72 protein-coding genes (1 of these 72 only partly in view) are annotated in these 86,451 nt (G+C 63.7%); 41 read left to right on the top strand and 31 right to left on the bottom strand.

Annotation, left to right across the window (positions count from 1 at the left end):
* Positions 1 to 151: 151 nt before the first annotated feature.
* Genes DI606_RS04100 through DI606_RS04090 form a run of 3 tightly spaced genes read right to left on the bottom strand, consistent with a single transcriptional unit; the run spans position 152 to position 5,892 of the window.
* Entirely contained in the window at positions 152 to 1,603 is a 1,452-nt protein-coding gene (locus DI606_RS04100; RefSeq protein ID WP_293979989.1) for an efflux transporter outer membrane subunit, read from the bottom strand.
* A 4-nt stretch (positions 1,604 to 1,607) separates the two neighbouring features.
* Positions 1,608 to 4,727 (bottom strand): CusA/CzcA family heavy metal efflux RND transporter, encoded by a 3,120-nt coding sequence (locus tag DI606_RS04095; RefSeq protein ID WP_293979988.1) that lies wholly within the window; start codon positions 4,725 to 4,727, stop codon positions 1,608 to 1,610.
* Positions 4,720 to 5,892: an efflux RND transporter periplasmic adaptor subunit gene (locus DI606_RS04090; RefSeq protein WP_293979986.1), complete on the bottom strand. Its 1,173-nt coding sequence runs from the start codon at positions 5,890 to 5,892 to the stop codon at positions 4,720 to 4,722. Before DI606_RS04090 ends, DI606_RS04095 begins: the two co-directional genes overlap by 8 nt.
* Positions 5,893 to 6,236: 344 nt before the next feature.
* On the opposite strand from DI606_RS04090, the gene DI606_RS04085 reads away from it, so the two are divergent.
* From DI606_RS04085 to DI606_RS04055, 7 genes are all read left to right on the top strand, one after another.
* Positions 6,237 to 7,241: an ATP-binding protein gene (locus DI606_RS04085; RefSeq protein ID WP_293979984.1), complete on the top strand. Its 1,005-nt coding sequence runs from the start codon at positions 6,237 to 6,239 to the stop codon at positions 7,239 to 7,241.
* Positions 7,241 to 7,873, top strand: a complete 633-nt coding sequence (locus DI606_RS04080; RefSeq protein WP_293979982.1) for a response regulator — start codon at positions 7,241 to 7,243, stop codon at positions 7,871 to 7,873. The genes DI606_RS04085 and DI606_RS04080 overlap by 1 nt, the downstream gene beginning before the upstream one ends.
* Before the next feature lie 158 nt (positions 7,874 to 8,031).
* Positions 8,032 to 8,769 carry an ATP-binding cassette domain-containing protein gene (locus tag DI606_RS04075; RefSeq protein ID WP_293979980.1) on the top strand — a complete coding sequence of 246 codons (738 nt, stop codon included), beginning with the start codon at positions 8,032 to 8,034 and terminating at the stop codon, positions 8,767 to 8,769.
* Entirely contained in the window at positions 8,766 to 10,208 is a 1,443-nt protein-coding gene (locus DI606_RS04070; protein ID WP_293979979.1) for a DUF3526 domain-containing protein, read from the top strand. Before DI606_RS04075 ends, DI606_RS04070 begins: the two co-directional genes overlap by 4 nt.
* Entirely contained in the window at positions 10,205 to 11,455 is a 1,251-nt protein-coding gene (locus DI606_RS04065; RefSeq protein WP_293979978.1) for a DUF3526 domain-containing protein, read from the top strand. The genes DI606_RS04070 and DI606_RS04065 overlap by 4 nt, the downstream gene beginning before the upstream one ends.
* Before the next feature lie 213 nt (positions 11,456 to 11,668).
* Positions 11,669 to 13,795, top strand: coding sequence for a TonB-dependent receptor (locus tag DI606_RS04060; RefSeq protein WP_293979976.1), 2,127 nt, complete (start codon positions 11,669 to 11,671; stop codon positions 13,793 to 13,795).
* A gap of 2 nt (positions 13,796 to 13,797) precedes the next feature.
* The gene (locus DI606_RS04055) at positions 13,798 to 14,985 is read left to right on the top strand and encodes a PepSY domain-containing protein (RefSeq protein WP_293979974.1); all 1,188 of its coding nucleotides are present in this window, start codon (positions 13,798 to 13,800) and stop codon (positions 14,983 to 14,985) included.
* Positions 14,986 to 15,223: 238 nt separating this feature from the next.
* On the opposite strand, the gene DI606_RS04050 is transcribed toward DI606_RS04055, so the two are convergent.
* Together DI606_RS04050 and DI606_RS04045 are read right to left on the bottom strand one after the other, a co-directional pair.
* A complete protein-coding gene (locus tag DI606_RS04050; protein WP_293979973.1) occupies positions 15,224 to 17,341 on the bottom strand; it encodes a penicillin acylase family protein in 2,118 nt (705 codons plus the stop codon).
* A gap of 51 nt (positions 17,342 to 17,392) precedes the next feature.
* Positions 17,393 to 20,221 carry a TonB-dependent receptor gene (locus DI606_RS04045; protein ID WP_293979972.1) on the bottom strand — a complete coding sequence of 943 codons (2,829 nt, stop codon included), beginning with the start codon at positions 20,219 to 20,221 and terminating at the stop codon, positions 17,393 to 17,395.
* A 157-nt stretch (positions 20,222 to 20,378) separates the two neighbouring features.
* Between DI606_RS04045 and DI606_RS04040 the strand changes: the two genes are divergently transcribed.
* Genes DI606_RS04040 through DI606_RS04025 form a run of 4 tightly spaced genes read left to right on the top strand, consistent with a single transcriptional unit; the run spans position 20,379 to position 24,797 of the window.
* Positions 20,379 to 20,972, top strand: coding sequence for an RNA polymerase sigma factor (locus tag DI606_RS04040; protein WP_293979970.1), 594 nt, complete (start codon positions 20,379 to 20,381; stop codon positions 20,970 to 20,972).
* Positions 20,932 to 21,930, top strand: coding sequence for a FecR family protein (locus DI606_RS04035; RefSeq protein WP_293979968.1), 999 nt, complete (start codon positions 20,932 to 20,934; stop codon positions 21,928 to 21,930). Before DI606_RS04040 ends, DI606_RS04035 begins: the two co-directional genes overlap by 41 nt.
* A gap of 33 nt (positions 21,931 to 21,963) precedes the next feature.
* Positions 21,964 to 23,265, top strand: coding sequence for an MFS transporter (locus DI606_RS04030; protein WP_293979967.1), 1,302 nt, complete (start codon positions 21,964 to 21,966; stop codon positions 23,263 to 23,265).
* A gap of 17 nt (positions 23,266 to 23,282) precedes the next feature.
* The gene (locus DI606_RS04025) at positions 23,283 to 24,797 is read left to right on the top strand and encodes a CRTAC1 family protein (RefSeq protein ID WP_293979965.1); all 1,515 of its coding nucleotides are present in this window, start codon (positions 23,283 to 23,285) and stop codon (positions 24,795 to 24,797) included.
* A gap of 81 nt (positions 24,798 to 24,878) precedes the next feature.
* Here the strand turns inward: DI606_RS04025 and DI606_RS04020 are convergent, their stop codons facing one another.
* From DI606_RS04020 to DI606_RS04000, 5 genes are all read right to left on the bottom strand, one after another.
* The gene (locus DI606_RS04020) at positions 24,879 to 27,248 is read right to left on the bottom strand and encodes a TonB-dependent receptor (RefSeq protein WP_293979964.1); all 2,370 of its coding nucleotides are present in this window, start codon (positions 27,246 to 27,248) and stop codon (positions 24,879 to 24,881) included.
* Between the two features lie 100 nt (positions 27,249 to 27,348).
* Positions 27,349 to 27,720: a LysR family transcriptional regulator gene (locus DI606_RS04015; RefSeq protein ID WP_293979962.1), complete on the bottom strand. Its 372-nt coding sequence runs from the start codon at positions 27,718 to 27,720 to the stop codon at positions 27,349 to 27,351.
* Between the two features lie 69 nt (positions 27,721 to 27,789).
* On the bottom strand, positions 27,790 to 28,032 hold the full coding sequence (locus tag DI606_RS04010; RefSeq protein ID WP_293979960.1) for a DUF3253 domain-containing protein: 243 nt from the start codon (positions 28,030 to 28,032) through the stop codon (positions 27,790 to 27,792).
* Complete coding sequence (locus DI606_RS04005; RefSeq protein WP_293979958.1) at positions 28,029 to 28,316, bottom strand: UvrB/UvrC motif-containing protein; 288 nt, start codon at positions 28,314 to 28,316, stop codon at positions 28,029 to 28,031. The genes DI606_RS04010 and DI606_RS04005 overlap by 4 nt, the downstream gene beginning before the upstream one ends.
* A 47-nt stretch (positions 28,317 to 28,363) precedes the next feature.
* Complete coding sequence (locus DI606_RS04000; protein WP_293979956.1) at positions 28,364 to 29,932, bottom strand: DHA2 family efflux MFS transporter permease subunit; 1,569 nt, start codon at positions 29,930 to 29,932, stop codon at positions 28,364 to 28,366.
* A gap of 131 nt (positions 29,933 to 30,063) precedes the next feature.
* Here DI606_RS04000 and DI606_RS03995 point away from each other — a divergent pair, with 131 nt between their 5' ends.
* Together DI606_RS03995 and DI606_RS03990 are read left to right on the top strand one after the other, a co-directional pair.
* Positions 30,064 to 31,113: a type III polyketide synthase gene (locus tag DI606_RS03995; protein WP_293979954.1), complete on the top strand. Its 1,050-nt coding sequence runs from the start codon at positions 30,064 to 30,066 to the stop codon at positions 31,111 to 31,113.
* A complete protein-coding gene (locus tag DI606_RS03990; protein WP_293979953.1) occupies positions 31,110 to 31,604 on the top strand; it encodes an isoprenylcysteine carboxylmethyltransferase family protein in 495 nt (164 codons plus the stop codon). The genes DI606_RS03995 and DI606_RS03990 overlap by 4 nt, the downstream gene beginning before the upstream one ends.
* On the opposite strand, the gene DI606_RS03985 is transcribed toward DI606_RS03990, so the two are convergent.
* The 8 genes from DI606_RS03985 to DI606_RS03950 all read right to left on the bottom strand — a co-directional run bounded on the left by DI606_RS03985 (position 31,586) and on the right by DI606_RS03950 (position 41,220).
* Positions 31,586 to 31,873 (bottom strand): hypothetical protein, encoded by a 288-nt coding sequence (locus DI606_RS03985; RefSeq protein WP_293979952.1) that lies wholly within the window; start codon positions 31,871 to 31,873, stop codon positions 31,586 to 31,588. The two genes, DI606_RS03990 and DI606_RS03985, sit on opposite strands and share 19 nt — an antisense overlap.
* A gap of 139 nt (positions 31,874 to 32,012) precedes the next feature.
* Positions 32,013 to 33,389: an MFS transporter gene (locus DI606_RS03980; protein ID WP_293979951.1), complete on the bottom strand. Its 1,377-nt coding sequence runs from the start codon at positions 33,387 to 33,389 to the stop codon at positions 32,013 to 32,015.
* Positions 33,390 to 33,589: 200 nt separating this feature from the next.
* The gene (locus tag DI606_RS03975) at positions 33,590 to 34,912 is read right to left on the bottom strand and encodes an MFS transporter (RefSeq protein WP_293979949.1); all 1,323 of its coding nucleotides are present in this window, start codon (positions 34,910 to 34,912) and stop codon (positions 33,590 to 33,592) included.
* The gene (locus tag DI606_RS03970; protein WP_293979947.1) at positions 34,909 to 35,745 is read right to left on the bottom strand and encodes a substrate-binding domain-containing protein; all 837 of its coding nucleotides are present in this window, start codon (positions 35,743 to 35,745) and stop codon (positions 34,909 to 34,911) included. Before DI606_RS03970 ends, DI606_RS03975 begins: the two co-directional genes overlap by 4 nt.
* Positions 35,746 to 36,008: 263 nt before the next feature.
* Positions 36,009 to 36,905 (bottom strand): LysR family transcriptional regulator, encoded by an 897-nt coding sequence (locus tag DI606_RS03965; protein ID WP_293979945.1) that lies wholly within the window; start codon positions 36,903 to 36,905, stop codon positions 36,009 to 36,011.
* 94 nt (positions 36,906 to 36,999) lie between these two features.
* Entirely contained in the window at positions 37,000 to 38,121 is a 1,122-nt protein-coding gene (gene alr, locus DI606_RS03960) for an alanine racemase (RefSeq protein WP_293979943.1), read from the bottom strand.
* 297 nt (positions 38,122 to 38,418) lie between these two features.
* Positions 38,419 to 39,756 (bottom strand): LLM class flavin-dependent oxidoreductase, encoded by a 1,338-nt coding sequence (locus tag DI606_RS03955; protein ID WP_293979928.1) that lies wholly within the window; start codon positions 39,754 to 39,756, stop codon positions 38,419 to 38,421.
* A gap of 111 nt (positions 39,757 to 39,867) precedes the next feature.
* Complete coding sequence (locus tag DI606_RS03950; RefSeq protein ID WP_293979926.1) at positions 39,868 to 41,220, bottom strand: FAD/NAD(P)-binding protein; 1,353 nt, start codon at positions 41,218 to 41,220, stop codon at positions 39,868 to 39,870.
* Positions 41,221 to 41,324: 104 nt separating this feature from the next.
* Between DI606_RS03950 and DI606_RS03945 the strand changes: the two genes are divergently transcribed.
* From DI606_RS03945 to DI606_RS03930, 4 genes are read left to right on the top strand one after another with little or no spacing between them, the layout of a single operon-like run.
* Complete coding sequence (locus DI606_RS03945; RefSeq protein WP_293979924.1) at positions 41,325 to 41,468, top strand: hypothetical protein; 144 nt, start codon at positions 41,325 to 41,327, stop codon at positions 41,466 to 41,468.
* On the top strand, positions 41,440 to 42,447 hold the full coding sequence (locus DI606_RS03940; RefSeq protein WP_293979922.1) for an ABC transporter substrate-binding protein: 1,008 nt from the start codon (positions 41,440 to 41,442) through the stop codon (positions 42,445 to 42,447). The genes DI606_RS03945 and DI606_RS03940 overlap by 29 nt, the downstream gene beginning before the upstream one ends.
* 5 nt (positions 42,448 to 42,452) lie before the next feature.
* Entirely contained in the window at positions 42,453 to 43,628 is a 1,176-nt protein-coding gene (locus tag DI606_RS03935) for an acyl-CoA dehydrogenase family protein (protein ID WP_293979920.1), read from the top strand.
* Positions 43,629 to 43,630: 2 nt separating this feature from the next.
* The gene (locus tag DI606_RS03930) at positions 43,631 to 44,578 is read left to right on the top strand and encodes an NAD(P)-dependent oxidoreductase (protein ID WP_293979918.1); all 948 of its coding nucleotides are present in this window, start codon (positions 43,631 to 43,633) and stop codon (positions 44,576 to 44,578) included.
* Positions 44,579 to 44,591: 13 nt separating this feature from the next.
* On the opposite strand, the gene DI606_RS03925 is transcribed toward DI606_RS03930, so the two are convergent.
* The gene (locus DI606_RS03925) at positions 44,592 to 45,428 is read right to left on the bottom strand and encodes a LysR substrate-binding domain-containing protein (RefSeq protein ID WP_293979991.1); all 837 of its coding nucleotides are present in this window, start codon (positions 45,426 to 45,428) and stop codon (positions 44,592 to 44,594) included.
* 289 nt (positions 45,429 to 45,717) lie between these two features.
* Here DI606_RS03925 and DI606_RS03920 point away from each other — a divergent pair, with 289 nt between their 5' ends.
* The 12 genes from DI606_RS03920 (at position 45,718) to DI606_RS03865 (ending at position 58,094) form a co-directional block, all read left to right on the top strand.
* A complete protein-coding gene (locus DI606_RS03920) occupies positions 45,718 to 46,527 on the top strand; it encodes an ABC transporter permease (RefSeq protein WP_293979916.1) in 810 nt (269 codons plus the stop codon).
* Positions 46,528 to 46,529: 2 nt separating this feature from the next.
* Positions 46,530 to 47,318 (top strand): ABC transporter ATP-binding protein, encoded by a 789-nt coding sequence (locus DI606_RS03915; protein WP_293979915.1) that lies wholly within the window; start codon positions 46,530 to 46,532, stop codon positions 47,316 to 47,318.
* Complete coding sequence (locus DI606_RS03910; protein WP_293979914.1) at positions 47,315 to 47,929, top strand: cysteine dioxygenase; 615 nt, start codon at positions 47,315 to 47,317, stop codon at positions 47,927 to 47,929. Before DI606_RS03915 ends, DI606_RS03910 begins: the two co-directional genes overlap by 4 nt.
* The gene (locus tag DI606_RS03905) at positions 47,926 to 49,188 is read left to right on the top strand and encodes a rhodanese-like domain-containing protein (RefSeq protein ID WP_293979912.1); all 1,263 of its coding nucleotides are present in this window, start codon (positions 47,926 to 47,928) and stop codon (positions 49,186 to 49,188) included. The genes DI606_RS03910 and DI606_RS03905 overlap by 4 nt, the downstream gene beginning before the upstream one ends.
* Before the next feature lie 24 nt (positions 49,189 to 49,212).
* Positions 49,213 to 50,301: an LLM class flavin-dependent oxidoreductase gene (locus DI606_RS03900; protein WP_293979911.1), complete on the top strand. Its 1,089-nt coding sequence runs from the start codon at positions 49,213 to 49,215 to the stop codon at positions 50,299 to 50,301.
* 3 nt (positions 50,302 to 50,304) lie between these two features.
* Positions 50,305 to 51,276: an ABC transporter substrate-binding protein gene (locus DI606_RS03895; protein ID WP_293979910.1), complete on the top strand. Its 972-nt coding sequence runs from the start codon at positions 50,305 to 50,307 to the stop codon at positions 51,274 to 51,276.
* Between the two features lie 87 nt (positions 51,277 to 51,363).
* A complete protein-coding gene (locus tag DI606_RS03890) occupies positions 51,364 to 53,952 on the top strand; it encodes a TonB-dependent siderophore receptor (protein ID WP_293979908.1) in 2,589 nt (862 codons plus the stop codon).
* Positions 53,927 to 54,892 carry an ABC transporter substrate-binding protein gene (locus tag DI606_RS03885; protein WP_293979906.1) on the top strand — a complete coding sequence of 322 codons (966 nt, stop codon included), beginning with the start codon at positions 53,927 to 53,929 and terminating at the stop codon, positions 54,890 to 54,892. Before DI606_RS03890 ends, DI606_RS03885 begins: the two co-directional genes overlap by 26 nt.
* Before the next feature lie 83 nt (positions 54,893 to 54,975).
* Positions 54,976 to 55,767 (top strand): class II aldolase/adducin family protein, encoded by a 792-nt coding sequence (locus DI606_RS03880; protein WP_293979904.1) that lies wholly within the window; start codon positions 54,976 to 54,978, stop codon positions 55,765 to 55,767.
* A 10-nt stretch (positions 55,768 to 55,777) separates the two neighbouring features.
* Positions 55,778 to 57,127, top strand: coding sequence for an LLM class flavin-dependent oxidoreductase (locus DI606_RS03875; RefSeq protein ID WP_293979902.1), 1,350 nt, complete (start codon positions 55,778 to 55,780; stop codon positions 57,125 to 57,127).
* A gap of 56 nt (positions 57,128 to 57,183) precedes the next feature.
* Positions 57,184 to 57,834, top strand: a complete 651-nt coding sequence (locus DI606_RS03870) for a peroxiredoxin-like family protein (RefSeq protein WP_293979901.1) — start codon at positions 57,184 to 57,186, stop codon at positions 57,832 to 57,834.
* A gap of 107 nt (positions 57,835 to 57,941) precedes the next feature.
* Complete coding sequence (locus DI606_RS03865; protein WP_293979900.1) at positions 57,942 to 58,094, top strand: hypothetical protein; 153 nt, start codon at positions 57,942 to 57,944, stop codon at positions 58,092 to 58,094.
* A gap of 146 nt (positions 58,095 to 58,240) precedes the next feature.
* On the opposite strand, the gene fahA is transcribed toward DI606_RS03865, so the two are convergent.
* Together fahA and hmgA are read right to left on the bottom strand one after the other, a co-directional pair.
* Positions 58,241 to 59,527 carry a fumarylacetoacetase gene (gene fahA, locus DI606_RS03860; protein ID WP_293979899.1) on the bottom strand — a complete coding sequence of 429 codons (1,287 nt, stop codon included), beginning with the start codon at positions 59,525 to 59,527 and terminating at the stop codon, positions 58,241 to 58,243.
* Positions 59,524 to 60,810: a homogentisate 1,2-dioxygenase gene (gene hmgA, locus DI606_RS03855; RefSeq protein ID WP_293979897.1), complete on the bottom strand. Its 1,287-nt coding sequence runs from the start codon at positions 60,808 to 60,810 to the stop codon at positions 59,524 to 59,526. The genes fahA and hmgA overlap by 4 nt, the downstream gene beginning before the upstream one ends.
* An 89-nt stretch (positions 60,811 to 60,899) precedes the next feature.
* Between hmgA and DI606_RS03850 the strand changes: the two genes are divergently transcribed.
* Complete coding sequence (locus DI606_RS03850; RefSeq protein WP_293979895.1) at positions 60,900 to 61,361, top strand: MarR family winged helix-turn-helix transcriptional regulator; 462 nt, start codon at positions 60,900 to 60,902, stop codon at positions 61,359 to 61,361.
* A gap of 62 nt (positions 61,362 to 61,423) precedes the next feature.
* On the opposite strand, the gene DI606_RS03845 is transcribed toward DI606_RS03850, so the two are convergent.
* Positions 61,424 to 62,782: an ATP-binding protein gene (locus DI606_RS03845; RefSeq protein ID WP_293979893.1), complete on the bottom strand. Its 1,359-nt coding sequence runs from the start codon at positions 62,780 to 62,782 to the stop codon at positions 61,424 to 61,426.
* The gene (locus DI606_RS03840) at positions 62,779 to 63,504 is read right to left on the bottom strand and encodes a response regulator (RefSeq protein ID WP_293979891.1); all 726 of its coding nucleotides are present in this window, start codon (positions 63,502 to 63,504) and stop codon (positions 62,779 to 62,781) included. Before DI606_RS03840 ends, DI606_RS03845 begins: the two co-directional genes overlap by 4 nt.
* 280 nt (positions 63,505 to 63,784) lie before the next feature.
* Between DI606_RS03840 and DI606_RS03835 the strand changes: the two genes are divergently transcribed.
* The 3 genes from DI606_RS03835 to DI606_RS03825 are packed head-to-tail and all read left to right on the top strand — an operon-like array spanning position 63,785 to position 69,442.
* On the top strand, positions 63,785 to 64,918 hold the full coding sequence (locus tag DI606_RS03835) for an efflux RND transporter periplasmic adaptor subunit (RefSeq protein ID WP_293979889.1): 1,134 nt from the start codon (positions 63,785 to 63,787) through the stop codon (positions 64,916 to 64,918).
* Positions 64,919 to 64,928: 10 nt separating this feature from the next.
* Positions 64,929 to 68,081 carry an efflux RND transporter permease subunit gene (locus DI606_RS03830; RefSeq protein ID WP_293979887.1) on the top strand — a complete coding sequence of 1,051 codons (3,153 nt, stop codon included), beginning with the start codon at positions 64,929 to 64,931 and terminating at the stop codon, positions 68,079 to 68,081.
* Positions 68,078 to 69,442: an efflux transporter outer membrane subunit gene (locus DI606_RS03825; RefSeq protein WP_293979885.1), complete on the top strand. Its 1,365-nt coding sequence runs from the start codon at positions 68,078 to 68,080 to the stop codon at positions 69,440 to 69,442. The genes DI606_RS03830 and DI606_RS03825 overlap by 4 nt, the downstream gene beginning before the upstream one ends.
* A 43-nt stretch (positions 69,443 to 69,485) precedes the next feature.
* Here DI606_RS03825 and DI606_RS03820 read toward each other — a convergent pair whose 3' ends face one another.
* Positions 69,486 to 70,379, bottom strand: a complete 894-nt coding sequence (locus tag DI606_RS03820; RefSeq protein WP_293979884.1) for a LysR family transcriptional regulator — start codon at positions 70,377 to 70,379, stop codon at positions 69,486 to 69,488.
* Between the two features lie 99 nt (positions 70,380 to 70,478).
* On the opposite strand from DI606_RS03820, the gene DI606_RS03815 reads away from it, so the two are divergent.
* Positions 70,479 to 71,978: a CoA-acylating methylmalonate-semialdehyde dehydrogenase gene (locus DI606_RS03815; protein WP_293979882.1), complete on the top strand. Its 1,500-nt coding sequence runs from the start codon at positions 70,479 to 70,481 to the stop codon at positions 71,976 to 71,978.
* A 108-nt stretch (positions 71,979 to 72,086) separates the two neighbouring features.
* On the opposite strand, the gene hppD is transcribed toward DI606_RS03815, so the two are convergent.
* Together hppD and phhA are read right to left on the bottom strand one after the other, a co-directional pair.
* The gene (hppD, locus tag DI606_RS03810) at positions 72,087 to 73,154 is read right to left on the bottom strand and encodes a 4-hydroxyphenylpyruvate dioxygenase (RefSeq protein WP_293979880.1); all 1,068 of its coding nucleotides are present in this window, start codon (positions 73,152 to 73,154) and stop codon (positions 72,087 to 72,089) included.
* Positions 73,151 to 74,023, bottom strand: a complete 873-nt coding sequence (phhA, locus tag DI606_RS03805) for a phenylalanine 4-monooxygenase (RefSeq protein WP_293979879.1) — start codon at positions 74,021 to 74,023, stop codon at positions 73,151 to 73,153. The genes hppD and phhA overlap by 4 nt, the downstream gene beginning before the upstream one ends.
* Positions 74,024 to 74,117: 94 nt before the next feature.
* On the opposite strand from phhA, the gene DI606_RS03800 reads away from it, so the two are divergent.
* A complete protein-coding gene (locus DI606_RS03800) occupies positions 74,118 to 74,588 on the top strand; it encodes an Lrp/AsnC family transcriptional regulator (RefSeq protein ID WP_293979877.1) in 471 nt (156 codons plus the stop codon).
* 10 nt (positions 74,589 to 74,598) lie between these two features.
* Here the strand turns inward: DI606_RS03800 and DI606_RS03795 are convergent, their stop codons facing one another.
* Together DI606_RS03795 and DI606_RS03790 are read right to left on the bottom strand one after the other, a co-directional pair.
* On the bottom strand, positions 74,599 to 75,159 hold the full coding sequence (locus tag DI606_RS03795) for a TetR/AcrR family transcriptional regulator (RefSeq protein ID WP_293979876.1): 561 nt from the start codon (positions 75,157 to 75,159) through the stop codon (positions 74,599 to 74,601).
* Complete coding sequence (locus tag DI606_RS03790; protein ID WP_293979874.1) at positions 75,159 to 76,895, bottom strand: acyl-CoA dehydrogenase C-terminal domain-containing protein; 1,737 nt, start codon at positions 76,893 to 76,895, stop codon at positions 75,159 to 75,161. The genes DI606_RS03795 and DI606_RS03790 overlap by 1 nt, the downstream gene beginning before the upstream one ends.
* A gap of 139 nt (positions 76,896 to 77,034) precedes the next feature.
* Here DI606_RS03790 and DI606_RS03785 point away from each other — a divergent pair, with 139 nt between their 5' ends.
* The 6 genes from DI606_RS03785 (at position 77,035) to DI606_RS03760 (ending at position 83,777) form a co-directional block, all read left to right on the top strand.
* Entirely contained in the window at positions 77,035 to 78,510 is a 1,476-nt protein-coding gene (locus tag DI606_RS03785) for a PAS domain S-box protein (RefSeq protein ID WP_293979872.1), read from the top strand.
* A gap of 118 nt (positions 78,511 to 78,628) precedes the next feature.
* Positions 78,629 to 78,811 carry a CsbD family protein gene (locus DI606_RS03780; protein ID WP_293979870.1) on the top strand — a complete coding sequence of 61 codons (183 nt, stop codon included), beginning with the start codon at positions 78,629 to 78,631 and terminating at the stop codon, positions 78,809 to 78,811.
* 42 nt (positions 78,812 to 78,853) lie between these two features.
* On the top strand, positions 78,854 to 79,711 hold the full coding sequence (locus DI606_RS03775) for a hypothetical protein (RefSeq protein WP_293979869.1): 858 nt from the start codon (positions 78,854 to 78,856) through the stop codon (positions 79,709 to 79,711).
* A gap of 484 nt (positions 79,712 to 80,195) precedes the next feature.
* Positions 80,196 to 81,113, top strand: a complete 918-nt coding sequence (cysD, locus tag DI606_RS03770) for a sulfate adenylyltransferase subunit CysD (protein WP_293979867.1) — start codon at positions 80,196 to 80,198, stop codon at positions 81,111 to 81,113.
* Positions 81,113 to 83,026: a sulfate adenylyltransferase subunit CysN gene (cysN, locus tag DI606_RS03765; RefSeq protein WP_293979865.1), complete on the top strand. Its 1,914-nt coding sequence runs from the start codon at positions 81,113 to 81,115 to the stop codon at positions 83,024 to 83,026. Before cysD ends, cysN begins: the two co-directional genes overlap by 1 nt.
* Positions 83,027 to 83,030: 4 nt before the next feature.
* Positions 83,031 to 83,777 (top strand): 3'(2'),5'-bisphosphate nucleotidase CysQ, encoded by a 747-nt coding sequence (locus tag DI606_RS03760; protein WP_293979863.1) that lies wholly within the window; start codon positions 83,031 to 83,033, stop codon positions 83,775 to 83,777.
* Positions 83,778 to 83,784: 7 nt separating this feature from the next.
* Here DI606_RS03760 and bktB read toward each other — a convergent pair whose 3' ends face one another.
* The 3 genes in view from bktB to DI606_RS03745 are tightly spaced (at most 60 nt apart) and all read right to left on the bottom strand, a layout consistent with a single transcriptional unit that may run on beyond the window.
* Entirely contained in the window at positions 83,785 to 84,960 is a 1,176-nt protein-coding gene (bktB, locus tag DI606_RS03755) for a beta-ketothiolase BktB (protein WP_293979861.1), read from the bottom strand.
* A 60-nt stretch (positions 84,961 to 85,020) separates the two neighbouring features.
* A complete protein-coding gene (gene mmsB / locus DI606_RS03750) occupies positions 85,021 to 85,899 on the bottom strand; it encodes a 3-hydroxyisobutyrate dehydrogenase (RefSeq protein ID WP_293979860.1) in 879 nt (292 codons plus the stop codon).
* 25 nt (positions 85,900 to 85,924) lie between these two features.
* A protein-coding gene (locus DI606_RS03745; protein WP_293979858.1) for an enoyl-CoA hydratase/isomerase family protein crosses the window boundary here: on the bottom strand, positions 85,925 to 86,451 show its end. Its footprint extends 538 nt past the window's final position; 527 of the gene's 1,065 nt are visible here — the last part of the coding sequence; its start codon lies off the right edge, out of view; the stop codon is at positions 85,925 to 85,927.

Below are 86,451 nucleotides of genomic sequence, written 5' to 3'. Positions count from 1 at the left end.
CGATCAAATTTTCCGTTCAGCCCTTGCAAGAGGGAGCCGTCCACATATGGAACTGGCAGCCAGATCAGCAACCGATCGCCGAAGCCGCCTGATCTGCGGCCTCCAGGCCCCGCTTACGAAAGGGTGACAAGCCGGGCCGCACCGGCAAGCATCAACTGCCCGGTGACGGGGCGTCCCGATTCCACCAGCCCCCGCCCAGAGCCTCGATCAGCGCGGCGGTGTCGTTCAGCAGCGCGGCGCGCGCCTGTTGCAAGGCGATGCCGGTCTGCCAGTGGGCCTGCTCGGCATTCAGCACCTGAAACTGCGCAACCGCGCCGAGCCGAACCTGTCCCTGAGTTATCGCCAGACTGTCGGCAGCCGCCCGTTCGGCTCGTTCTGCAGAGCGGAGTGCGTCGGTATCGGCGCTGATGGCGGCCAGCGCATCGGAGACATTCTGAAAGCCTGCCAGAACGGCGCTGCAATACTGGGCTTTGGCTTCGTCATATGCAGCATCCGCAGCGTGTTTGCGATGCAGCAGCGCCCCCCCGTCGAACAGGGGGGCGGTCAATCCGCCGACAATGCTCCACAGGATATTGTCGTGTGCCAGCAGCGTGCCGAAATCGGTGGACGATCCGCCGACGCCACCGCTGAGCGTGATGGAGGGTAGGCGCGCGGCTATCGCGACGCCGACTTGTGCCGCAGCGGCGTGAAGATTGGCCTCAGCCGCTCGAATGTCCGGTCGTTGATCGACCAGTTTCGCCGGCAGGCTGAGTGGCAGGTCGCTCGGCAGGGAAAGCCCGTGGAGGTCGAAATATGTTTGTTCCGCATCGGGCATCTGTCCGGCGAGGGCCGCGATCCGGTCGCGTTGCTGCGCCAGTTGTTTCTGAAGCGGGGGCAGCGATTGTTCTGTCTGGGCGAGGAGGGTTTCTTGCGCCGCGACATCGGCGCGCGCGGCATCGCCTAAGCGGAGGCGCCCGCGCAGGATTTCGAGAATGCGCGATTGCGCAGCGACGCTCCGTTGCGTGGTGTCGATCTGAGCACGCAACGATGCCTCTGTAATTGCAGCGACAACGACATTGGACGTGAGGGTGAGATAGGTAGCCTCGACCTGGAAGCGTTGGACCTCCGCCGCAGCGGCGCTCGCCTCGATCTGGCGGCGGGTGCCGCCGAACAGGTCGGGGGTATATCCGACGCTTAGCTGAGCGGTATGCAAAGTATAGAGGTTGCTGTTGGATTGCAGCGGCGACGCAAGGGTGGCGGGATTACGTGCGCGCGTCACGGATGCGTCGGCATTGACGCTGGGGAATAGGGCTCCGCGCTCAGCCTTCATAAGCTCCTGCGACTGACGCAACGCGGCGCGGGCGGCTTCGAGATCGGGATTGGCGGCGATGGCGCGGCGGACCAGCGCGTCCAGAGCGGGCGAATGGAATGCCGTCCACCAGTCCGCCGGGATATCGGCGCCCGCTGCGATGGTTTGAACGCCGGGTTTCGCGCCGGGAACATTGGCATAAGCGGCGGAAGGCGGAGGGGGCGGGCGATGAAAATCGGGACCTGCGGTACAGCCTGCCGTGGCAAGCAGGGCGCCTACCGACGCGATGATGGGAAGAGAGCAGCGGCGACGCATCGTTTCAGGCTCCCATTTCCGGTTGCGGCATATCGGTGACCCGTCGGCTGCGCCGTTCACCGCGTCGGGACGCACTCCGCTCGATGACATAATAGAGCGTTGGGACCACAAACAGTGTCAGTGCGGTCGCTACGATCAAGCCGCCGACGACGACCGTGGCCAGGCCGCGCTGCACGTCGCTGCCGACACCGGTATTGAGCGCTGCGGGAAGCATGCCGATGGTGGCCACGGTCGCGGTCATCAATACGGGTCGCAGCCGCTCGCCCGCGCCGGTCAGCACGGCGTCCAGCAGCCCCTCGCCATCGACGCGATGGGTATTGAGATTGGACACCATGATGATTGCATTCTGGATGGCGACGCCGAACAATGCGATGAAACCCACAGCGGAGGCGACGTTAAGCGTCATGCCCGTCAGATGCAGCGCCACCAGCCCCCCGAGCGTCGCCAACGGCACCACGCCGAGAATGAGAAGCACCTGCCGGAACAGGGCGAACTGGATGTAGAGCAGCAACGCCATCGCACCGAACATGATGGCGAGGATGACCTGCAGCCTGCTTTCGGCGCGCGCCTCATTTTCGAACTGGCCGCCCCATTCGAGGCGATAGGCCGATGGGTCGAAATGCACTTTCGACGCGATATTGCTCCGCGCTTCCTTCAGGAAGGAGGCAAGGTCGCGATCGCGATAGCCCAGCTTCACAGTGATCTGGCGACGGCCCATTTCACGTGTGATCGTACTCTCGCCCGACTTGAGCGACACTTGTGCCACGGCCGACAATGGCACCTGCGCGCCGCTCCCTGTGGTGATCGGCAGATCTCGTATCTGGGCGATGGTCGTGCGCGATGCCGCCGGGAAGCGCACGGCGATGTCGTAGCGCCGATCGCCGACATAGAGCTGATCTATCGCATTCCCGCCGATGGCGGTCTTGATAAGGTCGGCCACGTCATCGGCGTTGACACCCAGCCGCGCGGCAGCTTCCCGGTCCACCTTGATGACGAGTTGGGGGAGGGGCGGCTCCTGATCGACGGCGACATCGGCTGCGCCGCGTGTGTGGTCGAGCACATCGACAATGGCGTTGCCGATGCGGCGCAGTTCGCGGAAGTCGTCACCATAGACCTTGATGACCAGTTCGCTGTGCGCGCCCGCCATCTTGTCGTAGACGCCGTCTATCATCGGCTGGCTGAAGCCGACCCGGAAACCGGGCATCGTTCGGAACTTGGCGTCCATCCGTCGGATCAGGTCCGCTTTGGTTTCGCCTGACGGCCAGGTGTCATACGGATGGAGGCCGACGCTCGATTCGATATGGGACGGGGTGAAGGGGTCGGTGCCGTCATCGTTACGACCGAGTTGCGTCACGATATAGGATGTTTCTGGGAAAGAACGCACTGCACGGCGCAGTTCGGCCGCCATCTCCCTGCTCTTTTGCAGCGAAATGCCGCTGGGTAACTGCACCTGCAACCAGATCGATCCCTCGTCGAGTGTCGGCAGGAACTCGCGTCCGACCGTCGCGCCGAGCATGAGCACCGCTGCCGCTGCAACCGCGACGACGCCATAGATCGCGAATGGCATGTCGAGACAGCGGCGCAGGAGGACGGTATAATGGCGGTCGAGGATCGCCAGCACCGGATTGTGAAACAGCTTCTGCGGCTTGCGGAACGCCAGATAGGCAAGCGCAGGCACCAGCGTGAGCGACACCAGCAGCGCGCCGAGCAGCGCATAGCCCACCGTAAACGCCATGGGCGTGAACAGCTTCGCCTCGATCCGCTGGAACGCGAAGAGCGGCATATAGGCGGTGACGATGATGATCGTCGCAAAGAAGATCGGTCGGGCGACCTGGATCGCAGCGTCGGTCGCTTCGGCGCGGGTGAGGGGCTTGTCGGGGCGTTCCTCGCGTCGCCGCAGGAGGGATTCCATCATCACGATGGCGCCGTCGACGATGATCCCGAAATCGATCGCGCCCAGCGATAGAAGGTTGGCGGGCACATGTGTGAGATTCATGAGGATGAATGCGATCAGCATCGCGAGGGGGATGACGATGGCGACGATCATCGCGCTGCGCGGGCTGCCGAGGAACAGGATGAGTACGATGAGGACGAGGCCGACGCCTTCGAACACCGTATGCGACACCTTGTCGATGGTGGTATGGACGAGGTCGGACCGGTCGAGATAAGGAACGATCCGCACGTCCTTCTTCGCCAGTTCGGCGTTGAGTTCGGCTACCTTGGCATGGACATCCCCCATCACGCGAGAGGGATTTTCCCCGCGTAGCAGTGTGACGATACCCTCGATGGTGTCGCCATGATCGTCCTTGCCCACCACCCCGTGCCGTTCGACCTGGCTGAGCCGTACCTTGCCGAGGTCGCGCACCAGAATCGGAGAGCCGCCCTTCTGGCTGACGACTATGCTGCCGAGATCGTCAAGGCTGTGCAGCGCGCCGACGCCGCGCACGACATAGCCCTGCTCGCCACGCGTGATGATGCTGCCGCCGGTGCTGTGGTTGTTTGCGGTGATCGCATTCTCGACCGTCTTGAGCGAAAGATTGAACCGCTGAAGCTGGGCCGGATCGAGCTCCACCTGATATTGGGTGGTGATGCCGCCGAAATTGTTGACCGCCGCGACACCCTGTATCTGCGACAGGGCGGGAATCACTTCCCAACGCTGAATCTCGGACAATTCACGCTGACCCAGCGTACCGGATTCGAGCGTGTAGCGATAAATTTCGCCCACCGGCGATGTCAGCGCGTCGAGGCCCGGCGTTATGCCGGGGGGCAAGGTCACGTCCTGGATACGTTCCTGGATGCGTTGGCGCGACCAGTAATCCTCCGACCCGTCCCGGAAGACGAGGGTTATGAGCGAAAGGCCGAATGTGCTTTTCGACCGCATGATGGTAAGGCCCGGCGTACCGTTGAGGGCGCGCTCCAGCGGCACGGTGATTTGCTGTTCCACCTCTTCCGCTGCCAGACCGGGGGCCTGGGTGATGACCTGCGAACTGACATCGGCGATATCGGGATAGGCTTCGATCGACAGCTGTCGCCATGAATACCAGCCATAGATGGCGACGAATGCCGCGACCATCAAAACTATTCTCTGCCGCGTGATCGCGAGCCGGATGAAACGGTCAATCATCGAGCAGAACGCCGCCCTTGGCGATGACGCGCTGTCCGACGGCAATTCCCTTCGTGATGACGGTTCGCCCCCCCATTTCCGTTCCGGTTTCGACGACATGGCGCTCGAACGTCCAGGGGCGGACCTCCGCGTAGACGGTCGTGGCGTCATCCTTGAGCAGGAGCGCGGTGGTCGGAACGACGGTCATCCGGCCTGACGGCGCGATGAAACTGACGGACCCGAACATGCCGGGCTTGAGCTTCCCGTTCGCATTGGAGATGGCGATCCGCACCTTGGCACGGCGGGTGTCGGGATCGAGCAGGGGCGAGACGGATTGTACGCGGCCCGTGACGGTTTCGCCCGGATAGGCCGTAAGGCTTATCGTGGCCGGTTGCCCGGCACGGATGGAGGCAAGGTTGCTTTCGGTGACGTTTGCGGTGACCCACACCGTGCTGATGTCGGCTACGGTCATCAACGGTGCAGCGGTGTCGGTCCAGAAAGCCCCGGGCGCGGCAGCAAGGTCGGTCACGATCCCCGCGGCTGGCGCCGTCAGCGCCAGCCCGCCGCCCCGCATCCGCGCGGACGCGCCTAGCTGGCGAAGGCGGTCGGCGGCCCGGGCCGCTTCGGCCTGCGCAGCGGCGAAATCAGCCTGTGCCTGCTGCACGTCCTTGTCCGCGCCGCCGCCGATGCTTTTGAGCGCGATAGCGCGGTCGCGGGCGGTGGCGGAAACCCGCAATTGCGCACGCGCGCGTGCATCGTCGGCCTGCGCGGACGACAGGTCGGGCGCAGCCACCGTCGCCAGCACCTGCCCCGCGCGGACACGATCCCCGACATGGACGCCCAAGGCCGTGATCCGACCTGTGAGAGGCGTCAAAATGCGATACTGGCGGGCGGGGTCTGCTTCGACCGCCGCGGGAGCCTCGACGCCCTGTGTGACGCTGGCATCGGTGACGGGCGCTATCGCGATCTTTTTGCGGAGTGGAGAGCTCGCTGGAATCACCACCCTATTGCCCTCCATGGTGAAGGGCGCGGGTGGCGGAGCGGATGTCGATGTTTTGGAACCGCATCCCGCAAGGGCTGCAACCGCCACGATCGCCACCAGGCGGACGGACGGCACGATCCGCAGTGCGATGCCCGACGCCGCCTCATGGCATTCGCGAATGCTCTGGTTCCGGTCGATAGGCATTCTGGTTCCCCCGGTCATCACCGTCAGCGCACCAGCGAATATCTCCCGTTACCGGCATTCTTTTGAATGTCCGGCTGGCTAGCTGCGGGCTGATACAATGGGTGCGGCGGTCGGGCGAGACTCCATCGGGATAGGCGCGATATACGAAAGTATAACGTAACAGGCTTGCCGTTTACGGATTTTGCCGTGGCGCCAAAGCGGCTATGATAGGGCTGGATGACAGGTCACGGCAGGCGGAGACGGGCATGATCGAAGCACGCTCTGCGGATGGGCGGGATGGATCGCCGTCCCTGTATCGGCGTCTGACGTCCCCCGCCGCCAGAGTTTTGGTCATCGGCTTGCTGATGTCTGTGATATTCGTGTTCGACACGCTGACCGACCGGGAGATCGCGACCGCCGTCTTCTATATCGTCGTTATCCTTCTGGCGGTCGGCCAGTTTCGGCGACGCACCATTGTCCGGATCGCGACCGGGTGCATCCTGCTCTCTTTGATCAGCTTTGGTTTGAACAGGTCGGGGGCGCATGAAGCCGGGGGCGTGAATCTCGCCATCAGCGTTTCGACCATCGCTATCACGGCCTATCTCGCTCTCAAGGTCGTCGCTGCGGAGGCTGCGGCCCATGGCGCGCGGGCGCAGCTCATCCGGCTTGCCCGGGTCAATAGCCTGGGCGAGTTGGCAGCTTCCATCGCGCATGAAGTCAATCAGCCGCTGGCCGCCATCGCGACGAGCGGCGACGCCGCACTGCGCTGGCTGACCCGGTCGCCGCCGAACGTCGATCGGGCGCAGCGGGCGATCGGGCGCGTGGTGGAAGACGCCAATCGCGCCAGCACGATCATCGGCCGGGTGCGCGACCATGTAAAGGGCACAGCCCTCGACCGGCAGGCCCTGGGGGCGGAGGAATTCGTGGGGGAGGCCATAGCCCTGTCGCGAGGCGAAATCGACAGGAACGGCGTCACGCTCCACATGATATTTGCACAGGAATTACCTCTGATCTGGGGTGACAAGGTTCAGTTGCAGCAGGTGATCTGCAACTTGGTCCTCAACGCGATAGAGGCCATGGTCGCCATTCCCAGACACGAACGCAGCCTTTCGATTTCCGTCGCCCCGGACGTGGGCGGAAACATGGAGATTGAAGTGAGCGATACGGGGCCAGGTATCAGGACAGAGCATCTCCCTCGCCTTTTCGACGCTTTCTGGACGACCAAGCAGGATGGCACCGGGATCGGGCTGACGCTCAGCCGGTCGATCGTCGAAGCGCATCGGGGCACGATATGGGTAGAACGGTTAAAGCCGCAGGGCGTCTGCTTCCACGTCCGGCTCCCGGCTCATCGCTGCTCGGGGAGCGTCTGATGGAGCAGGCCCCGTTCAAACATGCAGCCGCCATCGTGCATGTGATCGACGACGACGCTTCGGTCCGCGCGGCGCTGGAGGATTTGCTCGCGTCGATGGGGATCGGCGTGCGTCTGTTCGGCTCGACGCGAGACTTTCTGGACAGTGCCTTGCCGGATGCGCCCGGTTGCCTGGTCCTCGATATCAGGATGCCGGGACAAAGCGGGCTGGAATTTCAGGAGCATATGGCTTCTTGCGGTATAGCATTGCCGGTCATTTTCATTACCGGGCACGGCGATATCGCCATGTCGGTTCGTGCGATGAAGGCCGGCGCCATAGAATTTCTCACCAAACCGTTCAACGATCAGGACTTTCTGGACGCGATCCATCGCGGGATCGAACGGGATCGAGCGCGGCGGACCCAGGCTGCCTATGGCGCGGATCTGGCACGACGCTTTGGCGACCTGAACGAAGGCGAAAAAGCAGTGATGCAGCTAGTGGTGGAGGGGCTACTCAACAAGCAGATTGCCGGTACGCTCGGGGTGAGCGAAATCACCGTCAAGGTGCGACGTCGTCAGGTCATGCTGAAAATGGGTGCAAAATCGCTACCGCAGTTGGTTCGCATCGCAGACGCGCTGCAGCATCTCAACTGACCGGCCTCCGCAGGCTCCAGCGATGCTGTCGAACGACGATATGGCGATGAATGAATAGCAACGTTGTAGGGAACTATAATTGAAAATGTTATAACGTTCCATTGACAGATTGCGGCATAGGCGAAATGCTCGGGCGCAACAGCCAAGGAGCATCATTCATGTCCCTGACCGCCATCGGCCAGCGCATCCTATTGTCCGACGTCAACCTGTCCTACGGTCGCCATCATGTGTTGCGCGGCCTCAGTCTGAAAGTCGACGCCGGTGAAATCTACGCGCTTCTGGGCGGCAATGGCGCTGGCAAGTCCACGACCATGTCTACATTGCTGGGTTTTGCCAGACCAGACAGCGGAACCGTCCTGATCGCTGGGCATGATCCGGCGGCGGCGCCAGACAAGGCGCGCGAGCAGATCGCCTATGTTCCCGAGAATGTGGCCCTCTACGACCATCTGACCGCTCGAGAAAATGCCGCCTATCTCCTGGCTTTGGCTGGCCGTTATCCCTCTCGGGACGCCATCGACGGCGCATTCGATGCAACCGGATTGCAGAATGCCGCCTGGGACAAGCGGCTCGGCGGCTTTTCCAAGGGGATGCGGCAGAAGGTGGCGATCGCCATTGCCCTGCTGCGCGAAGTGCCGGTGCTGCTGCTAGACGAACCATCTTCCGGCCTCGATCCCCGTGCCACCGCCGATTTCAACAGGCTGGTCCACGATGTCGCCCGCAAAGGCGCCGCAGTGCTGATGGTGACGCATGACCTGTTGTCGGCAGCCGACATTGCCGACCGCATCGGCTTCCTGGAGGCCGGTCGCATCGTCGATGAAGCATCGGCGCAAGGCGATGAGCGGTTCGACGTGCGTGAGCTGCACCGGAAATTCGCACGCGAAGTTATCGCCGCATGAGCCCCGTCAGCCTGATCGCGCGGGACGAATTGCGCCTGATGCGGCGCAACAGGGTCGCTGTCATCGCCTTTGCATTGCTCGTTCTGCTGACATTTTCGGCAGCGCTTATAAGCTGGTCGCATCAGCGATCCATCGCCGAAACCCGCGCTCGCTTTCAGGCGCAGGCCAGCGAAGCGTTCGAAGCCCAGCCCGATCGCCACCCGCACCGGATGGTCCATTATGGCAACTTCATCTTTCGTCAGCTGGGTCCGCTCGCCGCTTTCGATCCGGGCGTGGACGCCTTCACCGGCAACAGCATGTTCCTGGAAGGCCATCGCCAGAACAGCGCCAATTTCGGCGATGTCCGCCAATCCTCGCTGCTGGTCCGCTTCGGTCAGTTGACGCCCGCTTTCGTATTGCAGGTCATCGCGCCCTTGCTGCTGATCTTCCTGGGCTATGGCGCGGTGGCCCGCGAACGCGAGCGCGGCACATTGCGCCAAATGCTGGCGCAAGGCGTATCCGCGCGCGCGACGATCCTGGGAAAGCTGCTCGCTCTGGCCCTGGTTGCGGCGCTGGTCGGGCTGCCCGCAATGATCGCTTTCCTGCTGATCGCCGGACAACCCGGTGCACTGGCTGGACCCATGCTGGTCATCGCGCTCGGCTATGCCGCCTATCTGACGTTGTGGGCGATCATCACCATCCTCGTCTCTGCGCTTTGCAAGCGCGGACGCGACGCTCTGCTTGCCCTGCTGGCGATTTGGGCTGTCCTGGTGATCCTTGTGCCACGCATCGCGCCAGACGTCGCGTCGCAGGCATATGTGTTACCCACACGCCTGGAAACCGATATCGCCATCGCGCATGACCTGCATAAGCTGGGCGACAGTCATAACCCGGACGATCCCTTTTTCACCGCGTTCAAGGAAAAAACGCTGCGCCATTACGGTGTGACCCGGGTCGAGGATCTACCGGTCAATTATAAGGGGCTGTTGGCGCTGGAGGGCGAGAAGCTCACGTCCCGGCTGTTCGACGACTATGCGCGCCGCAGCTTCGCCGTCCAGCGGTCGCAGAGCGGGCTGAACGACAGCTTTGGCATCGTCAGCCCGGCCATTTCGCTGCGGCAATTGTCCATGGCGGCGGCTGGCACCGATCTCGAAGGGCATCGTCGTTTCCTCACGCAGGCTGAAACCTATCGGTACAATATGGTGCAACGTTTGAACCGGCTTCAGGCCGATGCCGTTAGCTACGCCAACGACACCGCGAGCGATGCGGGCGCTGACCGGCGCAAGCGCATCTCTGCCGGGCATTGGCACGAAATCCCGCCCTTCCGTTTTGAGCCTCCCGGCGCCGCCGATCTGGTAAAGGCCAGCCTACCGGGGCTTGGTTTGCTTCTAGGCTGGCTCATCGTCGCTGCGCTGGCGCTGGTGCCGGTCGCACGCCATCTTCAGAAAGCCCGTTCATGATCCTGATAGCCCACGAACTGCGTCTGTTGCTGCGGTCGCGCATGGCGGCGTTGGCGCTGCTGCTCGTCGCTTCGCTTTCCAGTGCCGCCGTCGTGGCGGGGATGGCGGAGATCAGCCGCCAGCGTGAGGTCATCGCGCGTATCCAGCCCGAGCAGGCGCAGGATATCGCCAGGATCGCCGAATGGATCGACCGGGACAAGGACGCTGGGAGCGCCGCCTATTATAGCTTTCACGCGACCTGGGACACACCCGCACCGTTGGCCTTTGCGGCGCTGGGTCTGCGCGATGTCGCCCCCTATATCCTGCGGGTCCGAGCCCTTGGGCTGGAGGCGCAACTTTATGACGGCGAAGCCTTCAATCCGGAACTCGCCCTGCCCGGTCGGTTCGATTTCTCCTTTGTCGTCGTCTATCTGACCCCGCTATTCGTCATCGCGCTGTTTCATGATCTGGTGTCGGGCGAACGGGAAGCGGGGCGGCTTCCTATGCTCGACGCTTTGGTGGGATCGGGGCGTCATCTTTGGGCTCGGCGCGTGGGCTTGCGCGGCGGACTGCTGTTTCTGGCCCTCGGCGTCCCGCTGTGTGTCGGCGCAATCCTGTCGCATGTGCCGGTCGCTCAACTGCTTGTCGTGCTGGGTCTGGTCGCCCTCTACCTAGGCTTCTGGATCGGCGTCACGCTGCTGATCGGGCGGCTGCGCTGGAGTTCTGTCGCCAATGCCGCGACGCTGGCGGGGCTATGGCTGATGCTGACATTGGTCCTGCCCACCATCGCGCATGTTGCGATCAACAGGGTGATCCCGGTCGGTCAGGGCGTTGAGATAAGTCTGGCGCAGCGAGAGGCGGTGAATCGCGCGTGGGACATTCCGCGCGAGGACACGATGCGGGCTTTCTACGCCAATCATCCCGAATGGAGGGGCAGCCCGCCGTTGACGACCGCCTTCCATTATAAATGGTATCTCGCCTTCCATCAGGTGGGCGACGAGAGTGTCGCGAAGAAGGTCGCGGACTATCGCAACGCCATAGAGGCCCGGGACGCGGCCGCTCACGCCATCGGCTGGCTGTTGCCCTCGGTCGGGGTCCAGTCCGTGCTCGCACGCCTTGCGGACACGGATATGCAGGCCCAACTCGCTTATCAGGACCGTATCCGCGCCTTCCACAAGCGGCTTCGCAATTTTTACTATGGCTATCTGTTTACCGACAAGCCCTTTGGAAAGGCCGATTTCGACAAGGCGCCGAAATTCGAAGGCTGAAACGGGATGGCAGACGGTACGGGCGAAGTCGGGGCCGCTCCCTCCATCGCCGATTATCCTTGCCCATCAAACCGTGCGCGCTCGGTCAAATCGAAATCGCGAGCGGCGGAAATGCGATAATAGCTCGCAATAGCGCTTGCGCCACCCAAACGCCCTGATAGACATCCCGGCATATTGCGATTGATTCGCATCATGGTTATACGGGGGTATATTTTGGGGGCTTTCAAAACAGCGCTGGTTGCATCGGTGTCCTGCGTTTCCATGCAGGCCTTCTCGCAGGACAGGGCGCCAGCCGAAGCGTCGGGCGCCGACAGCGAGATCATCGTGACCGGTCGCGCGCAGCGCCTCTACCGCGTGGAACAGACCACGGTTGGCAAGGCCGCCGAAGACCCGATGAACATCCCGCAGGCGATCCAGGTAATCAACTCCGATCTCTTCGCGGATCAGGGCGCGCGCGATGCGACCGACATCTACCGTAATATCTCGGGCGTCAGCTTCTTCAGCTATGCAGGCGTCACGTTCCGCGGATTTCGGCAGGACCAGTCTTTTTACGACGGGCAGCGCGGCAACCCGTTCATCGGCTTCTCGGTGCCGCAGCTGTTCAACATCGAGCGAGTGGAAGTGCTGAAAGGTCCGGCGGGCCTGTTCTTCGGCCCCGGGTCGCCGGGTGGCATTATCAACTATGTTTCCAAGGCGCCTTCCGACAAGACCGGCCTGCGCGCGGTTCTGACCGGCGGCACGTACGATCGGATCGGTTTGTCGGCGGAAGCGACCGGGCCGGTCGACGATGCGGGTGTGATCACGTACCGGCTCGGCGGTTTCTATGAATCGATGGATCCCTATCGGCGCAACACGCAAAACAAGTCGCGGATCGGCGATGCCGGCATCGCCATCAAGACCAATGAAGGCGGCAAGCTGACGCTTCAGGCGACGATCTACGACAACGAGCTTCAAGCCAACCGTCTGCGCGGCGTGCTGACCGACAATAACGGCAATTTCCTCACCGGCATCCGCTGGAATGCCAATGAGAAGACCGACTTCCTCAATTTGCGGTCGCAAGCCTATCAGGCGCGTTATGCGACGACGATCGGCGATCGCGTGACCTTCGACGCAGGTGCGCGCTATTTCAAGGCTACCGAAAAGCAGCAATATCATGAACCGCGCGGACTCGATCCCTCCAACCCCGATCTCGTCCGCCGCGAGTTCCGCGACCAGATCCGTCCCGTCGATGGCCTGTCGTTCATGGCCAATCTGACGGCACGGGTCGATGTGCTGGGCATGGAACACAAGTTTCAGACCGGTGCGGACTGGTACGATGAAAAGAGCGTTCTGCATTCGCGTATCCTGCGCGCTGGCGTGGCCTCGCTCAGCCTCAGCAATCCGGTCTACGGCAGCGGCGCGGGCGACGCGGCGCGCGCGGCCCTGCTGCCCTTCACCACCACCGATACCCGAACCAAGCGCAAGGGTGTCTATCTCCAGGATCAGATCAGCGTGACCGACGCGCTGCTGCTGGTCGCAGGTGCACGCTACGACAAATTCGATGACGGCGTCACGACCAGCAGCGGCGGCAAAATTTCCGGCCGGTCCAAATATTCCGACAGCGACGTGACGTTCCGGGGCGGCGCGATCTTCAAACCGCGTCCCGACGTGTCTCTCTACGCCAGCTGGTCGCAGAGCTTCGAGCCGCAGGCCGCCGCCGACCAGAACAGCGACGCGGGCGGTCCGTTCTCCCCGGTCACCGGTAACCAGTTGGAAGGCGGTGTGAAGTCGCAGCTGTTCGATGGACGGCTTCAGGCGAATGCCGCCGTTTATCGCATCGTGCGCAAGAACATCCTTCAGGTCGACCCCGCGCGGGAACCTGTCAACGGCGTGGACCAGCTCGCACCCATAGGCGAGGTGACGAGCAAGGGCTTCGAATTCGACCTGACGACGGATATCACCCCGAACTGGGTGCTGCTGGTCAATTATGGCTATAACGATACGAAGATTACCGGAACCGCAGTGGGGCAGGCGATCACCAACGCCGTGGGCGATCGCTTCGCCAACGCCCCCAAGCACAAGGTCGGCTTCTGGACCCGCTATCAGGTCCCGGCGATCGGCACAGCGTTCGCTTTCGGTGGCGAGCATGTCTCGCGCCGCATCAGCCTTTCGGGTCAGACGGTAAAGCCCTACACGATCTTCGATGCTTCGATCACCAAAGGTCTGGGTTTCGCCGAACTGCTGCTGCGCGTGGATAATATCTTCGACAAGGTGTACGCCGCTTCGGGCTTTTCCGCGCAGAGCGGGCACTTCCCGGGTGAGCCGCGCACGTTTCTGGCAGAGCTGCGCTTCCAGTTCTGACGATGGCGAAGGCACGACAGGATAAAGGTCGCTCGCTCTGGTGGCGGGTCCATAGCTGGGCCGGGCTGAAGTTGGCGATTTTCATGACTTTCGTGCTGGCGACCGGCACCCTTGCCGTCTTCGCGCATGAGATCGACTGGCTGATAACACCGGCAATGCGCGCATCGCCGCAGGATGGCCCCCGCGCCAGTTGGGGCGTGCTCGCCGCCGCTGCGGCAAAGGCCGAACCGCACGGACGATTGACGACGCTCTACGCGCCAATCGACCCGTGGTTCACTGTCGAAGCGTGGGTGGACATGGGAAAGGGCGCGCCACGCCGCGTCTACATCGACCCCTGGAGCGGGGAAGTGACCGGCACCCACGGTTGGGCGAACGTCCACCGCTTCCTGCGGCAGATACATCGTCATCTGATGCTGCCTACGAAGGTCGGCATTCCGCTGGTGAGCTCGCTGGCGCTGCTATTGCTCGCCTCGCTGGTGACCGGCATCGTCACCTACAAGAAATGGTGGCGTGGTTTCTTCCGCCTGCCCCGGGGCGGCGATGCGCGGCGGCTGAGCGGAGACCTGCACCGGCTCGGCGCGCTCTGGAGCCTCTGGTTCGTCGCCCTCATCGCGCTGACGGGCGTGTGGTATCTGGTTGAGACGCTAGGCGGCAATGCAGCGGTACCCAGGCTTACGAAAGTCGAAACGGTGGCTCCGCTGCCGACGGGGGCCGCGCTGGATCGACTTGTCGCAACGGCACGGCATATGCGCCCTCATCTCGACATTCGCGAAATCCGCTTCACGCGCGACAATGGCGTCGTTCTGCTGGGGCAGGATCGCGCCTGGCTGGTCCGCGACCGCGCCAATGGCGTGGCGATCGACCCTGCCGACAATCATGTGTCGACCTCGCTCGACGGCTCTAACCTCGACGTTCATCAGCGGATTTCCGAGATGGCCGATCCGCTGCATTTCGGCACGTTCGGGGGGCTTGCCACCAAGATCGTCTGGTTCCTGTTCGGAACGGTGTTGACGGCGATGTCCGTGACCGGCGTGATCATCTACGCCAAGCGGCTTGAAAAAGCCGAGCGTCATCGGCGGACGGCAGGTCGCATCGCCTGGGCGGGGATGGGCGCATGGGCTTATGTCTGCGCCGCCTTGATCATCATGGCTATCATACTGACGCCGGGCGCGATCGGTGGCGCCAGTTAGTTTCAGGACGCGTGCATGCGTGGAGTGGCTCGGCGGAAAGGTGCCGCCCCCTTCATGCCAATGTCGACGCCGCCTGACGATATCGCCCATAGCGGGCAAATGCGCGCGCAGGCAATCGCGATACAGCCGGGAACCGGTCACCCGGCTCCTTTTGAATGGGAGGCTTTGGAAACCGGGCCGAACCGAATGATCGACCGATGGCGTCAAACACCTCCTTCCAAGCCGAGTCAGATGGCCTTCAAAAATTCGTCTTCTCTTCCAGGTGCCGCTCGATGTCGGCGCGATTGATCCATAGGGTACGAAACGTCTTGTCGGCCAGCAGTTGCAGCTGATCGCTGTTATGCTTCGAACCAGGCTGGCTGGAATTGCCATAGCTCATCAGACCCACGGCCTTCATCGGTGTCCCGAACTCCACCATCGATACCCAGGTTTCTCCATGAACGGGCGTGCGCTCGCCATTCTTCATGGGCCCCCACGTCATGGTACGGAACACCCCGGCATTACCGAAACCGCCATTGCCGGGAACGCTGACGTTGCCGATATGAAAGCGGGACACGTCGCCGAACGGGCGGTCGATCGCGCCGTATAGTTGCTTTGTCTTCGCGACGGCCTGCTTCAACATGGTGACGGCGGCGGCGGGGTCCTTCAAGCCGCGTGGCGTTGCCAGCGGATCGTCCAGTGTCCATTTGACGGCATAATTGGTTTGGTCGGTGAAGTTTTTGGGCGCAAACAGGGCTGCCCATGTCTCGAACAGCAACGCCGCCCGGCTGCCCGGCTCGAAACGATAATCCCAGCCCTTGAGCAGTGCTGTCGCTGCCTTGACGTCGTCATCGTCAGAACCGGCAGCGGCGTTCAGCAGCTCTGGCAGCATTCGTTCGGCCATCAGCGATGTCGTCGTCAGCTTGCGCGATATGAAATCGTCGAAGCTGATCTTGGGCGTCTTCGTCATCAGCTTGACCGACATCTGCGCGCGCTGGCTCATCGGTCCTACGGGCGCAACATAGGCAGGGTAGGCCTTGGGATCGAGCGCGCGCGGCCAGGTCGCCAGCCATGGCGGGTCGTTGGCATTCTGTACGAAGCCGGTTGCGGGATCGAGCAGCTTGGGCATATCGTCATAGCTGTGGACATCCTTCCACAGCGTCGTCGACGTGTCGCCCGGAACAGGCGCGGACCAGTATTTCAGATCGCCGCCCGCATGCTTGGGCAACAGCCCATTGTCCAGGTACAGGATATGGCCCGCCCGGTCGGCATAGATGATGTTGAACATCACGACCTGCATCTTGCGCAACGCCTTTTCGAACGTCGCCCAGTCGCGCGCCTTGCCCATGTCCAGATATTGTTCGAGCACACCGGGCCGGTCGAGCCCCGCGACCTTGAGTGCAATGGTCGTCTTGCCGTCGGGCAGGGTGAAGACCGGGCCGTGCACAGTGCTCTTCTGCTCGAAGCTGACGGTCTTCAGCGTCCCGTCGGCCTGCCGCACCTTATAGCTTTTCGTGACGGTTCGGAACGGCAGCGTCTTGCCGTCGAAACGATATCCATCGCCCTCCAGTGTCAGCTTGTAGCTGGTGAAGCCCTGCATCGTGTTGACGGTATTGGTAAAACCCAGATCATTGTTGAAACCGAAGCGCAGCACTGGAAGCCCGACCTGCGTCGCGCCGTAGATGGCAAGGCCCGGCGCGGTGATCTGCGCCTCGTAATAGGTCAACTGGCTGGGTGCCCAGGGCAGATGCGGGTTGGCGAGCAGCATCGCCTTGCCGCTGGCCGATCGGGAGGGCGCGACCGCCCACGCATTGGATCCGCCCGCCTCGTTGATCGACGGATCGGTCAGCACCTTTCGGTCGGACGCGATATAGCCGAAATTCATCAGCCGTTGCGCATGGGCGATGATATCCACGCCTTTAAGCGGCAGCACGACCTTGACCTCCTGGGCGATCCGGTCTGGATGGGCCGCGGCATAGGCGTTGATACCGGCCGCGAACGCATCGAGATTCTTCTGCATCTGCGGCGTCTGTTGCTTGAACCACCGGATCGAGCGGGCAGGAACGTCGTTGGCGACCAGCCATTTGTCCTGGCTTTCATATTTGTCGCCCCAATATTCGGCGGCCCGGGCGCGGCTTTCGCCATACATGCGCAGCAGCAGATTGCCGTGGCTTTGCGCCTGCGCATAGCCAAAGCCGTAGAAACCGCCTTCCTCTGTCTTCGCGTAGATATGCGGCACGCCGAAGCTGTCCCACAAAATCTCGCCGCCGGCCCCTTTGCCCGAAGGCGCGGCGACCGAAGCGGTGAGGGCGGACGAGGCGGCCAGAACCGCAAGCCAGATCGTGATGGGGCGCATAGCCAGACTGTCTCCTGTCATGTCAGGTTCCGCGGCGCCTGCATTCGGGCGGCGCGGCATGTGCGATATATATCAGAATGTCAGCCCGACACGGGCATAGTAGAAGCCGCCGGTGAAGCCGATGGGCGACGTGCCGGGATACTGGCCCTGGCCAAGCGTTGCGCTGATGTCCCCGGCCGGGTTCCTGTCGGGATAGACGTTGAAGATGTTGTTCGCGCCGACCGAGACGCTGACGAGCGGTGTCACCTGCCAACTCGCTTCCAGGTCCGTCAGCCACTTGGCGCCGTAGCTGCGATCGTTAGGGTAGGTGGTGACGCCGTTGACGACGACCCCGTTCTGGAAGGATTTGAAGCCGCCGAACCGGGTCAGGCGGGACGACAAGGTGAAATCTCCCATCGTGGCCAGATTGCTGATCGACAATTTCGTACGCGGCAGATTGTTGGTCATATTGCTGCGCCGCGCCCGGTCGAACAGCACATAATCGCTGCCGAGTGCGGCCAGTTCGGGTGGATTATCTATGATGTGGGTGATCCTGGTCTTATTATAGTTGAAGCCAAGGTTCCACTGCATGCTAACGCTGTCGAACAGGCTGTGTTTGTAGGAAGCGACGACGTCGATGCCGCGCGTGCGCGTGTCGATGGCGTTGGTATAATATTGGGCGGTCAATGTGCGGGCTTCGGCAGCGGGGACACCGCTGGCGATCAGGATATTGGAAATCGCCGTGCCGGTCAGCGTGCTGGTGATCGTGATGCGATCGTCGACGTCGATCTGATAGGCGTCGATGGTCAGGTTGAAGTTGGGCAGGGGGGTCAACACCACGCCTGCGGAAATGTTGAAGGATGTCTCCGGCTGAAGCGGCCTTGCGCCCAGCGCGATGGCGGCAGGGTCGTCGACGGCCAGCGTCTTGATTTGCAGCAACTGGTTGGGGATGCCGTTGACGGTGCGGAACTGGTTGGTGGTCTGGGTATAGATTTGCTGGGCGATGGCAGGCGCACGAAAGCCGGTGTTCGCCGCAGCGCGGAACGCGATCCAGTCGGTCGCGGCATAGCGACCGTTTACTTTCCAGATCAGCGTGTCGCCGCTGCCGTCGTCATAATGTTCGAAACGCGTCGCCGCGCCGATGGTGATGTCCTTGCTCGGGTCCCAGGCGACATCGGCATACAGCGCGAAATTGTCGCGCGACATGGAGGCGGCATCGTCCGGCTGGAAACCTGCGGAACTTTGCGCGCCAGGCGTCATACCCGATACGATCGCGGGACCGACGGCATAGCTGGCGGGGTCGCCGGCAAAAGTCTGATAACGCTCGTGGCGATGCTGTGCGCCCGCCGACACCTGAAGGTTGCCCCCGCCCACATTGTAGCCGCGTGTCACGTCGAGCGAGGTGACGAATTCGGAAGACTTGAGCGTGCCGATATAGAATTCGGTCGGGCTGAGCAGTCCCAGCGAGGGATTGAGCGTCCCTTCCGACGACTGACGCGCGCGATTGCGGCCATAGCCGGTCGACAAGTCCCAATCCCATCCGGCCACTTCGCCCTTCGCCCCGACCGTGAATTCGAAATCTTCCTCGTCGATCTTGACGTGGGGGCGATAGCCGCTGGGATAGATGCCGATGACGTTGTTGATGTCCTTGGGATAGCGAAAGCTGTACCATAAATCCGACCGCCTTTGGCTATAGGTGCCAAATGCGTAAAGCTGGACACCGCCAAGATCATAGCCTGCGTTGAGCGCGGTGTTGACGCTGCGCGAAGGCATGACGCCATAGCTGATGGTCACGATCCGGTCCGTGCCGACCGCTGCCGCATCGCGGGGATCGAGCTGCCGGTTCACCAGCGGGTAGAAACAGGTCGTTGTCGCCGTCACCGAACAGTCCGCGATCGGCAGGGCGCGGTTCGACATCTCCTGTTTCTTGAGGTTGACCGAAAAATTGGCGAAGCCGTCATCGCCGAGCTTCATGCCGAAGTTCAGGTCAGCCTGATAAAGCTCGCCATCGGACCGGTCGAAATTCTGCCCGGCGGTGACATTCGCCGATCCGCCCTTCGCATCGTCCTTCAAGATGATGTTGATGACGCCCGCAATCGCGTCCGACCCATATTGCGCCGCCGCACCGTCGCGCAGCACTTCGATATGGTCGACGGCGGATGTCGGGATCATGTCGAGATCGGCGGGGACCGATCCGTTATAGAGCGTCGAAACCGCGTTGATGAGCGATGTCTTGTGCCGCCGCTTGCCGTTGACGAGGATCAGGGCCTGATCGGGGTTGAGGCCGCGCAATCCGCCCGTGGCGATGACCGTGGAGGTCGCGCCGCCAGCGCGCACCGGCAGGTTGAATGAAGGGACGAGCGTGTTGAGCGCCTGGAACACGCCCGCCCTGCCGGTCCGGTTGAGGTCTTCGCCCGATATCACGTCGATCGGCGTCGGACTGTCGGTGACGGTGCGGGCCTGTCCACGCGATCCGGTGACGACGATGGCCGCGCCGACCGGCTCCTCGGCGGCGGCGCTGCCCACCTGCGGGGCCGCCCCGGCCTGCATGGCGAAGGGTAGCGCGGTGACGCCCAGGCTCGCGACCTCCACGGGGCGGCTCTTCTGCCCCTGCTGGTTCAGAGACAAGGCAATGACGCTGTTATTGGACAAGGTGATCTTGAGACCCGATCCCGCGATCAGTCGCTGAAGCGCGACCTCCGGCGTCATCTTCCCGTTCACCGATTGAGCGTGAAGGCTTGCCACCTGATCGTAGGGGAACAGAAGCTGGATTCCCGATTGCTTGGCGAACAGGGGCAGTGCGGTCTGCATCGACTGGGCGGGGATCTTGAAACTGGCCGGCTCTGCCGCGGCGGCCTGGCTGCTCCAGGCGGTGGCTGCGACTATGGCGCACTCGGAAAGCTGTCGAAAATGACGCGTCATCATATCCCCCGTAAATGACCGCAAATGATCTGGTCCTCAGTGGTGGATACGGGGCACGTGCGCGTTTCTGGTATCGACACTTGAAAATATCTCATTTTCGTGACGCGAGGCTGTTCGATATCGATCCAGCGAAACATGACGATGCAGGGGGACCGGGGTGAACGTGCAATCGATCAGGGCAAGGCTGGATTGGTTCAAGCAAGCGATCCTCCCGCACGAGGGTGCGCTACGGTCGCGGTTGCGTCGCGTGCTGTCGCATCGGCACGATATCGACGATATCGTCGCGGAATGCATGACCCGCGCTTATGCGCATGGCGATATTTCGCGACCCCTGAGCGGGAAGGCCTTTCTGTTCCAGATCGCGCGCAACCTGCTGATCGACGAAGCGCGGCGCGAAAAGATCGTGTCGCTTGAGACGGTCGCCGAATTCGATGTGCTCCAGGCTGACAACTCGACCGAGGAAGCGCTTCATGCACGCGATGAGCTGCGCCATCTTCAGGCGATACTGGATACGCTTCCCCCGCAATGCCGTCGGGCCTTCATCCTTCGCCGTGTGCATGAGAAACCGGTGAAGGAGATAGCAGAGGAAATGGGCCTGTCCGTCTTTACCGTGGACAAGCATTTGACGCGCGCGGCAGTAAAGATAATGCAAGCCATCGGACAGTTTGAGGGTTCTGGATTTGGATGGTCGCTACAAAAGCGCAGAAGAGATGCAGGCGATCGAAGCGGAAGCGGCACGCCTCTATCTTAAGGCGCGTGCGAGCGACGCGGACGAGGACTGGACCGTCGCTTATGCCTGGGTCGCGCAGGATCCGGCGCACGGCTTTGCCTTTGCCAAGGCGGAAGCGGGCTGGGAGCTGACCGAGCGACTGAACGAACTTCCCGTTGGCCGGATCGACCGACCCGCATCGGCAGCGGCTCATCCGACGCACGCCGACCTGTCGTACGAAGCGGCGGGACAGGTGCCGCGCGCGATCGGTCGTCGGCGGGTGCTCATCGGCTTGGCGGCGGCGGCGGCAGCCGTTGGCATCGCATCCACCGTGACCTTGCGCCTGATCGGGACCGTCGACCATTATCGCACGGCGCTGGGTGAGACGCGCAATGTCAGGCTGGGCGATGGATCGACGATCCACCTGAATACCGACAGCTCGGTCGAGGTTGCGCTGCGCGACGATATCCGCTCGATCAAGCTGTTGAAGGGAGAGGCGCAGTTCGATGTCGCGCACGATGCCAGGCGGCCCTTCATCGTCAATGCCGATGGCACGCTCGTCCGCGCGATCGGTACGAAGTTCAACGTGCGCCTGCGGAGCGACGTGACGGAATTGACGGTTATCCAGGGCATTGTCGCGGTGCGCAACGGAGCGTCGGCTGTCCGCCGGATCGAGAGCGGCCGGAGCGCTGCGGTGCGAAGCGGCAGCATTGCCGTCACCCATCTCGAACCTGCCACGATCAAGCAGCGTACCGCCTGGCAGGAAGGCCTGGTCGAATTTCAGGGCGACACGCTGGCGCAGGCGGTCGAGGAGTTCAATCGTTATCGCGCCAACCCCTTGGTAATTGGCGATCCCGCGATCGCCAGCCTCCGGGTCGGCGGAGCCTTCCGGCTCGATCGGTCGCAGGATTTCGTCGATGCGCTGGAAAGCGGCTTTGGCGTTCGCGCCGTTCCGGGCAGCGACAATTCGATCATCCTGGTTTCTGCGGAAGGCAGTTAGCAGAAAGGCGCGGGGCCGTCCGTATCAACGGACATGAACCATGTTTCGTCTTTCGCACCTGCCACGATTTCTCGCCGGGACCGCCTTAAATCCATTATCGGCGGATCCATCGGCAACCTGATCGAGTGGTACGACTGGTATGTCTATTCCGCCTTCACCCTCTATTTCGCGCCAATCTTTTTCCCTTCGGACGACAGCACGGCACAGCTTCTGAACGCTGCGGCGATTTTTGCCGTAGGTTTTCTCATGCGACCGATCGGGGCGTGGGCGATGGGGATCTACGCCGACCGAAAAGGGCGCAAGGCGGGGTTGACCCTGTCGGTCATGATGATGGCGGGCGGATCCTTGATGATCGCTGCGATACCGAGCTACGCCAGCATCGGCGTCGCCGCGCCCGCGCTACTGCTGCTTGCCCGCCTCGTTCAGGGGCTGTCTATCGGCGGCGAATATGGCGCAAGCGCGACCTATCTTTCGGAAATGGCGCATAAGGATCGGCGCGGCTTCTTTTCCAGCTTCCAATATGTGACGCTGATCGCCGGGCAGCTCCTGGCACTGTGCGTTCTTCTGATCCTCCAGCTCTTCCTCAGCGAGTATCAGCTAGAACGATGGGGCTGGCGCGTGCCTTTCGTGATCGGCGGCCTGATGGCGATCGGCGTCTATCGGCTGCGCCGGGGCCTTAAGGAAACCGAAGCCTTCAATCGGAGTGCGGCGGTCCCCGAACACCCCCGGTCGAGCGGCCTCACTCTCATCCGCCGGCATCCGCGCGAGGTGCTGCTGGTGATGGCGCTGACCGCAGGTGGCACGCTCGCCTTCTACGCCTACAGCACGTATATGCAGAAATTCCTGGTCAACAGCGCCGGGTTCGGACGGCAGACCGCAACCGCGATCATGGCGTCGGCGCTGTTCATCTACATGCTTCTGCAACCCATGGCAGGCTGGTTGTCCGACCGCATCGGTCGCAAGCCGCTTCTTGTGGGTTTCGGCGTTGCGGGCGTTCTCTGCACGACAGCGATTTTCCGGACATTGCAAAGCGTCACTTCGTCCTTCGGGGCGTTTTTGCTGGTGCTGGCGGGGCTGGTGATCGTCACCGGCTACACGTCGATCAACGCAATCGTGAAGGCAGAGCTTTTTCCCGCCAACATTCGCGCGCTCGGCGTCGCGCTGCCTTATGCGCTCGCCAATACGCTCTTCGGCGGCACGGCTGAATATGTCGCGCTCTGGCTCAAGCATATCGGGATGGAGGGGGGCTTCTACTGGTATGTCACCGCCCTGATCGGTGTGTCCCTCATCGTCTACCTGCGGATGCCCGATACCCGCAAAACCAGCCAAATATGATAGGAAGGGGATATTTCATGCCGTCATTCACGCGCGGATTCTGCCATATCGTGCCGCTCGTCCTGTTTTGTCAGCCCGCGCTCGCACAGGATGCTTCCGTCTCTCGCGAGCCGCCCTTTACTTCCGTGCAGCCCGGCGACTTCGCCATCGCCGGTTCGCTGTCCAACAGTTGGGCAGACTTCGACAATGACGGCGATCTTGACCTCGTCGTATCCTTGAAGGGCGGCAACATCCGGCTATACCGCAACGACAAAGGCACCTTCGTCGATGTCGGGCCGCAGATGGGCCTGCCGACGTCCGGCCCGGAAATGCGCGGTGTGGCATGGGGCGATTATGACGGAGACGGCTGGATCGACCTGCTGGGCGGCGCCACCATGCCGGGCGATCTCAGCCTGCTATTCCATAACGAAGGCGGCAAAAGGTTCACCAATGTCGCGCCGGAGGTGGGCCTGACGATCCCCAACAGATCCGCGCGTCAGACCAGCTTTGTCGATGTCGACAATGACGGAGATCTGGACGTCTATGCCGCGAACCGGATCGGTCCCAACAGCCTTTATCGCAACGATGGCGGCAAGTTCGTGCAGATATCGGTCGGAACCGGCGTATCCGACAGCCGCCCGACGGTCGGCGCATGCTGGTTCGACTATAATCGGGACGGCTTCCTCGACGTATTTCTCGCCAACCAGTCCGGTGCGACCGATGCGCTCTGGCGCAACAATGGCGATGGCACGTTCACCGACGTCGCACCCGAACTTGGCATGGACAATGCCGGGCGTTCGAAGGAAGAAGGCGGCGTCGGGTGCGCGGTCGGCGATTACGACAATGACGGCTATCTGGACCTGTTCGTCCCCAATTACGGCGTGAACGCGCTCTATCGCAACAATGGCGACGGCACGTTCACCAATGTCGCAAAAGACATGGGCGTCGCGATCGACAATCATGCGGTGGGTGCCGTGTGGGGCGATTATGACAATGATGGCTATATCGATCTCTACGTGACTTCCTATCACGGTCCCCGTGACCAGCAGCAGCCCAGGGACAGCCTGTTCCACAATGAGGGCGGCAAGGGCTTCCGGCAGGTTCTGACCGAAACGTCCCGGCTCAATGTCGGCGACCATGGCGTGCAGTGGGTCGATTACGACCGGGACGGCGCGCTCGATCTGTCCGTGATGCGCGGCTATACCAGCCAGGGCGGCCATTTCCTGTTTCACAACGATCTCGATCGTGCTGCCGCGAAACGCAGCCTGTCGATCACCTTGCTCGATGCCCGGGGGCGCTTCACCCGGATGGGCGCGGAAGTGCGGCTCTACGACCGGAAGGGCAAGATACTGGCTACGCGCCAGCTATCGACCGGGGACGGGTACAATTCGGAAAACGCAGCGCCGCTGCATTTCGGGCTAAAATCTCTCGCCCCTGTGAAGGTCGAAGTCACCTGGATGACGAAGAAGGGTCGTAAGCTCCAGACGCTTTCCGGGGTCAAGCCGTCTTATTATTATGGAAAATCGCTGGTTATCAAGGAACAGGAGGATTGAGCCTCCGGCATCTTTTCGGAAAAGACCCTCCGCCACGGACAGGGAGACTCTCCTGGTCCGCCGCGGCGGGGCGGGGGCACGCTATATCCGGAACCGCACTGTCCCGCCGGTCGTGCGTGGCTCGCTGGGCGACCCCAGGATCAGGCCGGAATTGCCGGCCTGAATCGTCAGGTTCTGGATATAATCGGCATCGAACAGGTTGCGCGCCCACACGACCAGCTCAAGTCCATTGGCAAAGCGATAGCCGATATTGGCGTTGGTCAGCGTATATCCGCGAATATAGGTGAAGCGCGACAGGCTGGGATCGCCGTTGTAACCGCTGCGCGACACGGTATCGATATGCGCGAATGCCTCGCCGCGCCCGACAGGCCGTGTGTAATCCAGCCCTGCGGTGAGCGCCAAACGAGGGAGTGAGGCCAGTCGGCGTCCGGTAAGGCTGCACTGTGTCGTCGCTGCCGTCTGTACCTCCAGCGGGCAAGGGCCCGCAGGATAGTCGCTATATCGTCCGTCCGACCATGCCAAACCGGCGCGCAGGTTCAAGCCGCGCCCGACCACCGCTGTCATGTCCGCCTCGATCCCCTTCACCGTCACTTCGGGAATATTGGAAAGATAACCGCGCAACTGCACCGTTTGGGTCAGCGAATTTTCGACGACCGTTGCCTGAAAATCGTGCACTTTCGTGTAAAAACCGTCGATATTGAATATAAGGTGCCTGTCTAACAGGCTATTCTTGATGCCGATTTCATAAGTTTGATTGCGCTCCGGACGCACGACGGCGGTCGCAAGAACCGGGCGGTTGCCATTATCCAGCGGCAGGCCCGACATGTTGATGCCGCCTGACTTGAAACCGCGCGCATAGCTGGCATAGGCCATCGTACCCTCCGTCACCTGCCATGCGATATTGCCGCGACCGGACAAACTGCCATCGCTGTCGTGCGCCTCATAACTTTGCGGGCGCAACACGCCCAGACGCGCGTTGATGAGCGCGGCATTCCCGGTCGCGGGGCCGCCTGAGACGACCGTGTCATAAGAGCCGTCCTTCTTCTCATGCGTATAGCGCAGACCGATCGTGGCCGTCACGGTCGGAACGACCCGCCAGTTCAGTTCGCCGAACGCGGCATAGCTGACGCTGCGAAAGTCGGTGCGACCGTCCTGGCCGTAGCCGTCGAGGAGGTTCGCCGGGACTGGCGTGCCCGCCGCACCGGTCGTGGTCCCGATCAGGTAGCGCGCCGCGGCGGGGCCGTAGACGCTGATCGGGCGCCCCACGAGCTTTTGCCGAAATCCGTACAACCCCGCTACGTAGGAAACCGGCCCGGCGCCGTTGGATGCGAGACGCAATTCCTGGCTATACTGGTCCTGCCGCGAAGGAATGTGCTGAGATAGCTGGACGGGAAGACCGGTATAGTCGCGGTCGTTTTCCGCGTCCCAGTTCCAGAACCGCCATGCGCTGACGGACGTGAGCGTCGCAAAGCCCAGATTCCAGTCGGCGATCGCGCTCACGCCGCCCTCATCGGTATCGACGCCAAGCGGGCCGTCGATGTCGGTCACGCGGTCATAGGGGTTAGTGCTGGCGGGGGTATAGCCAAATTGAGCGGCAAGACCTGCAGGGCCGCCGAACTGACGATTCGCGGGGCGCAGGCTCTGGCCCGTGCGCAGATAGACCTGGCCGCAGCAATAGGCCTGGAAATTCGTGAAATCGGCAATGAGGCGGATTTGAAGCCCATCGTCGGGCTGAAACAATAACTGCCCCCTTATTGCCTGCGTGCCCAGAGTGTTGGTGTCGCGACCGGTTCGAACGTTGCGGATCACGCCGTCGCGGCGGGTCGATACGCCAGACAGGCGATAGGCGATTGTGTCGGTGATCGGCCCGGACACCCACCCCTTCGCCTGCACGAAGTCGCGTTGGCCATATGACAGTTCGACGAACGCCTCCGGCGTGAAAGTCGGCGCGCGCGACGTGATGTTGAGGGCCCCTGCGGTTGTGTTCTTGCCGAACAAGGTGCCTTGCGGCCCGCGCAACTCCTCGACCTGCTCGATGTCGGCAAAGTCGAACGCGGCGGTCGCCGGTCGCGCGTGATAGACCTGATCGACGTAGAATCCGACGCCTGGCTCCAGACCGTCGTTGGCCTGGCTGACAGCCACCACGCTCGACCCCAATCCGCGGATGGTGAAGGCGGTATTGCGGGGATTGGCCGAACTGTAATTGAGGCTGGGAAGGAGCGTCGTCAGTCCCTGGGTGTTGATCGTGTAGCTGCGGTCGAGCAGATCGCCGCCGACGACGGACAGGGCAGCAGGCACCTTCTGCGCGCTTTCTGGCCGGCGTCGTGCTGTGACGATCACATCCGGCAATGCGTTCGCATCGGGAGACGGGCCGGGCGTCCGGGCGAAAGCGGATGGACCCGGCAGGATCGAGCAAACGCCACATAAGAAGATCGCAAAACGCTTCGACATCGACGGACACCCCTGTTGCACGGGTGTCCCCGTTCATGATGTTCGTTCGTATATCGAGTCTATATTCAATCGTATATAGACATAAAGGAGGTGCCGTGCCCTATCCGGGCGGGAGGGGTTCGGCCCGCAGGCTCGCTCGCAACCGCGCATAAGCGGGCCGGTCGGAGATTGTGGCCGCGTCCCGCTCCATTTCGCGATAGGCGTGAAGAACGTCGATGCCGGTCGGCGTGACGCGTGCGCCCCGTTCGACGCCGCCCCCCTTCAAGGTTTCCACGAGCGGGGGATCGAAGCAGCGGTTCATCTCGTCGACCAGAAGCCATGCCCGACGATAGCTCATCCCCATCGCGCGAGCGGCAGCGGATATGGACCCCTGCGCCGCGATGGCGTCGAGCAGGTCTGCCTTGCCCGGCCCCAGCGCAACGGCATCCCCGCAGGCGATCTGCAATTTCAGCCAGAGTGCGCCTATCTTCATGCCCTGTGCCTATATGATCGGCCTGTCATATGGCAAGGTGCGGCCTTCCGCCCCATCGGCCATAAAGGGCTAATCCGGCCGACCGATCCGATAGGGGCCGGACCGTTCCGTCATGATCTCGCCCTTCCAGCTCAGTTGCACCGATCCTTCGACCAGCAACGCATCGATGGCCTCATGGACCTGCGGCATTGCATCCCGCCAATTGTGGCCCTGCGTCATTGCGCGCGCGATTTCGCTAGGGCAGACGGTCTTTCCCTCCTGCCTCTCTGCAATAAGGGCCATCGCCGCCTTGCGCGCTGCCCGCACATTCATCGCCTTTTGCCTTTGGGCGAACTACGACCTTTTGTCATCGGATCGGGTTTGGAAGGCGGTTTCCAGCCGGGCGGCGATACCATCTTCTGCTGGCTTGTCCCCAGCCCCATCGCTCCGGGCTTCGGTCGTTCCAGCCCGGAAAAATCCGCCTTCGCCGCTTCTTCCGCGGTCGCACCGCCACGCATGAGGTTGATCATGTCGCGACACCGCCGGGCTTCCTCGAAGTCCAGTGCCAGCGCCGCGGCTTCCATCCGCATTTCAAGGGTCTCGATCGTGTCAGCCATCCGGGACCAACGCGCGGAACGGCAATTGGCAACCGACGGATGTCGGCTTACCGGTCCGCCGCGTCGGTCGGCATATGGCTCCGCCTTGCAAACAGCAGCGTCAGCAGGACGAGCGCCGTCAGCAATCCGCATAAAAGCCAGGCCGCGTTCACCGCAGGGACGAGCGACGCCTTCTCCACCAGAGGCCGGATCATCTCCGTCGTGAATTCGTCGACAGGCTGTCCGCGTTGTTCGAGGAAAGCGTCCCTGGGTATGCCGATCCGCACTGCCGTCGCCACATCGCCCGCGCGTAGCTTTCCGGCAATCTGGCTGGCTTCGTTCGCCGCCCTGCCGAATATCGTGGTGTCGATCATCGCCAGGCCGACAGCGCCACCTAAGTTGCGCATGAGGTTGAACAGACCGCTCCCGTCCGCCACCATCGCCGCGGGCAATCGCCCCAGCGCCATCCGCGTCGGGGGCAGCAGGCAGAACATGATGGCCGCGCCCCGCACGATCTGGGGGATCAGCATGTCGGCAAAGTCTGTCTGCGCGGTTTGATGCGCGCTCATCAGAAGGCCGATCGCAAACAGCCCGAAGCCGAAGGCGGTGAGCCACCGGGGATCGACCCGGCGCTCGGCATAGACGGCAAGCGGCGCCGTTGCGAGTTGAGCGAGGCCTGTCACCAGCATGATCTCGCCGATGCGCAGCGGGCCGTGATCGCGCACCAACCCCAGGAAAAAGGGCATCAGGTAGGTCGATCCGAACAGGCCGAACCCGAGCACGAAGCTCAGGACGCACCCGATCGTAAAATGGCGATCGGCAAAGCAGCGCAATTCGACCAGCGGGCAGGCCGAAACCCATGTCCGCCCGATGAAGGCTGCCGCGCTCACTGCGGACAAACCTAGCAGGACAAGGACAGAAGGCGCTCTCCATCCCAGGGACGGCGCGTCTTTAAGACCGATCTGCAACGCGACGAGGGCAGTGCCGAGCAATATGAGCGCCAGAATGTCGATGGGCCGCGCACGGTGCCGTTCGGCGACCTTTCCGCGCAGAAAGATCGCCACGCCCGTCGCAGCGACGATGCCCGGAAGGATGTTGATGCGGAACAGCCAGTGCCAGGAATAGGATTGCGTGATCCATCCGCCGACAATCGGGCCGATAGTGGGCGCCAGGACCGCCGCCACCCCCGCGATCGTCGTCGCCAGCGCCTGCGAACGAGGCGGAAAGAGCAGGAATACGGCGGCAAACACTGCGGGGATCAGCGTGCCGCCGGAAAATCCCTGTACGATCCGCCATGCGACCAACTGGTGAAAGTCGTTGCTCATCGCGCAGCCGAACGAGGCGACCGTGAAGAGGCTGATCGCGCTCAGGAACAGCCAGCGCATACCCAGTCTCGCGGTCAGATACCCGGTCAGCGGTATGGCGACGATTTCGGCGGTGAGGTAAGCCGTCTGCACCCATATCATCTGGTCGGGCGCAATATGGAGCGCCGCCTGGATGGCGGGGAGGGATGTGGCGACGATCTGGATGTCGAGGATCGCCATGAACATCCCGACGCACATCAGGACAAAACCGATCCACTCACGATATCCGGCGGTCTGCGTTTCGCAACCGTTCAGGTCGCCCCCATCATTCATAACCGTGCCACCCCGTCGGCCCTTGTGTCTCTCGCACGATCGCTACTAGACAAAGGGAACTCGTGATGGGCAAACTCGTTGCGCACAAGAACCTTTTTTGCCGGTCCCCCGGTTACGTCAGGCGGCCTTATTTGAAACCGGTTTCCCTATTATCGCTAGCGACGGAAACGCCGCCTTATCATCTCTCCCAGGCACAGGCGCTCGAAACGGCACGCGATCTGATCGGCAAGGATTTCGCCGATTTCGAACGCCTGTCCTCGGTCTATGCGAATGCAGGCGTTTCGAACCGCCAGCTTGCCATGCCGGTGGACTGGTATCGCAGCCCCCGCTCTTTCCCCGAACGTGCAGCTGTCTATCTCGATGTCGCAGTGGACCTGTTCGTCGCCGCCGCGCAAAAGGCGATCGAACAGGCCGGCGTTCGCGCTCAGGATGTCGATGCGATCGTTACCGTGTCATCGACAGGTATCGCAACGCCCAGTCTTGAGGCACGCGCAATGGCGCGGCTGCCGTTCCGCAACGATGTCCAGCGTGTCCCGGTCTTCGGTCTGGGCTGCGCCGGCGGCGCAACGGGCCTCGGCCTGGCCAGCAAGCTTGCACGGGCCATGCCGGGATCGACGATATTGTTCGTCACGGTCGAACTGTGCAGCCTGGCCTTGCGAACAGATCACGCGGACAAGGCGGACATCGTTTCGACCGCCCTTTTCGGGGACGGAGCGGCCGCGTGTATCTTGCGGACGGGTACAGACGGCTTCGCCCACATCACCGGAAACGCCGAAAAGACTTGGAACGAAACGCTCGACATCATGGGCTGGCGTGCCGAGCCCACCGGCCTTGGCGTCGTTCTGAACCGTGCCATCCCGGTGTTCGCCCGGCGGGAGATGCGGCAGGCGATGGCCGAGATGCTGGCCCCGCAGGGCCTTGGCATCGACGATGTCGATCAGTTCATATGCCATCCCGGTGGCGCGAAAGTCGTCGACGCGCTGGAGGACGCTTTATCGCTTAATCAAGGGTCGCTCATCAAGGAACGCGAAGTGTTGTACGATCACGGCAATATGTCGGCACCGACCATCCTCTTCGTACTCGACCGATACCGTCGGGCGGGACTGCCGCCCCTGTCCGTCCTGAATGCGCTGGGCCCGGGCTTTACCGCGTCGACCGTGACGTTGCGGTGTCCGGCATGACGCTGCCTTATGCCATCATGGCTTTCGTCACGCTGCAAAGGCTGAGCGAACTGGCGATCGCCCGCCGCAACACCGCCCGGCTGCTCGCAGGCGGCGCGTATGAAGTGGGTGCAAGCCATTATCCGGTCATGGTCACGATGCACACCGCCTGGCTCGCGGCTCTGTGGCTGACCGTCGGAGGGCGGGATGTCAACCTGCCGCTGCTGCTCGTTTTCGCCGTGCTGCAACTTATGCGGGTCTGGGTGCTCGTGACGCTCGGGTCGCGCTGGACGACCCGTATCATCGTGACCCCTGCGGCGACGCTGGTCCGCAAGGGACCTTTCCGGTTTCTCCGCCACCCAAATTATGCCGTCGTGACCGCCGAAATCGCGGTGCTTCCGCTCGTGTTCGGCCTGTTATGGATCGCGGCGCTGTTCACGCTGCTCAACGCGGCCATGCTTTACGTCAGGATCGGCGCGGAAAATCGCGCGCTCTATCGTCCTTCGTCATGACCCGAACGCTTGGCGTTCGCCTCGCGCTCCGCCTTGATGCGCAACATCGCCGCATGACATGCAGGCGATGTCCGCTCGATATTTGCGATCATGCAAGCTTCGACCTTCTTCCGGCTCATGCTCTTCATTTCCGCCGGGCACAGTAGCCGCGCTTCCTTCACACAGGCTTTCTTGCCCGGATCGGATTGCGCCTGCACGGCTGGTGCGGCTACGGCCCATAGTAGCAGGGTGCCTACGCCCGCCAATTCACCAAGATCGCGCATCTTCATGCCGTGCCGTCTCCCTATGGGGCCAAGAATATACTGCAGGATTTTGCAGCGGCAGAGTGAACCTTCGATGAAGAGGCAAAAGGGAAACGCGGGACCGCAGGCGGCCTGTGCTGCATCAGGATCGATCCTGTAAGCGCATTCAGGGTTCGCCCACCTTCGAAGCGCCCGGTGCGACCGTGGGTATCTTTCGGTTGATGAATGTTGCGCCGAAGGCGGTCATGCCGATGATCACGAAGACAGGGGCAATCGTGTCGACGGAAGTCGGCCCGCCAAGCTCAAGCAAGCTGGCCGCAAAGCAGATGCCCAGCGACAGGCTGAGCTGTTGGAAGGTAGCGTAAAGGCTCGTAGCCGCGCTCATTGTTCTTTCGTCCAGATCGACGAACGCCATGGCGTTGTATCCGGTGAAGAGCAGCGACGTGAAGAATCCCGATACGAACAGGATCGTGGCCAAGGCGATATGGGGCCACCCCGGGCTGAACAGGGCGCAACTGGCGATGGCGATCGAAGCCCCTACGCTCGCACCGGCAAGGCTGGCGCGGTAACCGAAGCGGCGGATGATGAGCGGCGCCAATGGCTTCATGGCAAGAGCGCCCAGCGCATTGGCCATCATGATGGCGCCGGCCGTGGCGGCGGACAGGCCAAAGCCGAGTTGGAAGAGCAGGGGCAGCAGAAAAGGTTGCGCGCCCTGCGCGATGCGGATGAGCGTTCCGCCTGCAACGGAAAGCCCGAAGGTCGGTGTCCTGAAAAGGGAAAGGTCGAGAATCGGATCGGTGACGCGCTGCGCATGACGAAAATAGATCGCAGCAAAAAGACAACCGCATCCCAGAAGCGCGGCGATTACCGCGACAGACATGGGATGGGTGACCAGTTCCAGGCCGAACACCAGGGATCCGAGCGCTATTCCGGACAGCAGAAAGCCCGCCATGTCGAATCGCGCTACGGCAGCGGACTTGATCTGCGGCATCAGCCAGACCGCAAGGCCAAGACCGACGACGCCGATCGGGATGTTGAGATAAAAAATCCAGCGCCAGTCGAGATAGGTCACGATCAGGCCGCCGATCGGCGGTCCGACGATGGGGCCGACGAGCGCGGGCATCACCAGCCAGGACAAGGCGGCCACCAAATCCTCTTTTTCGACGCTCCGCAACAGAACGAGGCGACCGACAGGCACCATCATGGCGCCGCCGATGCCCTGAAACAAACGCGCGGCGACCAGCTCTGCGAGAGTGGACGATTGCGCACAGGCGATGGACCCTGCCATGAAGATTGCAATCGCGGCGCAGAATATGGTCCGCGAGCCGAAACGGTCCGCCAGACCGCCGCTCGCCGGGATGAAGACGGCCAGCGCGACGAGATATGACGTAAGAGCCAGGCTAAGGCCCGAGGCAGGAATGCCGAAATCGCGCGACATCGCCGGAAGGGCGATGGACAGGATCGTCGCATCCAGCTGCTGCATGAACAGGGCGAACGCGACGACGAGCGCGATTACACGATAAGGGCGGCGGGGTTCAGGCAAAGGCTGTCCGGACTTTGACGACATATTGTGCGACACAACGCTGCTTATCGCCGACGGTGCCGAACCTTTTCGGTACGTTGCTGTCCAACCTCACCGGAACCCGTTTCTCCCATCGTTCGACCGACGCACTCCGGACGGGATCGCCCGCCCGGACCTTAGCTCTCAATGCCACTCTCGTCACGTTCGACGAGGATAGAGCATCAGGCACGGTCGATCACCCGCCGGTTGACACGGCTGCCGATCAGCAGCGCGAGAAGGGACAGCAGCGCGGCGGCTGCGCACCAGGCGCCGGGGATCGCCTTGTCGCCCGTCGCCCCGATCAGCGCGGTGCTGATCGCGGGGGTGAACCCACCGAAGATCGCGGTCGCCATGCTGTAGGCGAGGCTGAAGCCCACGGTGCGGACATGGCCCGGAATGATTTCCGTCAGATAGACGATGAACGCGCCGTTATAGGTGGCGTAGATCGCCGCGAGCGACAATTCGACCGTCAGCAGCTTGCCGAAAGTCGGCGCCGACACCAGCCAGCTCATCAGCGGATAGGCGAGCACCGCGCCCAGCAGCGTCGCGGCAATCAGCAGCGGGCGACGACCGATGCGGTCCGACAGCGCCCCCATCGCCGGCAGCAGGACGAAGTTGGCGATGCCCACGCATGCCGTGACGAACAATCCCTCTCCCGCGCCAAGGTTCAGCACCTTGCTGCCGAAGGTCGGCGTATAGGCGGTGATCATGTAGAAGAAGACGGTGGTCATGACTGCCATCAACGCGCCTTGAAGCACGATGCCCCAGTTGGCACCGATGATCCGCATGATCTCCGCGACCCTGGGATGCTCCTTGCGCTGAAGGAAAGCATCGGTTTCCTCGACATGACTTCGAATGACGAAGAGGAACGGGATCATGATGCAGCCGATAATGAACGGCACGCGCCAGCCCCAGGCCTGCATGGTTTCGGGCGGCAGGCTGGTCGACACGGCCAGGCCGATGAGCGCGGCGAAGACAACCGCCGCCTGCTGGCTGGCGGACTGCCACGACGTGAAGAAGCCCTTGCGGCCGGGGGGCGCGATCTCGTTCAGATAGACCGACACGCCGCCCACCTCGACCCCTGCCGACAGGCCCTGCACCAGTCGCCCGACCAGAATGATGAGCGGCGCGGCAAGCCCGATCTGCTCGTACGTCGGCGTCACCGCGATTGCGAGCGTGCCCAGCGCCATCAGGCCCAGCACCAGCAGCAGCCCTTTGCGGCGGCCATGACGATCGACATATGCGCCGAGGACCAGCGCGCCCACCGGTCGCATCAGGAACCCGGCGCCAAAGGTCATCAGCGTGAGGAGAAGCGAAGCGAACTCGCTGCCGGTCGGAAAAAACGCCTTCGAAATATAGGTGGCGTAATAACCGAACACCATGAAATCGAACATCTCCAGGAAATTGCCGCTGGCAACGATGAAGATGGATTTGAAAGCCGATTTCTTGCGGGCATCCGTGGCCTGGGACAGCTGTCCCGCAGCAGGCATGGGTGGGACGGTCATGGATTCCTCTTTTGCGAAGCAGGTTCGAGGCCGGTCTGCCGGATCGCGGCATGCGCCTTGGGAGACGAGAGATAGTCGAGCAGCGCGCGGGCCGGTTTCTGCCTGGTCGAATAGGACACGATGCCGCCGGAAAAAGGCGTTACCTTCTGGAGCGATTCGGGCAGCAAGCCGACGATGCGGATGCCCTTGACGGGCTTGAGCTCGGACAGTTGCTGAAATCCGATTTCCGCCTCGCCCCGGGCGACGATCCTGCCGACAGGCGTCGCGGGGATCATACGCCCCTTGGGGCGCACCTGGTCTGCGATGCCCAGCTTGTCGAGCATCGTCGTCTGGATATAGACGCCGCTGGCACTGTCCGACCAAGCGACCGATTTCGCCTTGAGCAGCGCCGATCGAACCGCCGCTTCGCTCGATATGTCGGGGACAGGCGCACCTTCCTTCACGGCGACGGCGATCTTGGACAGGCCGAGATCGACTTCCGTATCGCGCACGATTTGTCCGGCGTCGGCCAGCTTGTCGAGCGAGGGCCGCGCCAGGATAACCACGTCGACTGCCTCGCGCCGGGCGAGGCGCGCGGGGATGGCGTTGGCGGTATCGCCCATGGACGGCCCATGTCCGGTCACGATCTTCGTCCCCGTCTCGGCGCTATATTGTCGCGACAGCGCGTCGAAGGCGGCGCTGAAGCCGCCGGAGCTCAGGACATGCACTTCGTTGGCGGTCGCGGCGGGGGAGGTGGCCGGAACCGTGTGACATGCCGACACCAGCAGCGCCGCGACGGCGGACAATGTGGCTTTCGGCCGGTTGCCGCTTGAAAGCCTGTGGGGCCTCCTCATGCGCGGCCTGTTCCACATGTCTGCACCCTCGCTCTCCTTGCATTTTTCGATACCGGGCATCGCCGCCGTCGGCACCGTCCCTAGGCAACGATAGAAGCGCCGGTTGATGCATTTATCAAATGCAATAAATGGGGCAGCTTATGTGCAAGGCGCATTGAATGAAGAACGAAGCCGCTACACCCAGAGTTGTCTGGCCGATCATGCCCATCGGGATATGCGCCGCCCCGTCCACGCGGCTCCCCCCTATGCTTTCATCGTGCCCTTCAAACCTTCGCCCAGGCATCCTTCAGCAGGCTGACGAACCGCGCCGCAGCGGGCGAAATCGGCGCGGAAGGCCTTTTCAGAAGTCCGATGGTCCGCACGATGACGGGCTCGCCCAGCGGTCGCCAGACAAGATCGCGCGCATCCGGCCCTGCGCAGGCCAGCCGCGGCAGGATCGAGGGTCCCAGCCCCGCATCCACCAGCGCAAGCGCGGAGGTGAGGCGCGTCACTTCATAGAACCAGGTCAGGTCGATGCCATGCGCCGCCAGTCCCGCCTCCAGCGTGGTGCGGTTGCCGCTCGCCCGGTGCACGGTGATCAGGCGCCGGTCTGACAGGTCGCTCCAGGCGATATCGGGCATCGCGGCGAGCGGATCGTCCTTTCGGCAGATCAATCCGTAGGGATCGTCGTGAAGCGGTTCGTAGGCCAGATCGGAATCGCTCGATACCGGCAGTGACAGGCCGAATTCCGCTTCGCCCGTTCGCACTGCCTCCGCACATTCGGTTGCCGACAGGTCGAGGATGCGAACGCGGGTATTGCGATAATCCTCGCCAAACCGTTGCAGTACGTCAGGGAGAAAGCGAACCGTCGCGCTCGGCACGCTGGCAAGCGTGATCCGCCCCGCCTGTCGCTCTCCATCGGCCATGAGTCCGACCAGCGACCCGTCGAATTCGTCGAGCATACGGCGGACCAACGGCAGCACTTCCCGGCCCGCAGGGGTGACGCGCACATGGCGTGTGGTGCGATCTAACAAAATCGCTCCCACGGAATTTTCCAGCTTCTGGATCCGCCGACTGAGCGCGGGCTGGGACAGGTTCAGTTGCTGCGCGGCCCGCTGAAAACTGCGACCTTCGGCCACGGCCACCAGCGCCCTCAAATCCAGCAATTCGCAATTGATCACGCACTCGTCCTTCCGCCCGCATGGGGAGGGGGGAAGTCTATATCAATCGGATGGCCGATAAAGCCCCGCTTATTCCGCCGCCTGTGGCCAAAGATCAGGGGACAAGAGCGGCGGGTGTGTATCGCCGCTCATACCGTGCCCCCAACCGCGTCAGGATTTCATAGGATATCGTGCCCGCTTGCGCTGCAACGGCATCGACCGACTGGTGGGGGCCGATCAGTTCGACCGCGGCGCCGGGCTTTAAAAGAGCTTCTGGCACTCCGGTCACATCGACGGTCATGCTGTCCATCGAAATCCGGCCCACGATGGGCGCTGCATGTCCCCCGATGAAGACACGTCCTCGCCCGCTCAGGCTGCGTGGCCACCCGTCCGCGTAGCCGACGCCGATCGTCGCCAGCCGCGCCGGTGCGGCGAAGCGGTGCGTCATGCCATATCCCACGCTGTCCCCTGCCTCGACATCGCGCAACTGGACGACGCGGCTTTCCAGCGTCACGACGCGAGAAAGGCCGACACCGCTCGCCTGCGCGGCGGCACCATAAAGGACGATGCCGGAACGCACGATATCGCCGTGGTCGGGACGATCCATGAATGCGCCCCCCGAATTGTCGATCGACCGCAGCGCACCGGGAAAGTGCCTGGCTGCATCGGCGAAGCGCGCGAGTTGCGTCGCATTCATCGGATTGTCCGGCTCATCCGCGCAAGCGAAATGGCTCATAACCAGACGGACATCGATCCCAGCGATGAGCGTATCGTCGGCAACAATCCGGTCGAGTTCGCGGGGCGACAGGCCGAGCCGCGACATGCCGCTGTCCAGATGCAGCGCGGCGGGCAGCCGGCGGCCCAGCCGCCGCGCTTCGCCAGCCCAACCCGCGATCTGATCCAGCGAGTTGAGGACGGGGACAATCGCCTGCGCCGCGCACGCGCCTTCATCCCCCGGCATCAGCCCGTTGAGGACGAACAGATCGCAATCGGCATCGAGCAAGGGCCGCAGCGCCAGCGCTTCGCTCAGCATCGCGACAAAGAAATGGCGACACCCCGCCGCCGCGAGCGCCGGCGCGACGACATGGGCGCCAAGGCCATAGGCGTCGGCCTTCACGACACCGGCGACATGGGCATGGCCCACGCGACGTCCAAGCGCCCGATAATTGTCGATCAACGCGCCCAGGTCGATATGCAACGTCCCGGCGTACCCCGTCGCCATTCCCGCGCCGTTCATCGCTCCACTTCCTCAGGGGCGCCGCAGAGAGGCACACGTCGGGCCGGAGGCGATCTTGCAACGATGCGGCCCACCTCGTGACGATCCATTCACCCTGTCTATTCCCTGCGTGCCACTCGTCAATCAGGCGCCTGTCCGCGCCCGGCATCTGGTAGGTGACGCATGGAAGGATGACAAGTCGGCCGCATCTCTCGCTCGGGCTGCCTTTGCAAGCTGCTTGGCGATTAAGGCACGGACATGGTCGTCATGAAAGGCGCGTTCGGGTGGGATATTGCGCGTTGCGGTCCGCCCACCGGACTAAGCGGCGTGGAGCGTCGAGCGGCGCGTGCCATACCGGTTCTCCGGTTCCGGCAGCCCCAGATGCGCGCGAAAGGTTTCGCCCTCATAATCCTGCCGGAACAGCCCGCGGGCCTGAAGGATCGGGATCACCTTGTCCACGAACAGGTTTAGCTGGCCCGGCAACGGCTCGAAGATGACGAAGCCGTCCGCGGCTCCCTCCTCGAACCATGTCTGCAATTGGTCGGCGACGGTCTGGGGCGACCCGACGAACGCGCCGCGCGGCGTGGCGAGCCGTTCCGCGACCTGGCGCAGCGTCAGTTGTTCGGCCCGCACGTCTGCCAGGATGCGCAATGCGCCGCTTTGCTGGCTGTTGAACCCGATATGGGCGACATCGGGAAAGGGTGCGTCGAGATCATATTGCCGGAAATCATGATCGTTGAACGTGCGCGACAGGAAACCGAGGCCGGTTTCGATGGATTCGAGCGCCGCCAGTTCGCGATAGCGCGCCTCGGCGTCTTCGTCCGTGTCGCCGACGATCGGTGCGATGCCCGGCAGCACGAACAGCAGGTCGGGGTCGCGGCCAAAGCCCTTGGCACGCGCTTTCACGTCGGCAAGATAGGCCTGCCCTTCTTCACGGGTCGGCGCATGTGTGAAGATCACTTCGGCATGTCGCGCGGCGAAGCTGCGCCCATCCTCCGATGCGCCGGCCTGAAAGATCACGGGCTGCCCTTGCGGCGTGCGCTTGATGTTGAGCGGGCCGCGCACCTGGAAAAATTCGCCCTTATGGTCCAGCCGGTGCAGCCGGTCGGAATCGACGAAACGCCCGCTCTCCTTGTCACCGACGTGCGCGCCGTCTTCCCAGCTGTCCCACAGGCCCTTCACCACATCGAGATATTCAGCGGCGATGCGATAGCGGGTCGCGTGGGCGGGATGTTCGGCCTTGCTGAAATTGGCGGCAGTATCGCCGAGCCAGGAGGTAACGACGTTCCATCCTGCCCGCCCGCCGCTCAAATGATCGAGCGAGGCGAACTGGCGTGCGACGTTGAACGGCTCGGAATAGCTGACGGTCAGCGTGGCGACCAATCCGACGCGAGATGTGGTGGCGGCCAGCGCCGACAGGATGGTGATCGGTTCGAACCGGTTGAGGTAATGCGGGCTCGATTTTTCGGTAATCGACAGGCTGTCGGCGACGAACAGGAAATCGAACTTGCCGCGCTCCGCCGTGGCCGCCTGTCGCTGGTAATGCGCCAGACTGGTGCTCGCGCCGACATCGCGGTCGGGGTGACGCCAGTCGTTCCACGTACGGCCGACGCCGTGCAGGATGAAGCCGAGCTTGATGTGCGGGGATTTCGCCATGGGACTGCCCTTTCGTGCGAAGAAGAGGGCGAAAGGATAGGGGCAGGCGGCGTCCCGCGACCAACGCGAAGTCGTGCGGACGTTATGACTTGGGCAAATAGTTGCGCGGGATCACAGCCCCGCTGCCTCGACCCAATGGGCATGGCTGATTTCCCGTGCCAGCGTCCAGACCTGCCGCCGGATATCGGGCACCGCGACGATCTCCCAATGCGCACCGCGCGTCATAGGCCCGGCGACGCGCAGCCTGTCCTGTGCCGCGCCGGACATGTCCACCGCGCGGCACTGGCGATCGACATCGATGCCGATCGCCAGCGGATCGGGGCGGATCGCACCCCGCTTCGTCAGCGCGCGCAACAGCGGATCGCGGGTCCGGCGCAGGTCGCCGAGCGGGCCGGTGCAGTTCACGACGCGTGCAAAGCGCCGCCATGCGATCGCGTCGCCGCCGCGCGACCGGAGCGCGACCGCGATCCGCTCCGCCTCCGGCCGCACTTCGACGATCCGTGCCGCCTCGATCTCCAGTCGTCCCGCGTCCTGCATCGCCGCCAGCCTGGCCGCGACCGCCGGGGCGATGCGATGGCGATGCACGTCCCAATAGGGCCTCAGGTGCCGCAGGAACCGCGCGCGCTCCTGCGCGCTCGCGCTGCGCCACAGGTCCTGGGTAAAGGGGCGCAGCTCGTCCACCGCCGCGCGCCAGCCGGTTTCCAGCGCCCGCGCACGCACCTGCCGCACCAGCTGGGACGCCGATCCCGTCGGCCTTTCGGGAAGGGGCGTTCCCATCGACACCGGCGCATGGGCGTGGGGCATCAGGCCGCGCCGCGATATGGCGACGATCTGCCCGGCAAATCCCGACGATTGAAGGCTGAGCGCACAATCGATTGCCGTGAGGCCGCTGCCCAGCAGCAGTACGTCGTCCTGCCGCTCGAGACCCTCGCTCAACCGCGCCGCCCAGGGATCGTCGATATAGGCCGGGTGCGACAGATCCGCAAAGGGCGGCAGATCGTGCGGCGGCAGGTTCCCCGGCGCAATGACGGCAATATCCGCCTCCACTCTTTCGCCCGATCCCAGGCTTACCGTCGCGGCGCCGGTCGTTTGCTGGATGTCGACCGCTTCCGCCTCGATCAGGCGCAACCGTGCGCCGGCATCCCTCGCCGCTTCGTCCAGCAACGCACGAAGATAGAGGCCATAGGTCCCGCGCGTCGCGAAACTCGCATCCTGTCCGCCCTGACGCGCCTTCAGCCAGTCGGCGAAATGGCCGGGGCGGTCGGGCAGGGCGCTCATATTGGCGGCGCGCACGTTCAGCAGATGGTCGTCCTGCGCCGCGCCATAGGCAAGCCCGCGCCCCAGCCTGTCGTGCCGCCGCTCGATCAGCGTCACATGTGCGTCGCCATGACGCAGCAGGTTGATCGCCAACAGCGTCCCGGTGAAGCCCCCGCCGACAATGGCGACATGGTCTGCGATCAGCATCGATCAAGCTTTTCTAATGGATCGGTCAGCATTGCTTGTGAGACATATCTCTACTAGCCCGATAGATAAATAGCTGTTGCGATGTTTTTTGGAGATGCGACTCGATGTCATCCCTGCGATCTCTTCTGGCCGGATGGCGCCGCTGGAAAGAGGCGGCGGCCCGCGAACTGCTGCGCGATCCCGACGTGGTCCTGTTCGAACGCGCAGGCGGCCCCCTGCATGACGGGCAAGGCGATCGTGACCGCTGACGCCGTTTCGCGCCGCCTGTTCCTGAGCGGCACCGCCTCGGCCTGCCTCATGCTGTCGGCATGCGGGGCGGGCGGCGGGGGGCGACCGACGCTGCGTGTCTCCGTCACCGGCAAGGGGGACAGCGACACCCGACTGCTCTTCAAGGTGGCGGGGATCAAGGCCGAAGGGTTCGATATCGCCTATAGCGAATTTCAGTCGGGCCATCTGGTGATCGAGGCGTTGAACGGCGGATCGCTCGACTTCGGGGGGATGAGCGAGATCCCGCCCATCTTCGCCGCCGCCTCCACCATCCAGAGCTTCCGCCAGATCGCGGTGGTCCATGGCGACGTCAATAATCAGGCCGTGATCGTCCCCAAAGGATCGCGGGCGAAGAGCATCGCCGATCTCAAGGGTAAGCGGGTCGGCTATGTGCGCGCCACCACATCGCAATATTTCCTCATTCGCATGTTGGAAGAAGTCGGCCTTGGCTGGGACGACATCAGGCCGGTCGCCATGGGCGTCAGCGACGGCGCGGCGGCCTTCGCGCAAGGCGCGCTCGACGCATGGGCGATCTACGGCTTTCCGATCCAGCGCGCGATCGCGACCGAGGGTGCGCGCATCCTGCGCACCGCCCAGGGCATCCTGTCCGGCAATTATCTGGTCGCGGCGCATGTCGATGCGCTGGCCGATCCGACCAGGGCACGGATCATCGGCGACTATCTCGGCCTCTTGCGCAGGGCCTATTCCTGGGCGGCGGCGCATCAGGACGAATGGGCGCGGATCGTGTCGCAGGATATCGGCGTGCCGCTCGCCTATGTCCAGGACCAGTTCCGCCGCAAAAGCGCGAACTATGAACTGCGTCCGGTGACGTCCGACGCCATCGCATCGCAGCAGAAGGTCGCCGACCTGTTCCACGCGCAAAAGCTGCTTCCCCGGCCCGTCGACGTTCGTCCGCTCTGGGACGATCGCTTCCATTCCGTCCTCGTTCGAAAAGGCTGATCGTCATGGCCACCCGCCTCGCGCCCCCGCAAACCGAAGCCCCCGCGCTCACCGACGCCTATCTGGACTGGCTGACGCAGGAACTGGCCTCCCATGCCGAAGCCTGCGACCGCAGCGCCGAATTTCCGCGAGCGCCCTTCGATCTGCTGGCGCGCGAGGGGCTGATCGGCCTTACCGTCCGCCGCGAACTGGGCGGGCGCGGAGCGGACCTGACAGAAGCGCTGCGCGTGCTGGGCGCGGTGGCGAAGGGTGAGCCCTCGACCGCGCTGATCCTGTTCATGACCTATCATTATCACGCCAGCCCCCATCGCGCGCAGGGCTGGCCCGCCGGAATCTACGAAGCGCTGGCCGCCGATGCCGTCGCGGGGCGGGGACTGATCGGCGGGCTGCGAGTCGAACCGGAACTCGGCACGCCGGTGCGCGGCGGCCTTCCCGCGACGACCGCCCGGCGGACCGCCGACGGTTGGGCGATCAGCGGCACGAAAATCTATTCGACCGGATCGACCGGTCTCGACTGGTATTCGGTCTGGGCCCGCACCGACGAGGACGCGCCGCGCGTCGGCAATTTTCTGGTAAGAGCGGGCAGCCCCGGCGTCGTGATCGAGCCTGCCTGGGATCATCTGGGGATGCGGGCGACCGTCAGCCACGCCGTTCACTTCACCGATACCCCGACCCCGCTCGACCATGCGGTCGATATCCGCCTGCCTGAACAATGGGCGACAGGGGCTGGCGACACGGGTCTCGCCATATGGAACGCGCTTGCCATATCGACCATCTACGACGGCGTGGCCCGTGCTGCGCGCGACTGGCTGACGCGCTACCTTAACGACCGCAGGCCTTCGAACCTCGGCGCGTCGCTCGCCACCCTGCCGCGCGTGCAGGAGAAATTCGGCGAGATCGAGGCCCTGCTTCAGGTGAATGCGACGTTGATCCGCGATGCCGCCACGCGCTACGACGGAGGCGATCCGCCCACCGCGATCGCGGTCAACAGCGTCAAGCATGTCGTCACCGCCAATGCCATCCGCGCGGTCGAGATCGGCCTCGAACTCACCGGCAATCCCGGCCTCAGTCGCAACAATCCGCTGGAACGCCATTATCGCGACATATTGTGCAGCCGCATCCATTCGCCGCAGACCGACACGATCCTTCTGGCCGCCGGTCGCGCTGCTTTGGGGCAATAGCCATGTCGCTCATCATCGCTAGCCAACTCGACGCGGAATTCAACAGGGGGCTGGGGCAGCATCCGGTCGCGCCGGTCGTGATCGACGTGGCCGAGGACGAACCGTGGACCGCAGCGGCGGAGGCCGATCTGCTGCTCGTCCGCCCGTCACCTGCCTGGCGACAGCCACGCGTAGCGCGACCTTCCGTGTGGCCGGGGCGGCTCCAATGGGTCTATAGCGCATCGGCAGGCATCGATTTCTATCCGGACTGGCTGCTCGACGCACCGCTCGTCACCTGCGGTCGCGGCGTGGCATCGGACGAAATCGCCGATTATGTCATCGCGGCCATCTACGCTCATGCCAAGAATCTGGACGCCGTCACGGCCCGCTCCCGCGCGCAATGGATACAGGCGCCGCTGGGGCGGGTGTCGGGCACCACCGTGGGCATCGTCGGCCTGGGCGCCATCGGTCGGGCCGTGGCTCGCCGCGTGCTCGCGCTCGATGCGCAGGTGGTCGCGCTGCGCCGGTCGGGCGCGCAGACGGGCACCGGCGGGGTCGAATTGCTCGCCGACCTGCCCACGCTGGTCGCGCGCGCCGACCATATCGTCATCGCCGTTCCAGCCACGCCCCATACGCGCCATCTCTTCGACGACGCGCTGCTCGCCTGTGTGAGGCCCGGCGCGCATATCGTCAACGTCGCGCGAGGATCGGTGGTCGATCAGGATGCCCTGATCCGCGCGCTCGACCGCACGGACGGGCCGGGCTTCGCCACGCTCGACGTGACCGATCCCGAACCGCTGCCGGACGGGCACCGGCTCTACACCCATCCCAAGGTGCGGTTGACGCCGCATATCTCCAGCAATTACGCCTCGGTGCGCCATCGGCTGCTGGAAAAGGTGCGAGACGACATCACGCGCTTCGTGCGCGGGGAAACGCCGTCCGACGTCGTCGATCCCGCGCGCGGCTATTGATGCCGCTACGGCCCTAAAGCGCCTCGACCGTCTCGTGTGCCAGTTCGGCCAGTCGCTGGGCCGCGTTGTCGAGCGTGTCGCCGGTGCGCAGGATCGCGGCGACATGCGGCAACGCGGGGAGCCTCTCATGCACCAGCGTCGCATCGTCGCCGATGAACAGATGCGTGCGGCAGGTAATGCCCAGGCCCGCCCCGACGGCGGCCTTGAGCGTCGCGAGATTGGGCGTCTCGACCGCGATCCGCCATGGCAGCCCCGCATCGTCCAGCCCCCGGATCGCCGCCTCGCGGAACCGGCACGGTTCCTCCAGCACGGCCAGCGGAATGACGCTGCGGTCGGCCAGCACGGCGTCGCCATACCAGCTCATCGGCGCGACCGTCACGGCGGACGGGTCGCTGGGCGCGGCAAAGCCGAGCAGGATGTCCAGTTCCCTTCGATCCAGCAGCGCCTGCAACTCCGCCGTGCCCGCGACCCGCGCATAGATTTGCGCGTCGGGGTGCAGTTCGGCAAAGCGCGAAAGCAGCCCCGACAGCAGCGTATCGGCAAAATCCTGCACCATGCCGATCCGTGCCGGCCCGGCGAAGCGCCCGGCGCTGACCGCGGCCACTGCCTCGTCGTGGAGCAGCAAGACGCGCCGCGCGTAATCGAGCATCACCTCGCCCGCCGCCGTCAGGTTGAGCCGCCGCCCGTCGCGCAGGAACAGGCTTTGCTGCACCAGTTCCTCCAGTCGCTTGATCTGAAGGCTTAGTGCCGATTGCGTCACGAACACCTTTTCCGATGCGTTGAGCATCGATCCGGTATCGACGATAGCGACGAAGCTGCGCAGCAGGTTGGTAGGAAGATTGACCGGCACGGCGGGCCTTTCTGCAAGAAACAGGGATGGATCGACCCGGTGCCGGGAACGACGCCATCTATCGCCCATGCTCATATATCAATCAAAAAAGTAGAGATTGGCCACGGCCAATGAAATCTACGCCCAAAGGATCACGTTACCGAAATCCGCCATTTTACGCGTCGAACGGAGCCTTACCGACGCCCGACCGCGCGCTATAAACATCGCTCATAAGTCGCAGCGAAAAAACTTAATTGAATTGGTAGAGAATAAATGGTGAGCCTTGGGGAACCCGAACGAGGACCCCGATATGGCGAGCGCCGCAATCGACACGTCAAACAGGATACGCCCCGGATTTTCACTGTCGCGCTTTGGCGGTCGCTGGCTGTCGCCGCTGCTGCTGCTCTTGCTGTGGGAACTGGGTTCGCGCAGCGGCCTGATCCCCGAACGCACGCTTGCCGCACCCTCTGCGGTGATCGGGACGCTGGTGGAAATGCTGGTGTCCGGTGAATTGCCGTCCAACCTCCTCGTCTCCTTCGCCCGAGTCGCTGCCGGTCTGGCGATCGGCGTAGCCCTGGGGCTCGTGCTCGGCCTTGTGTCGGGCCTGTCCCGCAATGGCGAACTGGCGGTCGATCCGCTCATGCAGATCAAGCGCACCATCCCTGCCCTGGCGCTGACGCCGTTGTTCATCGTCTGGTTCGGAATCGGTGAAACGCCCAAGGTGGCGCTGATCGCCTTCGCCACGATCTTTCCCGTCTACCTCAATCTCTACAGCGGCATCCGCAGCGTCGATCCGCGCCTGCTCGACGCCGCCAAAAGCTTCGGGCTGACCCGGGCCGAGCAAGTCTGGCATGTCGTGCTGCCCTCGGCGCTGCCTTCGCTGCTGGTCGGGCTGCGCTACGCCCTTTCTGTCTCGATCCTGGTTCTTGTCGTCGCCGAACAGATCAACGCGTCGGCGGGCCTTGGATACCTCATCAACAACGCCCGCGATTTCATGCGGACGGACATCATCGTCGTATGCCTCATGGTCTACGCCATCCTCGGCCTGGGTGCCGACTGGCTGGTCCGTGCCCTCGAAGCGCGCGCCCTCGTTTGGCGCCCCAGCATTACGGAGCAATAAGCATGGACGCTCGCCTCGGTTTCGCCACGGTCGACACCGCCATCCACCACGCCCATCCTCATCCCGAACCGGTCGTGCGCCTGCGCGGCTTCACCCGCCGCTTCGGACCGACGGCCGTCATCGACGGGCTGGACCTCGACATCGCGCCCGGCGAATTCATCGCGCTCCTGGGTCGCTCCGGCTCCGGCAAGACCACGCTGCTGCGCACCCTTGCCGGTCTCGACGAAGTGCGGGGGCAGGATGTCGAGGTGCCCGACAGCCGCGCTGTCGTGTTCCAGGACGCGCGCCTGTTGCCGTGGAAGCCGGTGTGGAAGAATGTGGGCCTCGGCCTCAAGGGCGATATCCGCCCCCGCGCCGAAGCGGCGCTGCGCGAAGTGGGCCTTGGCCACCGCATCGACGCCTGGCCGCTCACTCTGTCGGGCGGGGAGGCGCAGCGCGCTGCGCTCGCCCGCGCGCTGGTGCGCGAACCCCGCCTGCTCCTGCTCGACGAACCCTTCGCGGCGCTCGACGCGCTGACCCGATACCGGATGCACGACCTTGTCCTGTCGCTCTGGCGCGCGCATCGCCCCGCCGTGCTGATCGTCACTCACGATGTCGAGGAAGCGATCGCGCTTGCCGACCGCGTGCTCGTGCTCGACCGGGGCCGGATCGTCGCGGAAGAGCGCATTGCCGCGCCTCGCGGCGAACGCGCCAGCTTCTCCGCTCGCCTGCGCGACACGCTGCTGTCCCATCTGGGCGGCGACGACCCGCGCATCCTGCCCTTCGCCCCCACCCTGGAAGCGGCGGAATGACGGCACTCGCCGCCCTCGAACGCCCGACGGACACGGCGCGCCTGCGCGGTTTCGTGACGGCCTTCGCCGATCTTCTCGCCGCCACGCGCGACGAACGAGCGATCCTGGACAGCGGCAGCGCGCTCCTTGCGCGCCTGATCGCCGACGACGCATGGCTGCCCGACGCCTTCGCCCGGCCCGATCCCGACCGCTACCAGCAATATCTCCTCCATTGCGACAGCCGCGAACGCTTCAGTGTCGTCAGTTTCGTGTGGGGGCCGGGCCAGTCGACCCCGATCCACGATCACAGCGTCTGGGGCCTCGTCGGCGTGCTGCGCGGGGCCGAGAAGGTGGAGCGGTTCCGCCGCGCGCCGTCAGGCGCGCTGGTGGCGGAGGGAGAGGAGCTGTTGCAGGCAGGCACGGTGGACGCCTTCTCGCCGCGCGGCGGGGACATCCACCGCGTGACCAACGCCCTTGCCGACCGCCCCTCCGTCAGTATCCACGTCTATGGCGCGAACATCGGTGCGGTGGAGCGCGCGACCTATGCGCCCGACGGCACGTCCAAATCCTTCATCTCGGGATACGCCAATCGCGTCATCCCCAACCTCTGGGACAGATCGAGACAGCCATGACCACCGACACGCTTTCCCGTATCCAGCTATCGACCCCGCAGGACATCCGCCGCGCGCTGCTGATCGGCAGCGAAATCGCGCTTATCGACGTGCGGGAGGAGCATGAGTTCGCCCAGGGGCACCCGCTCTTTGCCGCACAGATCCCGCTGCGCCGCATCGACGAGGAAGCGCGCTGGCGCATCCCGCGGCTTGCCACGCCCATTGTCGTCTACGACGATGGCGAAGGGCTCGCGCGCAAGGCCGCCGTCCGGCTGGAGGCGCTGGGCTACACCGACGTGCGGGAATTGGAGGGCGGCCTTTCGGGCTGGCGCGGCGCGGGATACGAACTGTTCGAGGACGTGAACAGTTACAGCAAGGCGTTCGGCGAACTGGTCGAACATCGCCGCCACACCCCCAGCCTTCCCGCCGAGGAAGTGCAGGCGCTGATCCGCGAAAAGGCCGACATTCGCATTCTCGACGCCCGCCGTTACGACGAATATCATACGATGAGCATCCCCACCGGCACCAGCGTGCCGGGCGCGGAGCTTGCGTTGCACGCGCGCACCGTCGCGCCGGATCCCGACACCACGATCATCGTCAACTGCGCAGGCCGCACCCGGTCGATCATCGGTGCGCAGTCGTTGGTGAACGCAGGCGTCCCCAACAGGGTCTATGCCCTTCGCAACGGCACCATCGGCTGGACGCTGGCGGGGCAGGAGCTTGAAACCGGCCAGACCCGCGCCGCGCCGGAGGTGGACGCCGCCGCAACGCAGGAAGCGCGCATCCACGCCCGCGACGTCGCCTATCGCGCAGGCGTGAAACGCATCGGCTGGGATGAGCTGGAGGCGCTCAGGGCGGACACCGCACGCACGCTCTACCTCTATGACGTGCGCCAGCCGCGCGAATATGAAAGCGGCCATCTCCCGGGCTTTCGCAATGCGCAGGGCGGCCAGCTGGTGCAGGAAACCGACCATAACGCCCCGGTGCGCGGCGCACGCATCGTCGTGACCGATCCCACCGGCGTGCGCGCCGACATGACCGCATCCTGGCTCGCACAGCTGGGATGGGACGTCCATGTGCTCGACGTCGACTGGTCGGCGGTCGCGCTGGAGCGCGGGTCGGACGGCGCCCCGCCGCCCCGTGGCCCGGAGGGCCGCTACAAGCGCCCCTATGAAGGCACCGATAACAAGGCCGCCGCGATGCAGGCCTATCTCGACTGGGAATATGGCCTTGTCGCGCAGTTGGAGCGCGACGGCACCCACGGCTTCTTCGTCATCTGATCTTCTAGCAAGGGAGGACGCGTCATGAGCGTCAGGTTCATCGGCTATATCGGCTTCAACAACGGGTCCGAAACGCAGGCGGCGGTGCGCAGCCGCGCGCTCGACATCGACTATGTGGACGCAGCGGCAAAGGCGCAGGAGGAGGGAGGCTTCGACCGCGTCCTCATCCCCTTCGGCTCCAACAGCCCCGAAAGCCAGATCGTCGCTGCCCATGCCGCCGCCCGCACCACCCGGCTCGGCTTCCTCGTGGCGCACCGTCCCGGCTTCACTCAGCCCACGGTCGCCGCGCGGCAGCTTGCCACGCTCGACCAACTATCGGGCGGGCGCGTCGCCGTTCATATCATCACCGGCGGCGCGGACGAGGAAATGGCGCGCGACGGTGACACGCGGACCGTGAAGGCGGAACGCTACGCGCGGACCGACGAATATCTGACCGTGCTGCGGCAGGAATGGACGGCATCCCATCCGTTCGATCATCAGGGCCGCTATTACGACATCCGCCAGGCGTTCAGCGCGATCAAGCCGGACAATCTGCCCGTCTTCTTCGGCGGATCGTCGGACGAGGCGATCGAAGTGGCGGGCCGCCATGCCGATGTCTACGCGCTCTGGGGCGAAACGCTCGCCGCCGTGCAGGACACGGTGCGCGCCGTACGCCGATCCGCCGCGCGCTTCGGCCGCAATCCCGGTTTCTCGCTCTCGCTGCGCCCGGTCATCGCCGACACCGAGGAAGCGGCATGGCGGCGCGCAGCCGAGATCGAGGAACAGGTGCGCGAAAACCGGGTTGCGGCTGGCCTGCCGCTCAGCGGCCATCGCCCGCCTAATGCAGGATCGCTCCGCCTGCTCGAAACCGCCAGCGCCAACCGTCAGGACAAGCGGCTGTGGACAGGCGTCGCCGCGCTCACCGGCGCGCAGGGCAACAGCACCGGCCTTGTCGGCACGCCCGAACAGGTCGCGGACGCGATGCTCGATTATTATGACATCGGCATCGATCATTTCCTGATCCGCGGTTTCGATCCGCTGGGCGATTCGGTCCTCTATGGCCGCGAACTGCTGCCGCTCGTCCGCGCCAAAGTGGCCGAGCGCGACGCGGGTCGCCTGGCGCTGGCAGGCTGATCGATGGCGAAAAAGAAGTCTGTCGTCCTCCTGTCGACGGCTCTTGTCGCGGTGGCGGGCCTTGGCCTTGCCGCCGCGACCTTTTCGCGCGGCGACGATCATGTCCTGCGCGTCGCCAACCAGAAGGGGCAGGTGAAGGCGATGATGCTGGCCTCGGGCGCTCTGGAAGGCGCGCCCTACAAGGTCGAATGGTCCGAATTTCCCGCCGCTCAGCCTTTGCTGGAGGCGGTCGGCGGCGGCGCGGCGGACCTGGGCCTCGCCGCCGACGCGCCCTTCATCTTCGCCTGGCAGAGCGGCAGCCCCGTCAAGGCGATCGCGGTGCAGGCTCCCGTCAACCAGGCGCCCGAAGCGCTCGCCGTACTGGTGAAGACCGGATCGCCCATCCGCACCGCGCAGGATCTGGTCGGACGGTCGGTCGCCACGACGCGGGGCTCCATCGGCCATCATCTGCTGTTGCAGGCGCTCGAACGCGCCCGCATTCCGGCGGACAAGGTACGTATCACTTTCCTTCCGCCCGGCGACGCGAAGGCCGCCTTCGACAGCGGCGCCATCGACGCATGGTCGACCTGGACGCCCTACACCAACGTCGCCGTCAAGGAAGGCGCCCGGGCGGTCGTGGACGCAAAGGATTACGGCCTGCCGCTCTATATCGACATCGCCTATGCCGACTCGATCGGTCCCAAGCGCGCCCTGCTCGCCGATTTCCTGAAACGCGAAGCGCGGGCCGTCGCTTGGGCGCGCGCCCATCCCGACGCGTTCGCGCAGGTGCTGGCGAAGGAAACGGGCCTGCCGCTCGACATCGCCCGCGCGAGTTTCGACCGCAATAACCGCGTGTCCCGTCCCATCGACAAGACCGTGGTCGCGCACGAACGCGACATCACCCGCCGGTTCGAAAGAGCGGGCTTCGTCAAGCATCCCCGCGACGCGGCGGGCGCGTTCGACACCAGCTTCGGCGGCGGCGCGGCTGTCAATTGAGGGAAGATCAACGATCTCGCGCCGAATTTATTTATCAACAAAAACGATAGAAAATAAAGCCCCCCTGACATTTGGGGGACCATGACCATGACCAGACGATCAGCCTTTTTCGCACCGACAGTCGTTTCAGCTGTCGCCATCGCTGTCTCGCCCGCCGGAGCGCAGACCGTCGCTGCGCTCGCTCAACCGGCGGACGCAGGGGCCGCCGACGCGGGCACGATCATCGTAACCGGCGTGCGCGGCGCGCCCCGCACCGTGGCGGAAAGCCCCGCGCCGATCGACGTCATCGGCGCGGAAAAGCTCCAAGCGACCGGCTCGGCGGAATTCGGCGAAGCGCTGACGAAGCTGCTGCCCTCGCTCAATTTCGGCGCGACCAACGCCGGTGTCTTTTCCATCGGCCGCCCGGTTTCCAATCGCGGCCTCGCACCGGCCTACACGCTGGTGCTGGTCAACGGAAAGCGGCGGCATAACGGCGCGTTTCTCAACAATTCGCCCACCGACACGTCGGGCGCGAACCCGGTGGACATCGACCTTATCCCCACCAGCGCCATCGACCGGATCGAAGTTTTGAAGGACAGCGCCGCCGCCCAATATGGCACCGACGCCATTGCGGGCGTCATCAATATCCAGCTGGCGAAGAAGGAGGGGCTGAGCGGCGATTTCACCTATGGCACGCTCTACGACGCGGACGGCAATCCCGATAGCTGGAAAGGCACGATCCGCTATGGCACGCGGATCGGCGACGATGGCGGTTTCCTGACGCTGAGCGGCGATATCCGCAGGCGGGGCGGGTCGTGGTGGAACCTGCCTGCGACCGATACCAACATCTACGGCCTGCCTGCCGGTCGCACCGTCGATCGGGTGGTGGCGACGAGCGGCCTCACTCGAGCGCAGGTGGAAGCGAATATGGCTGCCTCCAATGCCCGCAATGCGCAATGGAACCGCGACGGCGCGCATAATGGCGATCCGCAGATCGAGGCGTTCAACCTCGCCTATAATGCCGAACTCCCGGTGACCGACAATGTCACGCTCTACAGCTTCGGCACTTATGGCGAGCGGGACGCGCAGATCGGCAACAATTTCCGGCGCCCCAACAGCACCGCCAATTTCACGGCCCTGTTCCCGGACGGTTATTACCCGCTCAACAATATCGACGAGAAGGATTTCCAGTTCGTCGGCGGCCTGCGCGGGACGCTTGCCGGATGGGATTATGACCTGTCGTCCTCCTTCGGACGCAACTACAGCCACCAATATTCCAGGCTGTCGATCCGCCCCTCGCTCGGCCCCACCGGCCCGACGCAATGGCCCGATCTTGCCAATTTCGAATTCCGCCAGTGGACGCACAATATCGACCTGCACCGGAGCGTCGATATCGGCCTTGCCAAACCGCTGGAGATTTCGGTGGGCGGCGAATATCGGCTCGACCGCTTCCGCACCTTCGCCGGGGACCCGCTCGCCTATCGGCCCGCAACTTACACCTTCCGTCCCGGCGACCAGCAATATGACTGGAATGTGGGCCAGATCGCCTCGCCCGTGGTGCAAGGTGCCATCGTCCTGTCCCCGGCGGACGAAGCGGATATCGGTCGCCGGGTCTATGCCGGCTATGTCGATCTTGGCCTCTATCCCACCGATGCCTGGTATATCGGGGCTGCGGTGCGTGCCGAACATTATAGCGACGGTTCGGGCAGCCCCATCGGCCTCAAGCTCAACAGCAGGTACGAACTCACGCCGACGCTCGCGATCCGCGGCACTGTGGGCACGGGTTTCCGCGCCCCTTCGCTGACCCAGATCGGCTATGCGCAGACCGACGGGCGCACTTCGTCCTTCTTCAACGCAGCGACCGGGCAGACCGAATTGCGCCCCACCGTCGCCAAGCTCGTGACGGCGGATTCGACGGTCGGGCAACTATTGGGCGCAAAGCCGCTCAAGGCGGAAAAGACGTGGAATGCGGGCCTCGGCCTCGTCTTCACTCCGGCGCCCGCGCTGTCTGTCACGCTCGATGGCTATTATATCCGTATCCGCAACCGGATCGAGCGGACCGGTCGCCTGTTCGGCCCCGGCATCTCCGCGATCCTCGCCGCCAACGGCCTTTCCGATATCGAGCAGGCGGAATATTTCATCAACGCCGCCGATACCGAAACCAGGGGCTTCGACCTCGTCGCCGACTATAGCCGTTCGCTGGGCGATCTGGGCAAGATCGGCGTCACGCTGGCATTCAACTATTCGAAAACCAGTGTCACCGATGTGGTCGACACCCCTTCGCAGCTGTTCGCCGCCAACGGCACATCGCTGCTGGGAGCCGGATCGGCCTTTTTCGGCGGCGACAAGATCGGCGAACTGGAAGTGATCCAGCCCCGCACGAAACTCGTCAGCACGGTCAACTGGTCGAAGGGCATCGTCGGCGTCAGCCTGACCGCGACCCGGTACGGCACCTATACGCAGCGCACGGCGGCGGGCGACGACCGGTCCTTCGGCGCCAAGATCATCACCGACGCCAGCATCAGCGCCAAGGTCACGCATTTCGCCACCCTTTCGGTGGGGGCGACCAACATCTTCGACGTGCGGCCCGAAACCAACGGGCCGGGCAATCCCCAGACGGGGCAGGGCTATTACGGTCCGTCCCCCTTCAATCCGGCAGGCGGCTATTATTATGGGCGGATCGCTCTTGCATTCTGATCGACGCACTTTCCTCGGCAGCGTAGCTGCGCTCGCCCTTGCCGGATGTGGCGGGGGCGGCAAGGGGGGGCGGACTAGGCTCGTGCTCGGCGATCAGGTCCACCTCCTCCAGGCGCGGGCGGAAAGCGCCGGGGCCTTAAAGGACCTGCCCTACGACATCGAATGGGCCAATTTCGTCGGGGCCGCGCCCCTGCTGGAAGCGTTGAACGCAGGCGCGGTCGATACAGCGCCCGCAGGCGACCTGCCGGTCGTGCTCGCGGCTGCGGCCAAGGCACCGCTCAAGATCGTCGCGGGCACGCAGTTTTCTACGCGCGACATCGGCATCGTCGTGCCCAAGGGCTCGCCCGTGCGCCGGATCGCGGACCTCAAGGGCCGCCGCGTGATCGTCTCCAGCGCGCGGGGCAGCATATCCCATTATCTGCTGATCGAAGCGCTCAAGGAAGCGCGCGTCGATCGCAAGGCGGTGGAGATCGGCTTTATGCTGCCCAACGACGCGGCGGCGGCCTTCGCCGCGGGGCGGATCGACGTGTGGGCGACCTTCGGCACCTACCAGATCGCCGCCGAACTGGCGGGCGCGCGGCTGATCCGCGATGGGGAGGGGATCAACAGCCCCTATGCGCTCATCGCCGCGTCTCAGGCGGCGCTCGACGACCCTGGCAAACGGGCGGCTTTGCGCGACGTGATGGGGCGGCTGCAAAAGGCTGCGATCTGGTCGGCGAAGCATCCCGACGCCTATGCCGACATCCTCGTTCGCCAGACGAAGGTCGCGCGCGCCGTGGCGGATGTCATGGCCCGTCGCCAGCGCGGCGTGCTGGTCGCACCCGATGCCGCCGTCATCGTCCCGCTCCAGCGCGTCGTCGATCGCTTCTATGCCGATGGCGAACTGCCCGCGCGCATCGATGTCGCATCCATCGTCGATCCCGGCATCTTCCCGGCATGAGCGCTTCTCGCCATTGCATCAGACATTCTCATTGGGCGGCGCGGCGCTGCCTTTCTACACTCTTCCCCTAAAGGAGCTTCGCCATGGCCACCGTTCTGAAGGATTCGCGTTTCAGCCGCTCCAGCGTCAGCGAGGCGGAATGGAAGGTGCGCGTCGATCTCGCCGCATTCTACCGCCTGTCCGCCATCCATGGGTGGGACGATTTCATCTACACCCACATTTCAGCGCGCGTGCCGGGGCCGGACCATCATTTCCTCATCAACCCCTTCGGCCTCACTTTCGAAGAGATCACTGCGTCCAGCCTCGTCAAGGTCGATCTCGACGGCAATGTGATCGGCGAGAGCCAATATGGCATCAACTATGCGGGCTATGTCATCCATTCCGCGATCCACGGCGCGCGGGAGGATGCGCATTACATCGCGCATTTCCATAGCGCGGACGGGATGGCGGTGTCCGCGCATGCCGAAGGGCTGCTGCCGCTCAACCAGCGGGCGCTCGCGCTCATTCCGCGCCTGTCCTATCATGATTACGAAGGGGTCGCGCTCAATCTCGACGAACGCGACCGGCTCGTCGCCGACCTCGGCGACACCAAGGTGATGCTGCTGCGCAATCACGGTACCTTGGCGCTCGGCGAGACCCCGGGCGAGGCGTTCGGCGGCATCTATCATCTGGAGGAAGCCTGCAAGGCTCAGGTGCGCACCCTTTCGATCGGCAGAGACCATGTGCTGATCGCCCCCGAAGCCGCGCAGGAAGAAGTGCGTCGTCAGATCGCCCGCGAACGCAAGCCCGTCGAGGGCGCACGGTCGCATTACGATCTCGTCTGGGAGGCCGCGCTCCGCAAGGCGCAGCGCCACTCCCCCGGCTTCGATGCATAAGGAGCCGACCATGCGCCAGCGGCAGCTCAAGCTCGGGCTCGTGCCCACCGGCGTCGGCGGTCCCGGCGACAGCAATCGCTGGCTCGATCCCGACATCCCGCTCGACGCCAGCGTCAACATCGACTGGACGATCGACATCGTCCGCCAGGCCGAAGCGGCCAGGTTCGACCTCGTCTTCATCGTCGACAGCCAGTTTATCACGCCCCATTCGCCGCCCCATTATCTCAATCGGCTGGAACCGCTCACCCTCCTGTCGGCGCTTGCCGTCGCGACGCAGCGTATCGGCCTCGTCGGCACCTTCACCACATCGTACAACGATCCGTTCAACCTCGCGCGGCGGCTCGCCTCGCTCGATCTCATCAGCAAGGGGCGGGCAGGGTGGAATGTCGTCACCAGCGGAGACGCGGGCACCGCAAGCAATTTCAGCCTGCCGGACCATTTCGACTATGATACGCGCTACCGGCGCGCGGCCGAATTTCTGAACGTGGCGCGCGGGCTTTGGTCGAGCTGGGAGGATGGTGCGCTGGTCCGCGACCGGGCGACCGGGCAGTTCCTCGATCCCGACCGGCTGCACAGGCTCGACCATCGCGGCGAATTCTTCCAGGTGGCAGGCCCGCTCAACATCCAGCGTTCGCCGCAGGGGGAACCGGTGATCTTCCAGGCGGGCGACAGCGACCAGGGCCGCGACCTTGGCGCGACGGTCGCCGACGCGATCTTCACCCACGCCGCGACATTCGAACAGGGGCAGGCCTTCTACGCCGACCTCAAGGGGCGCGCCGCGCGGCTCGGCCGCGATCCCGACGACATCGTAATCCTGCCCGGTTTTACCGTCTATGTCGGCGACACCGACGAGGACGCCAGGGCAACCGAACGCGCCTGCCGCGCACAGGACCAGAGTTTCGATCAGGCGCTGGCCGAATTCGGTCGCCCGTTCGGCTGGCACGACTTTCGCCGCTACGATCCCGACGCGCCTTTCCCTGTCAAGGCGCTCGACCATGCGAGGAGCAGCTTCTTCACGCAGGCGAGCCGGATCACGCAGGATGCGGCGGCAAAGGGCCTGACCCTGCGCCAGGCGGTCGAACAGGCGCGGGCCGGGCGCGGCAGTCCTTTCGTCGGATCGGCGCGCAGCGTTGCCGACGAAATTCAGCGCTGGTTCGAAGGGCGGGCGCTCGACGGGCTCAACGTCCATCTCGGCCATCCCGCGCAGTTCACCCGCTTCGTCGCCGAAGTGGTGCCCATCCTCCAGGCACGCGGCCTGTTCCGCACCGATTATGAAGGCGACACGCTGCGCGCGCATCTCGGCCTGCCGATCCCGACCCGCGGAGCACCGCATGAAGCCGGACGGCGGGACGCAGCCTGATCCTTTGAACATGCGCCGCCCTTCGGCGACGCCAGCCCGACCGCAAGGAGACTACGATGGCGACCCTATTGACCCAGCCCCTGAGCACCCGATACGCCGCACTTCAGGCAGAGCGCGACCGGACATGGTCGACAGCTCAGCTCGAAGGCAATGCACGGCAGCGCCGCCTGCTGCTCGACCGGTTCGATCCCGCCGCCGTGGCGCAGCCAGGGGACAGCCTGCCCGACTTTCATTTTCCGGAAGTCGACGGCGGCGACCTGTCGATCGGCGGCCTGACCGCCAACGGGTCGGCGCTTTTCATCTTCTTCCGCTTTGCCGGATGCCCCGCCTGCAACATCGCGCTGCCTTATTATGCCGAAGCGCTCTATCCCGATCTTGCCGAACGCAACATTCCGCTCGTCGCGCTCAGCCCGCAGCAGCCCGATGCGCTGGCGGCAATCAAGCACCGCCACCGGCTGCCTTTTCCCGTCGCGACCGACACCGACAATCTCCTCGCACGACACATCGGCATCGCTTTCGAACCCGACGACACACCGTCGCCCCCGCCCGCGGGCTGGATCGGCGAGGTGACCGGCACCGGCACATGGCTGCTGCCTCAACCCACCGTGCTCCATGTGGGCAAGGGCCGCGTCGTGCGTTCCATCGACGTCAGCCCCGACTGGCTCGACCGGCCCGAAGCCGAAACCATCGTTGCGCGCCTTGCCTGACGGGGAGGCGCAACGGCGTCTCCGTACCGTCCCGTATCATTTTCGCGGGCACGACGAATCCGTCTTTTCTCTCGAAGCGCCTGTGATAAATTCACGGACAGGAGAAAATGGAGAGGACCATGCTGTTACTGGCAAGGTGTCTGGACTGGCTGTGCGCGATGCTGGCATCGGGCGTTCAGAATGAAACGCGCCTGAATAGCCTCATCTGCCCATTGTCACGGCACGATCATCAAAAGGCGGCAACCGCCCGGCGCGACTGAATCCCGCACCGTGCGATTGCCGATCCCGCTTTGGGGAAGGCCGTGTCACGATATGTCGCAGACTATCGTATCCGCCGGCTGCCGAGGTACGCGCAAACGGTGCGTAACTGTATCCTTCGCTGTCTCGATATCGCCCGCCGGGTGCATCAGCCCATGATCCGCCCCCGGCAAAGGCTGAAGCCGATGGATACGAAGCCCTCCGCCCGCGCCCGGGCGGACAATGTCACCTCGTCGCCATCCTCGAGGAACGAGCGGCTTTCCCCGTCCGGCAGCACGACCGGCGTCTTCCCGCCCCGGCTCATTTCGAACAGGCTGCCGCAACTGTCCTGCGTCGTTCCCGATATCGTGCCGGTCCCCAACAGGTCGCCGGGCTGGAGGTTGCATCCGTTGGAGGCGTGATGCGTCACGATCTGCGCGGGGGTCCAATACATCGACCGCGCCGTACCATGGCCGATCCGATGCGGGGCCATGTCCGCTTCCCGCATCGCCCGCGACGACAGATGCACTTCGAGCTCGATGTCGAGGGCGCCCGCCGCCTGATCGGCCTCGTCCCACAGATAGTCGAGCGGGCGGGGATCGCCTTCCGCCCGCACCGCCTGCGCCGCGCGAAACGGCGCCAGCGCTTCTGCCGTCACGACCCAGGGCGAGATGGTCGAATGGAAACTCTTGGCCAGGAACGGGCCGAGCGGTTGATATTCCCACGCCTGCATGTCGCGCGCCGACCAGTCGTTGAGCAGACAGAAGCCTGCGATATGCTCGCCCGCCTCATCGATCCCGATGGCTTCGCCGAGCGCATTGCCCTGTCCGATCCACAAACCCATCTCCAGCTCGAAATCGAGCCTCCGGGTTGGGGCAAAGACCGGCGCATCCTGCTCCGGCGGCTTGATCTGCCCCTTGGGGCGGCGCACCGGTTCGTCCGTGATCCGTATCGAAGAAGCCCGACCGTGATAGCCGATCGGCACCCATTTATAGTTGGGGAGCAACGGATTGTCGGGCCGCAGCATCGACCCGATATTCTGCGCATGATGGATGCCGACATAGAAGTCGGTATAATCGCCGATCCTGGCGGGCATGTGCAGCGTGCAGGACCCCGCCTCATGCAGATGCGGGGCGACCGCGTCACGATGCTCCTCCCGGCTGAGCAACTCCGACACTCGCCGCCGCAATGCCCGGCGGGTGCTGGCGGGCAAAGCGAACAGGGCGTTCAGGCTGTCCGATCCGACCGCCTGCGCGACATCCTCCGGCAGCCGGTCCGCCATGGCGCGAAGGTCGAGGATCGCATCGCCGATGGCGACGCCGACCCGCCTGTCGCCCCCTGCGGGCGCGAAAATCCCGAACGGCAGGTTCTGGATCGGAAAGTCCGCATGGCCCCGGGCGCTCTCGACCCAGCTTTGCCGGGCGGGGTCGTGGGTTTCGTCGATCGTCGTCGTCATCGGGGCAGCTCCGCCTTGGTAAATCCGTTCCACACATTGTCGTAATTGCCCTGCGCACAGCTCAGGGCATGGGGCGTCAGCCGGTATGGCCAGCAGCTTTCGACCATGAACGCCATCGTCGCGTCGATCCGGTGCGGTTTCAGGTCCGCGCGGCTTGCCGTTTCCCATGTCGCCCGGTCCGGCCCGTGTCCCGCCATCAGATTGTGGAGGCTGAGCCCGCCGGGCACGAACCCCTCAGCCTTGGCGTCATAGGCCCCGTGGATCAGGCCCATCGCCTCGCTCATGACGTTGCGGTGGAACCAGGGCGGGCGGAACGTATCCTCCGCCACCATCCAGCGCGGCGGAAAGATCACGAAATCGGCGTTGGCGCGACCGGGGCTTTCCGAAGGGGATGTGAGCACGGTGAAGATCGACGGGTCGGGATGATCGTAGCTGACGGTATTCATCGTGTTGAACCGCGACAGGTCGTAACGATAGGGGGCAAGGTTCCCATGCCATGCGACAACATCGAGCGGCGAGTGGTCCAGCGTCACGTGCCACAACCGGCCGAGGAACTTCTGCACGACCTGCGTCGGTGCATCGCGATCCTCGAACCAGGCGACCGGCGTTTCGAAATCGCGCGGGTTGGCAAGGCCGTTCGATCCGATCGGTCCTAGGTCGGGCAGGCGGAACAGCGCGCCGTGATTTTCCGCGACATACCCCTTCGCGCTTCCTTCGGGCAGCAGCACGCGAAACCGCACGCCCCTCGGCACCGCTGCGACATGGCCGGGCGGGACCGCCAGCCGCCCCAACTCCGTCTCCAGCATGATGCTGCCCTGCTGCGGCACGAACAGCAATTCGCCGTCGGCGTTGCAGAAGACGCGATCGATCATGTCCCGGTCGGCGGCATAGAGGTGAACCGCAACGCCCTCCATCCGTTCGGCCGAGCCATTGCCCATCATGGTCCGCATCGAATCGAGCCAGTCCGCCCCGTTCGCACTCTCCTCTAACGGGTTCCACCGCATTCTGTTGGGGGGCAGGGGATCGTCGGAGAAGGATTGCCCGAACAAAGCATTGCCTTCGTAGCGCTCGAACCGGTCATGCTGGGCTGCGGGCCGCATGCGGTAGAGCCAGCTCCGGCGATTTTCGTGCCGGGGAGCAGTGAAAGCGGTGCCGGAAAGCTGCTCTGCATAAAGTCCGAATGGCGGACGTTGCGGCGAATTGCGCCCGATCGGCAAGGCGCCCTCGACCGCTTCGGTCGAAAAATGGCCACCAAATCCCGTCAGGTAAGATAGCCTCTCCATCGCCGTCTCCCGGAGCAAATCGTTACATTTGAAACCTTACGCAGTCATGAACCTTGCCGCAAATGGTGTCAAATGTTACGTTTTTCGGTATGAGTAACGATGGGCTGACGCTGGACACCTTTCTCCCCTATCGCTTGTCCTACACCGCAAGCGTGCTGAGCGAACGCATCGCCAGGGCCTATCGTACGATGTTCGACCTTTCGATCCCGGAATGGCGAGTCATGGCCCATGTCGCGGAACGCCCCGGCATCTCGCAACAGGACATCGGCGACCGCACGCGCATGGACAAAGTGATGGTCAGCCGTGCGGCCAAGGCGCTGGCGGGCAAGGGGCTGCTCGATCGGGCAGCGAGCGGACAGGATCGCCGCGCGCTTCGTCTGCGGCTCTCGCCTGCGGGCAGGTCGCTGTTCGACCGCATCGCGCCCGAAGCGCTACGCCTGGAGGCGCAGGTCATCGCGTCCCTTTCCCCGACAGAAATCCGCCAGCTCCGCGACATGCTGGGCCGCATCGACGCGGCGACCCTTGCGCTCTCCACCGACGCTAAACCCTGACGCTGGAAGCCGCATCGCGTAAAAACATGTTCAGCTGTCTACATCGTTGTCGCGTTAGTCGGTCATGCCTTCATGTCGATAGTCGCGACAAGGCCCTTGTCCTCGCCGTTGCGCAGCCGCACCGACGCCTCGAAACTCATCGCCAGCGCGCGCGCGATGGTGAGGCCGATGCCGGTTCCGTGCCGCCCGCCCGGCTGCCCTTCCGTGCCCCGCGTGAACGGCTCGAACATCTGTTCGATCTGTTCGGGCGGAATGCCCGGCCCTGCGTCGCAAACCTGGATCAGCAGCCGCCCCCCGGATCGCGCGCAGCTGATCTGCGCCGATCCGCCATATTTGACGGCATTGTCGACGAGGTTGCCGATACACCGCATCAGCGCATTGGGCTTGACCCGCACCGTCCCGCCGCAACCGCCCGCGAACCGCACCGGCTGGTCCAGATCCTGCGCGTCTTCGGCCATGCTCATGAGCAGGGAGTCGATGTCGATGACCGACCAATCCTCCCGCGATTCCGTGCTGCTCGCCAGGTCCAGCCCTTCGCGCACCAGGGTCAGCATCGCCTGATGATCGGCCAGAAGCCGATCGCGCAGCTCGGGATTCTCGACCAGTTCCAGCCGCAATCGAAGGCGGGTGAGGGGGGTCTGGAGATCGTGGCTGATCGCGGCGAGCAACTGGGTGCGCTCGGCAAAGCCCGCTCGCGCGCGCCGCTGCATGAGGTTGAAGGTGGACAGCGCCGCGCGGACTTCCTCCGGCCCCCGCTCTGGAATTTCCTCCGGATCGAGCGAGAGGGAAAAGGCCTCCGCCGCGCGCTCCAGCCGGCGCAGCGGACGCGCGACCGACCGTGCCACGAGGATGGCAAGCCCCGCTGACGCCGCAACGATGACGAGAAGGTAGAGCGGATTGAACACGGTGCTGGGTGGCTTGGCGATCCGCGGGAAGGTCAGCGCCATGGCGCGATGCTCGCCGCGCCGGTCGACATAGCGCACGACCCAGCAATCCGGGCGCGGCGCATCGACCAGGCCCGCCGCCAGTTGCCTGCTGCGGTCGGGAAAGCACAGGCCCATCGGGACCTGCGCCGCCTCGGGCTGCGACTGCGGACCCAGCCTTGCTCGCAATGCCTGTTCCAGATCCCCGTCCGACTCGCTCAGCGCCACGCCCTCGGGCGCGGGATAGGCACCGACGATGTTATGATCGGCCATCATCTGCTCGACCTTAGCGGGATCGCGCCGCATCCGCGCCGCGATGTCGGTGGCGCTGGCAAGGACGCGTTGCCGGCGCACCCGCTCGAAGTCGTGCTGGCGGGTCTGCTCCGCCACCAGCAGCGCCACGATCGCCGCGACCGACATACCCAGCGTCAGCGTGACGAAAATCTGGCCCGCCATGGTCCCGAAGAAGGCGCGTGCGCGCCGCAGCGGGGGGATCATGAATAATCGACCTCGCAGGCGAGAACATAGCCTTCGCCGCGTACCGTCAGGATGAGTTCGTCGCCGCCCGCTATGGCGGCGAGCTTCTGCCGAAGACGGCTGACCTGAAGATCGATCGAACGGTCGAAGGCAGCGGTCGCTTTGCGTTCGGGCAACAGCACTTCGCGGGCGAGCACGACATTGGGTTCGTCGATGAAACGGCTGAGCAGCCGGAATTCAGCGGACGACAGCATCACAAGCCGGTCGTCGGGCGCCACCAGCCGCCGTTGCTGAAGGTCGAGCCGCCACCGACCGACATGAGCGTAACGCGCCGCTGTCGGACGGGTGCCTTCGCCTTTTGCCCGGCGCAACAGATTGCGGATGCGCACCAACAGTTCGCGCGGCTCGAATGGCTTGGTCAGATAATCGTCCGCGCCCAGCTCAAGGCCGAGCACCCGGTCCACTGCGCTGCCCCGCGCCGTCACCATGATGATCTGCACCGGCGATCCCTCGGCCCGCAATTCCCGGCAAAGCGACAGCCCGTCGCCATCGGGCAGGTTGAGGTCCAGCACGATGAGATCGATGGGTTCGTCCTGCAACGCGCGGCGCAATTCGCCCAGATTGGCGGCGCTGAGCAGGCGATAATTCTCCTGCTGCAATTGGCCCACGATGAGGCTGCGGATGTCGGCATCGTCATCGACGACCATGACGGTCGCCCTGCCGCCGGGGCCGGAGTCTGACATATGCTTCATCTATCGTCGATCCGCGGCAAAGTCTGTCCCGAGCGGCCTGATGTTACAGGGTGATACAAAGCGATACTCGCCGATAGAGCTTTACGACAATCCGATGACAAATCGCACTTTCCTGTAACAGGCAAAAGCGGAAAGGAACATGCCTGTCGGTGGCCCCCGCCGACGCCAGCCGGAGCGCTTGCGCACGCTTTACGTCCTGCCCTTGCCCCCCGGTCGGGCGGGGGCGTGGCGTAAGGCTCCCGCTGGTTCCGCCAAGACCTTGCACAGAGACATGCCCGTGCCATCCATGCTTTCGTCGCTTCGTGTCGCACCCCTGGTCCTCAGCATTCTGATCGCCGGGTGCGGCGAGAAAAAACCGCCGCAAAAGGGGCCGGTCGAGGTGGGCGTGGTGACGCTGACCGCCCAGAATGCGACAGTGTCGACCGAACTGCCGGGGCGCACCGTATCCACCATGATGTCGGAAGTGCGTCCGCAGGTCGCCGGACTCATCCAGAAGCGGCTCTATACCGAAGGCGCGATGGTGCAGGCGGGGCAGCCGCTCTACCAGATCGACCCGCGCCTCTATCGCGCGTCGCGGGACGAAGCGCAGGCCGCGCTCGCGAGTGCGCAGGCAACATTGGTGGCAACGCAAGCAAAAGCGCGGCGCTACCAGTTGCTGGGCCAGACCGAAGCGGTCAGCGCACAGGATCGCGACGATGTCGTGGCCGCGGCACGGCAGGCGCAGGCGTCGGTGCAGCAGGCGCGCGCCAGCCTTCAGACCAGCAGCGTGAACCTGGAATTCACGCTGGTCCGCGCGCCGATCAGCGGGCGGATCGGCCGCACGCTCTTCACGCCGGGGGCGCTCGTCACCGCAAGCCAGGCCAGCCCGCTAACGACGATCCAGCAGCTCGACCCGATCTATGTCGACGTGACGCAATCGAGCGCACAATTGCTTCAGCTGCGCCGGTCGCTGGCGGCGGGGCAGACGCTGCCCGCAAGCGCGACCATCCGCCTGAAGCTGGACGACGGCACAGACTACCCGCTCCCCGGCCGGATCGAGTTCGCCGAGCCGATCGTCGATGTGAACAGCGGCACGGTGACGCTGCGTGCACGGTTCCCCAATCCCGACGGGATATTGCTGCCGGGCATGTTCGTACGCGTCGTCGCGCCACAGGCGGTCGTTCCCCGCGCGATCCTCGCACCGCAGCAGGGCATTAGCCGCGACCCCAAAGGCAATGCAACCGCGCTTGTCGTCGACCGGGCGAACAAGGTCGAACGGCGAACCGTCACCGCCGGACAGGCTATCGGCGACAAATGGCTGATCACGTCCGGCCTCAAGGCCGGGGACAGGCTCATCGTGGAAGGCACCGACAAGGTGAAGCCCGACGATGTCGTGAAACCCGTCGCCGTCGCGACCGCGAAGTAGGAGCGGGTCGGTGCTCAGCCGCTTTTTCATCGAACGACCGATCTTTGCCTGGGTCATCGCCATCGGCATCATGCTGGCTGGCCTCGGATCGATGCTGTCGCTGCCCATCGCTCAATATCCCGATATCGCGCCGCCCGGAGTGGGCGTCAACGCGACCTACCCCGGCGCATCGGCGGAAACGGTCGAGACCGCCGTCACCCAGATCATCGAGCAGCAGCTGACCGGGCTCGACGGTCTCATGTATTTCTCATCATCCTCCTCGGCGAACGGGCGTGCGCAGATCAGCGTCACGTTCCAGAAGGGCACCGATCCCGATACCGCGCAAGTGCAGGTGCAGAATCGCGTGCAGCAGGCGCTCAGCCGCCTGCCCAATCCGGTGCAGCAACAGGGCCTGACCGTCACCAAGCAGCAGACCGACTTCCTGATGCTCGTGGGCCTCTACGACGAGACCGACACTGCGACCCAGTCCGACATCTCGGACTTTCTGGTCAATAATTTCCAGGACCCCATTGCCCGCATCGACGGTATCGGCGCGACGCAGATCTTCGGGTCGCAATATGCGATGCGCATCTGGCTAAATCCCTACAAGCTCGCCGCCGTCAAACTGATGCCTTCGGACGTGGAAAATGCGATTCGAGCTCAGAATGTCGAAGTGTCGGCAGGACAGATCGGCGCCGATCCCGCTCCCGCCGGGCAGCAGATCAATGCCACCGTCACGGCAAGGGCGCGGCTCCAGACGCCCGACCAGTTCCGCAACATCATCGTCAAGACGCAAAGCGACGGGTCGGTCGTCCATCTGTCCGATGTCGCGCGCGTCGAACTGGGCAACGAAAGCTATACCACTGCGGCTCGCCTGAACGGCCATCCCGCCTCGGGCATCGCGCTCCAACTGGCACCGGGCGCCGACGCGCTCAAGACCGCCGAACTGGTCAAGGCCAAGGTGCAGGAATTGTCCGGCAACCTCCCGCACGGCTACAAAGTCGTCTATCCACGCGACACGACCCCATTCATCAAGCTGTCGGTCGAGGAAGTCATCCACACGCTGGTCGAAGCGGTCGCACTCGTTGTGATCGTGATGTTCGTCTTCCTGCAAAGCTGGCGCGCCACTCTTGTCCCGGCCATCGCGGTGCCGGTCGTGCTGCTCGGCACCTTCGGCATCCTCGCTCTGTTCGGCTATTCCATCAACACGCTGACGCTGTTCGGGATGGTGTTGTCCATTGGCCTTCTCGTGGACGACGCGATCGTCGTCGTCGAAAATGTCGAGCGGATCATGGAGGAGGAGGGACTTTCCCCTCGTGAGGCGACGATCAAGTCGATGGCTGAGATCGGCAGCGCGCTCGTCGGCATCGCCCTCGTCCTGTCCGCCGTGCTCCTGCCCATGGCCTTTTTCGGCGGATCGACCGGCGTTATCTATCGCCAGTTTTCCATCACCATCGTATCTTCGATGCTGCTGTCGGTCCTGGTGGCGCTGGTCCTTTCGCCGGCCCTGTGCGCGACCTTGCTCAAACCCATCGACCATCACAAGCGGGACAAGGGCTGGGCAGGCAAATTCAACCGCTGGTTCGAACGGATGACGAACGGCTATATCCGCCGGACCGAACATGTGATGACGCGCCGCAAGTTGTTCTGGGGCCTTTATATCGCGGTTCTCGCCATCCTCATTCTTCTGTTCGTGCGACTGCCCAGCAGTTTCCTGCCCGTCGAGGATCAGGGACAGGTGATGGCGCAGGTGACGCTGCCTGCAGGAGCGAAGTCCAGCCGCACCGCAGCGGCGGTCGAACGGGTGCAGAATTACTTTCTGAACGATGAAAAGGATAATGTCGCCTACGCCTTCATCATGACCGGTTTCAGCTTTCAGGGGCAGGGGGAGAATGTGGCGCAGGGCTTCATCAACCTTGCGCCCTGGGAGGACCGTAAAGGCTTGGCCAACACCGCCACATCTATTGCCGGACGGGCGAGCAAACAATTGGCCGCGATCCGCGACGCAAAGATATTGGCGATGACACCACCCGCCATTCGCGGCCTCGGCCAGTCCAACGGCTTTACCTTCGAACTGTTGAACAGCGGGGGATTGACCCGTACGCGCTTCCTCGAGCTGCGCAACCAGCTGATCGCCGCCGCGCAAAAGGACCCCATGCTGGCGGGCGTCCGCGCTGCGACCCTGGAGGACACGCCCCAACTGCGCGTTGACGTCGATTCCGAAAAGCTCGCCGTCCTGGGTCTCACGCAGGCGGATGTCGACGATGTGCTCAGTTCCGCATGGGGCAGCACTTATATCAACGATTTCGTCGATCGCGGGCGGGTCAAGCGCGTCTACATGCAGGCCGATGCGCCTTATCGCGCGTTGCCGACCGACCTCGACAACTGGATGGTACGGTCGAGCGGCACCGGCCAGATGGTTCCATTTTCAGCTTTTGCGACAACGCACTGGACCGTGGGCCCGACGACTGTTTCGCGTTTCAACGGTCTTTCCTCTTTCGAGCTTCAGGGGCAGGCGGCCGAAGGCGCAAGCTCGGGCGAAGCGATGGATCGGATGGTCGAGTTGCAGAAGCAATTACCGCGCGGCACCAGCTATGCATGGAGCGGGCTGTCCTATCAGGAACAATTGTCGGGCGGGCAGGCTCCGCTCCTCTATGGCCTATCGGTCCTCGTCGTCTTCCTGTGCCTTGCGGCGCTTTACGAAAGCTGGTCGATCCCTCTTGCCGTGCTGCTTGTCATTCCCCTCGGACTGATCGGCGCGGTCATCGCGGTGTGGGCGAGAGGGCTTGAGAACAACATCTTCTTTCAGGTCGGGCTGCTCACCACCATGGGGCTGGCGGCCAAGAACGCGATCCTGATCGTGGAATTTGCCGAACTGGCACATCATGAGGGCAAGAATGCGTGGGAGGCTGCGTTGTCGGCCGCGCGACTGCGCTTCCGTCCGATCCTCATGACATCGCTCGCCTTCATCGCGGGCTGTATCCCGCTTGCCATCGCGACGGGGGCGGGGGCGCAAAGCCGGATCGCGATCGGCACGGCGGTCATTGGCGGCATGACGACCGCGACGATCCTTGCCATCTTCTACGTTCCTCTCTTCTTCCTGACGATCGCGCGCCTTTTCGGCAACGACAAGCCGAAGGACGAGCCGCAGCCGCCCTTCCCGGACGCAGGAGTGCCCGCATGATCCGCATTCGTCCCACGCCGCTGGCGCTGATGCTGTTGTCAGGATGCAACCTGGCGTCGCCCTATGCACGCCCGACACCCCCCGTACCCGCGGCCCTGCCAACCGGGGAAGCCTATGCCCCGCGGATCGACGACAGGGCGGGTCTCCCCTGGACGCAGTTGATACAGGACGCGCGGCTTGCAACGATCATCGGGCGCGCGCTGTCAGAAAACCGTGACCTGCGCGCCACGCTCGCCAGCGTCGAGGCGGCGCGCGCGCAATATCGCATTCAGCGCGCGGTTCAACTGCCGACCATTACAGCGGGCGCCGGTGCCAGCTTTGCGCGGCAGAACGACAACCGGCAGGACAATTATAGCGCCAATGTGGGCTTCAGCGCATTCGAGATCGACCTGTTCGGTCGCCTCCGCAATCTAAGCGAAGCCGCGTTACAATCCTATCTGGCGACAGAGGAGGGGGCTCGCGCTACCCGGATCGCCCTGATCGCCGAAACCGCAACCGCCTATGCGACACTGGCCGCCGATCAGAATCAGCTTGCTCTTTCCCGCCGCACCCAGGCAAGCGCGCAACGGACACTCGACCTTGTGCGCTCGCTCAATGCAGCGGGTCTAGCCGGAAAGCTCGACGTGCGACAGGCAGAAACCACGGTCGAGCAGGCATCGTCGGACGTGGCCGCGACGATCACGCAGGTCGCCCAGGATCGCAATGCTCTGGACCTGCTCGTTGGCGCGCCGGTCGAACCTGCGCTGCTGCCGACCTCGTTACAGGACCTGACGCGCACCATATCCAGGGTGCCCGCCGGCGTGACCTCCGACGTGCTGCTACAGCGTCCCGATGTACTGCAAGCAGAACATCAATTGCAGGCGGCGAATGCAGATGTCGGCGCGGCCCGTGCCGCTTTCTTTCCGCGGATCAGCCTGACTTCGGCCATCGGCGTGGCAAGTTCCGCCCTGTCGTCCCTTTTTGGCGGGGGATCATTCAGCTGGTCGGCCAGTCCATCGGCCAGTCTGCCTGTATTTGGCGGACCCAATCGCGGAAACCTTGCCTACAGCAAGGCGCAACGCGATCTTTATCTCGCACAATATGAAAAGGCAGTTCAGACTGCGTTCCAGGAAGTCGCCGATGCCTTGGCCCGTGAAGGAACCATCGACGCCCAACAAGCTTCCCAGCGCCGTCTGGTGACTGCCAACCAACAAGCCTATGACCTGGCCGAGCAACGCTATCGCGCCGGAATCGACACATTCCTCACCGCACTCACCAGTCAGAGATCGCTTTACAACGCGCAACAGTCGGCCATTGCGACGGACTTGGCGCTCGTTAGCAATCGCATCCGGCTTTACAGAGTTATCGGTGCGGATCAGTAACGTCGGGTGAAAACCTGACGTAACATCGATAATAAGGGTTATGTTAAATTCCCGACGGTCCGGCGCGTGTGTCAGCGACCGCATCTTCCAGAAATCCGATAGTCGCGCGAATGCGCGGTAGCTGTTGCAAATCCGCGTGCATGACAACCCAATAGCTTCGCCATGATTCCACCTCTGCCGGAAGGAGCCGGACCAGGCGTTCATCCTGCTCTGCGGAGAATAGGTGCAGCATTCCTATTCCCATGCCTGCCGCAACCGCCGCCTGCTGCGCTGCCGCCGAGGTCGAACGAAATCGAACGGAGGCACCGGGCAAAAGTTGATCGAGCGCGATCATTTCCGGAAATCCCGCTAATTCCTCGATATAGGATACGAAATGGTGGCGATGAAGATCGTCCATGCTCGCAGGCGTGCCGTTCCGTTCGAGATAGTCGAGCGATGCATAGAGCCCCAGCCGATAATCGGTAAGCTTGCGTCCGATGAGCCGCCCGCGCGGCGGCAGTGTCAGCATGACTGCGATGTCGGCTTCCCGCTTCGCTAGGCTGGTGGAACGGCTTTGCGTCGCAAGTTCCAGCGTTAGGCGCGGATGGCGGCGATGCAACGCCTCGACATGCGGTGCCACGAGATAGGCGCCGAACATTTCCGTCGTTGCGAGGCGGACCACCCCTTCCACCACGTCGTCGCGCGCCGCCACGCTGGCCGATGCGGCCAGCAATTCGCTCTCGATCCGCTCGGCATGGGCCAGAAGGGCGAAGGCAGCCGGGGTCGGCGACACGCCGCGCGACGATCGATCGAACAACCGCGCGCCCAGATCGCGCTCCAGCGCCGTCAAGCGGCGGGCGACGGTACTCTGGTCGATACCCAGCCGCTTTCCTGCGGCAACCATATTGCCTTCGCGCACGATGGCAAGGAACAGCATGAGATCGGGTGACTGAAGCATGGATGTTTCTGCAAATCTGATGTGCGAGCATGTCCGTATCGCTGCACAGCCGCCCTGTCTATGATCGCATCAAAGCCCATGCTCAGGAAAGGATGACCGATGCGCGCTATCACGCATTTCATTGACGGACAGAATGCGCCCATGGCCGGTGCGCGGTTGGCGGATGTGCTCGATCCGTCGACCGGTTCGGTGCAGGCTCAAGTGGAACTGGCGAACGCCGCCCATCTCCAGAAAGCGATCGATTCCGCCCTCGCGGCTCAGCCCGAATGGGCCGCGACCAACCCGCAGCGGCGTGCCCGCGTCATGTTCCGTTTCAAGGAATTGATCGAAGCGAACATGGACGAGATGGCGGCCATGCTGTCGTCTGAACATGGCAAGGTGATCGCCGATGCGAAGGGTGACATCCAGCGCGGTCTGGAAGTGGTCGAATTCGCCTGCGGCATTCCGCATCTCCTGAAGGGCGAATATACGCAAGGGGCGGGACCCGGCATCGATGTCTATTCGATGCGCCAGCCTTTGGGTATCGTCGCAGGCATCACGCCGTTCAACTTCCCCGCGATGATCCCGCTGTGGATGAGCGCAATGGCGATTGCGTGCGGCAACGCCTTCATCCTCAAGCCTTCGGAACGCGATCCGTCGGTGCCAGTGCGCCTAGCCGAACTGGCGATCGAAGCAGGCCTGCCCAAGGGTATCCTCAATGTCGTGCACGGCGACAAGGAGATGGTGGACGCGATCCTCGACCATGCCGACATCAAGGCAGTGAGCTTTGTCGGATCGTCCGACATCGCCAATTATGTCTACCAGCGCGCCGCCGCGAATGGGAAGCGCGCCCAGTGCATGGGTGGCGCGAAGAACCACGGCATCATCCTGCCCGACGCGGACATGGACCAGGCAGTCGCCGACATCGTGGGCGCAGCCTATGGTTCGGCCGGCGAACGCTGCATGGCGTTGCCGGTAGTCACGCCGGTCGGCGAAGCGACGGCCCATGCGTTTCGCGAAAAGCTGGTCGCCGCGATCGAAACGCTGCGCCCCGGCATCCCCAGCGATCCGCAGGCGCAATATGGTCCGCTCGTCACGGCCCAGCACAAGGCGCGGGTGGAGAGCTATATCCAGATGGCGGCGGACGAAGGCGCGGAGATCGTCGTCGACGGTCGCGGCTTCAGCCTTCAAGGTTATGAGGAGGGCTTCTATCTCGCCCCTACCCTGATCGACCGCGTCACGCCGCAGATGAAAAGCTATCAGGACGAGATTTTCGGGCCGGTGCTCCAAATCCTGCGGGCCGAGACGTTCGAAGAAGCGTTGAGCTACCCCTCGAAGCACCAATATGGCAACGGCGTCGCCATCTTCACCCGCAACGGCGATTATGCCCGCCGCTTCGCTGCCGAAGTGGAAGTCGGGATGGTCGGGATCAACGTGCCGATCCCGGTGCCGGTCGCCTATCACAGCTTTGGCGGATGGAAGCGCTCGGGCTTCGGCGACCTCGACCAATATGGCCTCGACGGAATGCGCTTCTATACGCGGACCAAGAAGATCACGCAGCGTTGGCCGAGCGGCGGCGCGGTGATCGACCAGAGCTTCGTCATTCCGACGATGAAGTAAGACAAAATGCCCCGGCAGCGATAACTGCCGGGGCATTTAACGAGACAACGAAGTAGACAGCCGAACCTGTATTTCGCGAGCGGCAATTTATGTGCGTTCGGTTATGCGTCAGGCATCGACGCTGACGACCCCACGGCGTATCTGATCGAGTTCGATGCTTTCGAACAGCGCCTGGAAGTTGCCATTGCCGAACCCCTCATTCCCTTTGCGCTGAATGATTTCGAAGAAGATCGGACCGAACATGTTTTCGGTGAAGATCTGAAGGAGAATGCCCTCGCTCTCGACGTCGCCGTCGATGAGGATCCGGTTTTGGCGTAGACGTCCAAGATCCTCGCCATGGCCAGGAACGCGCTTGTCCACCAGTTCATAATAGGTTTCAATGGTGTCCTGAAGCCGGACGCCGCGCGCGCGCAGCTTTTCCACCGTGTCGTAGATATTGTCGGTGGTCATCGCGAGATGCTGGATGCCTTCGCCATGATATTCGCGAATGAACTCCTCGATCTGGCTCTTGTCGTCCTGGCTCTCGTTCAACGGAATGCGGATGGCACGGTCAGGCGCGATCATAGCCTGGCTGGTAAGACCGGTCGCCTTCCCCTTGATATCGAAGAATTTCTGTTCCTCGAAATTGAAGAGCGTGCGGTAAAATTCGCTCCATACGCGCATCTGCCCACGCCGGACATTGTGGGTCAGATGGTCGAGCAGGTCGAGACCGACGCTGTTCTTCGCTTCGGCCTCCTCCCAGCCGGGAAATTCCGCCCAGTCGTCATAAGGATCGGCCCCATCCGCGATGAAATAAAGGTAGGAGCCGCCGATCCCCTGGATGACCGTGTCATCCTCCTGCGTGGGCTGGCCGCCATGGGCGAGCGCCCAATCCATCGCCTTGACCGGATCGGCGACGCGAAAGGCCATCGCGCTGGCCGAAGGGCCGTGGACGCCGCGAAATTCGGCGACGCGACCGGCATCGTCGCGGTTGAGCATCAGGTTGATACGGCCCTGCTTGTAGCGAGTGATGTTCTTGCGCGGATGACGGTGCGTGGGCACGAAGCCCAACTGCTCGAACTGCGCGGCCATCGCTTCCGGATCGGGCGAGGTGAATTCGACGAATTCGAAGCCGTTAAGCCCCAGCGGATTGGTCTTGGCGGACGTGGGTTCAGGGGCAATGTCGGGCGCGGTCATGGGCGATCCTCTTCTTTCCTTGCAAAGGCATAAGCCTGCGTCCCGTGCGTGATGACGCGGTCGGTCGGCAGGATGGTGTCGATGGCGAGATCGGGTTGTTGCGCCAGTTCCGCGTAGAGCGGAGCGAAGTCGGTTTCGACCGTGGCGCGCAACAGGTCTTCGAAACTGTCGATGACGAAATAGGTCTGCTGATAATCGTCGATGCGATAGCGGGTGCGCATCAGGCGTCGCAGGTCGAAGCCGATGCGATGGGGCGACGGGTCCTCCAGCGCGAAGAGCGATTCCGCGTGGGACGATACGATGCCCGCACCGTAGAGCTTCAGGTCGCCGCCTTCGCGGACAAGGCCGAACTCCACCGTATACCAGTAAAGTCGGGCAAGCCGGTCGATGGCCCCCAGCGCATCGGCGCGCAGGCCGCCCTGCCCATAGGCCTGCATATAATCGGCGAATATGGGATCGGCGAGCAGCGGGACGTGGCCGAACACATCGTGGAAGACATCCGGCTCCTCGAGATAGTCGATCTGGTCCGGGCGACGGATGAAACGCCCGGCGACGAACCGGCGGTTGGCGAGATGTTCGAAGAAGACGCGGTCGGGGACGAGGCCGGGAACGGCGACGACCTGCCACCCGGTGCGCTGCATCAGCCTTTCTGACAGTTCGCCGAAATCCGGAATGCCCGGTTTCGTCATGCGCAGAATGTCCAGCCCTTCGAGGAACTGGGGCGTAACCCGACCGGGGAGCAGGGCCGACTGCCGCGCAAACAGCCGATCCCACATTGCATGATCCTGCGCGGTGTAGGCGGACCAGTCCTGCGCGACGGTCCAGTCGGCGGCGGCACCGTGCGGGAGAGAGCGATCTGGGTCAGCCATGTATCGATCATGCCATGAACGATGAGGAAAATCGTTTCATAATGGGCAGCCATGCCGTAGAAAATGAAACACAGTCTTCATATCGGGCAAATTCGTGAAACAGGACAGACAGATCGATGCGGTCGACCGCCGTATCCTTGCCGCCTTGCAGCTGGACGCGGCGATCAGCCATCAGGACCTGGCCGAGCGCGTAGGCGCATCGAGTGCTTCATGCTGGCGGCGGATCAAGGCGCTGGAGCAGATGGGGGTGCTGACGCGCACGGTGCGGCTGGTCGATGCCGGTAAAGTAGGGCGCGGCGTCAACGTGCTCTGCAACGTCCGCATGCGCAGCCACGCCCGCGAGGCGCGTAGCGCGTTCGAGCAGTTCGTGGACGGACGGCCCGAAATCGTGGAATGTTTTTCCATGTCGGGGGAGTGGGACTATCTGATCCGCGTCGTGGTGGCGGACGTAGAGGATTATAATCGCTTCCTGATGCAAATCCTGCTCGGTCATCCGTCGGTCGCAGGCGCGGCTTCGCATTTCGCGCTGTCGATGACGAAATATACGACCGCCCTGCCTTTGTAAGAAGCGCGCGTCAGTCGTGGCGGAAAAGTGCGGCGACCTGCGCCGCGATCTCAGCGGGCTTCAGCCGACCGGGACGATACCAGTCGGCGGCGCTATTGAGCTGTGCGAGCAGCAGGTTGCGGTAGATGGAGCGGTCGAACTGCGGCGGGAGCGGGAGCCGGTCGACGAGCGCGCGGAACAGGTTTTCGAACCGATCGCGCCGTGCGACCAGTTGCGCACGCACGGCAGGCGGGACTTCGCGGAAGTCGTTCATCATCGGGGTCGTCAGGGAATCGGGCGCAAGCTGGATTTCGAGCAGACAGGTGCAGGCAGCGCAAAGCTTGTCCCAGGGGTCGCTTTCATCCGCGACGGCGCGGGCGATGCGATCTTCCGCCGCATCCAGCGCCGCATCGTGCAGTTCGACGAAAAGCGCGTCCTTGGACTTGATATGGTGATAGAGCGACCCGCCGAGCACACCTGCCTGTTCGCCGATGTCGCGCATCGACGTGCCGCGATAACCCTTGCGCGCGAAGAGGCGCGCCGCGATCTCCAATATCTCGCGGCGGCGGCTCGGGCGGTCGGCATCGGCCATCAGAAAGCGTCGGCGGAAAGCGCCATGACCGATGCCTCACCCGCCGCGATTGCCTCGGCAAGACCCTGCGCCTGGGGAAGGAGGCGCTGCGCATAGAAGTCCGCAACGTAGCGCTTGGCCTCGTCGAGCGGACTGTCGCCTTGCTCCGCAGCCACGGCCATGCGCGTCCACATCCAGCCGAGCGATACCAGCGCGAACAGGCGGAGATAATCGACCGCCGCCGCACCGGCGCGATTGACATCGGCACCGCGCAGTCCCCCGGTCGCCGTACGCAGCAAAGCGAGCGCGGCGCGGGTCCGTTCGGCGATCGGGCGATCCCCCGCCCCGTCCAGATCGGTCGCCATCATGGCGAAAAAGCCATCGATGACCGCTCCGCCGCCAAGGCCGAGCTTGCGACCGACCAGATCCATCGCCTGCACCCCATTGGTGCCTTCGTAAATCTGGGCGATACGCGCGTCGCGGACATATTGCTCCATGCCCCATTCGCGAATGTAGCCATGGCCGCCGAACACCTGCTGCGCCTGCACCGCGCCTTCGAAACCCATATCGGTAAAGGCGGCTTTCACGACCGGGGTCAGGAGCGCGACAAGTGCGTCCGCCGTCGCCCGCTCCGCAGCATCGGGATGGTGGCGCGAGCGATCGAGCTGAAGCGCGACCCAGCCCGCAAGCGCGCGTCCGCCCTCGACAAAGGCGCGCACCGACAGCAGCATCCGCCGCACGTCGGCATGGTCGATGATCGGCACCGGGCCGCGCGATCCATCGCCGCTGCGGCCCTGCAACCGATCCCTGGCATAGGCCGCAGCCTGTTGATACGCGCCGCCCGCGATGCCCAGGCCCTGAATTCCGACCATCAGCCGTTCCGCGTTCATCATCGTGAACATGGCAGCGAGGCCGCGATGCGGTTCGCCCACCAGCCAGCCGACAGCCTCATCATAATTCATGACGCAGGTCGGCTGGGCATGAATGCCCATCTTCTTTTCGAGCGCACCCACCGACATCGAGTTGCGGCGGGTAAAGCCCCCTTCCCCGTCCGGCAGAAATTTGGGGACGAGGAAAAGGCTGATCCCTTTCACCCCCGGAGGCGCATCGGGCAAGCGGGCAAGCACCAGATGCACGATGTTGCCACCGAAATCATGGTCGCCCGACGAAATGAAAATCTTCGTCCCGGTCACGGCATGGCTGCCGTCTGCGAGCGGGGCCGCCTTCGTCTTGAGCAGCGCAAGGTCGGTGCCCGCCCCGCTTTCGGTCAGTGCCATGGCGCCAGTCCACTCGCCGGTCACCAGCGGGCGAAGATAGGTTTGCTTGAGCGCGTCGCTCGCATGGGCGGCAATCGCCTCGCACGCGCCACGCGTGAGGCCGGGGAACAGGCCGAACGACAGGTTCGTCGCCGACATCATCTCGTCGAGCCAGAGCTGGAGGACGAAGGGCAGCCCCTGCCCCCCATGTTCTTCCTCACCCGAAAGCGAGGCCCAGCCAGCCGCCGCGAAATCGCGCCAGGCGTCGGCAAAGCCGGGGGGCGTCACCACGCCTTCGGCGGTCAGGCGGCTGCCATGTTCGTCACCCTCCCGGTTGATCGGCAAAAGCCGCTCGGCGCACATGCGCCCGGCTTCGTCGAGTACGGCGACGGCCAGGTCTGTATCCACCTCTTTCCCGATGTCGCGCATCGCATCGTCGAAGCCGAGCACGCGGGTCAGCAGGAAGCGATAATCGTCGATGGGCGGGGTGTAGGCGAACATGGTCTCTCCTTATGCCGCGACTTCTATACCAAACGCCTGTTACAGTCAAGGCGGACAGAGGTGGACGATGGTCCGCCGTCGGACCTGACAGGCGACGCGCCGTCTTCTCTCGAACGCAAGAGCGTTCTATCTGTGCGGGATGACCGACGCCCATCCCACCATCGATCTCGACCGTCTTCGCCACATCATCGGCAGCCTGAGCGAAGGGGTACTGCTGGTCGATGCGCAGCAGCGCATCCTCTGGGCCAACGAAGCGGCGTTGCGGATGCACGGGGTCGAGGAGGTCGCAGGGCTGGGTGGAACGGTCGACGCCTATCGCCAGCTATTTCAGTTACGATATCGCAACAATCATCGGCTGAAACGCGGCGACTATCCGCTCGACCGAGTGATCGCAGGCGAAGCCTTCGACGAGGTGATCGTCGAGGTGATACCGAAGGGCGAGGAGGAATCGCGCTGGATCCACCAAATCCGCAGTCTGATCCTGACCGACCAGGCGGGCGATCCCGATCTTCTCGTGCTGGTGATACAGGATGTGTCGCTGCGCTTCGAGGCGGAGCAGCGGTTTGAGCAGACCTTCAACGTCAACCCTGCCCCCGCCGTCATCATGCGGCTGTCCGATCAGCGCTATGTCAAGGTGAACCAAGGCTTCCTCGACCTGACCGGTTACGCCAGGGACGAGGTGCTGGGCCGGACGCTCTACGAGATCGACGTGCTCAAGGATGCGGCGGATATCGACATGGCGGTGGAGCGGCTGCGCGAAGGGCGCACCGTTCCGCAGATGCAGGCGGACCTCGAACTGCCGGACGGGGGTCGCAAGCTGGTGATCGTGGCGGGGCAGCCGGTCGAACTGGAGGATGAGCCATGCATCTTGTTTTCCTTCGCCGATCTGGAGCCGCGCCGACAGGCCGAAAACGAGCTTCGTCACAGCGAGGAAAGGTTCGTCACCACCTTCCGGCTGGCACCGGTCGCAATGGCGATCACTACGCGCGACGGACATGCGCTGTGCGATACCAATGACGCATTCCATCAGCTGACGGGCTGGTCGCCCGACGAAGCGATGGGAAAAGGCATGACCGCCCTCAAGCTGTGGGAGGATGGGGCGTTTTTGCGGCATGTCGACGCGGAACTGGGCCAGCGCACCGCCTTTCGCGGCCATGACGCCAGGGTCCGGCACAAGGATGGCGGTGTCACCGATTGTCTGGTGTCGGCGGCGGCGATCCCGTTGGGGCAAGACACCTGCACGCTCTGGGTGATCCAGGACATTCACGATCGGCGTCACAGCGAACTGGAACTCATCGGCGCGATCGAGGCGGTGATGAAGGACACCAACTGGTTCAGCCGCACGGTGGTGGAAAAGCTCGCCAATCTGCGCGCACCCCATGGCACCGCGCGCCCGGTAGAGACGAGCGAACTGACCCGGCGCGAGAAGGAGGTGCTGAGCCTGATGTGCGAGGGCGCGGACGATGCCGCCATCGCCAAGGAATTGGGCGTATCGCGCAATACCCTGCGCAACCACGTCGCGCGCGTCTATGCCAAGATCGGCGTCAATCGCCGCGCGCAGGCCATTCTCTGGGCACGGGAACGCGGCTACCCGCTCCAGCGCCCGATCCGGTGATTTTTGGTGCGTAACTACTATATGATTTAGTAGTATCGTCTCTGCCGACGCGCCGCCTCCGATCCTATTTCTCCATCATCGACGCTGTCGAACGCGTCGCTTTGCCATGGAGACATCGATGAACGGACATCGCATCGAAGGCGAACTGCGCCAGATCAAGGGATCGATCAGAGAAGCGATCGGGAAGATCACCGGCGATCGCAAGACGCAGGCCGAAGGCGCTGCAGAAAAAATGGCGGGCAAGGTGCAGGCCAACGCCGCAAAGGCCGGCGAAGCCATCGAAAGCGCGCTGAAGAAATAAGCAGCGCTTCATTTCCATCATAACAGAAACAAGGAAAACAACATGGCCACGACCATGAACGACCCCCATTTCGACGTTCGCGTCACACCGCGGATGAGCTGGTCCGCCCTGCTGGTCGGCACCGTCATCGCGCTCGCCGTCGAATTGATGCTCGGCCTGTTGGGCGCAGGCATCGGCTTTTCGGCGATCAATCCCCAAGGCGACGGAGCGAGTGCCGGAGGACTTGGCATCGGCGCTCTTCTCTGGTGGACGGTGAGCACCGTTGTCGCGCTGGGCGCGGGCGCCTATGGCGCAGCGATGGTCGCCAACAGCCGTCGCAAGATCGACGGCGCGATGCACGGCCTGGCCATCTGGGCGCTGACCTTGCTGGTGACCTTCTATCTGCTGACGTCCGCGATCGGCGGACTGGTGGGCGGCGCATTCCGTACCGTCGGCAACGTCGCCAGTGCGGCGGCGACAAGCGCAAGCGTTATAACTCCTACCGTTGCCAAGGCCGCGGGCGTCGACAAGGCGGATGTGGACTCGCAACTGTCCGCGCTGTTGGACGATACGCCGTCCGACCCGAAGGCCATGACCGCCGAACAGAGCCGCAAGGCGATCGCCGGCGAACTGCCCGCGATGGCACGCGGCGGTGCCGAAGGTCAGGAAGCGCAGAACCGCATAGCTGCCATCGTCGCAGTTCAGAAGGGTATCAGCCAGGAAGAGGCCCGCATCCGCGTAGACAAGGCGCGCACGGATTTCCTCGCCGCCACGGACGATGCGCTGGCCACCGCCGCTGAAGTCGGCAGCACCAGTGCCGACATCGCAGCAGGCACGGCCTTCGCCCTGTTCCTCGTGATGTTGCTGGGCGCCGCATCGGCCGCTGCGGGGGGCGTCGCCGCAACCCGCCGCAACCTCTGACCCCTTTATGTATCGAACGATGGAGAATGACATGAACGAGGAACGCATTTCGGGCGCGATCAAGAATGCCACCGGCAAGCTGGAGGAAGGCTTTGGCAAGCTGACCGGCGGTCGGCGAGACTGAGGACGCGGCAGGGGGGAAAAAGACAGGCATGAAGACCATCGCCTTTACCCTCCGTGCCCTTGCCGGTTGCAACCCGGTCGATGGCGCAGGCAATAATTGCGGTCGGCGGGCGCTGCGGCATCCAACATAGCGACCAAGGCGAAGTAGGGACTTTCGGTGAGTATCTTGAGGAACGGCGCGGATATCCGCGCCGTTCTTTTTTGCATGTGAGCGGCACGCCTGTACCATGTTGGAAAGATGCGGTTGACGAGGGTAAAAGAAAACTGGTTTCCTCCCATCGGGCTTTACGGGCAGCCCGTAGAGAGAAACGGGCCAGCGGCTCAACGCGCAACCCCATGATACGAGAGGCATGCCACATCCATGGACGATGACAGGCTTACGCATTTGCAGCGGCTGGAGGCCGAGGCGATTCATATCATGCGCGAGGTCGTGGCCGACGCGGACAAGCCCGTAATGCTGTATTCGGTCGGCAAGGACTCCGCTGTGATGCTGCATCTGGCGCGCAAGGCCTTCTATCCCTCGCCCCCGCCCTTTCCGCTGCTGCATGTCGACACGACCTGGAAATTCAAGGCGATGTACGAACTGCGCGACACCATGGCGCGCGAAAGCGGAATGGAATTGCTCGTCTACCAGAATCCCGATGCGCAGGAGCGCGGGATCAATCCGTTCGATCATGGCCCATTGCACACCGACATGTGGAAAACCGAAGGGTTGAAACAGGCGCTCGATCTCTATGGCTTCGACGCGGCGTTTGGCGGCGCGCGGCGCGACGAGGAAAAAAGCCGGGCCAAGGAGCGTATCTTCTCCTTCCGTACGGCGAGCCACGGGTGGGACCCCAAGAACCAGCGGCCGGAATTGTGGAACCTCTATAACGCCCGCAAGAACAAGGGCGAGAGCATCCGGGTCTTTCCGATCAGCAACTGGACCGAACTCGACATCTGGCAATATATCCACCTGAATGCCGTGCCCATCGTGCCGCTCTATTTCGCGGCAGAACGACCGACTTACCAATGGGAAGGCCAGCTGTTCATGGCCGACGACATCGACCGCCTGGAAAAGGTGCTGGGCCGCAGGCCCGACATCGTAAACCGCTCCATCCGTTTCCGCACGCTGGGCTGTTTCCCGCTCACCGGAGCTGTCGAAAGCCGGGCCAGCACTCTGCCCGAGGTGATCCAGGAGACGCTGCTCACGACCACCAGCGAAAGGCAGGGGCGCGTCATCGACAAGGATGCGGGCGGCGCGGGCATGGAGAAGAAAAAACAGGAGGGGTATTTCTGATGTCGGACGGTGATGCCATCTACAGGACCGACGCGCTCATCGCGCAGGACATCGACGCCTATCTCGACACGCATCAGCACAAGACGATGCTGCGCTTCATCACCTGCGGCAGCGTGGATGACGGCAAGTCGACGCTGATCGGACGGCTGCTCTACGACAGCAAGATGATCTTCGAAGACCAGCTGGCCGCGCTGGAAAACGATTCGAAGAAAGTCGGCACGCAAGGGCAGGAAATCGATTTCGCGCTGCTGGTCGACGGGCTCGCCGCCGAACGCGAGCAGGGCATCACGATCGATGTCGCCTATCGGTTTTTCAACACCGAAAAGCGCAAGTTCATCGTCGCCGATTGTCCCGGTCACGAACAATATACGCGCAACATGGTGACGGGCGCATCGACCGCCGATCTGGCCGTGATCCTCATCGATGCTCGCAAGGGCGTCCTGACGCAGACTCGGCGACACACTTATCTCTGCCACCTGCTCGGCATCCGCAACATCGTGCTGGCCGTGAACAAGATGGACCTGGTGGAGTATGACCAGGCGGTGTTCAATCGCATTGTCATGACCTATCGCGCCTTTGCAAGCGACCTTGGCATCACGCGTTTCACCGCGATTCCCATTTCAGGGTTCAAGGGCGACAATATCTCGCTGCCGAGCGACAAGACGCCCTGGTATGGCGGCCCCACGCTGATCGAACATCTGGAAACGGTGGAAGTGCTTTCGTCGCTGGACGCGGAAAAGCCGTTCCGCATGGCGGTGCAGTGGGTCAATCGACCCAATCTCGACTTTCGCGGATTTTCCGGTCAGATCGCGACCGGCACGGTCGCACCGGGCGACGCCGTGCGCGTTCTTCCTTCGGGCAGGACCAGCACGATCACGCGCATTGTCACGCTGGACGGCGATCTCGACCGCGCGGTGGCAGGCCAATCTGTGACGTTGTGCTTCGCCGACGAAATCGACTGCTCGCGCGGCGACGTGATCGCGTCCGCCGATGCGCCGCCACAGGCCGCAGCCCAGTTCGAGACGACGCTCGTCTGGCTGGACGATCAGGCCTTACGCGTTGGGCGGGCCTATTGGCTCAAGATCGGCACGCAGACGGTTTCCGTGACCGTGCAGCAGCCCAAATATGTCGTGAACGTCAATACGATGGAGCAGCTGGCGGCCAAAACGTTGGAACTGAACGCAATCGGGGTAGTCGAGATTGCGACCGACCGTCCTGTCGTCTTCGAACCCTATTGCGAGAACCGGACGCTTGGCGGCTTCATCCTGATCGACAAGATCAGCAATGCGACGGTGGCGGCAGGCATGATGCATTTCAGCCTGCGCCGTTCCCAGAATGTCCATTGGCAGGCGCTCGACATCAGCCGGGATGCGCATGCCGCACTCAAGAATCAGCGGCCCGGCGTGCTATGGTTCACGGGTCTGTCTGGGTCGGGCAAATCGACCATCGCCAATCTGGTCGAAAAGAAGCTCCATGCGCTCGGCCACCACACCTTCCTGCTCGACGGCGATAATGTACGCCACGGCCTCAACAAGGATCTGGGTTTTACGGAAGCCGACCGGATCGAGAATATCCGCCGCGTAGGTGAGGTCGCCAAGCTGATGACCGATGCGGGCCTTATCGTGCTGACCGCCTTCATCAGCCCGTTCCGCGCCGAGCGGGAGATGGTGCGCGCGATGCTTCCCGAGGGCGAGTTTATCGAGATTTTCATCGATACGCCTTTGGAGGAAGCCGAACGGCGGGACGTGAAAGGCCTGTATCGCAAGGCGCGGTCCGGCGAGTTGCGCAACTTCACGGGCATCGACAGCCCCTATGAAGCGCCCGAAAGCCCGGACCTGCGGATCGACACCCGATCCGTATCTCCGGAAGAGGCCGCCGACCGGATTGTCGACCTGCTGACGGAAAGGCGTTGATAGCATGACGGACGGGGAGCTTGCTGCGCATCTGGCGCAGGTGGCGGGTCAGCTTTTGCTAACGGTGCGTGGATGCGGGATGCTCGATCTCGGCGCGCTGGGCAAGGCGGGCGATGCGACGGCCAACCAATTCCTGATACACGCGCTACGCCAGCAAAGGCCCGACGACGGGCTGCTGTCGGAGGAAGAGAAGGACAATCCTGAACGCCTGTCCAAGGAACGCGTCTGGATCGTCGATCCTGTCGATGGCACGCGGGAATATGGGGAATCGCGCGAAGACTGGGCAGTGCATGTCGGGCTGGCGGTGAACGGAGACCCGGTGGTGGGCGCAGTCGCGCTTCCCGGGGCTGATGGGGGCAAGGGCCTGGTCCTGCGAACCGACGCGCCGGCAGCGGTCCCCCCTGCGCCTGCGCGCCTGCGCATGGTGGTGAGCCGCACGCGCCCTGCCAGGGAAGCGGTCGCCGTGGCCGACGCCCTCGATGCCGAACTCGTCCCGATGGGAAGCGCGGGGGCGAAAGCCATGAGTATCGTACGGGGACAGGCGGACATCTACCTGCATTCGGGCGGCCAGTATGAGTGGGACAGCTGCGCGCCGGCTGCGGTGGCGCGTGCGCACGGACTCCACGCATCGCGCCTCGATGGCAGTCCGCTCGTCTACAACCAGCCCGACACCTATATGCCCGACCTGTTGATATGCCGGGTCGACCATGTGGCGCGTGTGCGCGCAGCGATCGCGGCGATCGACGCCTGACCTATTGTCAGGCGCGTTCCCAGATTGCGGCGATCCCCTGCCCGCCCCCTATGCACATGGTGGTAAGGCCATAGCGTCCGCCGGTGCGGTGCAGTTCGTGAACCAGTTTGGTCGTGATGATAGCGCCCGTGGCGCCGACCGGATGGCCGAGCGAGATGCCGCTGCCATTGGGATTGACCTTTGCGGGATCGAACGCCAGCTCCCGCGCCACCGCACAGGCCTGCGCGGCGAACGCCTCGTTGGATTCGATCACATCCATATCGGCGACAGACAGCCCGGCGCGTTCCATCGCACGGCGCGTCGCTGGAACGGGGCCGATGCCCATATAGGCAGGATCCACACCGGCATGGCCGTAGGCCACCAGCCGCGCGAGGGGCGTCAGGCGATGCGCCTTCACCGCCGCATCGCTCGCCAATATGACGGCCGCCGCGCCATCGTTGATGCCAGACGCATTGCCGGCAGTCACCGTTCCATCCTTCCGGAACACCGGCTTGAGAGCTGCAAAATCTTCCGCAGCGGCAGCGGCACGGACATATTCGTCGGTGTCGAAAGTGGCAGGCTTTCGCTTTACCATGATGTCGACAGGAACGATCTGTTCCTTGAAGCGACCTTCGGCAATGGCATGGGTCGCCCGCGTCTGGCTCTCCAGCGCAAGCGCATCCTGGTCTTCGCGCGAAATGCCGTATCGAGCGGCGATATTCTCCGCCGTCACACCCATATGATAGGCGTGAAAGGGATCGCTGAGCGTGCCGGTCAGCCCGTCCTGAAGCGCCGCGTCCCCCATTTTCTGGCCCCACCGCGCGGCGGGAAGATAATAAGGGGCACGGCTCATGATCTCGGCGCCCGCGCCCAGCCCTATGTCACAATCGCCCAGCATGATCGACTGCGCCACACTGATGATCGCCTGAAGGCCCGAACCGCACAGCCGGTTGACGGTCATCGCGGGAACCTCCTGCGGGATGCCTGCGTCGATCGCTGCGATACGTGCGGCGTAGGCGTCGCGCGGCTCGCAAGGGATCACCATGCCGAGCGCGACGTTACCGACCTGAGCCGCGTCGATCCCCGCGCGGGCTATCGCGGCCTTGGCGACGTGGGCGGCAAGTTCACCGGGCTTCTGGTCCCTGAGCGAACCCCCGAAACTGCCGATTGCGGTCCGCGCAGCCGATACCAGGAAAATATCCACGTTTGAAAAATCCTCGCAGGATCGGGACGCTAGGCAGACTGAGGGAACGGCAATTGCCGATTAGGACAACATCTCGATCATCAGCGAAAAGTCGCGCTGGCCCTCACCCTTGTTTGCCAGCATCTGATACAGCGCTTCGGCGGCGTTCCCCATCGGCACGGACGCGCCGACGCTGGCGGCGGCCTGCGTCGCGAGCTTCAGGTCCTTGAGCATCAGTCCTGTGGCGAAACCGCCCTGATAGCCATTGTCGGCGGGCGTTTGCGGCCCGACGCCGGGAACCGGACAGTAGCTGGTCATCGACCAGCTCTGGCCCGATGAGACGCTGCTGATGTCATAGAATGTCTGCGGGTCTAGGCCCAGCTTCTGCGCCATGGCGAAGGTTTCGCAGGTCGCGACCATCGTGGCGCCCAGCAACATGTTGTTGCAGATTTTGGCCGCCTGCCCGTTGCCAGCGGCTCCGGCGTGGATCACGGCCTTGCCCATAGCCGAAAGAATGGGATGCGCTGCAGCGAAAGCCGCGTCCGTGCCGCCGACCATGAAAGTCAGCGTGCCCCCGTTGGCCGCCGCGATCCCGCCCGACACCGGCGCATCGACCATGGCAAAGCCCGCCGCCTGCGCGGCCTCGGCCACGCGGCGGGCGGTCGCGACGTCGATGGTGGAGCAATCGAGGAACAGCGCCCCCGCCTTCGCCGCGCCGAACACCTCATTCTTGTAGACCGCCTCGACATGCGTACCTGCGGGCAGCATCGTCACCACAGCGTCGGCCCCGGCAACGGCGTCGGCCGCGCTCGCGGCGCGGACCGCGCCATGTCCCTGGGCTTTCGAGAGCGCATCCTCCGACAGATCGAAGGCGCGCACCGCATAGCCCTTCGCCAGGAGATTGGCGGCCATCCCGCCGCCCATATTGCCCAAACCGATGAAAGCGATCGTCTGCGTCATGTCCGGCGTCCTCTTGTCTATTCTGTCAGTTCCGCGCGGTCAGGCGCGGCAGCGGCGTCCATTGCCGTTCAGGCGGCAGCGGCGCGAAAATTTCGTCGATGGTTTCGTCGCTCACTCCTTCGAGCGTGGCGGGATTCCACTGCGGCGCGTTATCCTTGTCGAAGATCACGGCGCGCACGCCCTCGATGAAGTCGGGCCGACGGATGATCGCGCAGGCAAGACCGTATTCCATCGCCATATTGTCGGCGAAATCAGTCTTAGCCGCGCCCTCGACCAGCTGGCGCAGCGCGACCTTGATGGTCTGCGGCGATTTGGTGGCAAGGGTCGCGCGCTGCTTTTGCGCCCATTCGCCGCCATCCGATTCCAGCGCGGCAACGATATCCTCGGCACGGTCGGATGCGAAAAGACGGTCGATGTCGCCCCGCGCCGCGTCCAGCTTGGAAGGCGGCGGGGTCTCGCTATTTTCGGCCAGAATGTCGGCAAGGCCGGTTGGGTCCACAAGGATGCGGGCCTTGACCGCGTCCAGCCTGTCCGAAGCCATATAATGTGTCG

It is taken from the genome of Sphingobium sp., from assembly GCF_003248505.1.
Classification (GTDB): domain Bacteria; phylum Pseudomonadota; class Alphaproteobacteria; order Sphingomonadales; family Sphingomonadaceae; genus Sphingobium.
The sequence above is the reverse complement of the archived record's forward strand: the minus strand, read 5'-3'. Positions and strand labels throughout refer to the sequence as shown.

What these genes read in the sequence shown, in the direction of transcription:
- cysD (WP_293979867.1), top strand. Translation starts at nt 80,196, where the DNA reads ATGGACGATGACAGGCTTACGCATTTGCAGCGGCTGGAGGCCGAGGCG.
- DI606_RS04010 (WP_293979960.1), bottom strand. Translation starts at nt 28,032, where the DNA reads ATGAATGTGCGGGCAGCGCGCAAGGCGGCGATGGCCCTTATTGCAGAG.
- fahA (WP_293979899.1), bottom strand. Translation starts at nt 59,527, where the DNA reads ATGACGACGACGATCGACGAAACCCACGACCCCGCCCGGCAAAGCTGG.
- DI606_RS04075 (WP_293979980.1), top strand. Translation starts at nt 8,032, where the DNA reads ATGTCCCTGACCGCCATCGGCCAGCGCATCCTATTGTCCGACGTCAAC.
- hppD (WP_293979880.1), bottom strand. Translation starts at nt 73,154, where the DNA reads ATGACCGCGCCCGACATTGCCCCTGAACCCACGTCCGCCAAGACCAAT.
- hmgA (WP_293979897.1), bottom strand. Translation starts at nt 60,810, where the DNA reads ATGGAGAGGCTATCTTACCTGACGGGATTTGGTGGCCATTTTTCGACC.
- DI606_RS03920 (WP_293979916.1), top strand. Translation starts at nt 45,718, where the DNA reads ATGGCGAGCGCCGCAATCGACACGTCAAACAGGATACGCCCCGGATTT.
- DI606_RS04035 (WP_293979968.1), top strand. Translation starts at nt 20,932, where the DNA reads ATGCAGGCGATCGAAGCGGAAGCGGCACGCCTCTATCTTAAGGCGCGT.
- DI606_RS03760 (WP_293979863.1), top strand. Translation starts at nt 83,031, where the DNA reads ATGACGGACGGGGAGCTTGCTGCGCATCTGGCGCAGGTGGCGGGTCAG.
- DI606_RS03970 (WP_293979947.1), bottom strand. Translation starts at nt 35,745, where the DNA reads ATGAGGAGGCCCCACAGGCTTTCAAGCGGCAACCGGCCGAAAGCCACA.
- DI606_RS03815 (WP_293979882.1), top strand. Translation starts at nt 70,479, where the DNA reads ATGCGCGCTATCACGCATTTCATTGACGGACAGAATGCGCCCATGGCC.
- DI606_RS03870 (WP_293979901.1), top strand. Translation starts at nt 57,184, where the DNA reads ATGGCGACCCTATTGACCCAGCCCCTGAGCACCCGATACGCCGCACTT.
- DI606_RS03825 (WP_293979885.1), top strand. Translation starts at nt 68,078, where the DNA reads ATGATCCGCATTCGTCCCACGCCGCTGGCGCTGATGCTGTTGTCAGGA.
- DI606_RS04055 (WP_293979974.1), top strand. Translation starts at nt 13,798, where the DNA reads ATGGCGAAGGCACGACAGGATAAAGGTCGCTCGCTCTGGTGGCGGGTC.
- DI606_RS03880 (WP_293979904.1), top strand. Translation starts at nt 54,976, where the DNA reads ATGGCCACCGTTCTGAAGGATTCGCGTTTCAGCCGCTCCAGCGTCAGC.
- DI606_RS03945 (WP_293979924.1), top strand. Translation starts at nt 41,325, where the DNA reads ATGTCATCCCTGCGATCTCTTCTGGCCGGATGGCGCCGCTGGAAAGAG.
- cysN (WP_293979865.1), top strand. Translation starts at nt 81,113, where the DNA reads ATGTCGGACGGTGATGCCATCTACAGGACCGACGCGCTCATCGCGCAG.
- DI606_RS04020 (WP_293979964.1), bottom strand. Translation starts at nt 27,248, where the DNA reads ATGTCGAAGCGTTTTGCGATCTTCTTATGTGGCGTTTGCTCGATCCTG.
- DI606_RS03930 (WP_293979918.1), top strand. Translation starts at nt 43,631, where the DNA reads ATGTCGCTCATCATCGCTAGCCAACTCGACGCGGAATTCAACAGGGGG.
- DI606_RS03795 (WP_293979876.1), bottom strand. Translation starts at nt 75,159, where the DNA reads ATGGCCGATGCCGACCGCCCGAGCCGCCGCCGCGAGATATTGGAGATC.
- DI606_RS03790 (WP_293979874.1), bottom strand. Translation starts at nt 76,895, where the DNA reads ATGTTCGCCTACACCCCGCCCATCGACGATTATCGCTTCCTGCTGACC.
- DI606_RS03885 (WP_293979906.1), top strand. Translation starts at nt 53,927, where the DNA reads ATGGGCGGATCGCTCTTGCATTCTGATCGACGCACTTTCCTCGGCAGC.
- DI606_RS03955 (WP_293979928.1), bottom strand. Translation starts at nt 39,756, where the DNA reads ATGGCGAAATCCCCGCACATCAAGCTCGGCTTCATCCTGCACGGCGTC.
- DI606_RS03875 (WP_293979902.1), top strand. Translation starts at nt 55,778, where the DNA reads ATGCGCCAGCGGCAGCTCAAGCTCGGGCTCGTGCCCACCGGCGTCGGC.
- phhA (WP_293979879.1), bottom strand. Translation starts at nt 74,023, where the DNA reads ATGGCTGACCCAGATCGCTCTCTCCCGCACGGTGCCGCCGCCGACTGG.
- DI606_RS03935 (WP_293979920.1), top strand. Translation starts at nt 42,453, where the DNA reads ATGGCCACCCGCCTCGCGCCCCCGCAAACCGAAGCCCCCGCGCTCACC.
- DI606_RS04070 (WP_293979979.1), top strand. Translation starts at nt 8,766, where the DNA reads ATGAGCCCCGTCAGCCTGATCGCGCGGGACGAATTGCGCCTGATGCGG.
- DI606_RS03910 (WP_293979914.1), top strand. Translation starts at nt 47,315, where the DNA reads ATGACGGCACTCGCCGCCCTCGAACGCCCGACGGACACGGCGCGCCTG.
- DI606_RS04030 (WP_293979967.1), top strand. Translation starts at nt 21,964, where the DNA reads ATGAACCATGTTTCGTCTTTCGCACCTGCCACGATTTCTCGCCGGGAC.
- DI606_RS03905 (WP_293979912.1), top strand. Translation starts at nt 47,926, where the DNA reads ATGACCACCGACACGCTTTCCCGTATCCAGCTATCGACCCCGCAGGAC.
- DI606_RS04080 (WP_293979982.1), top strand. Translation starts at nt 7,241, where the DNA reads ATGGAGCAGGCCCCGTTCAAACATGCAGCCGCCATCGTGCATGTGATC.
- DI606_RS03940 (WP_293979922.1), top strand. Translation starts at nt 41,440, where the DNA reads ATGACGGGCAAGGCGATCGTGACCGCTGACGCCGTTTCGCGCCGCCTG.
- DI606_RS04090 (WP_293979986.1), bottom strand. Translation starts at nt 5,892, where the DNA reads ATGCCTATCGACCGGAACCAGAGCATTCGCGAATGCCATGAGGCGGCG.
- DI606_RS03950 (WP_293979926.1), bottom strand. Translation starts at nt 41,220, where the DNA reads ATGCTGATCGCAGACCATGTCGCCATTGTCGGCGGGGGCTTCACCGGG.
- DI606_RS04015 (WP_293979962.1), bottom strand. Translation starts at nt 27,720, where the DNA reads ATGAAGATAGGCGCACTCTGGCTGAAATTGCAGATCGCCTGCGGGGAT.
- DI606_RS03985 (WP_293979952.1), bottom strand. Translation starts at nt 31,873, where the DNA reads ATGAAGATGCGCGATCTTGGTGAATTGGCGGGCGTAGGCACCCTGCTA.
- DI606_RS04045 (WP_293979972.1), bottom strand. Translation starts at nt 20,221, where the DNA reads ATGACGCGTCATTTTCGACAGCTTTCCGAGTGCGCCATAGTCGCAGCC.
- DI606_RS04000 (WP_293979956.1), bottom strand. Translation starts at nt 29,932, where the DNA reads ATGAATGATGGGGGCGACCTGAACGGTTGCGAAACGCAGACCGCCGGA.
- DI606_RS03850 (WP_293979895.1), top strand. Translation starts at nt 60,900, where the DNA reads ATGAGTAACGATGGGCTGACGCTGGACACCTTTCTCCCCTATCGCTTG.
- DI606_RS04100 (WP_293979989.1), bottom strand. Translation starts at nt 1,603, where the DNA reads ATGCGTCGCCGCTGCTCTCTTCCCATCATCGCGTCGGTAGGCGCCCTG.
- DI606_RS04050 (WP_293979973.1), bottom strand. Translation starts at nt 17,341, where the DNA reads ATGACAGGAGACAGTCTGGCTATGCGCCCCATCACGATCTGGCTTGCG.
- DI606_RS03845 (WP_293979893.1), bottom strand. Translation starts at nt 62,782, where the DNA reads ATGATCCCCCCGCTGCGGCGCGCACGCGCCTTCTTCGGGACCATGGCG.
- DI606_RS03975 (WP_293979949.1), bottom strand. Translation starts at nt 34,912, where the DNA reads ATGACCGTCCCACCCATGCCTGCTGCGGGACAGCTGTCCCAGGCCACG.
- DI606_RS04005 (WP_293979958.1), bottom strand. Translation starts at nt 28,316, where the DNA reads ATGGCTGACACGATCGAGACCCTTGAAATGCGGATGGAAGCCGCGGCG.
- DI606_RS03820 (WP_293979884.1), bottom strand. Translation starts at nt 70,379, where the DNA reads ATGCTTCAGTCACCCGATCTCATGCTGTTCCTTGCCATCGTGCGCGAA.
- DI606_RS03775 (WP_293979869.1), top strand. Translation starts at nt 78,854, where the DNA reads ATGGCCACGACCATGAACGACCCCCATTTCGACGTTCGCGTCACACCG.
- mmsB (WP_293979860.1), bottom strand. Translation starts at nt 85,899, where the DNA reads ATGACGCAGACGATCGCTTTCATCGGTTTGGGCAATATGGGCGGCGGG.
- DI606_RS03990 (WP_293979953.1), top strand. Translation starts at nt 31,110, where the DNA reads ATGACGCTGCCTTATGCCATCATGGCTTTCGTCACGCTGCAAAGGCTG.
- DI606_RS04065 (WP_293979978.1), top strand. Translation starts at nt 10,205, where the DNA reads ATGATCCTGATAGCCCACGAACTGCGTCTGTTGCTGCGGTCGCGCATG.
- DI606_RS04095 (WP_293979988.1), bottom strand. Translation starts at nt 4,727, where the DNA reads ATGATTGACCGTTTCATCCGGCTCGCGATCACGCGGCAGAGAATAGTT.
- DI606_RS03900 (WP_293979911.1), top strand. Translation starts at nt 49,213, where the DNA reads ATGAGCGTCAGGTTCATCGGCTATATCGGCTTCAACAACGGGTCCGAA.
- DI606_RS03780 (WP_293979870.1), top strand. Translation starts at nt 78,629, where the DNA reads ATGAACGGACATCGCATCGAAGGCGAACTGCGCCAGATCAAGGGATCG.
- DI606_RS03785 (WP_293979872.1), top strand. Translation starts at nt 77,035, where the DNA reads ATGACCGACGCCCATCCCACCATCGATCTCGACCGTCTTCGCCACATC.
- DI606_RS03895 (WP_293979910.1), top strand. Translation starts at nt 50,305, where the DNA reads ATGGCGAAAAAGAAGTCTGTCGTCCTCCTGTCGACGGCTCTTGTCGCG.
- alr (WP_293979943.1), bottom strand. Translation starts at nt 38,121, where the DNA reads ATGAACGGCGCGGGAATGGCGACGGGGTACGCCGGGACGTTGCATATC.
- DI606_RS03890 (WP_293979908.1), top strand. Translation starts at nt 51,364, where the DNA reads ATGACCAGACGATCAGCCTTTTTCGCACCGACAGTCGTTTCAGCTGTC.
- DI606_RS03865 (WP_293979900.1), top strand. Translation starts at nt 57,942, where the DNA reads ATGGAGAGGACCATGCTGTTACTGGCAAGGTGTCTGGACTGGCTGTGC.
- DI606_RS03915 (WP_293979915.1), top strand. Translation starts at nt 46,530, where the DNA reads ATGGACGCTCGCCTCGGTTTCGCCACGGTCGACACCGCCATCCACCAC.
- DI606_RS04025 (WP_293979965.1), top strand. Translation starts at nt 23,283, where the DNA reads ATGCCGTCATTCACGCGCGGATTCTGCCATATCGTGCCGCTCGTCCTG.
- DI606_RS03840 (WP_293979891.1), bottom strand. Translation starts at nt 63,504, where the DNA reads ATGTCAGACTCCGGCCCCGGCGGCAGGGCGACCGTCATGGTCGTCGAT.
- DI606_RS03835 (WP_293979889.1), top strand. Translation starts at nt 63,785, where the DNA reads ATGCCCGTGCCATCCATGCTTTCGTCGCTTCGTGTCGCACCCCTGGTC.
- DI606_RS04085 (WP_293979984.1), top strand. Translation starts at nt 6,237, where the DNA reads ATGTCTGTGATATTCGTGTTCGACACGCTGACCGACCGGGAGATCGCG.